We start from the raw sequence: 113,295 nt of genomic DNA, 5'->3' as shown, positions 1-113,295 counted from the left end.
GCTGTGGTGGGCGAAGATGCCCCGCCAGCGTCCGACCCGGGCGGCGTAGACACGCACCATCGCCCCCGGCACGGTGGCGGCCGGCGGGAGCAGCCCGGCGCTCGACCAATCCGCCGTCGACCAGTTCTCCGCGCGTCCGCCCTTCGCGGTCCACCACAGGGCGTGGGTCGCGAGCGGAACGAGGAAGAGAAGGATGAGGAGGCCGAGGCCGAGAAGGAGGAAGCGGAGGGCGGGCAGAAGCACGTCGGCGGGCATCGAATTCCGGAAAAGATCAATCCGGACAGGCGGCACCATCTCCGGGGTCCCCAATGTCACGTCCGGCTCCGCGCGGCACAAGCACCTGCGACGCCGCGGCCGGGTGACAGTGCGCGCACCGTGCGGCCGCGCACCGGAAAGCCGCCTGATGCAGACCGGCCACACACGCCCTCCCCCGACCGGATACGCGGCAGATAAGCCTTGCAACATTGTAACATCCTCGCGATGAAACATTGTAACGTGACAAGGTTGGATCGACGGGAATGCGGGGCGGACGGTCGGGACGGATGCTGCTGGCGGCGGGGGCGGTGCTGACGGGCCTGCCCGGAACCGTGCTGTCGGCGCAGGCGCAGGAGGCGGCCACGCTGGAGGAGATCAGCGTGACTTCGGTGAGCCCGATCCAGGGCCGGCCCGCCGCCCCGGCGGCGCCCTCCCCCGCCGCGCCGTTCGCGCGGGCGGCCGAGGTGCTGCCGGTGGTGACGAACACCTTCTCGCCGGTCACGGTGGTGCCGCAGGAGCGGATCGCCCGCGACCAGCCGCGCACGCTCGGCGACGCGCTGTTCGACCGGCCCGGCATCTCGTCCTCGACCTACGCGCCGGGGGCGGCCTCGCGGCCGATCATCCGCGGCCTCGACAACGCCCGGGTGCGCATCCAGGAGAACGGCATCGTCAACGGCGGCGTGTCGGATCTCGGCGAGGACCACGCGGTCCCGATCAACCCGCTCAACGCCAGCCGGATCGAGGTGATCCGCGGCCCCGCGACCCTGCGCTACGGCTCGGGCGCCATCGGCGGCGTAGTCTCCGCCGAGAACAACCAAGTGCCGACCTTCATTCCCGCCCGCGGCGTCACGGGGCAGGTCACGACCGGATACACCACCGTCGACAACGGCCGGACCGGGGCGGCCAGCGTCGATGCCGGCGCCGACGGCATCGCGGTCCATGCCGACGGGTTCAAGACCGCCACCGATTCCTACGCGATCCCCGGCGGCATCCAGCGCAACTCGGCCACCGAATCGCAGGGCGGCTCGGTCGGCATCTCGGCGATCGGCGACCGCGGCTTCGTCGGCGTCGCGTTCAGCCACTACGACGCGCTCTACCAGATCCCCGGCGGCGAGGCCGAGGAGGCGCGCACCCGCCTGACCCCGAACCAGGACCGCCTGCTCGCCCGCGGCGAGTACCGGCCGCTGAACGGGCCGTTCGAGGTGCTGCGCTTCTGGGCCGGCGGATCGGTCTACCGGCACGAGGAGATCGGCCTCGGCGAGGACGGGGCCGACGGGGTCCAGGCGATCTTCAAGAACCGCGAGGTCGAGGCCCGCTTCGAGGCGCAGCACGTCCCGATCATCACCCCGTTCGGCACGCTGACCGGCGCGGTCGGCGTGCAGGCAGGCCGGCGCGTGCTGAACTCGCAGCTCGAGAGCTTCCTGCCGCCGACCGAGTCGCGGATGCTGGCCGGCTACCTGTTCGAGGAACTGGCGGTGGGCGGCGGGCTGCGCTTCCAGGCGGCGGGCCGGATCGAGGGCGACCGGCTCAACAGCATCGCCACGCGGTTTCCCGGCGATTACCTGCCCGACGGCACCGACCCGGCGAGCTTTGCCCTGACCCGCCGCTTCGCCCCGAAGAGCGCCAGCATCGGCGCCCTGCAGGACCTGCCCTACGGCTTCGTGGCGAGCCTCAACGGCTCCTATGTCGAGCGTGCGCCGACGGGCTACGAGCTGTTCTCGCAGGGGCCGCACGACGCCACCGCGACCTTCGAGATCGGCGACCCGACCCTGCGGCTGGAACGCGCCCGCACAGTCGAGATCTCGCTGCGCCGGGCAGAGGGGCCGTTGCGCCTCGACGCCACCGGCTACGTCACCCGCTATACCGGCTTCATCTTCAAGCGCGACACCGGCAACCGCTGCGACGACGATTTCGGCTCCTGCGGCTCCGGCGACGAGTTGCGCCAGGTCGTCTACTCGCAGGCCAATGCCAGCTTCTACGGCGCCGAGATCGGCGCGCAGCTCGATCTCTTCCCCGTCGGCGACGGCTGGGCCGGAATCGAGGCGCAGTACGACTTCGTCCGGGCCCAGTTCGACGACGGCAGCTTCGTGCCGCGCATCCCGCCGCACCGGCTCGGCGGCGGCGCCTTCGTGCGGGCCAACGGCTGGTTCGCGCGGATCAACCTGCTCCACGCCTTCGACCACACCGAGATCGCCCCGTTCGAGACGACGACCCCGGGCTGGAACGACCTGCGCGCCGAACTCGCCTACACCCAGGCGCTCGACCCCGCGGTCTACGGCGCCACGGAGGTGACGCTCGGCCTCCAGGGCCGCAACCTGCTCGACGACGACATCCGCAACTCGGCCTCGTTCAAGAAGGACGAGATCCTGCTGCCGGGCCGCAACCTCCGTCTGTTCCTGACGGCACGGTTCTGAAGGCAGCGCCTCGCTCCCACCCCTACTTGCCGCGGGCCGGCTTTGCCGCCGGCCGCTCGGGCGGCGTGACGGCGCCCGCCACCGTCCAGTGGCACACCGCCGTGCCCTTGAGGGTGAGGCAGTCGTAGGCGCGGCCGTTCAGGGCGACGTGATCGGCGAGCCCCGTGACCGTGGCGCGGTCCACCGGGCTGCAGCCGAGATCGGATTTCGGATCGGTCGCAACCGCGAGCGCGGCGGCGCGGTCCTCGCCCGTGCTGCGCAGGAGGCCGCGCAGGTTGGCCAGGGAGGTGCAGCCGACCACGGAAGTGGGCCGGGCCGGTGCCTTCTGATCGCCGGCCCGGCCGCCCGTTCCCTGCCCTGTCCCTTGCCCTGTCCCTTGCGCGGCAGCGCCCGGCGCGGACGGCGCGAGGGTGACGGCGGCCAGGACAAGGACAGCCGAGGCGGCGAGGGCGCGGTGAGCGACGTGCGGCAGGCGGGACATGGATCGGTCTCGGACGGTGGAGCCTGATCCCGAACGGCGGTTGCCGTTTTTCGGGACGAGACGCCGAGGCCCGGCATACCATGCCCGACGCCCCGGACCGAGCCTGGCGCGTCCGGGCTGATGCCTCACGATCCCGCGCGCGCCTGCTGCGCCCGCAGCTTGGCGTAGCGCTTGAGAACCCGCTCGCGGCGCAGCCGGGTCAGCCGGTCGATCCAGAAGATGCCTGCGAGCTGATCGATCTCGTGCTGCAGGCAAGCGGCACGCAGTCCCTCGGCTTCCTCCTCGTGCTCGGCGCCGTCGAGGTCGCGGTAGCGCACCCGGACCCGGGCCGGCCGCTCCACCGGCTCGACCACGCCCGGCATCGAGACGCTTCCCTCCGGATGCGCGGCCCGCTCGGGCGAGGCCCAGGCGACGACGGGATCGATGTAGACCGCATGCGGCTCGTCCGGCTGAAGCCGGATCACCACCACCCGCTCCGGACGCCCGATATGGATCGCGGTCAGCCCCATCGCCGAGACGGCGCCGAGGGTGTCGAGCACGTCCTCGGCGAGCGCATGCAAGGATTCATCGGTCAAGGCCTCGCCGGTCGCGGAGACGGGTTCGGCCGCCCGGTGCAGACGCGCATCGGGATAGAGGATCAGCGGGCGGACGGGCATGCAAGCAGGTTCCGGGGGCTGGCAACAGGGCAGCGGGCCCGATGCGCGCGCCGTCTTGAGATGCAGCCTTGAGATCGAGTCAAGCGGCGACCCTCCGGCTCGGCGTGCCGTCGAGGATCTGCACGCCGCGGCGTATGGGGGGAGCGGGCGGCCAGCCCCGCCAAAGACGGATCATCGACAGGACGGGCCCGCTCGCAGGAATGTATTGGGAGGAACAGGACCCGGATTTCGCTCCAGGGATTCCGCCCACATCCCAATCCGCGACGCTGCCCATCGAAGGACGACAACGGCCTCCGGAGGCGTCCGGACGTGAAGATTGATGTTCGGCGAATTGCGTCTCCTCCTCATCCGGAAAGTCCAGATGCGATGGACCCGCCGATGGCAAGATACCGGAACCGCTCCGGGGACGATGCATTGTCGTCTCAACCAACAAAGGAGTTCTTCCTCATGAAGACCATGACGACCCTGCTCGCCGGCACAATCGTCGCGGCGACCATGATCGCCGCGGTGCCGGCCTCCGCACAGTCGATCACCATTGGTCCGGACGGACGGCCGGGGCTCGATCTCCGGTCCCGGGCGCAACGCGATCGCGACGACGGCCGCGAGATGCGCAGGCGCGACCGGGACGAGTATTACCGCGAGCAGCGCTTCCGGGATCGCGACCGGTACGAGCGCCGCGGTTACGACCGGCGCGGCTACGATTACTGATCGGGCGCGAGCCCCTCAGCTTCAGGCGTTTTGCCTCGATCAATCGCGGTCGGGATGCGGTCGCCATGACGAGACGACGGAATGGGGCCGGGCGACCGGCCCTTTTTCGTGCCCGGAGCACAACGCCCATCGTCTCCCGAGCCCCCGACATCACGTCATGCCGGCTGCGCGTCTTCGGGATAGGCCAGCAATGGCCGTGCGGTTCGACGGTTCGAATCAGCAGCGGCGACGGCATTCGGCAATCTCCCAACAAATGTTGTCGTCACAACAATGTTACGCGGCGCCAAATCGGTCACACGCGACGTGAGACCAGCGCACTTGCTCCGAATGGCCAAGTTTCTTCCTCGAATTTCCGCTTTGCGCGAAGAGCAGTGCTTGGCGGAAACCTTTGCGCCGCTTGCACGGTTAGCGCATCGAATTTAACCATGCACCGTCGATCGGTGGCCGCCTTTGGCAAGGCCTTCGATGCCCCCCGGAAGGGACGCGGCGCCGGCTTGTTTGCTCGCTCGCTTCGACGAACGGGACGGCCTTTTCGGCCGAGGGCGGGACGCATTTCATACGGGGTGCCGCGGCGAGCGGAGGAGGAACCCGGATGCAGACTGGTACCGTGAAATGGTTCGATGAGATCAAGGGCTACGGGTTCATCCAGCCCGATACCGGTGGCAAGGACGTGTTCGTGCATATCTCCGCCGTCCAGCAGGCAGGCCTGCGCGGCCTCGTCGAGGGGCAGAAGGTCAGCTTCGACGTCGAGAACGACCGCCGCAGCGGCAAACCGGCCGCGGTCAACCTGCAGGCCGGCTGAGGCCGGATACGCTGGACGCTTGAGGGCCCTGCCCTAAAACCTGATTCCATCCCGCAACAGGTCCGAAAATGTTACCGGAGCCGCCCCGAACCGGGGCGACATCTGTTGCGTGTTGCGGCGCACTCGTGCATCGACTGCGCCGGTTCTATAAATGGCCCGATCCGAGTCCAGGCTGCCCGGACTGTGACTGATCCGGCATCCGGCCGTGTCAATGCATGAGAAAGGTCATATGAGCGCATTCGACTTCAGGAATTTCGAAGACCGCCGTCAGAACTCCCAGGCCGCCAAGGCGGCATTGCTCGAGAAGTTCAAGGCCCGGACACCGCTTGACGATCCGGAGATGCGTGCGAAGGCCCAGGCGCGTGCCGAGGTTGCCCGCGCCCGCGACGCGCGCGCCCGCGAGCGCGAGCGCATCCGCATCGAAACCGAGCGGAAGGCTGCGGAGGAGAAGCGCCTGCGTGAGGAAGCCGAGCTCGCCGCTCAGCTCGCCCGCGAGGCTGCCGAGGCCGCCGCTTTGGCCGAACGCAAGGCTGCCGAGGCCGCGGAGAAGAAGGCGGCCCGCGACGCGCGCTATGCCGCCCGCAAGGCCAACGTCAAGATTCGTCGCTGAGCCTCCCGCGGATGCTCCCGGTCCTCCGGGAGCGCCGCAAAGCCGGTCCGCCAAACCGATCGGCTGTTTTCGACACGACCCTGCGCGCCGGACGCTTCGAGCCCGGCGCGTTTTCTTTTGCCTCTCAGCCTCGTCATGACGCAATGCGAGACCGCTCGACGGCACCCGGCCGGACGACCGGCGGCATTCTCTGTGGGCAGATTACGCAGTTCGTGGCCGCGATTGACCAGCAACGCTTGGCAAGCCCGTCTCCGACGACGTTAGAGTGCTTCACACAACGCCCGGTCACGGACCGTTCTCGCCCCGGTGACGAGCGAGCGGCGGGCGTTTTGTGAGAGATGCCTCGATCACCGCGGATGCACGCCGCACCGGCGGCGAGCGCCGGGGCCGAACAGGGAGGGCCGAGCATTGCGTGTCCTGGGCAATCACTTCGGTCCGCCGGCCCGGCGCGGTCTGACCGCGGCCGGCTTGCTTCTCGCCACGCTTCTCGGAACCGGCCTCGGGCCGTCTCCCGCCGCGGCGCAGAGCGAGCCGCCGATCCGCAGCGCGGAGGACGCGTTCTGCCGCAGCGAGGCGCGGGCGCAGGTCTTCTCCGCCCCGGACCCGCTCAATCTCGGCCTGCGCGAGATCGGCCGCCGCATCTGGGCGAGCTGCATGGACCGGACCCAGCGCAAGGCCCATCCGCGCAAGGGACAGAAGCCGCGCAAGCGCCGCCACCGCTGAGCGCAGAACCTCCCTCGCGTGCGAGCGGGGCCGTCCCCACATCCTGCCGGAGACGAAGCAGGAGACGCGTGATGGGCTTACTCGACGGGCTGCTCGGGCATGGCAGCGACCTCTCCGCGGACGAGGTGGACCGGCAGCTCGCCGGGGTGCTGGCGCCGGGCGAGAGCGTGCGCGTCGCCTTCAAGGTGATCCGCGACCTGATGGTCTTCACCGACCGCCGCCTGATCCTGGTCGATCGCCAGGGCATGACCGGCCGCAAGGTCGAGTATCTGACCGTGCCCTACCGCGCGATCACCTCGTTCTCGGTGGAGACCGCGGGCAGCTTCGACATGGATTCGGAGCTGAAGATCTGGGTTTCGGGGCGGCCCGACCCGATCCAGCGCACGCTCAAGCGCGGCGCCGACATCCTGGGGATTCAGCAGGCTATCGCCGGCTCCTTGAAATAGAGCATCATTCCGAAAGGTGATTGCCGGCTTTCGGAGAAAAGATGATGCGAAAACAAGAGCCTCAAGCATCGTCCTGGATCTGGGATCCAGGACGATGCTTTGGACCTCCGCCATGACGTCGAAGGTCGAGTCTTCGAAGGATGGGTCCGAGCCGGGCTTCACGGTCCGGCGCCTCGGCCCCGGCGACATCCCGTCGATGCGCGCCTCAACGTCGTGTTCGGACGCGCCTTCGCCGAGCCCGAGACCCGCGGCGCTGATCGGCAGCTTCAGGCCCATGCCGGGGCGCCGGGGTCATCGTCGTTCAGGGCGATCCCGGCGACGGCCCGGCGCGCGCTCTTCGACCGGCTCGGCACCCGCGAGGAAGTCCTGCATTTCGACCTGCCCGTCGGCGCCCTGCCCTTGCCATAAGGAGCGAATCCCTCTAAAGGCCCGGCCTTCGCGTTCGCTCCGGCCGGGGGCTGAACGGACGGTGCCGCAAGAGACGACCTCTCTCGGCACAGGGTTTTTCCAAAGAACCCGTCGTCCGGTGTCTCCGCCTTCGATCAACCGCTCGGGCCATCATCACGGCTCGAAGGGCTTGGCGCCGAGAGAATGCGAGACGAACCGGCCCGACTAACCCGCGACGCGCGGGCGGGCTTCCTTATGGCAAGGAAAGGCCCAAGAATGCCTCTCTACGAGCACGTCTTCCTGGCGCGCCAGGACGTGACGGCCCAGCAGGTCGAGACCATGGTCGAGACCTACAAGGGCGTCATCGAGACGGGCGGCGGCACGATCGAGAAGATCGAGTCCTGGGGCGTCAAGTCCCTCGCTTACCGTATCAAGAAGAACCGCAAGGCGCATTTCACGCTCCTCAACATCTCCGCCCCCCCGGCCGCCCTGGCCGAGATGGAGCGCCAGATGCAGATCTCCGAGGATGTGCTGCGCTTCATGACCGTTCGCGTCGAGCAGCTGGAGGCCGAGCCTTCCGCGATGATGCAGAAGCGCGACCGCGACGACCGGAAGGACCGCGACCGCGGTGACCGTCCGCGCCGCCGCGACGACGACTTCGGTGGCGGCGACCGTGGTGATCGCGGCGACCGCGGCGATCGTCCCGAGCGCAACTTCGGCGGGGAGAACTGATCATGGCATTCGGTGCTGGTGGTGGCGGCGGTGGCCGTCGTCCGTTCTTCCGTCGTCGCAAGAGCTGCCCGTTCTCGGGCGAGAACGCTCCCAAGATCGACTACAAGGACGTGAAGCTGCTCTCCCGCTACGTCTCGGAGCGCGGCAAGATCGTTCCCTCGCGCATCACGGCGGTCTCGGCCAAGAAGCAGCGCGAACTCGCTCAGGCGATCAAGCGCTCGCGCTTCCTCGGCCTGCTGCCCTACGTCATCAAGTAGAGCGTCTTCCGGCCCGCTTGCCGCGGGCCGATCGACACCGTGAGGGCGGCCCTCCGCAAAGGGGCCGTCCGATCGTTGGGGCAATCGTTTCCCGCCCCTAACCCTGCCCATCACGGGACAGCGGGACAGCGGACTTCATGACCAAGGACATTCCTGTCGGCGCCGGTGCCGGCCTCGTGGCGGCTTTGCTGTTCGGCGTGCTGCTCAAGGGCAGCGTTGTCGCTTTTTTTCTTTCCCTGCTCGTTCCGCTCCCGATCCTGATCGTCGGGCTGGGCTGGAGCTACCGCGCGGCCATTGCCGCCGTCGTTACGGGCGCGCTTGTACTCGCGCTCCTTCTCTCTCCCTATTTCGGATTGGTCTTCACCGGCTTTCTGGCTCTGCCGGCCGGATGGCTCGCCTATCTCGCCCTGCTTGGCCGAACGGACGCGAACGGCACTCAGGAATGGTACCCCACCGGCCGTCTGCTCGCCTGGGTAGCGGGCACGGCCGCACTTGCCTTCGTGGGCCCTGCCGCCGTCACATCGCCGAGCTACGACGCGTTCAACAGCCACGTGTCGTCGACATTCAGCCGCGCCGTCGTACAGTTTCAAGTCCAGCGCGGTCGGCTTCCGCCGCTCGCGGCGTCCCCGGAGCAGACCGAACCGAAGGATGGCCCGTCCCAGCCTTCTCCCGACGGGGCGTCTGGATCAAGGGCACCGGGCGAGGTGAAGCTCGATGGTCGGGCGGAGCAGCTCGTGGAAGCTCTGACCCTCGTCTTCCCGGCGTTCGTCGCCCAGGGTCTCACGATCCTGTTCACCTTCTACCTCTGGGCCGCCGCCCGCATCGTGCAGATCTCGGGGCGCCTGCTCCGGCCCTGGCCCGACCTGCCCTCCACGATGATGCCGCGCTCCACGCTGCTGGTCTTCGCCGCCGCCCTGACGCTGGCGATGGTGCCCGGCTATCCCGGCGCGCTCGGCATCGCCCTGATCGGCGCCTTCAGCGCGGCCTTCGCCCTCCAGGGGCTCGCCGCCTTCCACGACCGCAGCCGTGGCCGGCCGGGGCGCTTCGCCCTGCTCGCCGGCCTCTACGTGCTGCTGTTCCTCACCCAGGGCGTGGCCATGCTCGCCCTGATCCTGTTCGGCATTGCCGATACCGCCCTCGACCGGCGCCGCCCGCAACCCCGCGGCGACGCCTGATCGCACCCGCTTCCAAGCAACCTCAAGGAGAAGCCCCATGGAAGTCATCCTGCTCGAACGCGTCGCCAAGCTCGGCCAGATGGGCGAGACCGTGAACGTACGTCCCGGCTACGCCCGCAACTTCCTGCTCGCCCGCGGCAAGGCCCTGCGCGCCACCGAGAACAACAAGAAGCATTTCGAGGCCCAGCGCGCCCAGCTCGAGGCCCGCAACCTCGAGCGCCGCAACGAGGCCCAGGCGGTGGCCGAGAAGCTCGACGGCCAGAGCTTCGTGCTGATCCGCCAGTCCGGCGAGACCGGCGTGCTCTACGGCTCGGTCTCGACCCGCGACCTCGCCGAGGTCGTCACCAAGGAGGGCTTCAGCGTCGAGCGCGGCCAGTTCGTGCTCAACCAGCCGATCAAGACGCTCGGCCTGCACACCGTGCCGGTGACCCTGCACCCCGAGGTCGAGGTCAAGGTGACCGTCAACATCGCCCGTTCGCCGGAAGAGGCCGAGCGTCAGGCCCGCGGCGAGTCGGTGACCGAGCGCGAGCAGTTCAACCTCGACGACCTCGGCCTCGAAGTCGGCCAGGCCCTGGCCGATGCCGGCGAGGGCGCCGACGACCGCGGCTAAGTCCGGGTTTTCTCCAGGGCTCCGCCCTGGACCCGCGAAAGGACCCGTCCTTTCGAAACCTCTGACTCGAGCCGCATAAGCGGTGGAGAACGGGGATGCGCCGGCCTCCGGCGTTGACTTGTTCCCAATTCGTTCCAGCATGACGCCCGCGATTCCCGTGACCCGGGAGCCGCGGGCGTCTCGCGTTTCGGGGCCCGTGGCGTGCGTGTTGCAGCCGTTCCGAGCCGGGTCGGCTAAGGAAGGCTTCACCATCCCGAGGCAAGGTCCGGCGGGCATGAAACGGGGCGGCCGAGCCGCCCGACATCGGAGCGACGGACAAGCGCCATGGCCCTGCCCAACGCCCTCACGGCCAATCTCGAGACGGTGCAGCCCGAATACCGGGTGCCGCCGCACAACATCGACGCGGAGCAGGCCCTGCTCGGCGCGATCATGGTCAACAACGACGCCTATTACCGCGTCTCGGACTTCCTTCTGCCCGAGCACTTCATGGAGGCGGTCCACCGCCAGATCTTCGAGGTGTCGGTCTCGCTGATCAAGGCGGGCAAGCTCGCCACGCCGATCACGCTCAAGACCTATCTCGGCGACATCGATCTCGGCGGCGTCACGCCGATGCAGTACCTCGCCCGCCTCGCGGCGGAGGCGACCACCGTCATCAACGCGGGCGAGTACGGCCGCACCATCTACGATCTGGCGATCCGCCGCCGCCTCATCACCATCGGCGAAGATCTGGTCAACGGCGCCTACGAGGCGCCCGTCGAGTCGAGGCCGCGCGACCAGATCGAGGCAACCGAGCGCCGGCTCTACGAACTGGCCGAATCCGGCAAGTACGACGGCGGCTTCCAGAAATTCTCCGACGCGCTGACCGCGGCCATCGACATGGCGGCCAAAGCCTACCAGCGCGACGGCAAGCTCTCGGGCATCTCCACGGGGCTCACCGACCTCGACGCCAAGATGGGCGGCCTGCAGCCCTCCGACCTCATCATCCTCGCGGGGCGCCCGGCCATGGGCAAGACCTCGCTCGTGACCAACATCGCCTTCAACATCGCCAAGGCCTATCGCGGCGAAAAGCAGCCCGACGGCACCATGCAGACCGTTAACGGCGGCATCGTCGGCTTCTTCTCCCTCGAAATGTCGGCCGAGCAATTGGCGACCCGTATCATCGCCGAGCAGTCCGGCGTGCCCTCCTACAAGATCCGCCGCGGCGACATCCGCCCGGAGGACTTCTACAAGATCACAGACGCCGCCCGGGACATGCAGACGATCCCGTTCTACATCGACCAGACCGGCGGCATCTCGATCGCCCAGCTCGCCGCGCGCGCCCGCCGCCTCAAGCGCCAGAAGGGCCTCGATCTGCTCATCATCGACTATCTCCAGCTCCTCTCGGGCTCCGGCAAGAAGAGCGACAACCGCGTGCAGGAGATGACCGAGATCACCACCGGCATGAAGGCTTTGGCCAAGGAGCTGGCGGTGCCGATCATCGGCCTGTCGCAGCTCTCGCGTCAGGTCGAGAACCGCGACGACAAGCGGCCCCAGCTCTCGGACCTGCGCGAATCCGGCTCGATCGAGCAGGACGCCGACGTGGTGATGTTCGTGTTCCGCGAGGAGTACTACGTCGGCAACAAGAAGCCGCGCGAGGGCACGGAGGAGTTCTTCGCCTGGGAGGCGGAGATGCAGCGCGTCCACGGCAAGGCCGAGGTCATCCTGGGCAAGCAGCGCCACGGCCCGACCGGCACGGTGGAGCTGCAGTTCGACGCCAACATCACCCGGTTCTCGAACCTGGCGCAGAGCGACCGGATGCCCGAGCAGATGTAGCGGCAAAGTCGTCTCCACCGGGGAGGACTTTCGCCGATGCGCCTTTGGGTTCTCTCGGACCTGCATGTCGAGTTCGGAGCCTGGATACAGCCCTCGCCGCCTCCGGACCACGATGTGGTTGTCGTTGCGGGCGATGTCGGCGAGCGACTCGCCGCGCGGGTGCTACCCTGGCTGCGGGCGACCTTTCCGGGGCCGCAACCCGTGCTCTATGTGCCAGGCAACCACGACTTCTACCGGACGACGCTCCAGCGCGAGATCGTCGCGGCACGGGCGGTGGCGGCGGATCTCGGGCTGCATCTCCTCGCCGAGGGCGAGAGTGTCGTGTTCGGCGACACTCGCTTCATCGGCGCAACGCTCTGGACCGACTATGCGCTGAAGCCCGAGGCGCGGGCGCATGCGATGAACGCGGCCCAAGACCGCACGACCGGCATGAACGATCATCGCCGGATCAAGGCGGTGGTCGCGGGCGGCATCAACGCCTTCCGCCCAGGCTTGGCGGCGCGCATCCATGCCGCGCAGCGGGCGGTGATCGAGGCGGCGCTCGCCGCATTCTTTTCGGGATCGACCGTCGTGATCACCCACCACGCACCGCACCCACGATCGCTCGCGGCGGGTGCCTGGACAGCCGTCCTTGATGCCGCCGACACCTCCGATCTGTCATCGATCCTGCAAGGCCCCCATGCCCCGGCCCTCTGGATTCACGGCCACGTGCATGCAAGTTGCGACTATCGTGTCGGCAACACGCGGGTGTTGGCCAACCCGCGCGGCTACGTCGAGGCGGGACGGCCCGGCAACGCCGCTTTCGACCCCTCGCTCATCGTCCCGGTCGGGGACGCGCCCCGCAGGAGTTCGTCATAGCGCCCCAGGACCCCGCCCCCCCGAGCGGCCACGGCGCCCGCCTGACGGTCGATCTCTCCGCCGTGGTGGCGAACTGGCGGGCGCTCGGCGCGTGCGCGCCGCGGGCCGAGTGCGGCGCCGTGGTGAAGGCGGACGCCTATGGCTGCGGCCTCTCGGCGGTGGCGCCGGCCCTGTGGCGGGCGGGCTGCCGGACGTTCTTCGTGGCGCACCTCTCCGAGGGCATCGCCGCGCGGAAAATCCTGCCGGAGGCCGCGCTCTACGTGCTCAACGGTCTGCCGCCGGGCCGCGCGGAGGCGTTTCGCGCCCACCGCCTGCGCCCGGTCCTGGGGGACGCGCAGGAACTCGCCGAGTGGGCCGAGGCCATGCAGGGCGCGGGGCCGGCCGCGCTCCACGTCGATACCGGCATGAACCGGCTCGGCCTTTCCGTCGCGGAGGCTCTGGCGCTGGCCGGTGATCCGCGGATCGCGCGCGCCGGCATCGACCTCGTGATGAGCCATCTCGTCAGCGCGGAATTGCCCGGCGATCCGCTCAACGCGCGCCAAGCCGCCGATTTCGCCCGTGTGCGGGCGGCCTTTCCGCAGATGCGCGCTTCGCTCGCCAATTCCTCGGGCACCTGCCTCGCGCACGACGCCCGCCACGACCTGCTGCGGCCGGGCTATGCGCTCTTCGGCGGCAACCCGGAGCCCGGACAGCCGAACTCGATGCGGCCGGTGGTGCGGCTGGAGGCGACGATCCTGCAGGTCCGCGACGTCGAGGCCGGCGCGACCTGCGGCTACAACGGCCGCTGGCAGGCCCCTGCCCCGCGCCGGCTGGCCACGCTCTCGCTCGGCTACGCCGACGGTTATCCCCGCTCGGCCAGCAATCACGGTTACGCGCTGGTTGGCGGCGTGCCCTGCCCGATCGTCGGCCTGATCTCGATGGATCTCATCATCCTCGACGTCACCGGTGCTCCCGAGGCGCGGCGCGGCGGCAAAGCCACGCTGATCGGCGATAGGCTCGACATCGACACGGTGGGGCAAGCCGCCGGCACCATCGGCTACGAGATCCTGACGAGCCTGGGTTCCCGTTATGTTCGCAACTATGTAGAGTGACCGATCTTTCCCACCCATTCCCCTCATCCTGAGGCGGTGGCGCGAGGCGGCGCCCTCGAAGGAGGGCTCCAGGGATCGCGTGGCCGGCGGGAGCCCTCCTTCGAGGCTGCTTTGCAGCATCTCAGGATGAGGGGGCTGGGTGGGAGGTTCGACAGATCCCTGCCCTGAGCCGTCTCCCCATGGCCAAGATCCAACAGACCTTCGTCTGCCAGTCCTGCGGGGCGGTCTACAACCGCTGGCGCGGGCGCTGCGAGGCCTGCAACGGCTGGAACACGATCCAGGAGGAGGTCGCCTCGGCCGGCCCGCAATCGGGCCCGGCCGCGACCCGGCCCTCGCGGGCACGGGGCCGCATCTTCCCCCTCGAAGGCCTGACCGGCGAGGCCAAGGAGGCGCCGCGCACGCCGTCGGGCATCAACGAGCTCGACCGCGTCACCGGCGGCGGCTTCGTGCGCGGCTCGGTGATCCTGCTCGGAGGCGACCCCGGCATCGGCAAGTCGACCCTGCTGATGCAGGCCTCCGCCGCCATGGCCAGGAGCGGGGAGCGCGTCGCCTACATCTCCGGCGAGGAGGCGGTGGGGCAGGTGCGCCTGCGCGCCGAACGCCTCGGGCTGACCAAGTATCCGGTGGAGCTGGCGGCGCAGACCAATGTCGAGGACATCGTCGAGACGCTGTCGCAGGGCCACCCGCCCGCGCTCGTCATCATCGACTCGATCCAGACCATGTGGACCGAGACCGTGGAATCGGCGCCCGGCACCGTGACGCAGGTGCGCAGCTCCGCCCAGGCCCTGATCCGCTTCGCCAAGACCACGGGCACGGCCGTCATCCTCGTCGGCCACGTCACCAAGGACGGGCAGATCGCGGGCCCCCGCGTGGTCGAGCACATGGTCGATGCCGTCGCCTCGTTCGAGGGCGACCAGGGCCACCATTTCCGCATCCTGCGGGCGGTCAAAAACCGCTTCGGACCGACCGACGAGATCGGCGTGTTCGAGATGACCGATGCCGGGCTCGCCGAGGTGCCCAATCCCTCCGCCCTGTTCCTGGCGGGCCGCGACCACGCCGCGCCGGGCACCGCCGTCTTTGCCGGGATGGAGGGCACGCGCCCGCTGCTGGTCGAGATCCAGGCGCTCGTCGCCCCCTCCTCGCTCGGCATGCCGCGCCGGGCCGTGGTCGGCTGGGACCCCAACCGCCTGTCGATGGTGCTGGCCGTGCTGGAGGCCCATGGCGGCATCCGGCTCGGCGGCCACGACGTCTACCTCAACGTCGCCGGCGGCCTGCGCATCACCGAGCCCGCCGCGGATCTCGCGGTCGCCGCCGCGCTCGTCTCGTCGCTCTCGGGCGCGGCTCTGCCCTCCGACTCGGTCTATTTCGGCGAACTCGGCCTGTCGGGGGCGGTGCGGCCGGTCTCGCAGGCGCCGGCCCGGCTGAAGGAGGCGTTGAAGCTCGGCTTTGGCAAAGCGATCACCCCGCAAGGGCGCGGCGAGGCCGGGGACCGGGCGCTGCCGACGGATGCGCTGCGCCACATCGCCGACCTCGTCGCCGGCATCGCCTCGGGCGCGCCGCGGAAGGGCGGGGGCCGCCCGCGGGCCGTGCGCTTCGAGGAGGAGATGTAGCGCGGCCTATTCCGGCGCGAGATGCGGCCGCAGGATCGTCAGCATCCGCTCGGCCGAGGTGCCGGGCGGAAAGAAGCCGAGATAGGCGCCCGAGCGATCCATCAGGTAGACGAAGGCGGAATGCTCGACGGCGCGGCCGCCCCCGGGGCGCAGGCTCGTCTCGTAATAGACCTTGTAGGCGTCGGCGGCGCGGCGGACCGCCGCCTCGCTGCCCGTCAAGCCGACCAGACGCGGATGGAAGTTCGGCAGGTACTCCGCCAGAAGCGCGGCCGTGTCGTGCTCGGGGTCGAGCGTGATGAAGACCGGCTGGACGGCGTCGCCGGCCTCGCCCAGCAGCGTGAGGGCCCGCCCGATCTCCATGAGGTCCGTGGGGCAGACATCCGGGCAGGCGGTGTAGCCGAAATAGACCAGAAGGAGACGGCCGCGAAAATCGGCCTCCGTCCGGGGCCGCCCCTCCTGATCGATCAGCGCGAAAGGGCCGCCGACCGGCTCGCGGTTCCACATCAGCACGTCCATCAGCTCGGCGGCCGAGCGGCGGGGCGGGGTCTCGCCGCAGGCGGGGACGACGGCGGCGAGCGCGCAGAGCAGAGCGGCCGCGAATGTCCGGCTACGCACTGAAGACGAGCCGGCTGCCGGTGGTCGGAACGATCACGTTCTCCGGCATCTGCGCCTGCGCCTCGAGGGCGAAGTTCAGGCCGCTGCAATGCATCGGCACGACGACATCGGGCTGGAGCTTTTTGATCTCGGCCACGACCTGGGTCAGGTAGTCCTTCGGCGCGGGTCCGAGATGGAACCCGCCGACGATGGCGTGGACGCGTTCGATGCCGGAGACCTCCTGCGCCTGGCGCACGGAGTTGACGATGCCGACATGGCCGCAGGACGAGATCACCACGAGGCCCTTGCCCTTCACGTTGAAGCAGGTGGCGTGCTCGTGGACGTGCTCGTCGGGGATGATCTTTCCCTGGAGTTCGGCGGGCGAATAGTGGCTGGCATCGCAGCCCAGCCCGTCGGTGATGCCGCGCTCGACGAAGGTGTTGGGCAGGATGCGCTCGATGGAGGAGCGCTTGATCTGCCCCGTGGTGAAGGCGTGGCCGGCGACCACGGTGGGCGTCTCGCAGAGCACGGTCGAGATCTTCTGCGCCGTCAGTTCGCGCCGGTCGAGCTGGCCGAAATCGGTGAACTGGCCGGGGACGCCGCTCGGGCTGTGGCGGTGGCAGAAATTGTCCTCGCCGCCGGCATAGAGCTTCAGGTCGGGCGCGAGCGCGCTCCTGTACGTGTCGAGGAACCCGGTCAGGCCGCCGTAATGGTCGTGGTGGCCGTGGCTGACGATCAGAGCATCGATCTTGGTGGGATCGACCTTGAGGATCTCGATATTGTTGAGCAGGGCCTCGGGGCTGTAGCCGAAATCGAGCAGGATCGTACGGGCCTCCTCCGCCCGCCAGGATTCGGCGAAGAGCGACAGGCCCCACTGATTGTGCAGCACCTTGCGGTAATCGCTGCCGCGCCCGTTGCCCGGCGGCTGATGCAGCACGCCCTGCACGGTCGCGGGCTTCAGGAACTGGTCGTGGGCCGAATCGATCAGGACGCGCAGGGACAGCTTATCGACCGTCGGCACCGTGATCGGGGCGGCATTCGCGATCTCGATACAGGAGAACCCGGCGGCGGCACCGGCCGCGAAGAGTGCGGAGCCCCGCAGGAAGCCACGCCTGTCGATCGTACCGGCCATAACCCTCACCCCGTCCGGATATTGAATACTTCGGTTATAGCCGAGGTTGCTTGGAAGATGATTTCCTCTTTCGAAGCGATCAGAGAATATTATGCGCACGCCATCGTGACGACGAGGGATTTCGCTCTCACCGGCCGATTTTCTTTGATGAATCGGATCTGCGGCCGGGACGGCCGATCCCGGGAGGAAGCCCGGCACCCCTGCCGATGCGGGAATGGGGAAGGCGGCGCGGGCGGCTCGGCGGCGCCCGCACGGAGCGCCGGCCCGAAGGTGACGGCCGAGGTTCGCCGGGGTATATGGTTAAGGACCACAGCGGATGCGCGGCCCGGGGGAGCCGTCGTCGTCCGGGCAAGGCTGCCTCGTTCCGCCCCAGCGAACCATATCCTGCGATGCCGTTTTCCGTCCTCGACCTCGTGGTGCTCGGCATCGTGCTCGTCTCGGCGCTGCTCGCCGCCGTGCGCGGCGTGACCCGCGAGGTGCTCGCGATCATTGCCTGGGTGGCCGCCGCCGCGGTGGCGTGGTCGCTTCACCCGCTGCTCCTGCCCACCGTCAAGCAGCACATCTCCAGCGATACGGTGGCGCTCGTCGCCTCCATCGCCGCGATCTTCCTCGCCACCCTGATCGTGGTCTCGCTGGTGACGGTGAAGATCTCCGACCTCGTGCTCGATTCGCGCATCGGCGCCGTCGACCGCTCGCTCGGCTTCCTGTTCGGGGCGGGCCGCGGCTTCCTGATCTGCGTGATCGGCTGGGTGTTCCTGGCTTGGCTCGTCCAGGGCAAGGTTCCGGACTGGGCGGCGCAGGCCAAGAGCCGGTCGCTGCTCGAAAGCTCGGGCGAGGCGCTGGTGGCGCAGTTGCCCGACAATCCGGAGGGCTTCCTCAAGCAGTTCCGCAAGCCGAAGGGCGACGGGCCGGAGGAGCCGCCGCCGGAGACCGATCTCCCGGCCCAGCGCCGCAGCGAGGCCGGACCCGAGCCGAAGCGCTGAGGCCGGCCCAACGGCCAGCCTCGACGATCTCCCAAGACGCCGCGGTGCGGAGCAATGCAGCCGCATTGCGCGCGATATGCTGGAATCGGTCTTGGTTGCGACGCGATCCGCGCCTAGGTAACGGTTTCACGACGGTCCTGGCGTAACCCCTCGCGGCCGAGGTCGCGGGCGGCACGCGTCTCCGGCCGTTTCCCGCCGTGCCGGATGCGAGGCCCGCGCGACCCGCGCGCCTCCAGGATTCGAGATCGACATGTCTGTTGTCAGCGCGAGCGCCGATGTCCGTAACCTGGACATCGACGGGGATACGCTTCGCGAGGAATGCGGCGTCTTCGGCATCTACGGGCACGATGACGCCTCGGCCATCACGGCGCTCGGCCTGCACGCCTTGCAGCATCGCGGCCAGGAGGCGGCCGGCATCGTCTCCTACGACGACGGCGTGTTCCACTCCGAGCGCCGCCAGGGCCTCGTCGGGGATTCCTTCTCCGACCGCGCCACGATCGAGCGGCTGGCCGGCCGCTCGGCCATCGGCCACGTGCGCTACTCGACCACCGGCGGCACGATCTTGCGCAACGTCCAACCGCTCTTCGCCGAACTCGCCGGCGGCGGGCTGGCCGTGGCGCATAACGGCAACCTCACCAACGCGCTGTCGATCCGCCGCGACCTCGTGCGCGACGGCGCCATCACGCAATCGACCTCGGACACCGAGGTGATTCTCCATCTGGCCGCCCGCTCGCGCAAACCGCGCATCGTCGAGCGCTTCATCGACGCGCTGCAGCAGATCCAGGGCGCCTACGCCATCGTCGCGCTCACCAACAAGAAACTCATCGGCGCCCGCGACCCGCTCGGCATCCGCCCGCTGGTGCTCGGCGAACTCGACGGCCGCTACATCCTCGCCTCCGAATCCTGCGCGCTCGACATCATCGGCGCCCGCTTCATCCGCGATGTCGAGAACGGCGAGGTGGTGGTGATCTCGGAAGACGGCGTCGAGTCGATCCGCTTTGCCGAGAAGCAGCCGATGCGCCCCTGCATCTTCGAGTACATCTACTTCGCCCGTCCGGACTCGGTGGTGAACGGCAAGAGCGTCTACGGCGTGCGCAAGGCCATCGGCCAGGAACTCGCCCGCGAGGCAGCCCCCGAGGCCGACGTGGTGATCCCGGTGCCGGATTCCGGCGTGCCGGCGGCTCTGGGCTTCGCGCAGGAGGCCGGCCTGCCCTTCGAGATGGGCATCATCCGCAACCACTATGTCGGGCGTACCTTCATCCAGCCGACCCAGACCGTGCGCGAACTCGGGGTGCGGATGAAGCACTCGGCCAACCGCGCCGCGGTCGAGGGCAAGCGCATCGTGCTCGTCGACGACAGCCTCGTGCGCGGCACCACCTCGGTGAAGATCGTGCGGATGATGCGCGAGGCCGGCGCCCGCGAGGTGCATTTCCGCATCGCCTCGCCGCCGATCACCTATCCGGACTTCTACGGGATCGACACGCCCGAGCGCGAGAAGCTCTTGGCCGCGACCCACGATCTCGAGGGGATGCGAAAGTATATCGGCGCCGATTCGCTCGCCTTCCTGTCGATCCCCGGCCTCTACCGGGCGATGGGCGAGGAGGCGCGCAATGCCGACTGCCCGCAATACACCGACCATTGCTTCACCGGCGACTACCCGACCGGCCTGACCGACTTGGCGATCGCCGGGCCCAAGCGCTTCGCCATGCTGGCCGAGGCGGATTGAGCGAGATGGCCGACCCGATCCTCGACGGCCGCGTCGCCGTCGTCACCGGCGCCTCGCGCGGCATCGGCCGCGCCGCCGCCCTGGCTCTGGCGGGCGCCGGCGCCCACGTCGTCGCCGTCGCCCGCACGCAGGGCGGCCTGGAGGAACTCGACGACGCGATCCGCTCCGCCGGCGGCCACGCGACGCTCGTGCCGCTCGACCTCACCGATTACGACGCCATCGACCGCCTGGGTGCTGCGCTCAACGAGCGCTGGGGCCGGCTCGACATCGTAGTCGGCAATGCCGGCATCCTCGGCAACCTGATGCCGGTGAGCCACGTCACGCCCAAGGTGTGGGATGGGGTGATGGCGATCAACGTCACCGCCAACTGGCGCCTGATCCGCTCGTTCGACCCGCTGCTCCAGCGCTCGGACGCGGGGAGGGCGGTCTTCGTCTCCTCGGGCGCGGCCGCGAAATGCCGGGCCTATTGGGGGCCCTACTCCGTCTCGAAGGCGGCGCTGGAGGCGATGGTGCGCACCTATGCCGCCGAGAACGAGCGCACGCGGGTGCGCGCCATGCTGCTCAATCCGGGCCCGCTGCGCACGAGCATGCGCGCCGCGGCGATGCCGGGCGAGGATCCGGCGACGCTCAAGACCCCGGAGGAATTGGCCCCGCATTTCGTGCGCCTCGCCTCCCCCGATTGGAACGAGACGGGCAAACTCTACGATTTCCCCAGCGACCGGGTTCTCGCCTTCTCCGCACCCCAGTAACGGGGTCCGGGGCCAAGGCCCCGGCGGGCTTGCGGGCAGAGCCCGCTTTCTTTGTTTTTCAGGTTTCAGCCATGATCGACGTCCGCTGCATCTGCGCCATCGGCCAGCGGGGCCAGCTCGGCCTCGACGGGCAGCTCCCCTGGGAGGGCAACACCGATCCGCTCTTCGTCGAGGACGTGACGCGCTTCTTCGCGCTCACCATGGGCCATGTGCTGATCGCCGGCCCCAAAACCGTGGCCTCCGTGCCCGAGTTCGCGTTCAAGGACCGCACCATCGACGTGATCCGCTCGCACGAGGATCCGGAACAGGTGCTGGCCCGCTATCCCGGCCGGCGCATCTTCGTCGGCGGCGGCATCGCGGTCTGGAACGTCTATGCGCAATACATCCAGCACTGGGACGTCACCCGCCTCCCCTACGACGGCGAGGCCGACCGCTGGTTCGATCCGGCCTGGCTCGTCGGCGGGCCGCTGCGGAGCTGATTTTTATCGGCACGCGACGCGCACCTCCCTCCTGACACCCCGTCCCCGCTGCCGCATGGCGGTTCAAGCCGGCATTCGCTAAGGAGGCTCGGCCGAGGCCGTGAGCGGCGACGGGCGAGCGCAAGGTAGGATCGGATGAGCGGAACGGACCCGAGAGCCGGCGACAGCGAAGCCACCGCCGATTTCGGCTACGAGCGCGTGCGGCTTTCCGAGAAGCAGGCCAAGGTGGACGACGTGTTCCGCTCCGTCGCGCGCCGCTACGACCTGATGAACGACCTGATGTCGGGCGGGCTGCACCGGGTCTGGAAGTCGCACCTGATCTCGATGCTGCGCCCGTCGCGCACCCGGCCCTACCACCATCTCGATGTCGCCGGCGGCACCGGCGACATCGCCTTCCGCACCCTCGAAGCGGGCGGCCCCGAGACCCGCGTCACCGTGCTCGACATCAACGAGGCGATGCTGCGGGTCGGCGCCGAGCGCGCCGGCCACAAGTACGACGGCCGCATCGATTTCGTCACCGGCAACGCCGAGACGCTGCCCCTGCCGTCGAACCATTTCGACAGCTACACCATCGCCTTCGGCATCAGGAACGTGCCGCGCATCGACGTGGCCCTGCGCGAGGCGCACCGGGTGCTCAAGCCCGGCGGACGCTTCCTGTGCCTGGAATTCTCGCGGGTCGACCTGCCGGTGCTGGAGAAGATCTACGACGCCTACTCCTTCCACGTGATCCCGCGCATCGGCGAGCGGGTGGCGGGCGACCGCGAATCCTACCAGTACCTCGTCGAGTCGATCCGCAAGTTCCCCTCCCCCGACAGCTTCGCCCGGATGATCGAGACGGCGGGATTCAGCCATGTCAGCCATCGCCGGCTCTCGGGCGGCATCGTCGCGATCCATTCCGGCTGGAAGATTTCTTGATTTCTTTCCGATCTCGAGCGCTGACGGGCGCCTCGGCAGGGCCGGGCTCCGCGGCGCAGGGGACGCCTTGCGTCGGTGATCCGGGGCGATCCCTCTTCGAGCAAATGCCTTTCAGGGTTCGATGATGCTCGGCGCCGTCTTCCACCTTGCCCGCGGCGCCCGTGTCGGCTTCGTGCTCGCCCGTGAGGGCGGTCTGGCGCTGATCGACGCGGCGCAATTGCCGCCGCATCTGCGGCTCGCGCTGAAGCTCGGCCGGTCGCTGGAGCGGCGCGGCATCGCGGAGGCCCCCGGCGCGAGCCCGCTGGAGCGGGCGCTGACCCGGCTCGGCCCCTCCTACGTCAAGTTCGGCCAGTTCCTGGCGACCCGCCCCGACATCGTCGGCATGGCCGCCGCGCGCGATCTGGAGCGGCTTCAGGACCGGGTTCCGCCCTTCCGGCAGGGGGTGGCGCTGCGCGTGGTCGAGGGGGAGCTCGGCAAGCCGGTCCCGGTGCTGTTCACCGCCTTCAGCGAGCCGGTGGCCGCGGCGTCCATCGCCCAGGTCCACAAGGCGACGGTGCTCGACGCCGACGGCACGCAGCGTAACCTCGCGGTCAAGGTGATGCGGCCCGGCGTGCGCGAGCGGTTCGCGCGCGACATCCAGGCGATGCGGTTCATGGCCCGCATCGTCAACGCGCTCCTGCCCGATGCCGAGCGCCTGCGTCCGCGGGAGGTGGTCGAGATCCTGGCCCGCTCCGTCACCATGGAGATGGACCTTCGCCTCGAAGCGGCGGCGATGTCGGAACTCGCGCAGAACACCGCGGGCGACGCGGATTTCCGCACGCCGCGCCCCGAATGGGCCCTGACCTCGCGGGACGTGCTGACGAGCGAGTGGATCGACGGCGTGCGCCTCAACGACCGGCCCGGCATCGTCGCGGCGGGCCACGACCCGAAGGCGCTCGGCCGCACGGTGATCCAGTCCTTCCTGCGCCAAGCGATCCGCGACGGCTTCTTCCACGCGGACATGCATCCGGGGAACCTGTTCGTCGATCCGCAGGGGCGGCTCGTCGCGGTGGATTTCGGCATCATGGGCCGGCTCGGCCACGCCGAGCGGCGCTTCCTCGCCGAGATCCTGCTCGGCTTCATCACCCGCGACTATCGCCGCGTCGCCCAGGTGCATTTCGAGGCGGGCTACGTGCCGCGCCACCATTCGGTGGACGATTTCGCGCAGGCCATCCGGGCGATCGGCGAGCCGATCCACCAGCGCCGGGCCGACGAGATCTCGATGGCCAAGGTGCTCACGCTCCTGTTCGACGTGACCGCCCTGTTCGACATGAGCACCCGCACCGAGCTGGTGATGCTGCAGAAGACCATGGTGGTGGTGGAGGGCGTCGCCCGCTCGCTCGATCCGCAGCTCGACATGTGGACCGGCGCCGAACCGGTCGTGCGCTCATGGATCACCCGCCATCTCGGCCCCGTCGGCCGGATCGAGGGCGGCGCCCGCGCGGCGCTGACGCTCGCCGAGGTCGTCTCCGACATCCCCGACATCGCCCAGCGCATCCGCCGCATCATGATCCGCCTCGACGAGGAGGGCTCGCGCGACATCCAGGCGATGGAGCGGATCGCCCGTCTGGAACGGCGGCGGGCGATCTGGTCGACCCTGGCCCTGTGGGGGATCGCGGTGGGGGCGCTGGTGCTGGCGTTCCGGTGAGCGATCCTCTCACCGGCCGAATTTCTCCTACACTCCCCTTCCATGACCGATCTGCTCGACAAGGCGATCACCGCTGCCCGGAACCTCCCGCCCGAGGTGCAGGACGCGATCGCGCGCATGGTGCTGAGCTATGCGGGCGAGGAACAAGCCGTTGACCGCTTCACCTCTGAGGAAGAGGCGGAGCAGGATGAGGCTGATGCCGCCGAAGCGCGTGGCGATTTCGCGACCGACGAGGAGGTGCGCGCTATCTGGGCCAAGTACGGCTTGTAATGCCAGCGCATCAAGCAGCAGACACTGCTTCGGAACTGACTGCCTCAGCCTTACGTGCCCCGCCCTCGGCGTAGAACCGCGCCGTTGCACGAAGTCGATCTGTCATTTCATAGATGTTATCCAGACTGTCGATGCGTACCCGCTCTTCCTTATCGCCATCGAAAAGGCCGATATATTTGATCGAACGATTGAAATGAAGCCGAGCGAGTGGCTTTCGATTGTTATTATCGATCAGAATGCCGCAATAGCTTCTTTGATCTCGCATAATCACACGATCGGCTTTGATGACCTCCCGCACGATGGCGCGAACGATCATGAAGCCTTCGCGCTCTTCATCGGTGGTGACGATTTCGGCATCTTCTACAACAGGCTGTGCTTCGGCAATATCGAGGGCAGCCGTATCGGCAAGCGCATTCGAAAGGCGGGATTGAACAGAGTCCCGGATGATTTCGCGAAAGGCGGCCTTTACCAGCGGCGTGAGTTGCTCTCTGACCTGCGCTGTAAAGCGGCCGGCCTGGACAGGTGCAACGACCATTCGAACGAATTCTTCGGAGGGCGAATCCAACAAGGCCATAATCTCTTTTTTTATTAAAGACGTGTACTTGAGTCTATGGGCAGATTGAAGAATAGCGTCTTCGTTGAAACTACTTCTGGCAAATTTTGTCAGCTCGGCAACGGTCTGGGCGTGAATGTCCGACATTTCGAATGTGAGAAAAGGGCGATCATCAAGCTTATTGGGCGCCTCTAAATCCGTATGAAAATGAAACGTCCGGCCGTTCGTTAGAATCGCAAATTTAGCTGACGTCACTGAAAAATATCGGTAAAGTTGCGCGAGGTGGATTTTATCTAATTTAGTCGTAATAGGCTTGCATTCTACCAATATGCGAATGTCGCCATCGAACTTGATCGCGTAATCGACCTTCTCGCCCTTCTTACCAACAGCGTCGGCCGTGAACTCAGGGACAACTTCATTTGGGTTGAAAACATCGTAGTCGAGGGCGGCTAGAAACGGCAATACGATTGATGTCTTCACTGCTTCTTCAGTCGCCATGGCGCTGGAGTGTGACTTGATACGTTCAGCCAGCGTACGCAGCTTTTCCTCAACGCTCACACCACCCTCCCGGACTGATTCGCCCTAGGATAGTGGCATCATAACAACCTCAAGTCGATCTCTCTGTTCTCCTACTTGCCTCATGTTGAGAGATAAAACCCGATGACGATTTTGCAGGCAGCGAGTGCGGCAACCTCCGTTGCGGTTTGACGTGCAAGGCTCCATCGGATCTCGGTCGCTCGTCGGAGACGCCCCCTCCCCGCTCTTGACGCCGGCCTTACGAATCTTCGTTCTGCGCTCATGTCGCAATCTTCTCCGGGCGCCCTCGCCGGCCGCCGCATCCTCCTGATCGTCGGCGGCGGCATCGCCGCCTACAAGGCGCTCGACCTGATCCGGCGCCTGCGCGAGCGCGGGGCGCAGGTGCGTCCGCTGCTGACCGACGCGGCCCAAGAGTTCGTCACGCCGCTGGCCGCCGCCGCGCTGGCCGGGGAACGGACCCATACCGACCTGTTCGACCGGGAGAGCGAGGCCGATATCGGCCATATCAAGCTCGCCCGGGATGCCGACGCCATCGTGGTGGCGCCGGCTACCGCCAACCTGATGGCGCGGATGGCGACCGGCCACGCGCCGGACCTCGCCTCGACGGTGCTGCTCGCCACCACCCTGCCGATCCTGATCGCCCCGGCCATGAACGTGCGGATGTGGCAGCATCCGGCGACACAGCGGAACCTCGCGACCTTGAAGGCCGACGGCGTCGCGGTGATCGGCCCCAACGAGGGCGCCATGGCCGAGGCCGAGTTCGGCCCCGGGCGGCTGGCCGAGCCGCACGAGATCGCCGACGCGCTCGAAGCCCTGCTGGCACAACGGTCGGGGGGCCAAGGCCTGGGCTTCCTGGCGGGCCGCGAAACCCCGAAAAAACCGCTGGCGGGGCGGCACGTGCTCGTCACCTCGGGGCCGACCCACGAGCCGATCGATCCGGTGCGCTACCTCGCCAACCGCTCCTCGGGGCGGCAGGGCCACGCGGTCGCCGCCGCCGCGGCCGAGGCCGGCGCCCGCGTCACCCTGGTCTCGGGGCCGGTGGCGATCCCCGATCCGGCGGGCGTCGCCGTGGTGCGGGTCGAGAGCGCCCGCGAGATGCTCGCCGCGGTCGAGGCCGCCCTGCCCGCCGATCTCGCGATCTTCGCCGCCGCGGTCGGCGACTGGCGGCCCGCCGAGATGCGGGCGGGCAAGATCAAGAAGGACGGCCACCTGCCACCACCGCTGCAGCTCGTCGAGAATCCGGACATTCTCGCCACCATCGCCGGCCGCGCCGAGGGGCGCCCGCCCCTCGTCGTGGGCTTCGCCGCCGAGACCGACGACGTGATCGTGAACGCGCAGAAGAAGATCGCGCGGAAGGGCTGCGACTGGATCGTGGCCAACGACGTCTCGGCGGAGGGCGGGGTCATGGGCGGCACCGAGAACACCGTCCACCTCGTCGCCCGCACCGGCGGCGTCGAGAGCCATGTCGAGAGCCGTGTCGAGACTTGGCCGAAGCTCAGCAAGGAGGAGGTCGGGCGGCGGCTGGTGGCGCGGTTTTCGGCGTTGCTCGCAGCAAAGCCGTGAGAGCACCGCCCACTTCGTTGGCGGAGGCGCCGCCCCGTGACGGCCCCGCCGGGCTGAGCCTCTGCGTCGAGGGGAAGGGCGGGGCAGCGCGCGCCCGGCCCCGGCCAGCGGCCTAGATCTAGCGCAGGAACAGGGCGGTCGCGGCAGCGCGACGGATGAAGGCGTTGCGTGCGTAGATCCAGGTCGGACCGCCCTGGATCACGTTACGGCTCAAGGCGCGCTTGAAATCGAAGACGCCGCGGTTCCCGGACGGATCGACGCCGCCGAAATCGAAGCGGCTGGCGCCCTCCTGCCGGGCGCGCTCGATGATCCGCCAGACGGCGAGGGTGGCCGCACCGGTCGATCGTGCCCGCTCGTCCGAAGCCGTGAAGAAGTCGGTCCACACCGCGCGCGCGGTGTGGACGATGCGCACCAGGATCGGTTCTCCGCCCTGGCGGATTTCGAGGAAGAGCAGGTGCGGATCGGACGCCGCGAGGTCGCGATAGGCGGCCGTGTCGAGGCCGCTCGAGAAACCCTTGCGCTGCTGGAGGGCGGCATACATCCGCACGAAGGTGTCGAAGGCCCGCAACCGCTCGTCCGGGTCCGTCAGGAAGACGGCGGTGAGATCGGGCTGTCCCGTCGCCTTGTTGACCTCGCGCCGCCAGCGCCGGTCGGCCGCGGCCAGGATCGCGTCCGTTTCCGGTGTCAGGTCGAGTTCGATCGTGTGATCCTTGGCCGTCACGACGGGCACGAAGCCGTGCGACAGCAGGGCGGTGATCCCCTCCGGATCCTGAGGCCGGTAGCTCTTCACCGCGAGCAGATCCGCCGGGCGCAGGGCGAGATGGTCGATGAAGGCGGCGAGCACCGCTTCCGCCCGGAACTGCCCGCGGGCGGTGAGGACCGCTCCTCCCTGCACGAGGATCCGGCGCACGGGGCCGGTGCGGCGCTCCTGGTACTGGATGTAGGCGAGATCCGCGCCGTTGTCGTTCAGGGCGACCTGCCGGACGGTCCAGCCGAGCCGGCTCTTGTAGCGGCCCCAACTGCGGGACGCGTAGAGGTTGGCGGCCGGCTGCTGCCAGAGGATCTCATCCCAATCCTCGGCCCCCGAACGGTCGATGACCGCGACCTGAGCTGTCATGAACCGCCCTTTTCTGTCCGCTCTCTCCGCCAGCCGGACGACGTCTCTCGAGCGGCTGCCCGGCGCCTCGATCAGGCTTGCTCGATCAGGCTTGGCGGTATCGTGCTCCGATGCGCAACACCATCGCAAGCGAATGTATCCGCTCACCGAGGCCCCCTGCGTAGTTTGCGCCGGCCGCGACGGGCGCATGACATGGCGGGCAGGAAACGGGTTCATGAAACGGCTTGCGGCCGGAGGAGACGGGCGGCTTGATGCGGAGCGCGGGTGAGATCGCGCCATCGCTGCAAGTGGCTGTGAAGACACCGCGCCGGGGGGAGGATCGTCATGGCGGATGAGAGCGAACCGGCGGGCGCGCGGGCGGAACGGCTGGCGCGGTTCCAGCCGGCCTCGGGGATGGCGACACCACGCTTCTCCGGCCTTGCGAGCTTCATGCGGCTGCCGGTGCTCGATCCCGCCGAGGCGGTGGGCGAAGGGGCTGGCCAAGGGGCTAGCGAAGGGGCTGCGCTGGTCGAGATCGGCCTGATCGGCATCCCCTTCGACGGCACCACCACCAACCGGCCCGGTGCCCGGCTCGGACCGCGGGCCGTGCGCGAGGCCTCCACCGGCACGCGGGCGCTCAACCACGCCACGGGGGTGGCGCCCTACGCCCTGGCGGCCTGCGCCGATCTCGGCGACGTGCCGGTCAACCCGGTGGACGCCGCCGAGACCGCACGGCGGATCGAGGCGTTCTACCGGCCGCTCGCCGAGGCCGGGATCGTGCCGCTCACGGTGGGGGGCGACCATTTCATCACCTATCCGGTCCTGCGGGCGCTCGGGGCCGCCCGGCCGCTCGGCCTGATCCATATCGACGCCCACAGCGACACCGACGACGCGCAGTATGGCGACGCGCAGTCCGATGGGTCGCGGCTCACCCACGGCACGCCGTTCCGGCGCGCGGTCGAGGCCGGATTGCTCGACCCGCGGCGCTGCATCCAGATCGGCATCCGCGGCAGCATGGATGCGGCCGACGAGCGCGACTGGGCCCTGGCGCAGGGCATGCGCATCCTCACGATGGAGGAGGTCTGCGCCCGCGGCCTGCCGGAGGTGGCCGCGGAAGCCCGCGCCGTGACCGGCGACGGCCCGACCTATCTCAGCTTCGACATCGACGCCCTCGATCCCGCCTTCGCCCCCGGCACCGGCACGCCGGAGATCGGCGGCTTCACCACCCGCGAGGCGCTGCACCTGCTGCGGGCGCTGCGCGGCCTCGATCTCGTCGGGGCGGATGTGGTGGAGGTCGCGCCCCCGCTCGATTCCGCCGGCATCACGGCGCTGGCGGGCGCCGGCATCGCCTTCGAGATCCTGTGCCTGCTGGCCGAGCGGGTCGCCGCACGGCACTGACCGGCCCGAAAGACGGGAGATCAGCTCAGCACGGACGGTCCGCCCGCGGCCTCACCGGCGCGGAAGATGATCGGGCGGTAGACCCTGAGCAGGTCGGAATCGAGCTGGCCGGCCTGGGCCTGCATGATCGCGGCGGCCTCGGCGGCGGATAGCGGCGGCCGGTAGACCCGGCGCTCGGTCAGGGCCGAGTGGACGTCGCAGATCGCCACGAGCCGCACGAGATCGCCGATCCGCGCGCCCCTCAGGCCTTCGGGGTAGCCGGACCCGTCGAGGCGTTCGTGGTGGTAGCGCACCACATCGAGGATCTCGGACTCGAAGGCGCCCTCCTTCGCCAGCAGGTCGGCGCCGAGCGCGGCATGCGTGCGCATCACCCCCATCTCGTCGGGCGTGAGGGGTCCCGGCTTGTTGAGGATGGCATGGGGGATCAGCGCCTTGCCGACATCGTGCAGCAGCGCGGCCTTGGCGAGCCGCTGCCGGTCGCCCCGGGAGAAGCCGAGTTCGGCAGCGAAGGCGGCGGCGAAGCCCGCGACGCTCAAGGAGTGCTGGTAGACCTGGATGTCGTGGCGCCAGACGAGGTCGAGCCAGGCACGGATGCCGACCTCGGAGACCGTGTCGAGCACGATCCGCGTGCCCTCCTCGGCCTCCTCCGGGCTCGGGGGCCGGCCGGCGGCGGCCTTGTCGAACAGGCGGGTGACGAGGGTGGTGGCCCGCTCCACCCGCAATTCGGGGGTCACGCCGCCCGGTTTCCGCGCCTTGGCCGATGAGCCCCCCCTCGCCTTTCCGTCCGCGACGAGGCGCATGAGCGCCGGGACGATGCCGGCGGATTGGCGCGGATCGATCACGGTCGGCGTGCCGAGCAGACGCACGGCCGCCGTGTCTTGGACGGCATTGCCGCGGGCGAGATAAAGACAGGGCAGCCCGCTCTCGCGAATGCGCTCGGCGAGCCACATGATCCAGGCACTTCCCCGATCGGCCGCGAGATCGGTGGCGAGATCGACGACGAAGGCGATCGGCCGGTCGGCGGGCAGGGCCGCGCCGGGCTCGACGACTCGGCAGGGCAGAACCAGGGCGATGCCGCGGGCGAGGCGCTCCGCCCGCTCGCGGCGGTCCGAGACGAGGACGACGACGTCCTCGCGGTGCGCTCCCTGACGCTCGTGTCGGTTCCGAGGTTCCTGCATCGGTCATCCGTGGCCGCGAGGCCAGTGGCGGACTCGAAGCGTATCTTGGCCGCATAGATCAAAAGCGTTGAGAAATGCTTCGCAACATCTTGTGGTACAACCCTGACGTATTCGCACGGGGCCGTGCTTCGCCACCGGAGCGATGCCGCCGAGCCCCTGTCCACTCCACGACAGTTTCGGTGGCGGTTCAGGAAATCACGCTTGCGGGGCGAGCCCGAGCACAAGGGTCGCAAGGCCCGCGCTGCTTAAAGTGCCTCACAAAACTCCCGGTCTCTGACCGTTCTCGTTCTGGCGATGACAGCGCGGCGGGAGTTCTGTGAGAGACAGTTAAGGTTTCGCAGGTTCTCGGCGTGCTCCCCGGTCTCGGGCCCGCTGTCCTTCCGGAGGCGGCGGGTGGCGGAGGTTTCGTGAGAGACGCCTCGGCCGCGCGAATTCGGCATCCTCGATGATCACGTCCGTCGTGCGGATACCGGATCACTCGGCGGCCACCCCTCGGCGGCCGAGACCGGCGGCGTTGGCGGGCGGACCCGGACGATACGCATCGTCTTCTTCATCAGGCTCGTCCGCCCCGCCGACGAAGCGGCCGAACAGGCGCACGAACAACCGCGACAGGTCGTCGACGAGCAGGAAGATCGCCGGCACGAAGACGAGCGACAAGCCGGTCGAGACGATCAGCCCGCCGATCACCGCCACCGCCATCGGCGCGCGAAACTCGCCGCCGATCCCGAGCGCGAGTGCCGACGGCACCATGCCGGCGGCCATGGCGATGGTGGTCATCACGATGGGGCGCGCCCGCTTGCGGCCGGCATCGACGATGGCGGTGACGCGATCCACGCCGCGGGCCATCTCCTCGATGGCGAAATCGACCAGCATGATCGCGTTCTTCGTCACCACGCCCATCAGCATCAGGATGCCGATCACCACCGGCATCGAGATCGGCATGTGGAAGACGAGGAGGCCGAGGATCGCCCCGCCGATGGAGAGCGGCAGCGAGAACAGGATGGTGAGCGGCTGGAGGAAGTTGCCGAACAGCAGCACGAGGACGCCGAACACCATCATCAGCCCGGCGCCCATGGCCAGCGCGAAGCCCTCGAACACCTCGCCCATCACCTCGGCGTCGCCGGTCTGGCGGATGGTGACGCCCTCGGGGAGGTTCGTGGCGGCGGGCAGGGCCATCACCTGTTCGATGATCGAACCGAGCGCGTCCGAGCCCTGGAGATCGCCCTCGACGGCGACGCGCACGGTGCGGTCGTAGCGGTCGATGGCGGTCGGGCCGCGCCCCAGCGTCAGGTCGGCCACGGTGGCGAGCGGCACCGCCGCACCCGCCTTCACCGGCACCTTCAGGCTGGCGATCTCGGGCAATTGCCCGCGCAGGCGCTCGGGCAGCATCACCCGGATCGGGATCTGCCGGTCCCGGGCGTTGAACTTGGCGAGGTTGGCCGCGATGTCGCCGATGGTGCCCACCCGCACCGTCTCGGCGATGACGTCGGTCGAGACGCCGAGATCGGCGGCGACCCCCGCTTTCGGGGTGATGCGGATCTCGGTGCGGTCGAGAGGGGCGGTCGAGATCAGGTTGACGAGGTGGGGCACGCCCATGGCCTCGCGCTGGAGGCGGGCGGCGACATCCGCCACCACGGTCTTGTCGGGCCCCGAGACGATCAGCGCGAATTCCCGCTGGCCGCCCTCCTGCAGCGACCAGAAACGGATGTCGGGCACCTGCCGCAGGACGCTTGAGATCTTGAGATCGACCTGCTTCTGGGTCAGGGCGCGGTCGCTCTTCGGGGTGAGGTTCACGGTGAGGCTCGCCAGCCGCACCTCCTTCTTGCCCGGCAACTGGCGCCCGCCATCGACGAAGACGGAGCGGATTTCGGGCATCTGGCGGAGGGTCTCGACGAGGCCGTCGGAGAGGCGCTGCGTGTCGTCGAGCCGTGCCCCGGGGGGCAGTTCGACCACGAACATCGTGCGCGCCGCATCCTCCGCCGGGATGAAGCCCGCGGGCAGCAGCCGGGTCGAGGCGATCGAGCCGGCAAAGCAGGCGAGACCGAGCACCAGCGTCAGGTATTTGTGCCGCACCGACCACGCCACGAGGCGGGTATAGGCGCGCATCACCAAACCCTCGCGCTCGTGGTCCGGGCCGTGGTCGCGCAGGAAGTAGGCGGCGAGCAGCGGCGTGATCAGGCGGGCGACGAGCAGCGACACGAACACAGCCGCCGCGATGGTGAGCCCGAACTGCTTGAAGTACTGGCCGGCGATGCCGGGCATGAAGGAGACGGGGGCGAAGATCGCGATGATGGTCGCGGTGATCGCGATGACCGCGAGCCCGATCTCGTCGGCGGCCTCGAGCGCCGCGCGGTAGGCGGTTTTACCCATCCGCATGTGGCGGACGATGTTCTCGATCTCGACGATGGCGTCGTCGACGAGGATGCCGGTCACCAGGGTGATGGCGAGCAGGCTCACGGCATTCAGCGAGAAGCCGAGCGCGCTCATCACCCAGAAGGTGGGCAGCACCGAGAGCGGCAGCGCCACCGCCGCGATCAGGGTGGCGCGCCAATCCCTCAGGAACAGGAACACCACGATCACGGCGAGGGCGGCGCCTTCCAGCAGGCCCATCATCGCCGAGTGGTAGTTGCCGATGGTGTTGACGACGCTGGTGTCGATCAGGTCGAAGCGGACCCCCGGATTCTCGGCGTGCAGCGCCTCGATGCGGGCCGCCACGGCGACCGCGACCTCGGCGTCGCTCGCCCCCATCGCCCGGGAGATGGCAAAGCCCACCACCGGCTCGCCGTTGAACCGGGCGAAGGTGCGCGGCTCCTCGGCCGCGTCCATCAGGCTCGCCAGTTCGTCGAGGCGCACCTTGCGCCCGCCGGGCACGACGATGGAGGTCGCCCCCAGCGTCTCGAGGCTCGCCGAGGCGCCGAGCGTGCGGATCGACTGCTCGCCGCCCGCCAACTCCCCGCGCCCGCCCGCCATGTCGGCGGAGGTGAGGCGCAATTGCCGGTTGACGTCGGCCGCGGTGATGCCGAGCGCGAGCAGGCGGTCGGGCTTGAGGGTCACGCGGATCTCGCGGGCGACGCCGCCGAGGCGCTCGACGCCGCCCACCCCCTTCACCCCCTGGAGCTGGCGCGCCACCACGTCGTCGACGAACCACGACAGGTCTTCGGGCGTCATCGCCGGAGCGGACGCGCCGTAGATCATGATCGGCAGGCCGGCGATCTCGACGCGGCTGATGATCGGCTCGTCGATGGTGCGCGGCAGGTTGATGCGGATCTTCGAGATCGCGTCCTTCACGTCGTTGACGGCGCGGTCCTGGTTCACCTCCAGGCGGAACTCGATCGTGGTGATCGAGGCGCCCTCCGAGATGGTCGAGAGGATGTGCTTGACCCCCTTCACCCCGGCCACCGAATCCTCGACCCACTTCGTGACCTGGGTCTGCAGCTCGGAGGGGGCGGCCCCGCTCTGCGTGACCGTCACCGAGACGATCGGGATGTCGATGTTGGGAAACCGGGTGATCGGCAGGGACCGGAAGCTGACGAGGCCGAGCACCATCAGCACGAGGAACAGGACGAGCGAGGGGATCGGCTTGCGGATCGCCCAGGCCGAGACGTTGAGGCGCATCGTATGATCCTCAGCGGGCCGCGGCCGCCCGGGCCGTCGGCGGGACGGGCCGGACCCGGTCGCCGTCGCGCAGGAACGAGCCGGCGCGGGCGACCACCGCCTCCCCGGCGGCGATGCCGGAGCGCAGTTCCGTGAAGCCTTCGGCCGAGAGGCCGGTCTCGACCCGGCGGGCGGAGACGCGGCCGTCCGCGACCGCGAGAACGCTCGCCGAGCCGTCGGCGGCGTAGAGCACGGCGGCGAGCGGCACCGCCACGCCCTCGCGCCGGGCGACCTCGACCCGGCCGCGGGCGAAGGCACCGATATGCAGCGCCGGGTCGGCGTCCAGGCGGATGCGGACCCGGCCGAGGCGCGTCGCCCGGTCGACCTCGGGATAGACCCGCCGCACGGCGCCGGGCGTCACGCGCCCGTCCTCCCATTCGAGCCGCGCCGGGGCGCCGGCCCGGAGCCGCGGCAGGGCGGATTCCGGCACCTCGCCCTCCAGCTCGATCTCGCCGCGGGCGATCAGGCGGAACAGCGGCTCGCCGGCCGCGCTCGCGGTGGCGCCGACCCGCGCGGTGCGGCGGCTGACGAGGCCCGCCTCCGGCGCGCGGATCTCGGTGCGGGCCCGGCGCAGGCCGATCTCGCGTCCCTGCGCCCGCGCCGCGGCCAGATCCGCCTCGGCGAGAGCCAGCCCGGCCCGCGCCGCCTCGAGTCGGCCGTCGGCGCCCTGCGCCGCCGAGACCCGCTGCTCCAGGGTGACGGCGGTGGCGTTGCCGGTCCGCACCAGCGCCTGCGCCCGTTCCAGGGCTTGGCGCGCCTCGGTCTGGGCGGCCTGCACCTGGACGATCTGGCTCTTCGCCTGGAGGATGGCGGCCTCCGCCTTCGCGGTGGCCGCGAGGTTGGCGGCCTCCTGCGTCTCGATCATCTCCAATGAGAGCCGTGCCAGCACCGCACCGCGCTCGACCCGGTCGCCCTCCTCCACGAGCAGCGCGACGATGCGCAGGCCCTCGACCTCGGGGGCGACGAGGATCTCGTCGCGGGGCACCAGCGTCCCGGTCACCACCGCCCGCTCGACGATCTCCCGGCGCTCGGCCGGGACCACGCTCACCGCAGGCAGGAGCGTGGCGGGATCGGGCACCCCGGCCGCGGGCGGCGCCTCGGCGGCGCGGGCCGGCGGGGCCGCGACGAGGAAGGCGGCGAGGCACGCCGCAGCGGGACGGAAGGGCAAAGGGGCCGGCATCGCGAATCGTCTCATGGGGCGCGCCGATGCGCCGCAGCCTGCTTGTCCGCCGCAACCGGCGATTTCGTGGCGGATGGGGTCGCAAACTCCTCCCCGGTCGAAGCCTGTGCGAGATGCCGCAGGCGGATGAGAGCGGCGGTCTGTCCCCGAGATCAGTCGTTCCCGAGACGCGGCGGACGCCTCCTCGCTTCGCTCAAGGTTTCGTCGGACCGTTCGTGTGCAACCAGGGTCGGCCGCGCCGGGTTATCCCGTCAAGAGATTCCTGACGACGGACGGTTTCACGATGAGCATCTTCCAGATCCGGCAGAAGACGAGCGGCGCGATTCTCTGGACCGGGAGTGCCGAGGACGAACGTACCGCCCTCGACGCCATGGCCCGCGAGGCCGGCTATTCCGATTCCTCCGCTCTCCCCGACAGCGTGCGGGCGGCGGGCTTCGAGACCGCCAGGCTCGACCTGATCTCCTGAGATCCGTCCGGCATCATCCTCCACCAGGGGCGTCCGCCATGCGGGCGCCCCTTTCGATTCGGACGTCACACCGCTCTCACGGGCTCCGGTTGATCGCTTCGGGCTGTGCGGACGTCGCACAGGTGGAACCCGTCTCAGGCGCAGCAGCCGCCTTGCGCGGACACCTGCGCCTTCGCCGCCCCCGGTCCGGATCGATCCGGGACCCGCTCCGCAGGCGGCTCCGCGCGTCGGGCCTGCAGCCGGTCGCGGCCATGGGCCTTGGCCTCGTAGAGCGCCGTGTCGGCGAGCGCCATCAGGGTATCGAGTCCGGCCGGGCCGCCGGTGAACAGGGCGGCGCCGAGGCTGACCGTGGCGCCGGTGGGCAGGCCCCGGCCGCTCTCGCGGGCCATGCGGGCACGGATCGCCGCGCCGAGAGTGGAAACCGCCGCCGCGTCGAGACCCGGCACCAGGATCACGAACTCGTCCCCGCCGAGCCGTGCCAGGATCGCGTGGCGCGGCAGGCAGGCCTCCAGCACGCCGGTGAGCGCCACGAGGATGCGGTCGCCGACGGCGTGGCCGAAGCTGTCGTTGACGGTCTTGAACCGGTCCACGTCGAGCAGCAGCAGGGCGCCGGATCGGCGCCCGGCGGCCATGCCCCGCAATGCTTCCGCGGCGCGGCTCTCGAAGGCGCGGCGGTTGAAAGCGCCCGTGAGGGGATCGCGCTCGGCGAGCGCCGTCATCGCCTCCTCCCGGCGGCGGCGCACCGCGGCGGCCATCAGCAGCGCGAGCAGCATCTCGACGAGAATGCCCTCGAACAGCGAGACTTGGATCAGCACGCCCTTGAAGCCGACGAGGCTGACGAAGGCGCCCGGCACGGGCACGAGCAGCGCCTTGGCGGCGTAGAAGGTGCCGTGGGCGAGGAAAACGGCGCCGAGCGCGTCGGAGGCGGCGGTGCGCTCCGGGAAGGGCGTGCCGGCCCGCGACAGCAGGAGATGGGCAGCCCGCAGGGCGGCGAGGGCGACGAGGCCGGAATTGGTCATCGCGAAGGCCGGCGTCGGGTCGATCCCCGCCGGCAGGAGCAGGAGCCCGGCCCAGGCCAGCAGCAGGCCCCACCAGAGCCGTGCGATCCGGCGCCCGGTGAAGCGGGCCGTGCCGAAGAGGAACAGGAGGTGGGCGACGACGAGCAAGCCGTTGGCGAACCAGACCCCGACGAGGAAGGAGGCGGCGCGGACGGGCGAGAGCGAGCAGCCGAGGACGATGGTGGCGAAGCCCGCACTCCACAGCAGCAGTGCGGGGTTGCGCAGGATCCGCCACTCGACGGCCAGGAAGCCCGCAGCGGCGGCCGCCGCGGCGAGGCTCATGACCAGCATGGTGACCACATCCATGGCTATTTCGAACCCGCGCAACGATTGACGTGACGCGCCTTGATAGCAGCAGCCGTTGAACAAAGCGTTCCGCGGCTTGCCGTTTCGGCCCGCCACACCGTTCCGGACGATGCTAGGCTGTTGTTTTTACGCCGTCTTTTGCCGAGAGCCGAATGTTACCTTTCGGGGCCGATCAGTTCGCCTGGCCGATCCGCATGCGGTAGACGCCGTCGGCGCTGCGCTCGAACACTTCACTGATGCCGGCATGGCGCAGGGCCTCGCCGGACGTGTCGGGCACGAGGTTCTGCTCCGAGACGTAGGCGACGTACTCGCTGTCCGCGTTCTCGGCGAGCAGATGGTAGAAGGGCTGGTCCTTGCGCGGCCGGACGTCCTCGGGAATGGCGAGCCACCATTCCTCGGTGTTGGCGAATTCCGGGTCCACGTCGAAGACCACGCCCCGGAACGGGTAGATCCGGTGCCGGACCACCGCCCCGAGGCCGAATTTGGCGGTTCTCATGCTGGTCTGGGTCATGACCGATAGATAGGCCTCGCGGCCCTTCCGTTCCAACGCAAGGCCACCATCCGCGACGATCAGGGCAGATTGTAGACCTTGGCGAGGTCCGGGTCCTTCTCGGCCACGAGCCGGGCGAGATCGACGATGACCTTGGCCTGCTTCCAGGTGGCGTCGTCCTGCATCTTGCCGTCGATCATCACCGCGCCGGTGCCGTCGGGCATCGCCGCGACGATACGGGAGGCGAAGTTCACCTCGGCCGGATCGGGGGCGAACACGGTCTTGGCCAGGGCCACCTGGCTCGGATGCAGGGTCCAGGCGCCGGCGCAGCCCATCAGGAAGGCGTTGCGGAACTGCACCTCGCAGGCGGCCGAATCGGAGAAGTCGCCGAACGGGCCGTAGAACGCCTTGATGCCGTTGGCCATGCAGGCATCGACCATCCGCGCGATGGTGTAGTGCCAGAGATCCTGCTGGGCCGAGGCGCGGACTTCTTCGCCCTTGGGATCGGACAGGACGCGGTAATCCGGGTGGCCGCCGCCGACGCGGGTGGTCTTCATGCCGCGGGACGCCGCGAGGTCGGCGGGCCCGAGGCTCATGCCGTGCATGCGCGGCGAGGCGCAGGCGATGGCGTCGACGTTGGCAACGCCCTCCGCCGTCTCGAGGATGGCGTGGACGAGGATCGGCTTCGTCACCCCGTGGCGCGCCTCGAGCTGGGCCAGCAGCTGGTCGATGTAGTGGATGTCCCAGGGACCCTCGACCTTGGGCACCATCACCACGTCGAGCTTCGCGCCGACCTCGGCGACGAGGGTGAACAGGTCGTCGAGGATCCAGGGGGAGTTCAGGGCATTGATGCGGGTCCACAGGCCGGTGCCGCTGGCGGCGAAGTCGGTGGCCTTGGCCATCTCGACGAAGCCCTTGCGCGCCGCCTCCTTCTGGTCGGCGGGGACCGCATCCTCCAGGTTGCCGAGCACCACGTCGACCGTCTTGGCGAGTTCGGGCACGCGGGCGCGGACCTTCTCGTTGTGCGGCGGCACGAAGTGGATCATCCGCTCGAGCTTGATCGGCAGTTCGCGGAACGGCTCGGGCGCACCCGCGGCGAGCGGCTGGAAGAAGCGGCGCGGCAGTTTCATCGGCTCTCGGTCTCCGGCTTCGTGAAGGGCCGTGGCGTCGGCCCTCCGCTTATGCCCTTGGCGTTAGAGCACGGCGCCCCCCGGCGTAAAGCCGACCGTGGTCCTCCCCTCGGCCCTGTGATCGTCCTTGGAGGACGCGCGATCCCCGATCCGGCGGATCGTGCGCCCGCGCACGGCACGGCCCCGCTCCCGCACCGGCCCATGGCCTATCCGTCAGTGGAGTATCCGAGAACGAAGATTGCGCGGCGAACCAAATCGTCCGACACTTCCCAGGATCTTATAAGTCTTCATCAAGGTCTTTCTCGCTTTCGCCTCTTGCGACCGGATGCCAGGACAGGCGGCAAGGGTGAGCGCGGGATAAGCGAAACGGCAAAGCTTGCCCGGCGAAGCATTCGGCGCCGCGCAGTCGGGACGGAACGGACCGCCGCGCCCCGTGTTTTCCGGCCGAGGCGGGCTGTCGAACATCGTCGGGAGACGTACGTCGATGCCAAAACTGTTCAACGAACCGATCATGCAGACTTTTCCGTCCGGCCCGCGCAGGGGCGGGGCCTTGGCCGGCGTGCTGCTCGCGCTCGCGCTGTCGCAGGGGGCAATGGCCGGGCCGGCGGCGAAGAAGTCCGCCGACGCGCGGCCGGACTACACCGCCGCCCAGGCCGCGACCGCGCAGCCCGAGGGCCTGCCGGCCTCGGTGCGGATCGCGGGCGACGACACGCGTGCGTTCCAGGCCCTGATCGACGGGGCGCCCCGCGCCTCCGATCCCTGGCTGGTGCTCTCCGGCGGCGGCGAGAACGGCGCCTTCGCCGCCGGCCTGCTGGCGGGCTGGTCGGAACGCGGCGACCGCCCCGATTTCGGCGTCGTCACCGGCGTCTCGACCGGCGCGCTGATCGCCCCCTTCGCCTTCGCGGCGCCGACGCTCGGCGACCGGGCCGATGCGGCCCTTCGCGAGAACTATACCGAGATCTCGGCCGCCGACGTGTTCGAGTTCGGCGGCACGCCGGATTCGCTGACCGACACCTGGCCGCTCAAGGAGCGGATCGGGCGCGCGGTGACGCCGGCCCTGCTCAAGGCGGTGGCGGCCGAGCACGCCAAGGGCCGCCGCCTGCTGATCGCCACGACGCAGGTGGACAGCGAGCGGCCGGTGCTGTGGGACATGGGCGCGATCGCCCAGCGCAACGCCGAGACCGGTGATCCGCGGGCGCTGGCCCTGTTCCGCTCGATCGTGCTCGCCTCGACGGCGGTGCCCGGCGTCTTCCCGCCGGTGGCGATCCCCGTCGAGGCCAAAGACGGAGCCAAAGCCAAGCCCTTCGCGGAGCTGCACGACGACGGCGGGGCGATGGCCCCGTTTTATCTCGCGCCGGCCGCCGCCCTGGAGGGGGAGGCGCGGCTGCGCCTGCCGACGAACCGGGTCTACCTCGTCGTCAACAACCGGCTCGAACCGGAATTCCAGATGGCCTCGCGCACCACGCTCTCGGTGCTCGGCCGCACCATGTCGGCGGCGATCAAGGCGCAGACCCGCGCGGCGCTCGCGCTCACCAAGGGCTATGCCGCGCGCACCGGCCTGGATCTCCGGATCGCTCTCATCGACGGGCGCTTCGCCAAGACCTCGGAGAAGCCGTTCGACCAGCCCTACATGAAGGCGCTGTTCGCCCATGGCGAGGCCCTGGCCCGCGATGGCAGCGCCTTCGCTCAGGCCCATCCGCCCGCCACGGCCAAGGGGCTGGATCTTCGGCCGGACCTTGGGCCGGATCTGGACCTGAACCAGCGCGCGGTGACGGAATCGACCGGCTCCGTCCTGGTCTCGCGCTGAGACGGCGCGGATCGGCGGCGCTCTCCGGATGGGGCGGTCGCTCCCGCAGACGACAATTGACACGGTTCAGAGGCGGCTTTCGCGCGGGGCCCCTCTTCGTGTTTCCAGGGCGTGCGGCTAGCGCATCGTCCTTTTCCGAAAGCCGGCAACCACCTTTCGGGATGATGCTCTATCCCTCTTCCGCATCGGCCGGGGCGTAGACGGCCTCGCCCAGGCGCTTCAGCGGACCGCCGGGGCCTGAACGCTTCCAGAGCCGGGTGTTGAGCGCCGCCACCGGGTCCTGACCCGGCAGGGAAAAACCCTGCTCGGTGATCCGCGCCAGAATCTCGCTCGCATGCATCGGGCGGCCCGCCTCCTCCAGGACGGCGAGCACCGCCTCGATCACCGCCCGGCCGTAGCGGCGGGCGAGCACCGTCTCCGACAGGCCGACCTCCCCCTCGACCGGCACGGCGAAGGCCGGCGCCGGAGGTCTGTCGGGCGCTGCGGAGGGCGGAGCCGGCGGGGCGGCGGCCGGCGCCCGAGCCGGTTGCGGCGTGGGTTCCGGAACGGGGATGGGGGCGTCCGCTCGTCCATCCGCGTCCGGCGAGGGCTGAGCGGGCGCAGCCGGGCCGCCGAGGCGTCGGCCGAGATCGAGGTAGAGGAGGAGATCGGCGATCTGGCGCTCGATCGCGTCGCGCTGCCGACGCAGCGCCTCCAGCCGCGCCAGAGCCTCGGCTTCCGACAGGACCATGCTGGCGTTCCTCACCGCTCATTCCCAATGGGGGAATTTTTCGGAATGGAAGATGTCATGGAATGGAAGGGAAGGCGAGTTCTTTTCCTTCCATCAAGCGTGTTCCCTGATCGGAAGATGGAATGAAAGGCGCGTGCCGAAGCGCCGAGCGAACGCGCGACCTCAAAGCCGGCCGGAACAGCCCTCTACGGAAAGACGCGTCGCGGCGTGCTTTCGAGGCGGCGATCGCAGCACCTCGGCCAGAGGGGCCTTCAGCGTGTCGGAACAGGCGGATCATACGGCCCCGAAGAGGGAATGAACCGTTCCCTCCGCTGGGGCCGAAGACTTCCTTTATTGGAAGAATGGAATATTCCTTACTAACCGAAACCACCAGGGCAGGCTCATGGAATATTCTGAAGGCCGAAACCCCGAAAAGATTTCCGTCAGGCGCGGGCCGCAGAGGCCGCCGCGCGCGCGGTGCGGGCGGCTTTGGGGGGCACCAGCAGGCTGCCGGGATCGGCCGGGTGGAGCAGCATGCCGCCCTCGTCGAGGTCGATCCGCAGCCGCGGAAACACCTCGAGCAGGCCGGCGAGATCCGCCTTGAAGGCTTGGCGGAAGCTGCGCAGGCTGGCGTTCTCGGCGCCGAACTGGCGGTGCAGGTTGTCCCAGGTCAGCCGCAGGGGGCGCTGCAGGGCGCGCAGGCGGTAGCCGGTCCAGAACAGCAGATCGAGCTTGCGCGCCGAGCCGGAGAAGGCCCGCGCCGCGCGGATATCGACCGGCAGGGCGTGCCGGATCAGGCTGTCGTAGAAATCCTGATGGAACGAGACGGTGCGCTGCCAGACGAGGCCGTCATCGCCGCGCCGCCATAGTTCGAGCTGGCGGAAGGGGGGTACGTTCAGGGTCGAGGCCTGCCCCTCCCCGTCCCACAGGCCGAGCTGCATCGAGCAGGCGGCGAGCCGGTTGAGCTGTTCCTTGAAGGCGCCGATGGTGCCGCGCTCGCCCCCGGTGACGGCGAACCCCATGGCCTTCATGAAGCCCGAGAGGCTGTCGGCGACCTCGATGGTCGGGCTCCTCTGGCGCACCGCCTCGGTGCAGAGGTGCAGCAGCACGAGGCGGGCCTTGGGGCCGTAGGGCAGGCCCTGCAGCTCCATCTCGCCGGTGATCGGGTTCTTGAGGCGCCCCGCCGAGAGGCTGAGCGAGTTGCGGCCGTATTCCCGCACGAAGTCGCGGGCGTCGCCGGGATCGCGGTAGGGCAGGCCGCAGAGCGCCAGCACCGAGTGGAGATGCTGGAGGTTTTCCGGGCCGGTGGGCTCGCTCTCGATCACCTCGCGCACGGCATCGCGGCGGCGGCGGTCGCGGCCCATGGCCTCGCGGGCCTCGGCCTGCGCCCCCTCCTGGGCCCGGGCAGCGTCGCGCTCGCGCTGGCGGAACAGCAGGTGCTCGACGATCGGCGCGAACAGGAACCCGCCCCGCGCCGCCTCCAGCTCCGCCTGCAGATCCGGGTCGCGGATCGCGGCGATCTTGGCCTCAAGCCCCGACATCGCCTGCCCTCAAGGCCTCCCGCTGCGTATCACGTCGTGTTCGCCTTCATCCGAGCCCCAGGCTCCGAACGGAATCGTCGGAAGCACCCTTAGGGCCGCAACCGATCTGTCACGATTCGGCTCCGCAGAGTCCCGTGGCCTTTCGGAGTTTTCCCGGGAATCCACGCTTGGACGGCCGAGTCCTGCACAGGTGCGTCGTCCGCGGTCGGGAGAGGGGCCGATTCCAGGCACGCAGAGTTCCATACGCCCGGCCGCCGGCCTGAATCCGCCTGCGCAGAGTTCAATACGCCCCCGCCTCCGGACTTGTCCCCGCTCTTCCCCGGCCAAACCGGTTTTGCACGCTGAATCCGGTACGGGCCCACGCAGAATCCGATGCGACAGGCCCCGTCCCTCGCGCAGAATCCGATGCGAGGGCGCGCAGAGTTCGATGCGGTCTTGCGCAGAGTTCCATGCGAGAAGGGGACTCAAACCACGGGAGGATCACGGCTTTTCCGCCTCCCCTATAACCTGCTGAACTGACTCCCTGAGAATCCTTAACAGATAGCTTTCCTAGGGAGGGTTGCGCTGCGTTCGCCAAACCGAACGAGGGCTTTTTCTCTTCTTTTCAAAAAGAATACACGGAATTTTGCACAGGCTTTGCCCCGTCTCTCTCCGATCGAAGGCGCGCGAAGCGGCGCTGCGCGGCAGCGGCGGACGGTCTATGAGCGGTGGCTTGGCCGAGGCCGGGCGACCACTGCGGGATGGGGCGGAAGAGCGATGGACGAGGCGCCGATCGACAGGCTGCTGGCGCTGATGGCGCGGTTGCGCGATCCGGAACGGGGCTGCGCCTGGGACGTGCAGCAGAGCTATGCCAGCATCGTCCCCTACACGATCGAGGAGGCCTACGAGGTCGCCGACGCGGTCGAGCGCGGCGACCGGGCCGACCTGCGCGACGAACTCGGCGACCTCCTGCTCCAGGTCGTGTTCCAGGCGCGGATCGCCGAGGAGGAGGGCGCCTTCCGCTTCGACGACGTCGCCGAGGCGATCTGCGCCAAGCTGATCCGGCGTCACCCGCACGTCTTCGATGCGTCCGGAGACTTCCTGCCGCCCGAGCGGCGCCCGACCGACCCGGCCGCGATCAAGGCGGCCTGGGAGACGATCAAGGCGCGGGAGCGCGCGCAGAAGGCGGCGGCGGGCAAAACAGAGGCGGCGGGACCGTTGGCCGGGGTCTCCCGCGCCCTCCCCGCCCTCGCCCGGGCCGACCGGATCTCGAAGCGCGCGGCCGGTGTCGGCTTCGACTGGCCGGACGCGGCCCAGGTGCTGGCCAAGGTGCGCGAGGAGACCGACGAGGTCGAGGAGAGCCTGGGGGCGGGCGATCCGGCGGCGGTGTTCGAGGAGATCGGCGACCTGTTGTTCTCGGTCGCCAATCTCGCCCGTCACGCGGGCGTCGATCCGGAGGAAGCGCTGCGGCGCGGCACGCTCAAGTTCGAGCGCCGCTTCACCGCCATGGCCGCGCGGCTCGCCGCCGAGGGCCAGGCCCTGGAGGGCACCGCCCTCCCCGCCATGGAAGCGGCCTGGCAAGCCGTGAAGCGCGACGAGAAGACATGAGGTTCGGGGATTCCAAAGGGCCTGAGGCCCTTTGGCGGGTTTTCAGGGCGGTGCCCTGAAGACGGCGAAGCCGTTTCGCAGGGCTCAGCCCTTCCTGCGCGGGCCGCCCTTCTTCGCGGGCTTCGGGTCCGGCGCCTTCGGCTTCAGGCGCTCCACGATCTGCTCCAGGGCGCGTTCGACCGCCGCCTGCTCCGGCGGTGCGGCGCCGTCTTGCGGGCGGTTCGTTCGGTTCGAATCGCGGCTCTTCGGCATGACAGCGAGCCTAGACAGGGTCACGAGCCGAAGACCACCGGTTGAGACCGCTCGGATACGCTTTCGGCGCCGTTTTCCTCAGCGAAAAGCCTTTTGCTCGCCCGAATTAATCTTAACGAGATACTCCGGTATCGCCCGTTCTTCGTGCCGCGAACGGCCAATCGACGGCGCGGACGGCGTAGAGGGCCCACCACACCATCACCGGCTGAAGCGCGAGGCGGGGGCCGTGATACCACCACGTGTCGGGGATCGGCGGCACGGCGATGCCCTCGACCGCCTGCTTGATGTTGGCCGGGAACACGCAGACCGCGTAGAGCGCCAGCATGATGCCGGCGATCCGCCGCAGCCCCGGCACGAACAGCGCCAGCGCACCCGCGATCTCGCACAGGCCGGTGCCGATCACCACGAGGCGGGGCGCGGGCACCCAGTCCGGCATGATCGGCAGGAAGCGCTCGGTGGCGGTGAGGTGGACGACGCCGATGAAGCCGTAGAGGCCGCTCAGACTGAGGCGCAGCCAGCGGCGGTCGTCGCGCATCTCAGGTCTGTCAGGTGGACTTGGCGCCCTCGGAGTCCGGCTTGTCCGCCCCGGCGGAAGCGTTGCCGCGCGCGGCCTCCTCGGCCTCGGTGCCGGCCCGCTCCATCGGGCCGGCCTGCGACTTCAGCTTGCCCGTCGCCGGGTCCTTGGGCGAGACCGCGGCCTCGTTGCTCTGGTCGCGCTGTTCGTCCGCCATGCTGAGCCTCGTTATCCCCGTGGAATCGTGACGGGGCAACGTGCGGCGCGCGGGGCGGTTCGCGTCTCGACCTCGCCGATCCTCCGCTGCCCGGCCCTACACCGCGATGCCGTGCAGATCGTAGGCGTCGGCCCGCTCGATCTTCACGGTGACGATGTCGCCGGGCCGCACCGGACGGCGCGAGCTGACGTGGACGCTGCCGTCGATCTCCGGCGCGTCGGCCTTGGAGCGGCCTCGCGCGCCGGTCGGGCCCGCCTCGTCGATGATGACCGACAGGCGCTTGCCCACCTTCGCCCGCTGCAAGCGCAGCGAGACGTGGCTCTGCGCCTCCATGAAGCGGCGCTTGCGCTCGGCCTTCACCTCCGGCGGCACCAGCAGGCCGAGATCGTTGGCGGTGGCGCCGCGGACCGGCTCGTACTCGAAGCAGCCGACGCGCTCGAGCCGCGCCTCGCGAATCCAGTCGAGCAATTCCTCGAACTCGGCATCGGTCTCGCCGGGGAAGCCGACGATGAAGGTCGAGCGGATGGCGAGATCCGGGCAGATCTCGCGCCAGCGCCGGATGCGCTCCAGCTGCTTCTCCTGGTTGCCCGGCCGGCGCATCCGCTTGAGCACCGAGGGGCTGGCGTGCTGGAGCGGCATGTCGAGATAGGGAAGGATCTTGCCCTCGGCCATCAGCGGGATGACCTCGTCGACATGCGGGTAGGGGTAGACGTAGTGCAGCCGCACCCAGGCCCCGAGCTCACCGAGTTCCTTGGCGAGATCGTAGAACCGGGCGCGTACCTCCCGGTCCCGCCACGGGCTCGACGCGTAGCGCGTGTCGATGCCGTAGGCGGAGGTGTCCTGTGAGACGACCAGCAGTTCCTTCACGCCGGCTTTGACGAGCTTTTCCGCCTCGCGCAGCACGTCGCCCGCCGGGCGGCTGACGAGGTCGCCGCGCAGGCTCGGGATGATGCAGAAGGTGCAGCGGTTGTTGCAGCCCTCGGAAATCTTCAGATAGGCGTAGTGGCGCGGGGTGAGCTTGACCCCCTGCGGCGGGATCAGGTCGAGGAACGGATCGTGGGCGGGCGGCACTGCCTCGTGCACCGCGGCGACGACCGACTCGTAGGCCTGGGGGCCGGTGACGGCGAGCAGGTTCGGGTACTTCTCGCGGATCTCCTCGGGCTGCGCGCCCATGCAGCCGGTCACGATCACCCGGCCGTTCTCGGCCATGGCCTCGCCGATCGCGGCGAGCGACTCGGCCTTGGCCGAATCGAGGAAGCCGCAGGTGTTGACGATGACGACATCCGCCCCGTCATGGCGGCGCGACAGCTCGTAGCCCTCGGCGCGCAGATGGGTGAGGATGCGCTCGGAATCGACGAGCGCCTTGGGGCAGCCCAGCGACACGAAGGAGATCCGCGGCGCGGCGGCGCCCTTGGTGTCCGAGGGAGAGGCGGTTGCGGTCATGACGGCCCGTTGGGGCGGCCCTCCGGAACGGAGGCCCGCGCGTCCTGCATCGAGAGCGGTGGATGCGCCGATATAACGGCATTGGGGCGCTGTTGCGAGCGTGGCCGGTCGCTTCCCGTTTTGCCGCACCGCGAGGCTGGCCATCGTCGCGGGGCCCGGATCGCTTCGCCGGCGCTCACGATCACGACGTTGGTGGCCCGAACCATCGTTGCGCCGCGTCAGCCGGAGCGATCCAGCGTCACGGCCTGCACGGGAATGGTCGCGGCGCTGTCATCTCGCCTTTTCAAGGATAATCATTTTGAAGCAGTGCCTTGGAATGTCCTGCTGAGAAACTGAATCAGCTCTGCGCGCGGCGCTAGCGCATACCCCGCCCGCGAGGCCGGAACGCGGGAGCGATTGACGGGAGGGCGCCGCGCGCCCTTGGGTAAATCCCAGTGAGCGCCGCACGAGGCATGACGGTCGAGCCCATGGTCTGGACCCGCGAGATTCCCTTCATCGACCCGGTCGCGGCCGCGGCGCGGCTCGCCCGGCTGCCCGGCCTCGCCTTCCTCGACAGCGCCATGCGGCACGATACGCTCGGCCGCGTCTCGGTGCTGGCCGCCGACCCGTTCGCGCGGTTCCGCTATCGCGACGGCCGTGCGACCCTGGACGGGCGCGCGGTGCCCGGCTCGCCCATCGCGGCCTTGCGCGCCTGCCTCGCGCCCTACCGCCTTGCGCCGCGCCCCGACCTGCCCGCCTTTCCCGGGGCGGCGATCGGCTACTTCGCCTACGATCTCGGCGCGAGCCTGGAGCGGGTCGCGGCCCCGGCCCGCCGGGCGGGGCTCACCGACGATAGTGCCTTCAACCTCTACGACACCCTGCTCGCGGTCGATCACGGCCGCGGCACCTGCCTGCTGATCGCCACCGGCTTTCCCGAGGCCGACGGACCGGCCCGCGAGGCCCGGGCCCAGGCGCGGCTCGACGCCTTCGCCGATTGGCTCGCCGCGCCGTCCGAGCCGCTGCCGGAATGGACCGGCGCCCGGCTCACATGGCGCTCGAATTTCTCACGGCAAAGCTATGAGCGTGCTGTCGAAAAGGTTCGCGACTACATCCGCGCCGGCGACATCTATCAGGCCAACATCGCCCAGCGTTTCGCCGCCGACCTGCCGCCCGGCTTCGACCCGTTCGCCTTCTACCGGCGGCTTCGCGAGACCAACCCGGCCACCTTCGGCGCCTATCTCGATTTCGACGGGCTCACCGTCGCCTCCTCTTCGCCCGAGCGCTTCCTCAAGTTGGAGGGGCGGGCGGTCGAGACACGGCCGATCAAGGGCACCGTGGCCCGTGATCCCGATCCCGCCCGCGATGCCGCGATCGCCGCCGCCCTCCAGGCCAATCCGAAGGAGCGGGCCGAGAACATCATGATCGTGGACCTGCTGCGCAACGACCTGTCGCGGGTGTGCGAGCCGGGCAGTGTGCGGGTGCCGACCCTGTGCGGGCTGGAATCCTATGCCGGCATCCACCATCTCGTCTCGGTGGTGACGGGCACGCTCCGCGAGGGTTCGGATGCCCTCGACCTCATCCAGAAAACCTTTCCCGGGGGCTCGATCACCGGCGCGCCGAAGCTCAGGGCCATGGACATCATCACCGAGATCGAGACGGACGCGCGCGAGCTCTATTGCGGGGCGATCGGCGCGCTCGGCTTCGACGGATCGCTCGATACCTCGATCGCGATCCGCACCGTGTTCATGGCGGAGGGACAGGCCGTGCTCCAGGCAGGCGGGGGCGTGACGCTGCTCTCCGAGCCCGGTCCCGAATACGAGGAGACGCTGACCAAGGCGGCCCGCGTCTTCGCGGCCTTCGAGGAGGAGGCGCCATGATCCTCGTCGTCGACAACTACGATTCCTTCGTCTTCAACGTGGTGCGCTACTTCGAGGAGTTGGGCGAGACCGTCGAGGTCGTGCGCAACGACGCGCTCGATGTCGCCGGCATCCGCGCGCGGAATCCGGAGGCGGTGGTAATCTCGCCCGGCCCCTGCACCCCGGCGGAGGCCGGCGTGAGCCTGCCGGCCATCCGCGAACTGTCCGGCGAGGTACCGATCCTCGGCGTCTGTCTCGGGCATCAGGCGATCGGCGCGGCCTTCGGCGGCCGGGTCGAGCGGGCAGGCTGCCCGCTCCACGGCCACGCCACGCCGATCCGGCACGGGGGCGAGCGGTTGTTCGAAGGGCTGCCGCAGCCGATGCAGGTCGGGCGTTACCACTCGCTGATCGTGGCGCCGACGCCGGAGATGCAGCGCCACCTCACGGTCGATGCCGCCTCCGAGGAGGGCGAGGTGATGGCGCTGTCGCACCGCAGCCACCCGACCTGGGGCATCCAGTTTCACCCGGAATCGGTGCTGACCGAGAACGGCCACGCGCTGTTTTCCAACTTCCTGAAGGGGGCCCGCGCGTGGCGGGAGGCGGACGCGTCGGAGCGGACGGACAGGCTCGCCGATGCTGTGGTCTAACGGGCGGCTGGTCGAGGGCGGCACCCTCCCCTTCGCCATGGGGGACCGTGGCCTGCTGCTCGGCGACGGCGTGTTCGACACCGCCCTCGCGATTCAGGGGCAGGTCGCCTTCGAGGCCGCCCATGTTGATCGCCTCGCCGCCGCCGCGGAGACGCTCGGCTTCGCGATCGCGCGGGCACAGATCGTCGAAGCGATGCGCGCGCTGGCCGGCACCGCGCCGCTCGCCGCGATCCGCACCACGTTGACCCGCGGCCCCGGTCCGCGCGGGCTGGCGCCCCCGCCCGAGCCGAACCCGTTCCTGTTCGGCAGCGCCGCCCCGGCCCGTGCCGCCCTGTTCTTCGCGCCCTTGCGGCTCGCGCTCACGGAGATCGCCCGCAACGAGACCTCGCCGGCCGCGCGCCTCAAGACCCTCGGCTATCTCGATGCGGTCCTCGCCGCCCGCGCGGCGCAGGCGCAAGGCTTCGACGAGGCTCTGTTCCTGAACACGCGGGGCCGCGTCGCCTGCGCCGGCACCGGCAATGTCTTTGCGGTTTTCGGAGGAACGCTCGTCACGCCGCCGCTGGAGGATGGCGTCCTGCCGGGCATCGTTCGGGCCGAGCTTCTTTCGAACCTCGCGCCGAGTGTCGGCATCACGGTCGAGGAGCGCCCGCTCCTGCCCTCCGAGCTGGCGGCGGCGGAGGCGCTGTTCATCACCAACTCGCTGCGCCTGCTCGCGCCCGTGACGGCCCTCGGCGCGCGGGCCTATGACAGCGCCGGGCACGGGACGGTTCGCAGACTCTGCGCGGCTTTGCGGGAAACCGTGGCGGCGGAGTGCGGCGTCGAGGCGGACGCGCTCGATCCGTGAGTCCTCGTCCCTGAAGCCACGGTCGTCCAGGCGCGCCCCTCATCCTTCGAGGCCCGCTGGCGCGGGCACCTCAGGATGAGGACGCGGGTGGAATAAAAGCTGTCAGCCGAGCGCCGTGCTCACGATGCGCCCGACTCCTGCCCCTTCCATCGCCGTCCAGGCGCGCGCCAGCGAGCCGTCGAGGTCGATGCCGCGCACGGCATCCTCGATCACGAAGGCCTCGAACCCGGCGGCGCGGGCATCCAGCGCGCTCCAGAGCACGCAGAAATCGGTGGCGAGGCCGGCGAGGAACAGGCGGGTCAGGCCGCGCTCGGCGAGGTAGCCGGCAAGCCCGGTGCGGGTCCGCCGGTCGGCTTCCATGAAGGCCGAGTAGCTGTCGATGCCGGGGTGAGTGCCCTTGCGGATCACCAGCTCGGCCCGCCCTGCCCTCAGGCCCGCGGCCAGCTCGGCGCCGTGCGTGCCCTGCACGCAGTGCTCGGGCCAGAGCACCTGTTCACCGTAGTGCAGGGCCGCGGTGTCGAAGGGGGCCTTGCCCGGATGGCTCCCGTGGAAGGAGGCGTGGGCGGGCGGGTGCCAATCCTGGGTGAGGATGACGTGGGGAATGCACGCGGCCAGCCGGTTGATCGGGGCGATGACGGCGTCGCCGTCGGGTACCGCGAGCGCCCCGCCGGGCAGAAAATCGTTCTGCACGTCGATGACGAGCAGAACGTCGGTGCTTGTGAGCATCATGGGGATAGTCCGGGGGTTCCGAGGGACGATCTTCGCCCGTGACCGGAGATCACGGGCGAAGATCGCCTTCTCCAGGTTGATCGCATTTTCTTCACGCGAACCGGCAACCACTTCGCTCGAAAATGCTCACGATCCCTCGGCGGGTCCGGGCAGAGCCCGGAATCCCTTCGTCTAGGATGATAGGATCACGGCGTCATCACCGTCGTCCCGGTCGTCTGCCGCCCGGCGAGGTCGCGGTGGACCTGCGCCGCGTCGGCGAGCTTGGCGCGGGCGTGGATCGGGATCTTCACCGCGCCGCTCGCGACCACCTCGAACAGCTCGGCCGCGTTGGCGTCGAGGCTTTCGCGGGTGGCGATGTGGGTGAAGAGCGTCGGGCGGGTGGCGTAGAGCGAGCCCTTGGCGGCGAGGATACCGATATCGAAGGCCTCGATCGCCCCCGAGGACGACCCGAAGCTCGCGAAGATGCCGAAGGGGGAGAGGCAGTCGAGCGAGGCGGGGAAGGTCGCCTTGCCGACGCCGTCATAGACCACCGGTACGCCCTTGCCCCCGGTGATCTCCTTTACCCGGGCCGCGAAATCCTCGTCGCGATAGAGGATGACGTGGTCGCAGCCGTGCGCACGCGCCAGTTCCGCCTTCTCGGTCGAGCCGACGGTGCCGATCACGGTGGCGCCGAGATGCTTGGCCCATTGCGTGGCGATGAGCCCGACGCCGCCGGCGGCGGCGTGGAACAGGATCGTGTCACCGGGCTGCACCCGGTAGGTCCGGCGCAGCAGGTATTGCGCGGTGAGGCCTTTGAGCATCATCGCCGCGGCGGTCTCGTCGGAAATCGAATCCGGCACGTGGACGACGCCCTTCGTGTCCACGGTCACTTCCTCGGCATAGGTGCCGGTGGCGCCGGCATAAGCGACGCGCTCGCCGACGCGGAAATCAGTGGCGCCCTCGCCGAGGGCATCGACCACGCCCGCCCCCTCCTTGCCGAGGGTGAAGGGGAGCGAGGGCGCCTTGTAGGCGCCGGAGCGGAAGTAGATGTCGATGAAGTTGACGCCGACGGCGGTCTGGCGGACGCGGATCTGGCCCGGCCCCGGTTCGGGCGAAGGCACGTCCTCGTAGACCATTGCCTCCGGCCCACCATAGGCGTGTACCCGGATCGCTTTCATCGCGTTCTCCCGCGTTCCCGTCTCGAACTACGGTCGAGATATCGGCCCGGTGGAGCCAGACAAGTGCTCCAAGGGGTTCCAGGCGGCTTATGCCCGAAGGACACCGGCCAATTGGGCACAGCCAAGCGGGCACCGGCCGAGCGGGCGGGTTCGCCCGTCACTCCTCCCGGACCGCGACCTGCATGCCCATGCCCGCGAGGCAGCGCTCGATGCGCTCCGTGAGGTCGGGGGTCAGTTCGCGCACATGGACGTGCAGGGTGGCGGTATCCTCCGGGCGCACGATGACCCGATAGCGCAGGCCCTCATCCTCCATCTGGCGCAGCAGATTGGTGCTCGCCGTGGTCATCGCCGCGATGTGCTGCACGACCAGGTCGGGCCTCATCATACGTGGCCGCGCCGCCCGCCGGCCGTGCCGTCTGTCCCGGAGGTGGAGGGGATGTTGCTCCCGCTGCGCGGCGGCCGGACATTCTCGATGGGCGGAAACAGCCGCGCGAGCCCGCGCGCAACGCCCGACAGCACGGGATCGAAGGACGAGTCGAGCCGTGTCCGCTCGGATTCCGGCTGCGAGGTGATGAATGGCTTCATGGTACGCCCCCCTCGGACGTCAATGATGGTTCGGTCTTGGAGAGCATGCGGCGAGAGCGCGCAGTTCTCTCAACATAAGTTGGCAATGCCGGGCGCAAGAATTGGTTTCATTTCAATTCGATCGAGCCACGCTTGAATGTCCGACCGCTCCCGGATCCCCAGGCCATCGCTTGAAGGCGATACCCCTGGTTTCCTGAGGGCCTCGTTCGCCGGCACCCGCCTCCGCGGGCCTATGCTTCCGCTCCGCTCGACGCTTGCCGGGGCTCACGCCCCGAAAAGCCCGCTCCGCGCGGCGCTCTTCGCGCCCCGACGCCGCTCCTACGGCTTCGGGCAAGGGGGCCGCTCGGACCCTCGGCCGCACTTGACCCCAGGCCGGCCGCGCCTCTGTAGGAAGCCGGCCTTCGATCCTCGTTGTGAGGGCCCTTCAAGGAGTCTCCCGTCGTGACGGTCCCGGTGCAGACGTCCCCCGCCCGCCCCTCCGCCGCGCCGCCGCGCTTCGCCGTGGCGGTCGTGGGCGCTGGGGCGGCAGGCCTTGCCGCCGCTCTGGCGCTCGCTCGCGACGGGGTGGAGACCGCGCTTGTCGGGCGTCACACGCCGGTGGCAGACGGGCGCACCGTGGCCTTGCTCGACGGCTCGGTGCGCTTCCTGACGGCGCTCGGCGCCTGGGCCGAGATCGCCCCGCATGCCAGCCCGCTTGCCGAACTTCAGATCATCGACGACACCGGCAGCCTGTTCCGGCCGCCGCCCGCCCGCTTCTCCGCCGCGGAGATCGGCCTCGACGCCTTCGGCTGGAACGTCGAGAGCGCCCGCCTCGTCGAGATCCTGCGGCGTCAGGCCCGCACCACGCCGGGCCTGACCCTGTTCGAGGCGGATTCGGCCGGCATGCGCCTCGAGCAAGGCGCCGCGGTGCTGGACTTGGAGGACGGGCGCAGCCTCGCGGTGCAACTCGTCGTCGGCGCCGACGGGGGCCGCTCGCCGCTGCGGGCGGCGTCTGCCTTGCGCAGCCGCGAATGGTCCTACCCGCAGGCGGCGCTCACCACCCTGCTCGCCCACGAGCGGCCCCACCGCGACATCTCCACCGAGTTCCACACCCGCAACGGACCCTTCACCCTGGTGCCGCTCCCCGGCGGCCACCGCTCCAGCCTCGTCTGGGTCACGGCGGAGCGGGCAGCCGAGCGGCTTTCAGGGCTCGACGACCGGGATCTCGCCGCGGCGGTGGAGCATCAGGCCCGCTCGATGCTCGGCGCCATGCGGATCGACGGCCCGCGCGGCCTCGTGCCGATGCGCGGCCTCTCGGTGGAGCGGCCGGTGGCCGATCGCCTTGCCCTGATCGGCGAGGCCGCCCACGTCTTCCCGCCGATCGGGGCGCAGGGGCTCAATCTCGGCCTGCGCGATGCGGCGGCGCTGCGGGATGCGGTGTTCTCCGCCCGCGAGGCGAACCGCGATCCGGGCGCGCCCGCTTCGCTTGCGGGGTTCGGACGCAACCGGGGCGTCGATGCGCGCCTGCGCGGGGCGGCGGTGGACATGCTCAACCGCTCGCTGCTGACCGATTTCCTGCCCGTCGATGCCCTGCGGGGCCTCGGCCTCGTGGTGCTCGGGGCGATCCCGCCCTTGCGGCGCATCGTCATGCGCGAGGGGGTGCAGCCGCGCCTCGGCGCGCCGAGCCTGATGCGCTGATTCTTCTTGGAGTTTCGGGGTGGGCGCGGGATGCGCGCCCAAGTCCCCAAAAAATCACAAGACATCGCCGTAGAGATCGACCGTCTCGAAGCCGCGCGGGGCCAGCCGTTCGGCGAGAACGCAGCGGTGGCAGCCGGCCGGATCGCGCTCGAAGCAGAGCAGGCAAATCGGTCGCTCCGCGGCGAGTTCGGCCAGGGTGTCGAGGGCAAGTCCGCCATCGGCGGTGTCGAGCACTTCCTCGCAATAGATCCGGCGCATCAGCCCGGCATCGTCGGCGCGGGCCGCCTCGCGGCCGGATTTCGGTGTGCCGAGGCTGCGGAAATGCGTGTAGCCGAGTCCGGCTTCCAGCAAACCCGCCTTCAGCGCGCCTTTCGAGAAACCGCGCTTGCGCGAGTTGGCCACCGCCCGCACGTCGGCGAGCAGGGACACGTCCGCCGCCTTCAGGGCCGCGTGCAGGCGCTCCGGCGTCAGCCCTTCGTATCCGATGGTGAACAGAGTCTTGCGCATCGCCGGCTCAGGGAAAATTCAGGATCGACAACGTTTTAGATGGAGGCCGCCCGCCCGCCGGACAGCGTCGGCGGCGCGTATGTGCCTGCGGCGCAACGCCTTCCGGAATTCCGCCGCAATGCCAGCAAAGTTCTGTTAACCGGATCAAGGGCATCGAATACCCATTGAAGTCGCACGCAAGAAGTGGCGGGCCGTCGATGTCGCTGGACACCGAAATTTCCTCGAGGCTCGCACCGGCTCCGCGCGGATGGCTCAAGCGCGGGCTCGCCGCGCTGCTGCTCTCCGGGCTCGCGGCCTGCGCCGCGCAGAACGACTTCTACCCCACCAAGGGCGATGCCAAGCCCCATCCCGGCGTCGCGCGGGCCAAGGGCCACCCGATTCAGGGCATCGACATCTCGAAATGGCAGGGGCCGATCAACTGGGCCTCGGTCAAGAGCGCGGGCACGCAGTTCGCCTACATCAAGGCGACGGAGGGCGGCGACCACGTCGACGAGCGCTTCCGCGAGAACTGGGACGGCGCGGGCCACGCCGGCGTGCCGCGGGGCGCCTACCACTTCGTGTTCTGGTGCCGCTCGGCCGAGGACCAGATGGCGTGGTTCAAGCGCAACGTGCCGAACGACCCGACCGCCCTGCCCCCGGTGCTCGACGTGGAGTGGAACGGCCACTCGGCCAAGTGCCCGAAGAAGCTGCCCAAGGCCCAGGCGCTGTCGATGATCCGCTACATGCTGGACGAGATGGAGGCCTATACCGGCAAGCGGCCGATCATCTACACGGACATCACCTTCCACAAGGACGTGCTGGAAGACGAACTGCCCGACTATCCCCACTGGGTCCGCTCCACGGCGGCCGAGCCCGAGCAGCGCTACGCCAACCGCAAGTGGATGCTCTGGCAGTTCACCTCGACCGGGCGCGTGCCCGGCGTGCGCGGCGACGTCGATCGCAACGCCTTCTACGGCAGCCCGACCGAGTGGGCCTCGTTCCTCGCCACCGATTGCGACCCGCGGGAGCATCGGCGCCTGTCGAGCCAGGGACTCTGCACCGGCAAGTAGGCGGGCAAGCCGGGTGAAACGGGTAGAGCTGCCGGTCGCCGCTCTCGCTCCCCGGTAACCACATTCTACGTAGTGTTGCCTTTATGCATGCTTTCGTACAGGCGAGCGATACAACTTGGCCTTGACCTTGCCCGGGGCCTGGATTTTTTTGTGTTAAACGCTCTATATGTATACTTGTAGACAGACTGCGCGGCAACCCTTGCGCTAGGAGCCGGCTCGGCGACCAGACGGACTTCGAGTTGTACATGCCTTCAGCCACAGAGCGCTGCTTTGAAGGCAACCTGCTCCTGAACTGTCTGAGCCCTGAGGATCGCGGCCAGCTTCTGCCCGATCTGGAGCGGCTGGAATACCAGCGCGGCGAGACGCTGTTCGCCGCCGGCCGGGAGGTGGATTTCATCACTTTCCCCCTCGAGCAGACCGTCGTCACTCTGCTGATCTCGATGATCGACGGGCGCAGCGCCGAGACCGCCACGATCGGCCGCGAGGGCGCGGTGGGCGGCGTGGTCAGCAATGGCGGCCTGCCGGCCTCGACCCATGCCCTGATCCAGATCGCCGGTCCGGTCCTGCGGATGGAGTCGGTGCGGCTGCAGGAGGCCAAGCGGCGCTCTGAATCCCTGCGCAACCTGTTCACCCGCTACTCCGACTGCCTGCTCGCGCAGGTGCTGCAATCGGTCGCCTGCAACGCCCTCCATCCGATCGAGGAGCGCTGCCTGCGCTGGCTCCTGACCCTTCAGGACCGCCTCGACAGCAACGTTCTGCCGATCACCCAGGAATCGCTCGCCGCGATGCTCGGCGTGCAGCGCACCTATCTCACCCGCATCCTGCGGATGCTGCAGCAGCAGGGACTGATCGAGGTCGGGCGCGGGCGCATCACCGTCGTCAACCGGGCGGCGATCGAGGAGGTCGCTTGCGAGTGCCATGCCTGCGTCAAGCGCCATTACGAGACCGTGCTCGGTGCGGTCTACAGCCCGAACGGTCGCCTCATCGCGATCAAGCCGCCCGAGTAGAGCATCGTCCCGCAAGGTGGATCCCGGCTTTCGGACAATGACGATGCTCTCGGTCGCCCCCGAGCCAGACGGACATCTCGGATTATCCATCTGGGAGCACGGCGATTTCGGCAGGCGTCTTGTGCCCGACACGTCACCGGGGCACCATCGCGCCTGTCCGGATGGCGGGCCGCTTCAGGTGGCTCCGGAAGAAGGGCGCCGTGATCATCCGGCTCGCCGGGTTCGTCCTTGCCGGGTCCGTCCATGAGCCGACCGCCCGACGATTTTCCAGCATCCGGTGAGGCCGACGGAGAGGCCGGGCGGCTGGCCGCGCTGGCCCGCTACGGCATCCTCGACACGCCCGCCGAGGCCGCCTTCGACGATGCCGCGGCTTTGGCCGCCCAGCTCTGCGCCACGCCGACCGCCCTCGTCAGCCTGGTGACCGGCGACCGGCAATGGTTCAAGGCGCGGCTCGGCTTCGCCCCCGGCGAGACCGGGCTCGACCGCTCGGTCTGCGTTCACGCCCTGGCCGGGCGTGGCCTGCTGGTCATTCCCGATCTCGCGGCCGACCCGCGCACCCGCACCAACCCGTTGGTCACGGGGGAGCCCGGCATACGCTTCTATGCCGGCGCGCCCCTGGTGACGTCGGAGGATATGGCGATCGGCACCCTGTGCGTGCTCGACACCGTGCCCCGGCCGGAGGGTCTGAGTGCTGCCCAGGGCGCAGGTCTCGAAGCGCTCGCCCGCACGGTGATGACGCAGCTCGAACTGCGCCGGGGCATCGCGGCCCGGAAGACCGAGGCCGCGGCCCTGGCCGACAGCGAGTTCCGTCTGCGGCTCGCAATCGAGGCGGCCGGTGCCGGCATTTTCGACCACGACCTCGTGGCGGGCACCCTCGCCTGGGACGGGCGGACCCGCGCCCTGTTCGGGGTCGGGCCGGACGAGGCTGTGAGCTATGCCGATACGTTCCTCGCCCGCCTCCACCCCGAGGACCGGGCGCGCACCGATGCCGCCGTGCAGGCGGCCCTCGACCCCGCCGGGCCCGGCCTGTTCGATGCCACCTACCGCACGGTGACGGATGACGGCACGGTGATCGCCTGGGTCGCGGCCCGCGGCACGCTCGTCGTCGAAAGGGATGAGGGGATCAGACGGGCGCGGCGCTTCGTCGGCACGGTGCGCGACGTCACCGCCGAGCAGATGGCCCAGGTCGCCGTCGCCGCCACCAAGGAGCGCTACCGCCTCGTCACCCGCGCCACCAACGACGCGATCTGGGATTGGGACCTCGTCGCCGACCACGTGCTGTGGAACGAGGCCCTTCAGGCCGCCTATGGCTGGGCGCCGGAGACGGTCGAGCCGACCGGCCGGTGGTGGCTCGACCACATCCACGCCGAGGATCGCCCCCGCGTCGAGGCGGGTATCCGCCGCGTCATCGGCGGCGACGGCCACGATTGGCACCACGAATACCGCTTCCGCCGCGCCGACGGCGCCTACGCCGACGTGCTCGACCGCGGTTCGATGGTGCGCGGAGCCGACGGCACGCCGCTGCGCATGATCGGCGCCATGCTGGATCTGACTGAGCGCAACCGCGTCGCCGCCCAGCTCCGGGCGGTGGTCGAGGGCGCGAATATCGGCATCGTGCAGATCGATCCGCGCACCATGGTCGCGCTGGAGGCCAACCCGAAGCTCTGCGCGATCTGGGGAGCGGACGAATCCGACATCGTCGGCCATTCCGTCGCCAAGTGGACGCCGGAGGCGGAGGCAGCGGCGCGCGACCAGCTCCACCGCCGGCTCGCCGCGGGCGAGATCGTGCGCGAGACCCTGGAGAAGCGCTACCGCCGCAAGGACGGGCGCCTGATCTGGGGCCGGGTCAACCTCGTCTCGCAGGTGCGCGGCGAGGCGATCCAGGCCACGGCGATGATCGAGGACATCACCGCGGAGAAGGCGATCGAGGTACGCCAGAAGGCGCTGATCGAACTCGGCGACACATTGCGCGACGCCGCCGGCCCCACCGAGATCCGTGGGATCGCGGCCCGGATCCTCAGGCGCACCCTCGACCTCTCGGATGCGGGCTACGCGGCCATCGATGCCGCCGTCGGCGGCTTCGCGATCGGGCACGAGAGACCGGACGGGACGATGAGCCCCGCGCCGTTTCCGGGCATGCTCGCGCGGCTGCGCCGCGGCGAGATCCTGGCCGTGCCCGATCTGACCGCCGAGGCGGACCTCGCGCCGGATGCGGGCGGCTACGCGGCGGCCGGCGCCCGTGCGCTGGTCGGCGTGCCCTTGACGCGGCGGGGCGACCTCGTCGGCCTCGTCTATGTCCACGCCGCCGAACCCCGGGCCTGGGACGCGGGCGAGGTCGATTTCGTCCGCGAGGTGGCCGGACGGATCTCCGTGGCGCTCGCCCGGATCCAGGCCGAGGAGCAGCAGCGCTTCCTCAACCGCGAACTGAGCCACCGGCTGAAGAACACCCTGACCATGGCCCAGGCCATCGCCTCGCAGACGCTGCGCAACGCGACCGACATCGCCTCGGTGAAGGAGGCGCTGGTGGCCCGGCTGGTCGCGCTCGGCAAGGCGCACGACATCCTGCTCTCGGGCGAGGGCGAGGGGGCGGCGCTGGAGGCGGTGATCGCCGGCGCGCTCACCATCCACGACGACGGCGAGCCCGGCCGCATCCACCTGTCCGGCCCGGCCCTGGAGGTCGGGCCGAAAGCCGCCCTGTCGCTGGCCCTGATGATCCACGAGCTCGCCACCAATGCCGCCAAGTACGGTGCCTTCTCGGTGCCGGGCGGGTGCGTCGGGGTGGACTGGACCGTCGCGCAGGCGCGTTGGCCGGAGGATGCGGGGGAGGCCGAGCCGGTCGTGACGATGACCTGGGCCGAGACCGGCGGGCCGCCCGTCGCCGCGCCCACCCGCAAGGGCTTCGGCTCGCGGCTGATCGAGCGCGGGTTCTCGGGGGCGGTCGGCGGCGAGACGCAGATGATCTACGCCCGAGAGGGGGTGACCTGCCGGATCAGGGCGCCCCTGAGGGGGCTTCTCGAAAAAGAATAGCAGCAAAAGCGACGCGGGGGGCAACGAACCCGCCCGCTCACCGCTTGTCGGCAGGACCGCCCAGGCATGCTCCCAGGCGCGCTCCAAGGACATGCGACGCTTCATGGATCTGCCCGTTCCACCTGCCCCGAACGGTGACGGGCGGCCACTGGCACTCGTCGTGGAAAGCGAAACCGCCGCGCGCATCGAAACGGCGGATCGTCTGGCGGAGGCGGGCTTCGAGGTGCTGGAGGCTTGGAGTGCACAGAGCGCGCTCCTCCAGATCGAGCGCCACGCGGGGCTGCGCCTCGTCGTTGTCGATGCCGACCTGCCCTTGATCTTGCCCGGGGCCCGGTTCGCCCTGACCTGCGAGATCGCCCGGCGCAGGCCGGATCTCGTCCTCATCGCTCTCTCGGCCGGTCTTTCCCCCGGCACGCTGCCCGCGGGCGTTCGCTTCGCCGCAAAGCCCCTCACGCCGGCCTTCGCCCGGGAGGCGTTGGCGCAGCTCTGCATGTGACCGTCGCCTTCGAATAGGCCGGCACCCCGCCAAAGGGATGATCTCTTTGGGATCCCCTGACTCAGGCCGCCCGCACCTGCGCCAGGAACCCGCCGACCTCCAGGCGCAGCGCCGCAGCCTGACGGGCGAGGTCGCTTGCCGCATCGAGGACTTGGCCCGAGCCGGTGCTGGCGTCGTTGGCCGTGTGGGCCACGCCGGCCACGTCCTCCGAGGCGCGGCGCGTGCCCTGCGAGGTCTCGACCGTGGTGCGGGCGATCTCGGCGGTGGCCGCGCCCTGCTCCTCGACCGCGGCGGCGATGTCGTTGGAGATCCGCGACAGGTCGCGGATGGTGCGGGCGATGCCGGTGATGCCTAAGACCGAGGCGCCGGTCGCGGCCTCGATCTCTGCCATCCGCCCGGCGATCTCGTCGGTGGCGCGGGCGGTCTGGGCGGCGAGGCCCTTCACCTCCGCCGCGACCACGGCAAAGCCCCGGCCCGCCTCGCCCGCGCGGGCCGCCTCGATGGTGGCGTTCAGCGCCAGCAGGTTGGTCTGCCCGGCGATCTCCGAGATCAGTCCGACGATCCGGCCGACATTGTTGGCGGCGGCGGCGAGGCGCTCGACCTCTCCGGCGGTGCGGGCCGCCTCCTCCTCGGCTGCGTTCGCCGCCAGCGCCGACGAGCCGACCTGGGCGGAGATCTCGCGGATCGAGGCCGAGAGTTCTTCCGTCGCCGCGGCAATGCCGTCGGAGGAGCGCGCCGCCTGGGCCGAGGCCTTCGCGGCCGACGCGCTCAGGGCGGAGGTTTGGCCCGCGGCCGTGCTCATCGCCCGGGCGGCGCCCTCCAGTTGATGGGCCGCCGCCGAGACCGCTTCGACGATGCCGCCGACCCGGGCCTCGAAGCCGTCGGCCACCGCCATCATGGCGGCGTGGCGGCGGGCGCTCTCCTCCTCGGCGCCGCGCTCCTGCGCCGCGCGGATGCGGGCGCGCTCGGCCACGCTGTCGCGGAAGGCCAAAGCCGCGGCCGCGATGGCGCGCAGCTCGCCCGGACCCTTGACCGGGATCTCGACCTCGGTCTCGCCGCGTCCGATCGCGGTCAGTGCCCGTGCCATCCGGCTCAACGGACCCGCGATCGCCGAGCCGAGGCCGAAGGCGAGCGCCACCGAGAGCAGCAGGGTCGCCAGTGCCGCCCCGGCCCAGAGCAGCACCGTGCGCTCGGCCTGCGACCGGGCCGCCCCGGCCGCCCGCGCCAGACCGGCCGTCAGCCGGTCCTCGATCCCCTTCAGCCCATCGATGCGCTGCGTCGCGAGCCCGAACCAGCCCTTGGCGTCGGTGAAGGCGAGCGTCTGGCCGGGGGCCGTGCCGAGGGCGAGGCCGCGGAGCCGGGCGACCTCGCGGGCGGCCTCCGAGGTATTCGCGGCATCGAGCGCGGCGATCTCCTCCGTGGGGCCCGCGGCGCGAAACTGCCCCTCGAAGGTCGCCTGATCCGAGGCCAGCCCCGCGAGCCGGCGCAGACCCGCGAGGTCGATCGCGCCCGCGGCGAACACGGCGGAGGCGGCCGCCCGCTCCTGGCCGGCGAATTCCTTGAGCGAGAGAAAGGCGGACAGGGCGGAAACGCGGGCGCCGATGGCCGGGTCCGCCGCAATCTGCGCCACCCCGCGCACGGCCCCGAGGGCCTCCGCGATGACGCCGCTGTAGAACGCGAGATTGGCCGGCACGCTGGCCTCCAGCCGGTCCACCGCGCCACGGTGGCGCTCGATCCCGCCGAGCTTCTCGCGCAGGGCCGCCGCCTTGCGTGCGAACGCCGCATCCGTGCCGCCGGCCTCGAGATCCGCGGTCAGGGCGGCGCGGGCCGCATCCGTCAGCTTGCGCTGTGCCGCGAGTTCCGGAGCGAACTGGGTGCCCTTCGAGGCGAGATAGAGGCTGGAGGCGCCCCGCTCCTTCTGCGCCTCGTGGACGAAGGCGCCGATCCGCACCGAGAGGCCGACCTGCTCCTCCATCCGCGCCATCGCCCGCCCCTGCCCCGCCCGCTCCGCGACCGCCACCCCCGCGACGGCGCCGAAGGCGAGGCAGGGAATCATGGCCACCGCGACGATGCGGGCCCGCAGGGACGAAGGCAGTACGGCGGAGAGGGAAGAGGGCGAAGAAACACGCGAACGCATGGCAGCAAGATCCGGAGAGAAGGTGCCCGGACCGTGCTCACGCTACGTAAAGTAAAGATTTCGCCGGGGCGTGATTGCTTAAAGTTTACGCAGGCCGGTGACCATTTCACCGCCCGAGACGATGGTGGAGGCGTCTCAGTTGGCTGCGAGGCCGGCGAGTTCTTCGATGCCTCCGCCGTCACGGTAGGCCGCGCGGAAAGCCGGGCGCTGCTTCCAGCGCTGCCAGAACCGGTCGAGGCTCTCGAAGCGCTCGTCCAGCGGCGTGGCCACGGGCCCGAACTTCGAGAAGGCGACGGCCGTGCACAGCGTGATATCGGCGAAGGTCGGCTCCGGCCCACCGAGCAGCCAGTCGCGCCCGTCGGCGAGATGGCGGTCGACGAGTCCGGCATGGGCGATCGCCTCCTTGCGGCAATGCTCGCCCCATTGCGGGTTGCGGGTCAGTTCGAGCTTGTGCCCCAACCCCTCGTGCAGCACGTGGAAGGCCGTGGTGAGCCGGTAGAGGATCTGCACCCAGATCCGGTCGTCCCACATCTGGTCCTGGCCCTGCTCCAGAGCGCTGTCGCCCATGATCCTGCGGCCGGGGAAGTGCCCGTCGAGGAAGCGGACGATGCCTGCGGTCTCCGCCAGATAGGTCCCGTCGGGCAGCTCCAGCGTCGGCGTCTCGCCCCACGGGTTCCTCTTGAGGTGGCGCCAGCCGCGCTGCTCGCCGCCCGGGGTCATGTCGTAGATCACCTCGTCGATGCGATCGGCGATCCCCTTCTCATGGCAGAAGAGCCGGAGCCTCTGCGGGTTCGGGAAGGCGGACGGCGAGGTGTAGACGCGGAATTCGGCCACGGGTCGGGCTCCTGACGAATGCTCGGGACAAGCCGGCCCCCGCAGGTAGGCGGACGGCGCGTCGCGTCGAGTCGGAACGGGGGCGGAACCGGTCCGGGTCCGCCGTCTTGAGCCGTTGAGTCGCACGGGGCCTGCAAAAGACCCGTCGGACATCCTGCAAGGAAGCCCGTCCGGAGACGCGCATGGCGAAGCCCGACACCCCCGCGCCCTCCCCCGTCCTGTCCGAGGGGGGCCGCTTCGACCTCCACGCCATCGCGCGGGAGCTGCCCGCCTCCGCATCGACCCTGCTCGTCGATACCTACCTGTCCGATCGGGAGACGGCGAGCGTGCGGGTGTTCCGGGTCTACCGCCCGACCCCGCCGCACTACCACGCGACCTGCGACGAGGTGCTCGTCTGCCTGTCGGGCCGCGGCACCTTCTGGATCGGTGAGGCGGGGACCGAGGCGGCGTTCGGCCCCGGCCAGCTCCTGCTGTTCGATCGGCGCACCGTCCACGCCCTGCCGCAGATCCTGGAGGAGCCCCTGGTGTTCCTCTCGGTCGACACGCCGCGGCGCGAACCCACCGACATCGTCTTCGTGAACCCGGAGGACGGGACGGCGGCGAGCTTCATGGCGCGGAACGCTGAGTGTTGCGGCTCATCGGAACGATCGACATGACGACAAGCATCCGATGGCGCGCGGGTTGGCCTCAAAGAGTGGCCTGGAACACAAATGCCTTGGACTGATTCGAAAATTCGCGCGATCTCAATTTCGTGATTGCGGGTTTGGGCGTTTACTGCATTAATTGCGCGGAAGCTTGAAAAAGTCCCATTTTATTGCATATTCGAAATATTGTTTATTGAATGGAGGGGGTGTCGATGCGTGTTTCCTGCCTCGTCACGATGCCGGCGCGTGAGACATTGCGGTCGTCGGCTGCGGCGGCCTTTGCCGCGGAACCATCGGGTCTCGCGATCGATGCGGTGACGGACAGGGCGGGCTTCGTCCTGGATCGAACGTTCCCTGCCCTGCCCATTGCCGGCACCCATGCCGGAGATGTTGCCTTCGAGGCCGCGGCGCCGGGACAGGCTCCGGTCTTCGTCGCCCGTGGCACCGTCGAGACCAATCGCTTGGACGAACTCGGCGACAGACAGTCCGACTTCGGTGTTTTCGCCGATCCCGAAATCGGAACCTTCATCGTCTGCCCGAACAATGCTCCAGTCGGCGGAACGGCCGATGTCGAACGGAAGCTCGACACGGCGGGGTTGCGGGCGAAGGGGCTCGATGGGAAGGGCGCCGCCCTGGCGATCATGGATACAGGGGTCAACCTCGCGCACCTGAAGAGCCGCGGGCTGAAGCATAAGCTGAGTCGCAGGTACGGATGGGCACCGCCGGGTCTGCCGTGGACGCCAGGGGCCTACGCCGTCGGCCATGGCACCATGTGCGCGTACGACGCCCTGATTGCCGCTCCGAGGGCCACCCTGCTCGACTTCCCGATTCTGCATTCGACGACGCCGGGAGGCAGCGTCATGTCGGGATTCCTCAGCGACGCCCTGCTCGCCTACTCCTATCTGCTGAGCCGGATTCGCACTGCCGCCTGGCGGTTCTCCAGCCTCGTCGTCAACAACAGTTGGGGCATGTACCACCCGAGTTGGGACTTTCCGGCCGGGCATCCGGGGCGCTACGCCGACAATCCCAATCATCCTTTCAACCTGATTGTCGGGACCCTGGCCCGCGCCGGGGTCGACATCCTCTTCGCCGCCGGAAATTGCGGCGCGAACTGTCCCGATGGCCGCTGCCAAGGCCTCGTCACGAACACGATCACGGGCGCGAACGCCCATCCCGATGTTCTGACGCTCGCTGGATGCGATACCAAGGACCGACGCGTCGGTTACTCGTCTCAGGGGCCGGGCATTGCCGGGATGAGTCCCGACAAGCCCGACGTGACGGCCTACACGCATTTCCTGGGCTCCGAAGCTTACGGGCCGGGCCGGGCCGACGGCGGAACCTCGACCGCCTGTCCCGTCGCTGCGGGGTGCGTGGCGGCGCTGCGCACCCGCCTCGCGGCTGCCCAGGTGCCGCCGGCTTCGCTCTTCGCCACCATTCGGGCGCAGGCACTGGGCAAGCCCGGACCGGGCTGGAACCCGGACTACGGTACGGGTATCATCCGGCCGCTACCGGTAGCGACCCATTATGGTTTGTAGGTTCTCGTCATGGCTGAGACCGATACGGTGCTCATGACCGTCGCGCTTCTCGGAGCAAGACCGGGAATCACGCAAGCCGCCAAGGCGATCGGCGTGCACAAGGATGCGCTCGATAGAGAATTCGGCGTTGTGCCGGTCGATCCTGGCCGGCACCTCTACGCCGTCCAAGTGCGTGCGTCCGAGATTCCGAAGACGTCGTCAGACGACGAAGATGTCCAGGGTCCCTTCTCGAATCCGAAGATCGCACCGTTTGGTCCTTGAGGCACGGCCCGCGGACGCCATGATCCCCGGTCTCCTCGCTCTCATCCTCGCCGCCCTGTTTACGGGCGCGGCCCTCTACATCCTCGTCGCCGAGCAGCCGGCGCGGCTGCTGATCCCGGAGCCCGCCCTTCTGGTGCAATGGCGCCGGGCCTATCGGGGCGGCACCGCCATGCAGGGGAGCCTGGCCGTCATCGGCTTCCTCTGCGCCGCGCCGGCATGGTGGCTCACCGGGCGGCTCGGCTTTCTCGCGGGCGGATTCGTGCTCGTGGCGAACTGGCCCTACACGCTCATCGTGATCATGCCGGTCAACCGGCGCCTCGAGGCCATCGCGCCGATGGCGGCGGGGCCGGAGGTCCGCATCCTCGTCGCGCGCTGGGGCCGCCTGCATGCGGGCCGCGTCGCGCTCGGTGGGATGGCGGTGCTGATCCTGTTCTGGACGCTCGTCAGCTTGACCGTTGCTTGAACGTTTCGGGCCGGCATTGCCGTCGTACCTGTTCCGTTCTAGTGGTTTCACGCCGCCCGGAACCCATCTTCCGTCCCCGGAACCTGTTTTGCGCGCGCGGCATGCCCGCTGCCTGTCCGAACAGATCGGGGGCCGTGCATCGGGTCGCCCGGATCGTCGCAGAGATTTTGTCGTCCATGGCCACAGCCAAAGCCCGCAAAGCCGAGACCGCGGCCAAAAACACGGCCAAAAACACGGCCAAGACGAAGGTCAAGTCCGAGGAACAGACCGACGCGCGCCTCTCCGCCCTGTTCGACGCGGCGGCCCCGGCCGCGCGCGACACCCGCGTCATCTCGGTGCGCGGCGCCCGCGAGCACAATCTCAAGAACGTCGATCTGACGATCCCCCGCGACCGGTTCGTGGTGTTCACCGGCCTGTCGGGTTCGGGCAAGTCGTCGCTGGCCTTCGACACGATCTACGCGGAGGGCCAGCGCCGCTACGTCGAATCGCTCTCGGCCTATGCCCGCCAGTTCCTGGAGATGATGAGCAAGCCCGACGTCGATCAGATCGACGGGCTCTCGCCGGCGATCTCCATCGAGCAGAAGACCACCTCGAAGAACCCGCGCTCCACCGTCGGCACGGTGACCGAGATCTACGATTACATGCGCCTGCTCTGGGCGCGGGTCGGCATCCCCTACTCGCCCGCCACCGGCGAGCCGATCGAGAGCCAGACCGTCAGCCAGATGGTCGACCGGGTGCTGGAACTGCCGGAGAAGACCCGGCTGTATCTCCTCGCCCCCGTGGTCCGGGGGCGGAAGGGCGAGTACCGCAAGGAGATCGCCGAGTTCCAGAAGAAGGGCTTTCAGCGCCTTCGCATCGACGGCGAGTACTATCCGATCGACGACGCGCCGAAGCTCGACAAGAAGCTCAAGCACGACATCGACGTGGTGGTGGACCGCATCGTCGTGCGCGCCGACATCGCCGCGCGGCTGGCCGATTCCTTCGAGACCGCGCTCGATCTGGCCGACGGCATCGCCGACATCGAGTTCGCCGACGCACCGGAGGGCGAGGCGCCAAAAAAAATCACGTTCTCGTCGCGCTTCGCCTGCCCGGTCTCCGGCTTCACCATCCCCGAGATCGAGCCGCGGCTGTTCTCGTTCAACAACCCGTTCGGCGCCTGCCCGACCTGCGGCGGCATCGGCCACGAGATGCGGATCGACCCCGAACTGGTGATCTCGGACGCGAGCCTGACGCTCAAGCGCGGGGCGGTGGGCCCCTGGGCGAAATCGACCTCACCCTATTACGACCAGACGCTCGACGCGCTGGCCAAGCATTTCGGCTTCAAGACGTCCGTGGCGTGGTCGGCGCTGCCCGCGCAGGCCCGCGAGGTGATCCTCTACGGGACGGCCAAGGAATCGGTGCGCTTCGACTACAACGACGGCCTGCGCTCCTACTCGGTCAACAAGCCGTTCGAGGGCGTGATCCCGAACCTGGAGCGGCGCTACAAGGAGACCGAGAGCGATGCCTCCCGCGAGGAGATCGGCCGCTTCATGAGCGCCACCCCTTGCGCCGCCTGCGACGGCAAGCGGCTCAAGCCCGAGGCGCTCGCGGTCAAGATCGACCGGCAGGATATCGGCCAAGTCACCGCCCTCTCGGTGCGCGAGGCGCATCGCTGGTTCTCGGAGATCTCGGGCAAGCTGACGGACAAGCAGAACGAGATCGCGGTCCGCATCCTCAAGGAGATCCGCGACCGGCTGACCTTCCTCGTCGATGTCGGCCTCGAATACCTGACGCTTGCCCGCGGCTCGGGCTCGCTGTCGGGCGGCGAGAGCCAGCGCATCCGGCTCGCCTCGCAGATCGGCTCGGGCCTCACCGGCGTGCTCTACGTGCTCGACGAGCCGTCGATCGGCCTGCACCAGCGAGACAACGAGCGCCTGCTCGGCACGCTCAAGCGCCTGCGGGATCTGGGCAACTCGGTCATCGTGGTCGAGCACGACGAGGACGCGATCCTCCAGGCCGACTACGTGGTCGATGTGGGTCCGGGCGCCGGCATCCATGGCGGCGAGATCGTCGCGCAGGGCACGCCCGAAGAGCTTCTCAAGGATCCAGCTTCGCTCACCGCGAAGTACCTCACCGGCGAACTCTCGGTGCGCACGCCCAAAGCCCGGCGCAAGCCCGGACGCGGGATGCTGCGGCTGGTCGGCGCGCGCGGCCACAACCTGAAGAACGTGACGGCGGAGATCCCGCTCGGCACCTTCACCTGCATCAGCGGCGTCTCCGGCGGCGGCAAGTCCACGCTGATCATCGACACGCTCTACAAGGCGGCGGCCAAGCGCCTCAACGGCGCCCTGGAGCACCCGGCCCCGTTCGAGCGGATCGAGGGATTGGAGCATCTCGACAAGGTCATCGACATCGACCAGTCGCCGATCGGCCGCACCCCGCGCTCGAACCCGGCGACCTATACCGGCGCCTTCACCCCGATCCGCGACTGGTTCGCCGGCCTGCCCGAGGCCAAGGCCCGCGGCTACCAGGCCGGGCGCTTCTCGTTCAACGTGAAGGGCGGGCGCTGCGAGGCCTGCTCGGGCGACGGCGTCATCAAGATCGAGATGCACTTCCTGCCCGACGTCTACGTCACCTGTGACGTGTGCAAGGGCAAGCGCTACGACCGCGAGACGCTGGAGGTGCGCTACCGCAACAGGTCCATCGCCGACGTCCTCGACATGACGGTGGAGGAGGCCGCCGACCTGTTCAAGGCCGTGCCGTCGATCCGCGAAAAGATGGAAACGCTGGCCCGCGTCGGCCTGCACTACGTCCGCGTCGGCCAGCAGGCGACCACGCTCTCGGGCGGCGAGGCGCAAAGGGTGAAGCTCTCCAAGGAGCTGTCGAAGCGCGCCACCGGCCGCACCCTCTATATCCTCGACGAGCCGACCACCGGGCTACATTTCCACGACGTCGCCAAGCTCATGGAGGTGCTCCACGAACTGGTCGATCAGGGCAACACCGTCGTGGTGATCGAGCACAATCTGGAGGTCATCAAGACCGCCGATTGGGTGATCGACATGGGCCCCGAGGGCGGCGACGGCGGCGGCCGCGTCGTGGCCCAGGGCACGCCCGAGGAGATCGCCGCGAGCACGGCGAGCCATACCGGGCGCTTCCTGCGCGAGGTGCTGGCGCGGCGCCCGGCCGGGAAGGCCGCCAAGGATGCGGCCAAGGGCGCAGCCAAGGACACCGGCAAGGAGAAGGCGGGCGCCGCATCGCGCCGCCGCACCAACGCCGCGGGCCGTCAGGCCGCCGAATAGGGAGCGCTGGCCGAAGCGGGCGGGCCGGCGCAACCTGATGGTGATGGGTTCCTGCGCGGCCGGGGGCCGGGCCGAGGGGCGATTCGGTCGGCTGGACCGGTCCGTCCGGCCCCTGGTGACGGCGCCGTCGGTGCCGGCCGAGCCCACAACCCGCGTTCGCATTTGCGCAACTGCCCGGCCCCTTCTGCCGAAGAATCCCGGTCGGATGCGGCGGCCAATGACTTGAGGACAATGTACTATTTCGCCTGAATCCCGCTCGCGGGAAGGCATTCGTCCAAGATGGATTGCGTTAAGAGGTCGTTAAGCCCTTGGTTGCTTCGCAGCAAAAATGCGGCTTTTGAGCAACGGTAGGGTTCGAACTGCCGAGATTGGAGGCAATCCCCTGTCTTTCGCGGGCGGTCTGTAGAATAGTTCCCGACGTCGAGACTTGAGGTGCGGCCGTAGGGGGCACCGGCATCACACCAGCCATCCACTCCGGGGAGAGAGGGAGGCGAGAGGCGATGCAGGCGCTACGGGGCGGACGCCTGAAATCCTTGGGAAGGAACGAGAAAAATGATGAAGAACTGGCTCGCCGCTGGCGCCATTGCGCTCACGGCCGGAATGACGACGACCGTTGCCCAGGCGCAGTCGACCACGGTTCCTGGTGAGCAGGTCGGTCTGGCCGTTGGCGCGCCGCTCCCCGAGGGCATCTACGCGATCAACACCTTCACCTACCGCAGCCCGGATGGCCCGAACGCGACCTCGGTCGACACCGCGGTCAACATCCCGATCCTCGTGTGGGCGACCCCCTACGTGCCGTTCGGCGGCCGGCTCGAGTTCGTCGTGGCCCCCCCGACCGTGTTCACCTTCAGCCGCGCGGCCGGCGGCCGTGACACCTCGATCAACGTCGGCACCTTCGTCGGCGCGATCTGGGCGTTCGACCTCGGCGGCAACATCGGCGTCAGCCTGCTCGGCGGTTCCTACCTCAACGAGCTGAACGCCGGTCGCGGCGGCGGCCTCAACATCCTGGCCTCCAACACCTACCGTGTCGGCGGTGCCGTCAGCTACACCGGCGACGGCTACAACCTGACCGCCAACCTGACCTACAACTTCTACGACTCGCCCAGCCGCTTCGACGGCCGCAACGGCATCCCCGGCTTCTTCGGCCCGGTGCAGATCTCGGACGCGTTCAACCTCGACCTGACCGCGACCAAGAAGTTCGGCAAGTTCGAGATCGGCGCCATCGGCTACGGCACGGTCAACCTCGACCCGAACCTGCTCGCCTTCGTGAACGACCCGACCAGCCGCATCGGTCGCGGTGGCCGGTTCGCTCTCGGCGGTCTCATCGGCTACGACTTCGGACCGTTCTCGGTTCAGGCCTACGTCGCCCGCGACGTCGTGACCACGGCCGGCCTGCGCGAGAGCACCGACGGCTGGTTCCGCATCGTGGCCCCGCTCTACACCCCGGCGGCCGCCCCGGCCCCGATGCCGGCCCCGCTCGTTCGCAAGTACTGAGCTGATCGATCCGATCGGGGGCGCCCATCGCGTCCCCGGTCTGTTCAAGGTCACGAAGCCGTCCCGCCGCAAGGCTGGGCGGCTTTGTCCGTTTCGGGACGGTGAGAGCATCGTCCCGAAAGGTGGTTGCCGGCTTTCGAAAAAAGACGATGCAAAGACAAGACGATGCTTGAGCGTGAGAATCGCTTCGATTCCGGAAGGGGCGGCCCCGGTGGGGCGCGTCCTATTCCCGGATCAGCTTGCCGGTGTAGATCACCTGCCCGGTGGGCTTGCCGGTGGGCGAGCCGCCCGGCGGCTCCACCGACACGGCGATGACGCCGTCCCCGCCGCGTCCGGCCTCCGGCGGCAGGCGGATGCGGGTGGCCTCGCCTTCGACGAGACCGATCGGCTTCGGGGCGGCGCCCGGCCCGACATACCAGAGTTCCAGACTGTGGCCGGCCGGCGCCTGCGCCGCCACCGGCCGCACCCGGGCGGTGCCGGCTTCGGTGTCGACGCTGACGATCAGGGCCGGCAGGTCGCCCGCGCTCGTGACCACGGCGACGTAGCGGCCCTCCCCCGCGCCGCCCGCCCGCTCCTCGCCGAGCCGCGGCGCACCGGTGAGCACCACCAGCGCGAGGCTGGCGGCGACCAGCCCCGCCCCCGCCGCGGTGAAGCGCCAGAGCCGGAGTTGCCGCCGCAGGTCGCGCAGGCGGTTGTCGTTGGCGGCGCCGGCTTGGTCCGGCCGGGGGGCGGGATCGTCCGCCGCGGTGCCGCGCGCGATCCCTTCGGCAATCTTTTGGGCGATCTCCGGCCAGATATGGGCTGGCGGCTCGACCGCGGGCACGGCGCGCGCGAGCGGGGCGAGACGCCGCTCCCAGGCGCGGACGGCGGCCTCGGTGGCCGGATCGACCGCCCGCTCCAATTCGAACGCGGCGCGCTCACCCGCATCGAGGGTGCCGAGCACGTACTCGGCCGCCCGCAGGTCGCGTTCCGCCGGTTCCGGTCTGCCGCTGCCGCCGCTCACGCGATACGCTCCAGGCAGGATTTCAGGGCGGCCAGCGTCCGGTGCAGCCAGGTCTTGACGGTGTTGACGGGCCGCTCGAAGCGTTCGGCGAGTTCCTCGCGCGACCAGCCCTCGCAATAGGCCAGCACGACGCAGTCGCGCTGCGTCGGATCGAGCCGGGACAGGCAGGCGACGAGCGCGTCGCGGTCGAGGAAGGCGCCTTCCTCGTCGGTCGGGGCGACGAGGCGCTCCATCCAGGCCTCCCCGCTTTCACCAGACGGCATCGGAACCTCGCTCCGGCGGCGCAGCCCGTCGATGGCCCGGTTGCGCGCGATCGTACACAGCCACGGAAGTGGGGCCCCGGCGGAGGGCGCGTAGGAGCCCGCCGACTGCCAGACCTTCAGGTAGACATCCTGAAGCACGTCCTCGGCGAGGCTCCGGTCTCGCTGGATACGCAGGATGATCCCGAAAAGTTTCGGCGCGGTCCGGTCGTAGAGCGCCCGCAGGGCCGCCACGTCCTGGCGGGCGACGCGGTCCAGCATCCCGGCCAGTTCTCCGTCGTGCGGCGTCACGGCCCGCTTCCGGCGGGCGCGGCGCGGAGGGAGGTCGTCGGAGGACGCGACATGGTTCCGGTGCGTCTGGATGAGAGGCGTCCGCCGGGCGCTCAGCGCGGCGGGACAGGGAGCGGCACCCTATCGGAGGCTTTGCCGACGCACCACAGGCCGTCGCGATGTCGACAGGGCAATCGCGAAGCCGTTTCGGCGGTTTCGCGGCGCGAAGAGCGCTCGTTCGGGGCGAAACGGCGGGCGTGGTGTCGGGGCGTGGCGCCGGTGCCTTTCGACGCGGCGGCGGGCGGGTGTCGGGGCGAGATGCGCCGCCTATCTGTGTCGGGAGCGCAGCCCGGCGAACCTCACGGACGGGAGACGGATGCGACCGCCCCGGCGGCCGCCGTTTCCGCGGAAGTCGGTCCACGGGCGGCGGCGGAGCGGGGCGCAGGGAAATTGCAGAACATGTCCGCGCACGGCGAATTCAGGATTCCGGCCGCCCTGCAGCCGAAGGCCGGCGACTACGCCTACGATCTGGAGCGGGCGCTGACCTCGGTCGTCTCCCTCTCCGCGCGGGTGCCGGCGGAGGCCTTCACGGCGGAGACGCTCGGCACCGAGCGGGCGGGCAACGGCGTGGTGATCCGCGAGGACGGGCTGGTGCTCACCATCGGCTACCTCGTGCTGGAGGCCGAGAGCGTCTGGCTCACCACCCATGACGGGCGCTCGGTGCCGGCCTACGTCGTCGGCTATGACGGGGAGACCGGCTTCGGCCTGGTCCAGGCCCTGGGTCGCCTCGGCCTACCCGCCCTGAGGCTCGGGCGTTCGGATACGCTGAAGGTCGGCGAGCGGGCCGTGGTCGCGGGGGCGGGCGGGCGCTCGCACAGCCTCGCGGTCGAACTCGTCGCCCGGCAGGAATTCGCCGGCTACTGGGAGTACGTCCTCGACGAGGCCCTGTTCACCACCCCCGCCCATCCGCACTGGGGCGGCACCGCCCTGATCGGGGCCGACGGCGCGCTGGTCGGCATCGGCTCGCTTCAACTCCAGCAGGGCGGCACAGGGGCGGGGCGGGCGATCAACATGGTCGTACCGATCGAACTCCTGCCGCCGATCCTGGCCGATCTCGAGAGCCGCGGCCGGGCCGACCGCCCGCCCCGCCCCTGGCTCGGCCTCTACGCCACCGAGACCGAGGACGGCGTCGTGGTGATGGGGACCGCCGACAGGGGCCCGGCGGAGGCCGCCGACCTGCGCGCGGGCGACGTGCTGACCGAGGTGGCGGGCGAGCCGGTCGCCGACCTCGCCGGCCTCTTCCGGCAGGTCTGGGCACTCGGCGAGGCGGGGGTGCGCGTCCCCCTCACGGTCAACCGGGACGGGCGCCTGACCCGGCTCGCGCTGACCTCGGTCGATCGCGACCGGTTCCTGATCGGACCGAAGCTGCACTGACAGTCGGCCTTGCGCCATACGGAAGGCGGGATCACACGATGAGGAAATCCGTGTGGTCGAGGGCGGCGTGGTTGTCCAGCACCGCGATCAGGACGGCCTCTTTCCGGCCGCTGCCGTCGGCATCGTAGAACAGCTCGCCCGTCTTCTGCTTGTAGAGGATGCGGTCGTCGGCATCCGCTTTGATCGCCTTGGCCGGACCCAGGTTCTTGAACTGCCCGGGCGTCAGCGCCCCGATGTCGAGGCTTGAGAAGACCGCGTGGTCGAGGTGGAACACGTCGTCCTGTGACGCGAAATCCCTGACGTGATCGATGTTGCCGCGACCGAGCCGGGTGTCGAACACGAAGGCATCGGCGCCCGCTCCGCCCGTGAGCCGGTCGGCGCCGAGGCCGCCCGCAAGGCTGTCGTCACCGCCGCCGCCAGCGAGCCTGTTGTCGCCGGCATTGCCGATCAGCCGCTGGCCGAAGGCGTTTCCGGTAAGGGACAGCGGCGCGCATCCGGTACTCTCGGCGAGTTGCAGGATCTCGATCTCCTGGCCGGCAGCCAGTGTGTACGCGCTCGTCGCCACGAGCCTGTCGGTGCCCTGCCCCCGACCCTCGAACACATGGTCGCCGGGCGTGTCGACGAAGTAGGTGTCGTCGCCAGCCCCGCCCACGAGCTGATCGCGGCCGCCTCCGCCGCGCAGGACGTCGTCGCCCGCGTCGCCGAACAGCCGGTCGGCGCCGGCCGTGCCGATGAGCGTGTCGTCGCCGGCAAAGCCCAGGACCGGGTTGCCGCTTCCGTCGGCCTCGAGCCGGTCGTCGCCCCGGCCGCCGACGACATAGGCGACGCCCTCGGCCTTGTTCAGGAAGCCGTAGTCGATCCCGGTGGCCTGACTCGCGGCGGCGACCAGATTGGCGAAGGCCTCTTCCGGCGTGCCCGCGGCGGGACGGCCGGCGAGTTCCTGATAGAAGCGCCCGTAGGCGTCGAGGCCGAGATCCTCGTAGACTTGGCTGAGCAGGGAGGCGGCGAGGTCCGCAGCACCCCAATTGTTGGCGTTCGGAACGCCGGTCGCCGCGCCGAGGGTGTTGGCGAGCGTGGTGCCCGCCTCCCCGAAGAAGGTCTGCGCAAGATCTTCGAGGATGGACTGCTTGAATTCGTCGAAGGGCAGGGCCCCGAACGCGCTGCCGGGGATGCCGGCCTCCTGCATCGACACGAACCGGTTGGCGATCGCGAACCCCGTGACGAAGGCATCCACGGTCCCGAGTTGCGGACCGTAGAACCAGAAGTTCCGCCCGAGTTCGTAGAAGACGGTCTGATCGAATGTGCCGTCTTCGGCCGCGCCGGCGTAGAGCTGATCGAACGCGCCGGTCGTGAGCTCGATGCCGGAGGCTCCCAGAAAGCCGATCGCGTTCGCCGCGCCTCCGAGCGCCGTGGGCACCTCGGCGATCGTGAGTAGGCCGTTATAGGCCCGGTACGGGGTCGGAGCCTGCCCGGTGATGGCGAGGTAGACCTCGTAGGCGGCGTCGATCCTGTTCAGGACGTCCTGCATGACATCGCCGTCGAGATCGTTGGCCGATGTCAGGAGCGCGACGTGCTGGCCCTGCCACGGATAGAGCGAGACGAGGTAGCCGTCGTACACGAAGTAGGGCAGCGCCCCGTCGGGAGAGATCGCCATTGCCGTCCGCTCCGCTTGACCGGCCCGGATATCGGGGACGAGGGCCCCACGGTAATGCCGGCGCGGTTTGCCTGTCTCGGCCGCGATGTGGCACCCGCGAGCAATTGCGGCTTAAGTCTTCCGGAGCGGTTGCGCCGGTTCGCGAGAGGGGCCTGCGGCATTGAGGGTGTCCGGTGCGCTTCGCCGACGCGGCGATGGAGCGGCATCCTGTCCGTCGCGCCGGCCGCACCCCGCTTCGCCTCCGGTTCGCGTGCCCGCCCGCATTGATCGCGCGGCCGCGTGGTTCTATTCCGTCGCGATGACGAACCCGATCCATATCGTCGGCGGTGGCCTCGCCGGTTCCGAAGCGGCCTGGCAGGTCGCGCAGGGCGGCCGCACGGTCGTGCTGCACGAGATGCGGCCCGTTCGCGCCACCGATGCCCACCACACCGACGGGCTGGCCGAACTGGTCTGCTCCAATTCCTTCCGCTCGGACGACGCCAACGGCAACGCCGTCGGCCTGCTGCATCAGGAGATGCGCAGCCTCGACTCGCTGATCATGCGCACGGCGGACGCCCACCAAGTGCCCGCGGGCGGGGCGCTCGCCGTCGATCGCGAGGGGTTTTCGCGGGCCGTCACCGCGGCGCTGGAGGAACACCCCAACATCACCATCGTCCGTGAGGAGGTCGCCGGCCTTCCCCCCGAGGACTGGGGTTCGACCATTCTCGCCACCGGCCCCCTCACCTCCCCGGCGCTGGCCGAGGCGGTCGGCACGCTGACGGGTCGGGAATCGCTTGCCTTCTTCGACGCCATCGCCCCGATCGTCCACCGCGACTCGATCGACATGGGCAAGGCGTGGTTCCAGTCCCGCTACGACAAGGCCGGTCCCGGCGGCACGGGGGCGGACTACCTCAACTGCCCGATGGACCGGGCGCAGTACGAGGCCTTCGTCGCCGCGCTGATCGCGGGCGAGAAGACGGCGTTCAAGGAATGGGAGGCCTCGACCCCCTATTTCGACGGCTGCCTGCCGATCGAGGTGATGGCCGAGCGCGGGCCCGAGACCCTGCGCCACGGGCCGATGAAGCCGGTCGGGCTCACCAACCCGCACAACCCGACCGTGAAGGCCTACGCCATCGTCCAATTGCGCCAGGACAATGCGCTCGGCACCCTGTTCAACATGGTGGGCTTCCAGACCAAGTTGCGCCACGCCGAGCAGGTCCGCGTCTTCCGCACGATTCCGGGGCTGGAAAATGCCGAGTTCGCCCGGCTCGGCGGCCTGCACCGCAACACCTATCTCGACAGCCCGCGCCTGCTCGACGCGACCCTGCGGCTGAAGGCACGGCCCCAGCTTCGCTTCGCCGGCCAGATCACCGGCTGCGAGGGTTATGTCGAGAGCGCCGCGGTCGGGCTGATGGCCGGCCGCTATGCGCTCGCCGAAACGGACGGGCAGACGCTCGCCCCTCTGCCCCCGACGACCGCGCTCGGGGCACTCATCGGCCACATCACCGGCGGACACGTCGAGGCGACCGAGGAAGCAGAGCGCAACGCACCGCGCTCGTTCCAGCCGATGAACGTGAATTTCGGGCTGTTCCCGCCGCTGGCGCAGATGCCGCGCAACGAGACCGGCAAGCGCCTGCGCGGACCCGAGAAGGCGGCGCTCAAGAAGCGCGCACTGACCGACCGGGCGCGGGAAGACCTCGCTGCCTGGATCGCGGGTGAGCGACTTCCGCACGCGGCGGAGTAGAGAGCGGCTTCGCCGGGTTCAGGGCGTGGCCCTGAAGATGCGCCAAAGGGCCGTGAGGCCCTTTGGAAACCCGGGACTTTCAGAAGGGGCCGGGCTTCGACCACACCGTGTGGTTGACCTGATCGATGGTGGACAGGACGATCCGCACGACCTTGGTCGAGACCGCGCCGCCCTGGTAATCCGGCACGGCCCCGGCGAAGCGGCGGCCCTCACCGTAGCCGTCGCGCACCGCACGCACCGCCTCGACCAGATCGACCTTGCCGAGCGGCGCCACGATCAGCGTGCCGGCATCCATGCCCTCGGGCCGCTCGTGCGCGTCGCGGAAGGTGACCGCCGGCAGGTCGAGCAGGGCCGCTTCCTCGGCGATGGTGCCGCTGTCGGACAGAACGCAATGGGCGCTCGTCTGAAGCTTCACGTAGTCGATGAAGCCGAAGGGCGGCAGGAAGCGGACGCTTTCGGGCAGCGACAGATCGCCGATCGCCTCGAGCCGGGCGCGGGTGCGCGGATGGGTCGAGACGACGATGGGCAGGCCGAAGGCCGCGTGCAGCCGGCCCAGCTCTTCCAGGAACACCCGCAGCCGGGCCGGTGAGTCGACGTTCTCCTCGCGGTGGGCCGAGACGATGAAGAACCGGTCCGGTTCGAGCCCGAGCCGGGCCAGTACGTCGGAGGCCTCGATCTTCGGGCGGAACTCGGCCAGCACCTCTTCCATGTGCGAGCCGACCTTGAAGATGCGCTGGGCCGGCAACCCCTCGGCCAGGAGGTAGCGGCGCGCATGCTCGGTCAGCACGAGGTTCACGTCGCTGAGGTGGTCGATCACCTTGCGGTTGATTTCCTCCGGCACCCGCGGGTCGAAGCAGCGGTTGCCCGCCTCCATGTGGAAGATCGGGATCTTGCGCCGCTTGGCCGGGATCACGGCGAGCCCGGAATTGGTGTCGCCGTAGATCAGCACCGCGTCGGGCTGTTCCTGTTCGAGCACGGCGTCGGCGCGCTCGATCACCCGGGCGATCGTCGCCGCCGCGTTCGGGCCGGCCGCTTCGAGGAAGTGATCGGGCTTGCGGATGCCGAGGTCGTCGAAGAAGACCTGATTCAGCTCGTAATCGTAGTTCTGGCCGGTATGGACGAGGATGTGATTCGTCAGCCGGTCCAGTGCCCGGATCACGAGCGACATCTTGACGAGTTCGGGCCGCGTTCCGACCAGGGTGAGGATCTTGCGCAAAGGTCTCGTCCCGGATCGGAAACTAGGAGGCGGCCCTGGCCGGCGAAGCGGGCTTCAGGGCTTGCTGGATGTAATCGAGCTTCAGCAACAGATCGATGACCTGCTGCTGGTTCATCCGCTGCGTGTTGTGTGAGGTATAGTCCTCGGCGGCCGAGATCGCCGTCTCGCCGGAGGTGAAGAACTTCGAGTAGTTCAGGTCACGGTCGTCGGCGGGGATGCGGTAGAACCCGTCCATGTCCTCGGCCCGCGCCATCTCCTCGCGCGAGACCAGGGACTCGTACAGCTTCTCGCCGTGGCGCGTGCCGATGATCTTGATCTCGTTCTTGGCTTCAAAAATCGTCCGCAGGGCTTCGGCCAGATCCTGAACCGTGCAGGCGGGCGCCTTCTGCACGAAGATGTCGCCCTGCTGGCCGCGCTGGTAGGCGAACAGCACCAGATCGACCGAATCCTCCAGCGACATCAGGAAGCGGGTCATCGTCGGATCGGTGATGGTGAGGTCGCGCCCCTCTTTGATCTGGTTCACGAAGAGCGGAATCACCGAGCCGCGCGAAGCCATGACGTTGCCGTAGCGCGTGGCGCACAGGATCGTGTCGTCCTTGGACAACATGCGAGACTTGGCGATCGTCAGCTTCTCCATCATCGCCTTGGACAGGCCCATGGCGTTGATCGGGTAGACCGCCTTGTCGGTCGAGAGCACGACCATCCGCTCGACGCCGGAGGCGACCGCGGCGTTCAGCACGTTCTCGGCCCCGAGAATGTTCGTGCGCACCGCCTCCATCGGATAGAACTCGCAGGACGGCACCTGCTTCAGCGCCGCCGCGTGGAAGATGTAGTCGACGCCCTTCACCGCCGGCGCGATCGAGTTGTACTCGCGCACGTCGCCGATGAAGAAACGGATCCGCGGATCGCGCAGCAGGAGGCGCATGTCCTCCTGCTTCTTCTCGTCGCGGCTGAAGACGCGGATCTGGCCGATATCGGTGGCGAGGAAGCGCTGGATCACCGCGTTGCCGAAGGAGCCGGTACCGCCGGTGATGAGGAGTGTCTTGCCGGAAAACATCAGCGGATCCGTGAGAAGGCTTCGTCGTCGAAGCGACGCATGTTGCGGATCAGATCCGGCCATGACGGGGGCGCGTAGCCGACCGCGGCCCGGAACCGGTCCGAGTTGAGGGAGCGGTCGATCGCCACCGCATCGTCGGGCTCGATCTCGGTCGCGACGCCGTAGACGTCCTTGACGATCCCGAGCAGGTCGAACTTGCTGATCGGGTCCACGCTCACATGGTAGACGCCGCGCAAGCCTGGGTTCGGCAGCACGTGGTCGGCGATCACCCGCACCAGTTCGTCGGTGGTGAGGCCGGAGAAGATCGCCCGCCGGTAGCCGCGCACCGACCCGCTCTGGGCCAGGAACCACTCGACGAGGCCGTTGCGGCTGCCGATCTCACGACCGATGATGGAGGTGCGCAGCGTCACCGCGTTCGGGTAATCGACCTCGCCAAGAAGTTTTGAGCGCCCGTACAGATCGGCCGCATCCGGCGCGTCACTTTCGCGGTAGTCGCCCTTGCGGCCGGTGAAGACACAATCGGTGCTCACATGGATGAGGCGGGCACCGACGAGGTCGGCCAGCCGGGCGAGCCGGTGTGGCAGGATGGCGTTGATCGGGATCGCGACCAGCGGATCCTCGGCGGAGGCGAGCTGCTTGACGACTCCCACGCAATTCAAGACCACGTCGGGCCGCACGTCACGCAGGAAGCCGGCCAGCGCGTCCGCATTCTCGACGTCGATCCCGGTTGAGATGTTGGCGGCATCTTCCGGAAAGATCTTTTTTACCGCCGAGGATCGCGCTGTCGCATAGGCCAACCCAGGAAAGCATTTTGACAAATATCGGAAGGCGGCGCTTCCAAGCATGCCGGATGAGCCTAAGACTGCAATCTTCAACTTCTCAGACCTCTGCCGGCGGATGCGGGATATTGATGGACCGAAAGGTGCCGATTATCGGATCCGCGGCGATTTTCATCGATGGCCTCGCACGGAAATCATGGAACCACGCTGCGAGCAAGGGGCTTCGTGTTTTCCAATTGAGTTCGGGTGAGCGTCCGTCGAGATAATCGAGGGCGCAGGCAATCGCGAGATGCCCCAGATCGGTAGGGGCTTGCATCCAATCCGGCGCTGTCTCCAACCGGTCCAGGATTGCGGTGATAGCGGCTTCCTGTCGCGTCACCACGCGGTCGAGGCGGTCATCGTGCGGGCCGAGCCGATCGACGAACCGGCGAATCACCGCCTCGGCCAAGCCGTCGCCCAGCGCCTCCCGCCGGAGTGCGTCCCAGGTTCGGGGTACGGGCGGGATCAGCATGTGTCCGGACAGCGTGTCGAGGTAGCGCGCGATGACGGGCGAGTCGAACAGGGCCGAGCCGTCGTCCAAGAGGAGTGTCGGAACCTTAGAGGCAGGGTTGTGCCGTCGAAGCGTCTCGTCGGTCCAGGGGTCGATCCGAACGAGGCTGACCCGCGTGGCGAGATCGAGCTCGACGATCGTCGCCAGGATCTTGCGCGAGAAAGGAGAGCGCGGCGCGTAGAACAACTGCATAAGCCCGCCCCGCCGGTCCTGGTTTTCTGTCCGGTTGTTTGCAATCGTTTCCGCAGCAGAGACATTCTCGGCGGCGTGCTCTGTTTTCATCCGGCACGGCCTACCGGACATAAGGTCATCAATTCGGCGCCCCACAGCGCGGATGCCGGGCATCACACTCGCAGGCGAAAGGCCTTTGACTTGTCTTTTATCGCCGCCAAACGCGAAAGCAATACGGGCACCGTCAATACGCGGCAACCGATCCAACTTTAGGTGCGTATTTGAACATAAATTTCCCTCAAGTTGTGATGGCGGAGCGTCGTCGTCATCGCAAGTTGGTAGGCTGGTAGCCCGATCGTGTCGCTTCCCAGCCGGTTCAATCCGATAAATCTGGAATCTGCCAAGTAGCACGGCGGATCAAAACTTGGCGCTCGCTTGTCCGGGCGTGGGAACTAGGCTAATGGCCCGGATCGGCTGGCCAGGCCTCCGGTTCCCAGCCTCGCGGTCAGAACCTCGCGCGAGCGGCCCGAGGCATGTCCGGGGCCGGAGATGGTCGGGCAGTTGGCGTCGAAGGACGAGCCGCCGCACCCGCGAACGAGGGGAATAATCGGTTGACCCTTTCCGGAAAACGCGTGCTCGTCACGGGCGCAGGTGGCTTCATCGGGAGCCATCTCACCGAGGAAGCCGTGCGGCAGGGTGCCAGGGTGACGGCGCTGCTGCACTACAACGCCATGCGGGACCGCGGAAATCTGTCCGGCGTCTCCCCTGAGATCGATCGCGAAATCGAGTATGTCTTTGGCGATATCATCGATCCGGAATACGTTCAGGCGATCACCAAGGACATCGATGTCGTCTTCCATCTCGCTGCGCTGATCGCGATTCCGTACTCGTATCTGGCGCCGCGCAACTACGTGAAGGTCAATGTCGAGGGTACGCTCAACGTGCTCGAAGCGGCGCGCCGGCACGGGGTGCAGCGCGTCGTCCATACCAGCACGTCAGAGGTGTACGGGTCGGCGCAATACGTCCCGATCGACGAGGCGCATCCCCTGCAGGGACAATCGCCCTACTCGGCCTCGAAAATCGGCGCCGACAAGATCGCCGAGTCCTACTACCGGTCCTTCGACGTTCCGGTGGTCACGGTGCGGCCGTTCAACACCTACGGTCCGCGCCAGTCGGCCCGCGCCTTCATTCCGACCGTCATCATGCAAGCGCTGGAGCCCGAGCGGACTGTAATCAAGCTCGGCTCGACCACGCCGGTGCGGGATCTGACCTTTGCCACCGACACCGCCAACGGGTTCCTGACCGCGGCGGTGACCCCAGGTCTTGAGGGCGGAACCTTCAATCTAGGCGTCGGTTCCGGCCAGACCGTTGGCGAGGTGGCGGCCATGATCCTCGAGATCGTCGGTTCGAAGGCCGTGATCGAGACGGACGAGCAGCGTATCCGCCCGAGCAAGAGCGAAGTGGAACGGTTGATCTCCGACAACCGCCTGTTCCAGGCGCAGTCGGGCTGGACGCCGAAGGTCGGCCTGCGTGAGGGGCTGGAGAGGACGATCGAGCACTTCCGGTCCCAGCACGATCGGCGGGACGTCGATCGCTACGTCGTCTGAGAGCCAAGCGATGAAGGCCATCATTCTCGCCGGCGGCAAGGGCACGCGCCTGATGCCCTACACGGCTGTCATGCCGAAACCACTGATGCCGATCGGCGAGATGCCGATCCTCGAACTGCTGCTGCGCCAACTGCGCCAGCACGGGGTGACAGACGTCATCCTGGCCGTGAACCATCTCCATCATCTCATCCGGAGCTTCTTCACGGACGGATCGAATCTCGGTCTCAACATCACCTACAGGGTCGAGGACAAGCCGCTGGGCACCAGCGGCCCTATCGCCGCCAACCTCGAACAGCTGCCCGACCACTTCATCGTCACGAACGGCGACCTTCTGACGACGTTGAACTTCTCGGCGATGGTGCGGGAGCACCTCGATCGTGGCGCCGCGGCCACGATCGCGACCCACCGCCGGACGCTGCAAGCCGATTTCGGGGCGCTGACGGTCGGACCTGACTTCACAGTATCTGAGTACCGTGAGAAGCCGGCGATGCATTTCGAGGCCTCGATGGGCCTCTATGTCCTCTCGAAGAAGGCCGTTGCGCCACTCATTCCGGCCGACACCTTCTTCGACATGCCCGACCTTGTGCGCGCGCTTCTCGCGTCGTCACAGAAAGTCGTGAGCTACGTCGAGGATTGCGAGTGGATCGATATCGGCCGTCCCGATGACTATGCCCGCGCCCAGGAGCAGTTCACCGCTCGGCCCGATCATTTCCTCCCGGCGGCTTGAGCCCGGCCGCTCCCAATCCTTGACCCAGTGCAGCTCTCATCCCGGAACGGGGTGGAGTTGCGCTGGGTCAGGCTCGCCCGAGCCGGGCGGCGTAGCTTGCCTGTAGGCCGTCGACGAGATCGACGCGCGGCATCCAGTCGAGCGCAGCGCGGGCTGCAGCGTTGTCGCAGACGAGGTAATCGGCCAGCGCGCCGGCTGGCCTGTCGATTGGCCGAACGCTGACGGAGCGGTTCGACTCGGTGCGACGCATGGCGATGATCGCCGCCTCCGCGAGCTGCCGGACAGACCATCCGGCGCCGGAGCTGACATTCAGCGTGCGGCCAGGCGGCAGGTCCTGGCGGAGAGCTGCGGCGAGCAGCGCATCGACGGCGTCCTGAACATAGATGTAGTCGCGGACCGGATGCAGGGCGCGAAGCACGATCTCGTCCGTCGTGCCCAGTTGGCTCAAGAGAGTGGTCACGACCGTTTCGGTCATCTGGTCGGGACCGTAAATGTTGGAGGGGCGCAGCGTCACGGCCCATCGCCCGGTCGCGACATAGGCGGCGACTAAGGCTTCCGCCGCGATCTTCGAGGCAGCGTAGATGCTGCGACCGCGCGTCGGCTGACTCTCGTCGAGCGCGATCGGTGATCCCGATCCGTAGACGGCAGCGGAACTGATGAAGACGAGGCGGCCGACCGTGTGCGCGGCACAGGCGGTCAGGACGTTGCATGTGCCGGTGACGTTGGCATCCGTGAAGTCTCGGAACGATCCGCCGCCGCCGCCGCGTCCGGCGAGATGGAAGACGATGTCCGCGCCTGCTGCTGCTCGGATAATGGCTGCTTCATCGAAGAGATCGCCGCGCAGCAATGCGACGCGACCGGCGCGCACCGCCTCGCCGCTCCGAAGATCGGAGAGGCTGCTCGCTTCCGGATCGCGCACGAGGACCGTGACCTCGGCTCCGAGCGGGATTAGCGCCCGGAGCAGATGCTGACCGAGGAAACCCGAGCCTCCGGTCACGAGAACCCGGATACCGTCGAACGAAAGTGGCGCGGTCATCCCAGTCCTCAAGCGGCGTCCCGCCCGTCGGCACGGGGGGGGGCGAGCAGCCATTTCAGGAGCAGCGGCGACAGGTCGGCTGGGCGGCGTGACGCCGCCGCGTCTTCGGCCGCCGGCCAGGACCAGCCGATCCGCTCGGCGCTGCGCACGACGGGAGCGGTCGAGAGCCGGCCATATAGGTCGAGTAGACCGCAATCCCCCATCGACTCGTCGATCAGGAGGTGGTCGCTTCGGCGCATCAGGATGCCGCCGGGGCGGCCTCCCGGACCGATCAGGGCGCGCATATCGAAAGCGTCGGCCTGGTGATCGCGCAGGACCGCCCCGAACGCATCGAGTTCCGACCACAGACCGATCGCGAGATCGGCCGCAGGTATCGCCTGTAGCGCCTGGAAGAGGCGGCGCAGGGCTCCACCCTCGACACTGTCGCCGGCGTTGAGCAGCATGAGCGCCGCTGCCCGCGACTTCTCCAGCGCCTCGTTGATTGCCGCGGCCGTGTCCGTGCTCCCCGTGCGGAGCAAAGATGCACCGGGATGGAAACTGCGCAGGAGCTGCGGCAGATCTTCCGGCTCCTGCCCCGCCTCGACCAGGATCGTCACGGCAAGCCCGCTTGCATCGGGTGTGCGCAGAGAGGTCAGGCTTCGTTCGAGTGCCCGCCGGTCCTGACCGGCCCGTAGGACGATCTCGATGTCGTTTTCCGCCGGCGGTGGCGCCACCGAACGCCAAATCCGAGCAGGAGCCAAGTTCAGCGGATCGGCCGAACGGGCGCGTTCGAGAAGACCGGCATCGGTCCGGCCCGAGCCCGCCGGCGCCGATCCGATGACGTCCGCAAAGAAGTCGTTGCGTGGGGCCGGCCAGCCACCCTCGAGGATGGTCTTGCGCAGGTGCGCGGTTCGGCCCTCGTAATCACCAAGCAGGCGTTCCAGCTTGGCCGCCGCATCGGTGAGATCGTCGGGATCAATGATTGGCGGAGCGATGTCAGTATGGCGCGCCTCGAGGAAGGCTGCGGCGCCAGCCTGCTTCGACAGGAGGATCGGCGCGCCCGACATGGTTGCTTCGACCGCCACGTAATTGAACGCGTCGGAGCGCGAGGGGATGACGATCACGGACCGGCCACGAAAAGCGCGCGACCACAGTTCGTCGTGACTGATCTCGCCGAGATACTCGGCGGGGACCTGCCGCTCGCGGGCGAGTTCAAGGACCGTCTCGGACCAGCGCGGTCCCGAGGACGCCCAGGGATTGTCGGGACCGCACAGGTAGCAGTTCCGGTAGAGTGAGCGGGGGATCTGCGACGCGATCTCGATGAAGAGGTCGGGTCCCTTGTTACGGTCGAGACGTCCGACAAACCAGAGATCGGGCGGTCCCTCGCCCGGCGGGTACGCGGTGGGGGCTGGCAGCGTGTCGAGGGCGTCGTGCATGTCGACGACCGCTGAGGGCTTCAGTTGGTCGTTCTCAGCGGCATGGAGATCTGAGATCGTGTAGCTGACATCGGCGCCCGCGATGCAGCGTCGTTCCATTTCCTCCAATCGCTCAATCACCACCTCTGGCACTTCCGACGCGTAGGCGTTGCGATTGCTGACGCTCAGCCAACCGAGCATGCCGAGCGAAATCGTTCTCACCCCGATGCCAAAGGCGGCGAAGATTGGACGGATGAGATGTGCTACAGGAAAGAACGAGGGCACCTCGACCACGTCGAAGAATTGCCCTTGGAGCGGCACAGCGATCTGGCAGATGATCAGAGCGTAGGAGCGCTCCTCTACGCCTTCGATCTTAAGTGCGGCGAGGAGATCCCAAGGATAGAGAAAGCGGTCGAAACCGTAGGGATGTGCATTGGTAGGAAGACGCGATCGTATTTCGCTCGTAAGATCACGGCCGCGTGAGGGATAAAGGATAGTCCAGTCCGGATGCCGCTCAACAACGCGGCGATAGAACGTCTGCCCGCCGCCGAGCGCCGAGTAGAAGTCGAAGTCGCAGATGAGGGTACGGATCGTCCGGCGCTCGGCCGCGTCCGGTATGATCATTTGAAAAGCCGCCATTTTTTCTTCGCGGGGATCGATGGGGCCGCCGGGGCAGAGAAAGGCACTGGTACCGAGGCAGCCGCATCGCTGAGCGCCGGCTCGGACTGGAACGACGCCTCTGGTTTGGCCCAAGCGAGATAGGCGCCCGGGTAGAAGCTTGTCGCGGCTTCGGTTCGGCGCAGGCTGCCGTACTCGGAAGCCCACCGCGACCGGATCGCTGCCAGTTCGTCCCGCACGGTGGCCGCGGTCGCGTCCGCGGGCAGGATCCAGGTAAACGGGCGGTCCGCCAAGCGCAGGCCGAGGCCACAGCTAGCGCTCGCTAGGATCGGCAGACCCTGCGCCAATGCGGCCGAGACCCGGAAATCGAAAGCTTGCGGCGCCGGACTTGAGAACCAGACGAGGTGCGGACGCAAGACACAGACGAGTTTATTGAGATCAAGGCGATCGGCCGGGCCGAGATTTCGCAGTCCGGCGGTCGATGCCCCCGGTATGCCGTCGAGGCCGAAGAAGCGGGCCGTAAGGGCCTCGACGCGAGCGGAGACGATTGTGTCCACCACGAGCCGGTCCGCGGGTTCCGCGGTGTCACCCCAGATCAGGACGCGCAGATCCTCGTCCGCGTCGAGCCGGGCCGGATGCACGCGGAATAGGCGAAGCTTGCGCGGCTCGGGGCTGAGACCGGTCGTGATCGGCAGCCCTGGCAGCCGCACGCGCAGAGCGGCCAGCATGTTGTCGCTGCAGGCAACAACGCGGGCAGCCTGCCGGGCGAGCGACCGCATCGTTTCGTTCGCCGCTTCGCCCGACTTCTCCAACTCCAAAGGAGCGATCATTGGAGTAAGATCGAAGGGACGATTGAGTGCTGCTAAGACTTTTTGCAGGGAATGCCTGAATCGGGTTGCAAGCACGTCGATCCGGCCGATCCGCAGAGTCCGCGCAATCGATGCCAGAGTCGAAGCCGCCGGCCGCACGGTCACGGCGTCCGGCGTATCGGGTAGTCCGGAGGATAGGACGAGCTGCCCGTCCTCAAGCCAGCCGAGCAGGACATGGACCTGGCGGCGAACGGTCTCATGGATTTGGGTGGCGAACTGCTTCGCGAATTCGTCCCGCTCTTCCAACAGTAGCAGCAGTGTCGGTCGGCGGTGATGAAGGCTCTCCACCAGCCTTTCCAGCTCCTCAAGCTCGGCTAAAGCCTTGGCGGCGGCGAGCGACCCGAGCGGGGGGCCGACCGGGATGCTTCGCAACGTCTCCGGGGGGACCTCGGCGACCTTCTCCGGATTGAAGCCGTAGCGCTCGAACTGCGCCTCATCGACGATACGATGCCGGGTCTCCTGTCCAAGCCCCGAGCTGACCACGAGGTGGACCGACGCGCTTCCCTGCCCCCGGACGAGACGGCTGCCCGGGCCGAGCACACTTCCCTCCGGCAAGTGCGCGCAGTCGGGGTCTGTTCGGACGGCATCATCGCGGAAGATCGCCCGCAAGACATCGAGATCGGTGATGTAGTGGCGCTGATCCCCGAAGACGAGCCAGATCTGGTGCTCGTCGGGAATCTGGACGCGCAGACCATCGAAATCGGGGATGTCGGCGAGCGACCCGAGCGGGGGACCGACCGGGATGCTTCGCAACGTCTCCGGGGGGATCTCGGCGACCTTCTCCGGATTGAAGCCGTAGCGCTCGAACTGCGCCTCATCGACGATGCGATGCCGGGTCTCCTGTCCAAGCCCCGAGCTGACCACGAGGTGGACCGATGCGCTTCCCTGCCCCCGGACGAGACGGCTGCCCGGGCCGAGCACACTTCCCTCCGGCAAGTGCGCGCAGTCGGGGTCTGTTCGGACGGCATCATCGCGGAAGATCGCCCGCAAGACATCGAGATCGGTGATGTAGTGGCGCTGATCCCCGAAGACGAGCCAGATCTGGTGCTCGTCGGGAACGCGGACCCGCAGGCCGTCGAAATCAGACAACGACGACATCGAGCCGGCTCGACATGCCGAGGGAAGAGATGAAGTCACTGCGGGTCTCGGCGGCTCGGGTCAGGGCGGTGGAGAGGGCTTCTCGACGTATGACGAGGCCGGACAGCGGTCCGAGCGGATCTGCACCGGGCTGGCCTCTCGTCTGCGGGATGGCGGCGCCGTCGAGTTCCGGATCGCACAGGAGGCGGCCGAGGGCCGTCCAGAAGGTAGCGACGGGCACGTCTTGCGGGAGGAACGCGACGATTGGGGCCTCAAGTTCGGCCAGAGTATGGGAGACCAAGTCCTTCGGGGCGATCGGGCTGGCGACAACGTCGTCGGATAATTCTTTTCCAAGCGAGCCGGCGAAGAGTGCAAAGTGCTGGTCGGGCGAGGCGTCCACAAGAAGGAAGGCGAGATCGAGACCGCTGCTGGCGAGTTCGGCTTTCGCGACCGCCGCCTCACGTGAACCGAGGCTGCTCAGAACGATGCCGACCCGGATCTTTTTTGCCCGTCGGTGGATCAGTGCATCGGCACCCTGCTGGGCGCCGTCATAGCCGGTCTTCTGGAGAAAATCGCGAGCGCGCAGGAGGAACGCCATCTCCGAGCCGGAATGCGCCCGCGCCTTTTCCTCCGGCACCCACTCCAGCATCTCCATCCAGAGAAGACTTGCCTCCTCGATATGGCGGCGCCCATGCGAGCCCTGCCCGGCATGGACCCGATGCCGAACGAGGGCGCCGGGCACGTAAACGAAGGGATAGTGCAGCGCGAGCCGCCACCACAGCTCGTAGTCCTGGGTCGTCGGCAGTCCGACATCGAGGCCACCGTGGCGTTCTAGGAGAGTGCGTTCGAGCAGGATGGTGCAGCCGTTGATGCGGCCTTCGAGGATCGCCCAGAGTGGCTGATCGCTACGATAGCCCGCGTTGGTCTCGATCTCGGCGAGAATGGTGCAATCCTCGTCCATCGTGGCGTAGCCGCCGAAAATCACGCAGGGCCCGGATTGTGCCGCCAGGGCCTTCATCTGCACTTCGACCTTGCGCGGATCGTAGAGGTCGTCGTGACTCAGCCAAGTCAGATATCGGCCGGTCATCGCGGCGATGCCCGTATTGAGGGCTGCAGCGACGCCACCGTTCTCTTGGCGCAAATAGCGGATGCGCGTGCCGAAGGATTGGCAGACCCGCTCTGTATGCCCGTCGTCATCTGAGCCGTCGTCAATCACGAGCACCTCGATCGCTGGCCAAGTCTGCGCGAGCGCGCTTTCGATGGCCTGGATCAGGAAGGGGCCGCCGTTGTAGACGGGGATGAGGATCGTCACGGTCTCTGTGGACATCGCTCAGGCGGCCGGATCGACGGTTCGGGGAGAATCATTAAGCATGTTGCGATAGATCAACTGTGCAGCCGCGCTGTTGCGATCGACATCCCATCGCTCTTCCACGCGGATCCGATTGCGGGTGGATGCTGCATCGACCAACGCGTCGTCAGACGCAGCCTGCACAAGAGCCTCGGCGAGCCCTTTCACGTCGTGCGGATCGACGATGATGCCGTCGCGGCCGTTCTGGATCCACTCGCAGGCGCAGGAGGTCGTCGCCTTGATCGGAAAGGCGCCGTAGCACATTGATTCGAGGAGGGTCGTACCGATTCCGTCCGAGATTCCAATGCCGACGACGATGCGTGCTTCGGCGATCCGACCAAGGGCTTCCTCGTGGGTGGGGGCATAGGGCACAGGCGCAATATCGAGGCCGTCCGCCTCCGCCATTGCCCGCATCATCTCCAGCATCGCCGCAGAGTAGAACTGTACGCGGATGCAGCGGCCGCGCAGGGCTGGTGCGGCCATGTGAAGGGCGGACAGGATGTGCATTCCCCGGCCTGACCAGCCGTGATAACCTTTGACAAGAATGGTATTGCGCTTCGACGGGGGAGCGAGCTGGCCGAGCGCCGGAACGGTGCTGAAGTCGATCCCACCAGAAGCCGGCATTGGGTCGAAAGCATGTCCTTTCAGACCCAGGCGGCGCGCCAGCGGGACGTCGCGTCGGCACTCTGCCAGATAACCGTCTATGGCACCCATCAACTCAAGCACGACCGGACGATGTGCGGGCAGCCGGTGGTAGAGATAGATGTCGCTTCCCCAATTGGAGAGAAGCCACGGTGGCATCGCGCTTCCCAAGTACCGCTTGGCGTCGAGGGCGAGATAGCCCGCGAGCTGAACCTCCATGGTGTGAACGAGATCCGGCTGCAGTATCCGGATCGCTGCGATCAACTCATCGGGTAGTGCCAACGCGGGATTCGTTTCGACCCCGAGCGAGGCAGGAAACAGGCGCCCCGCCGCTCGTTCCATGGCCCAGGTGGTGTAACGTTCACTGTCGGTTCTGGTGAGTTGGAAGACGCCCACGTCACCGGATCCCAAGGCCTCAACATCGCTCCGGCTACTGACGGGCAACCAAGGGTGAAGCTCGGCCACAGGCTCTAGGGCATGCACCGGAAACACAACAAAACGTGCAAATTCACCACGTAGCATGTTGATCCAGCGCGCTAGATGCACGCTGTTTTGCATCCCAACGATTAGGATGATTGGTAGATGCCCCGCTTTGCGATTAGTCATCGTATGCGCTCGATCAAATATTGAGCAAACAGAGCCGGGTCGTGCGCGGGCCGCAGGAGCGCCAAGTGCTCGCTCGTCGCCGATTCCGGCAGAAACTGAAGAGCGAGGAGGAGCGGAACCCTGAAGAAAGCGGCTTCTGCCGTGTGCAGTCCATCTATGCTGTTAAGGCGAATGGCAGCGTATAGGTTCGCGCCCTCGAAGATCGAGTTGCCGGTATTCTCGCCGACATCGGATGGGATGCTGACATCAAGACCTGTCTCCCAACGCAGAAGATCGATTGCCCCGCGGACAGAGGCATTATCCACGTCGACGAAGCGGATTTCGATGCCGGAAAATTCCGAGCGGCAATGGTAAAGGGCAGATATGGCAAGCAGGGATTTTCCCTGTTTGTCTTCTCGTCCATCAATAACGACCCGCCTTTTTGTTTTCATGTGGTAAGTCTATTTCTTGGCAGGCGAGAGTGCAATTGTTTGGGCTTGCGTCTAACAGGAAGATTATAGCTTGGCAAGCCGCATGGTCCCAGGCGGCCGGCCGATGTTTCGGTGGGTGGTGACTTGGGCGCATGGCTTTTGACAACCTCAAGGGTGATTTGTCGGCCTATATGCTACCTGAGATATCTGTTATGCTACCTGAGATATCTGTTATGCTACCTGAGATATCTGTGATATCGATGGTACAAGAACACAGTGGCGTTTTCCGCGCACGATAGCATCATAAGGACTGCACTATTCGGACAATCTCGACTCGACCGTCGACGGGATTGGGTCGTGTCCCAGGCGGTGGTGTAGCTGACGGGTGGTCATCGGCGATTGCCGGGTAGGGTCGGGTTGCGACAGCCAACCCGCACCCGAGAGATCCCCGATGACCGACGAGATGATGACGTTGCGCGGCCTCGGCGCCCATCGTGGCAGGCCACGATGGGGTGCCGCCGATGGAGAAGAGTGCCGACGCGGATTTGCTGCGCGAGATGATCGGCTTTGCGGCCGAGCACCTGATGGAACTGGAGGTGGGCGGCCTGACCGGGGCGGCCCACGGCGAGAAGAGCGCCGAGCGACGGGTCCAGCGCAACGGCGATCGCGACCGGGATTGGCAGACGCGGGCCGGCACGGTCGAACTGCGCATCCCCAAGCTGCGCAAGGGCTCGTACTTCCCCGGCTTCCTGGAGCCCAGGCGGATGGCCGAGAAGGCGCTGACGGCCGTGATCCAGGAGGCCTATATCCAGGGCATCTCGACTCGCTCGGTCGATGATCTCGTCCAGGCCATGGGTGGTCCCGGTGTCTCGAAGAGCCAGGTCTCGCGCCTGTGCCAGGAGATCGACGAGCGGGTCGGCGCGTTCCTCGCCCGCCCCAGCGAGGGCGAATAGCCCGATCTCTGGATCGACGCGACCGACGTGAAGGCGCGCGAGGCCGGCCGCATCATCTCGGTGGCGGTGATGGTGGCGGTCGGCGTGAGCACCGACGGTCGGCGCGAGGTGCTCGGCATGGACGTTGGCCCATCGGAAGCCGAGACGTTCTGGACGGACTTCCTGCGCAAGCTCGCCCGACGCGGCCTGCGCGGGGTCAAGCTCGTAATCTCGGATGCGCACGAGGGCATCAAGGCCTCGGTGGCCAAGGTCATGAACGCCACTTGGCAACGTTGCCGGGTTCACTTCATGTGCAACGTCCGCGCCCATGCCGGCCGCTCGGGCCGCCGCGTCGTCTCAGCCTTCATCGCCACCGCGTTCGCCCAGGACGACGCGGAGGCGGCCCGTCGGCAATGGCGCAAGGTCGCCGATCAACTCCGGCCCAAGGTGCCAAAGCTTGCCGCCCTGATGGACGCCGCCGAGCCCGACGTGCTGGCCTACATGGGCTTCCCGTCCGCCCACCGGGTCAAGCTCCACAGCACGAATTCCCTGGAGCGCCTGAACGGTGAGATCAAACGCCGGACCGAGGTCGTGGGTATCTTCCCCAACGAGGCAGCCATCACGCGCCTCGTCGGCGCGATCCGGCTCGAACAAAACGACGAGTGGGCCGTACAGCGCTCACGCTACATCACCCTGGAAAGCATCGCCCCAATCGGCGATGATCCCCTCGTCAGCCTGCCCACCCTGGCAGCCTGATCCGCCCGGCCCCGGCCGGTGATCGTGGTGGCCCTCAGCGAGCTACACAACGCACAGGGACACGACCGCACGACCTACTCCGCGCTCGTCTTCTGTCCTCGCCGCATGTCCGACTCCTTCGGTCCTGGCTGACCCTCTCAATCAGCCCAGTCCAAAGCCAGCCGGTCAGGTCAACCTCTCACTCGGCTCGGTCCAAAATACCGGTCAGGTCAGTCCTTCAGCCCATCACTTCGCACCGCTCGCCGCTACCCTGTCGTGTACTGTGACCTGATCCTGGGCGATGCTTGAGGCGCTTGTTTTCGCATCATCTTTTTCCGAAAGCCGGCAACCAGCTTTCGGGACGATGCTCAAATTGACGGATGGCCCGTTCAGAACACGGAGAAGCTCAGGCCGGCCAAGAACGAGGTGAACTGTGCGCCGGGCACGACGCGGGAATTGGCGCCGAGCAGGTTCTTCTGATGCAGCACGCCGATGAACGCCTTCATGCGGTTAGGCTTGTTGTAGAGCAGGTCTCCGACGTCGAGGACGAGGTTGCTGCGCACCAGAACCTCGGCCTTCAGCCGTCCGCCCTTCGGGTCGTCGCCGCGGGGCGGGTTGTAGGAGGCGAAGCCCGTCAGCGAAAGCGGCAAACCCGTGAACGTCAGTGGTACCAGATAGGTCGCTTCGACGCGGGGCACGATGTCCGTCCCGGTCTGGCGAAGGGGTGGCAGCAAGTCGGCAAAGCGGAACCAGTCCCTCTGGGCGAGCACCGCGAGGTTGAAGAAGCCGACCGGGACATCGAACGAGAAGCTGAGGCCGCCCATCGCCCGGGTCCGCAGCAGCGACAGCCGCGTGTTGTCGCTCTGGTGATCGACGCCGTAGGCCAGCGACACGTCCTTGATGATGCCGGGCAGGACGAAGAGCGGAGTTCCCGCCATGGCGTTGCCGCTCAAGGTGCCGCGATAGGTCAGGAACAGGGTGGTCTGGCCGTAATCGAAGGTCGTGGCCGGTCCGGGATAGGGCGGCGTGCCGGCCGGGATCTGCGAACCGTAGCGCCGCAGGTCGAGGTTGAGGAAATTGGTGCCGTACTCCCAGCCATGGACATGGGTGAGGCTCAGCATGTTGCCCGGCGCGCTACGCCCCTCGATGGAGCGTCCGGCCCGGCCGCCGGTGACGCCCGGCTGCCGGAGATCGTTCAGGTATGTGTAGCTCACCTGCGTATCGCTGAACCGGAAGAAGGGCGAGGACGGTTTCGGCGGTTCGGGCCCCAGGGGCGCGCCCGACGGCCCCTGGATCAGTTCTTCTGCCTGGACCCAACCCGGCGCAGCGCCGGCAAGTATCAAGGTGGTGGCCAGAAGGGCGGCGGCTCGTGCTGTTCTGCCGCGTGTGCTTCGCGCATTTTCCCGCCGGTAGTACGACAGGCATGCAATCGATATTTTGACTTTCATCCCTCTCCCCATTTGCTTGTGGTTGGCATCAACGGTCGTGGTCTGTTCTTGAGATTCGAGCGTGCCACGCTGTGCGGCTTGCGTGCTCTTGCGTCACGTAAACACGCTATAGTTGCATTTCCGCGCACGGAGCGGGTTGAAACGGTTGGAGAACCGGCTTCCCGACGGGTCCCGACAAGTGGCGCGATTTACGCTGACCGGATGCGGAGGCTCAGGATCGTGGCCGCGCCGCCCGAGATCATCAGGATCGGAATGAGCGCGACGAGCACCTCGACGTCGCTCCGGCCGGCGCCGACGAGCGTTCCGGCCAGCATCGGCCCGAGGACGGAGCCGAAACGTCCCATCGAGACGGCGGCCCCGACGCCCGTGCCGAGGACATCGGCCGGATAACAGCTCGGCGCCAAGGCGTAGAGCACGGCCTGCGTTCCGGCCAGCGCGACCCCGAGGAAGAAGCCCGCGAAGACCAGCGCCGACAGGTTAGAGGGGACGAAGGCGATCAGGATCAGGGCGGCGACGCTCGCGCTGAACACGAGGGCCGCGGTCGCCGCTTTTCCCCAGCGATCCATCAGGAGACCGGTCGCGGTGCTGCCCAGGGCGGAGCCGAGATTGAACACGAACTGCACCCAGGAGGCGTCGGCCCGGCTCATGCCACGGGCGATGACGAGCGATGGAAGCCAGTTGAGCAGGAGATAGAGGACCAGCAGTCCGAGCACGAAGGCAAGCCACAGGATCAGAGTCGTTGCCGCCCGTCCTTCGCCGAACAGGGCCGTCGGGACGCTCCTCACACGGCCCCCACCCTGCTTGGCGCTGGCCGTGCTGCTGTGCGGCAGCCAAGCCCAGATCAGCGGCACGACCAGGAGCGGCGCGACACCCCCGGTGATGAAGATCGTCGACCAGTGGTGGGATTCCGCTCCGACAAGCGTGAACAGACTTGCCAGGGCGCCCCCGGCCGGAAGGCCCGCATAGAGCAGGGCCACGGCGCTCGCGCGCCGCTCCGGCGCGGTGCTCTCGGCGACGAGGGCGATCAGGTTCGGCAGGGCGGCCCCGAGCCCGACACCCGTGAGAAGACGGGCGAGGAGCAGCACCTCGAAGCTGTTCGCCAGCCCCGTGAAGATCGACATGAGGCCGAACAGGGCGACCGAGACGATGAGGGACTTCTTCCGGCCGACCCGGTCGGAGAGGCGGCCACCGAAGGCGGCGCCGATCAGCAGCCCCATCGTGCTCGCCGAGAAGAACAGGCCGAGCTGGCCAGGGGTGAGGTTGAAGATGGAAACGAGCCGCGGGGCGACGACGCCGGCCGACTGGAGATCGAACCCTTCGATCAAGGTCACGAGGCAGCAGAGGCCGACCGTCAGCGCTCCTGCCCTCGGGGTGCTGCGCCCCAGTATCAATGCGTCAGCCATGCGTTCCTCTCCCTCTTCAAAGGTCTGATGAGCGGCCCTTGTTCGGGCTCTTCTCCGAGATTTGTCGTCCGGTCCGGTCCGGAACCGGCCCGCGGCTCACGGCCTCGCCTACAATCGGTCCCTGGCGTTCGGACCGGCGCTCGCGGCGAGGACGGGCGCCCTCAGGGCGGCGCGAAGATCATGAGCGCATCGAGGGCGACGGCGCCTTCGCCGACGGGCCTCAGCACGACGGGGTTGAGATCGATCTCCCGGATGCGCGTCTCGCTGAGGAGCGCTCGGCCCACGGCCGCGGCCACGCGGGCGACCGCTGCGACGTCGAGGGCCGGAGCGCCGCGGAACCCGTCGAGCAGGGCGGCGCTGCGCAGGGTGCGGATCCGGTCGGCGATGGCGGCCTCGTCCAGGTCCGGCGGCAACAGGCACACGTCCTTGAGCACCTCCGCCTGGACGCCGCCGAACCCGACCAGCACCACCGGCCCCCAATCCGGATCGCTGCGGCCGCCGACGATCAGTTCGACGCCGCGCGCGCCCATCCGTTCGACGAGAACGCCGTCGAGCACCAGGCCGGGCCGATGATGCGCGATGTTGGCGGCGAGCTGCGCCCATCCCCGGGCCAGGTCGCCCGGGTCGGCGAGGCCGACGATGACCCCGCCGGCATCGCTCTTGTGGGACAGCTCCGCCGACTGCGCCTTGAGGACGACCGGATAGCCGAGCTGTCCGGCCGCTTCGTGCGCCTCCGCCAGGGTCGTCGCCATGCGGCTCTCCGGGAACGGGATGCCCAGGGGCGCCAGCAGGGCCTTGGCCCGGTATTCCGGTACGACGCCCCGGACGTCGTCGGCGAAGCGCGGCGGCAGGGGCGGCACCGGCGCGGCCTCCGCGGGCGCCCCACCGCGCCGCGCCACCACGGCGAGCGCGCGGATCACCCGCTCGCAGGTGGCGAAATAGGGGACCCCGAGGGCGCGCAGGGCCGCGATATGCTCCCCCGCCACAGCCGCGCCCTCGTCGAGGCCGCCGAAGAGGACGGGCTTTCCCGGCTTCAGGGCGCGCAGAGCCTCGATGATCGGCGGGAATTTGAGGGCGCAGGTCGCTGCGTCGGTCTGGATGATGCCGAGCACCACGGCGGCGACGCGCGTGTCGTCCAAGAGCGCGGCGAGCGCACGCCGGTAGAGGTCGGGATCGACCAGGGCCTGAGCGGTGAGGTCGACCGGGTTGCTCACCGGCACGAAGTCCGGCAACGCCGCCCGCAGTGCCGGGCTGTCGGCGTCGCCGAGCGGCGGCAGGGCGAGGCCGACATCCTCCGCAAGGTCGAGGGTCAGCGCCTTGTAGGCGCCGGATTCGGTGAGCACCGCGGTGCCACCCGCGCTAAAGGGCGGGCAGCGCAGCAGCAGTTCGGCGACGTCGCCGAGTTCCTCCAGGGTGCCGACGACGCTGACGCCCGCCCGCTCGACCTTCAGGCGCATCACCGCGTAATCGCCCGCGAGCGCCCCCGTATGGGTCGCGGCCGAGCGGCGTGCCGCCTCGCCGCGCCCGGGATGGAGCAACACGACCGGCTTGCCGGCGGCGCGCGCCCGCTCGGCCGCGGCCAGGAAGCGGGCGGGTCGGCGGAACTGCTCGACGATCATCGCGATCACCCGGGTATCGGGGTCGTCGACGAGGTGGTCGACGTAGTCCTCGACGCCGCTCGCGGCCTCGTTGCCGGTCGAGACCGAGTAGGACAGGCCGAGATCCCGAGCCATCAGGGTGACGCCGAGTACCGCCGCCATCGCCCCGGACTGCGACACGATCCCGATGCCGGGCCGGCCGGCCAGGGGCGTCGCGGGCAGTTCCACGAAGGTGAGCGGCACGCCGTCCACGAAATTGATGAGGCCGAGGCAGTTCGGCCCCTCGACGACCATGTCGGCGTCCCGCGCGATCTGGGCGATCGCGCGCTGCTCGGCGAGCCCGGCCTCCCCGCCCTCGGCGAAGCCGGCCGAAAAGATGATCGCTGCCCCGACCCGGCGCTCCGCCAGGGCGCGCATGGTCTCCAGCACCGCCGCGCGGGGGATGGCCAGCACCGCGACGTCGATGCCCTCGGGCAGCGCCTCGACCGAGGGCAGGCAGGCGCGGCCGGCGATCTCGGCGCGCCGGGGATTGATCAGGTGGATCGGGCCGGCATATCCGGCCCGCGTCAGGTTCGCGAGGACCGAGGCGCCGAGCGCGCCCGGCTTGTCGGATGCGCCGACGATCGCGACCGATCGGGGCCGGAGCAGGCGGGCAAGGTTGGGCATGACTCGGCTCTCCCTCGCGGCGCAGGCGATGCGCGCGGGCTCATCGGGATGGGTCGGGGATTGCGGCAGCGGCCGCCGACGGGCCGGGCGGCCTCCGCCGCCCAGGTGTCCGCCGGGGCGCTCTCGTCAGGTCTTGTGCTTGGACAGGTCGTAGGCGCCGAGGCCCGGCTTGTAGCTCTTCTCGTCGATGAACTGCCGGATGCCCTCTTTCCGACCCTCGTTGTCGAAGCTGTTCGCCGCTTCCTGAGCCCGGATCAGATAATCCTCGGCGTCATCGTAGGTCATGTCGGCGACCCGCCGCACCGCGTCCTTCGTGGCCTTCAGGGCGACCGGGTTCTTCTTCAGGAGCACGGCTGCCACCGCCGCGACGCGCGCCCGGAGCTGATCAGCCGGCACCGCCTCGTTCACGAAGCCCCAGGCGGCGGCCGTGCGACCGTCGACGGTCTCGCCCATCATCGCGTGGTACATGGCGTTGCGGAACGAAGTCAGCGCCACCGCCACCTTCGTGGCGCCGCCGCCCGGCAGGATGCCCCAGTTGATCTCGCTGAGGCCGAACTGCGCCTCCTCGGCCGCAAAGGCGAGGTCGCAGGCGTAGAGCGGCCCGTAGCCGCCGCCGAAGCACCAGCCGTTGACCATCGCGATGGTGGGCTTTTGATACCAGCGCAGGCGCCGCCACCAGCCGTAGCTCTCGCGCTGCGCCTTGCGGGTGCCGGCCAGCCCCTGCGCCTCGGTTTCGCGGAAATACTCCTTCAGGTCCATGCCGGCCGACCAGGCCGTGCCCTCGCCGGTGAGCACCAGGACGCCGACGTCCTCGCGGAATTCCAGCGTATCCAGAACCTCCATCATACGCCGGTTGAGGGCGGGCGACATGCAGTTGCGCTTTTCGGGCCGGTTGAAGCGGACCCAGGCGACGCGGTCCTGGACCTCGTAGGCGACGGTGTCGTGATCGTTGGCCATGACTGCTGTTCCAGTGAAGTCCGCGAGTGGATCTGGGATGAAATCCGAAATGAGATGCGCGACGCGAGTTCGGAGAAGACTTGAGACGGGTGCCGCGGGCCGGGACCGGTCGTCACCGCGACGCAGAGGCATCAACCGCGACGTGGTCGGGCCTGCGGAGGCCGTGCGCGACGAACAGGGTCCGGCGTATCCCGTCGTGCGGCCCCGGCGCGGCGGCCGGCGCCGGCTTCCTGCGCCGCGGCGGCGCCAGCCGCGAGCGCGAGCCGTTCGGCCGCGCAGCGTCCGGTGAGACGGTTCATCGCGCGCCTCCGTCAGATCGGAAAATGGCCGGGCTGGGTCTCGACCGTGATCCAGCGCAGCTCCGTGAAGGCGTCGATACCGGCCCGACCGCCGAAACGGCCGTAGCCGGAGGCCTTGACGCCGCCGAACGGCATCTGGGCCTCGTCGTGCACGGTCGGCCCGTTGATGTGGCAGATGCCGGACTTGATCCGCCGCGCTACGCGCAGGCCCCGCGCAGCGTCGCGGGTGAAGATCGAGGCCGAGAGGCCGTATTCGGTGTCGTTGGCGAGCGCGATCGCCTCCGCCTCATCACGGGCCCGCACGAGCGCCACCACCGGGCCGAAGGTCTCCTCGCGGAACAGCCGCATGGTGGGCGTCACCCGGTCGACGACATGGGCGGGCATCAGCACGCCGTCGGCCGCCCCACCGGTCAGCAGCGTCGCGCCGTCCGCCACCGCATCCTCCACAAGGCCCCGCACGTGATCGACCGTCTTCAGGTCGACGACCGCGCCGAGGGGCGCCCTGCCCTCCCGGGGATCGCCGACGCTGAGCGCGGCGGCCTTGGCGCGGAAGCGCTCGGCGAATTCGTCGGCCACTGCGTCGAGCACGATGATGCGCTCGGTCGACATGCAGATCTGGCCCTGGTTCATGAAGGCGCCGAAGGCCGCGGCCTTCACGGCCTCATCGAGGTCGGCATCCTCCAAGACGAGGAGCGGGGCCTTGCCCCCGAGTTCCAGCAGCACCGGCTTCAGGTGCTCGGCCGCCCGCCGGGCGATGACCCGCCCGACCGACGTGGAGCCGGTGAAGTTGATGCGGCGCACGGCCGGGTGGTCGATCAGCGCGCCGACGGCGGCGCCGGCCGCCTCAGGCCGGTTCGCCACGAAACCGAGCGCGCCGTCCGGCAGACCGGCCTCCCGGAAGGCTTCGACGATCAGCGCGTGGGTGCGCGGGCACTGTTCGGAGGCCTTCAGGATTGCCGTGTTGCCGCAGGCGAGCGGCACCGCCACGGCGCGCACGCCCAGGATGATCGGGGCATTCCAGGGCGCGATGCCGAGGACGACGCCAGCGGGCTCCCGCACGCTCATGGCGAGGCAGCCCGGCTTGTCGGAGGGGATCACCTCGCCGCCGATCTGCGTGGTCAGCGCCGCCGCCTCCCGGGTCATGGCGGCGGCGAGCTGGAGGTTGAACCGGGCCCAGCCCTCGGTCGCCCCGATCTCCGCCGTCATCGCCGCCACGAAGGCGTCGGCTCGCGCCGTCAGGCACTCAGCCGCCCGCAGCAGCACGGTGCGCCGGGCCGTCGGCCCGAGTTCGGACCAGACCGGCAGGGCGGCCTCGGCCGCGTCGGCGACCGCACGGGCGGCGTCCACGTCGTGGGCGGGCATCCGGGTCGCGACCGCGCCGGTCAGCGGGTTGCGCCGCTCCAGGTACGACGTATCCGCGGGCGCGACGCCCGGCTCCGTGCTGGTGTCCAGCATGGCTTCCTCCCGGTGATTCTCAACTCTTGTTATGAGACATAACATAATGGCGACGGCGGACAAGAGCAAAGTCGTCCGTAGTCCATCCCGTCCCGATGTCTTCAATGCCTTTTTGCGACAGCGCTTCTAGATTGTAATTCCAGGTGCTCGGCGTGCCGGTTCGCAGTCGATCGGTACAGTCAGCTCCGGTCGGCGATATCGATACTGAGGTTGCCGCCCGCCACCCGCGAGACGCAGGTGCAGATCTGCGCGTTCGTGTCCTTCTGGGCGTCGCTGAGGAAGACGTCGCGGTGGTCGAGCCGGCCCGCGAGGTCGAGGACCTTCACGGCGCAGAGGCCGCACTCGCCGCGGCGGCAATCTGAGATCACCGCGATCCCGGCCGCCTCCAGGGCGTCCAGCAGGCTCTGGTTGTGCGGCACGAGAATCTCCCGGCTAAGGCGCGGGATGCGGACCCGGAACGGCTCCGCGGGATAGCGACCGCTGCTGCCGAAGGTCTCGAAGCGCAGGCCGTCGATGGGCCGGCCGCTCGCCGCCCAGGCGCGCTGGGCGGCCTCGCGCAGGCCGATCGGGCCGCAGATGTAGAGTTCGCCCCCTGAGGCGAGGCGGGCGATCTCGGCGGCGAGGTCGATCCGCTCGCCCCGCTCGCCGAGGACGATCTGGAGCCGCGCGCCGAGGTGTTCGCGCAGGCTGTCGGCGAAGGCGAGGTCCGCTGCGGCGCGCGCCGTGTAGAGAACGCGGACGGGCGCGCCCGCCTCGGCGAGCGCCACCGCCATGCCGTAGATCGGCGTGATGCCGATCCCGCCCGCGACCAGGAGGTAGTCCGGGCGTCCCCGGTTGAGCGGGAAGTGGTTTGCCGGCGCCGAGATCGTCAGCCGCGCGCCGGGCGCCAGGCCGTGAAGGTAGGCGGAGCCGCCGCGGCTGTCGGGCAGGCGTTTGACGGCGATCCGGTAGAGCCCGTCCGCCGCGAGTCCGACGAGAGAGTAGCGCCGCGTGTCGGGCCGTTCCCCGATCCGGACGCCGATCGCGATGTTGCTGCCCGGCGACGGGCGCTCGAAGCGCTCGGGTTCGATCGTGAATAGGCGGATGTCCGGCGTCAGATCGCGGATCTCCCTGAGCCGGGCGCCCTGCCATTCGGGTCTCGCGTGCATGTCCCACTCCCTCTCCTCCTCCGGCGGCGTCTGCGCGCCGCGGAAGGCCAGCCCTACTCGGCCGCGAGGCGCGGCGGGTCCCCGGCCGGGCCGCCCTGCTCGGCCGCCAGCATCGTGTCGATCAGGCGGCGGGCCCAGAGCGCGCCGGCATCGATGTTCAGGTTGTAGAAGGGCTGGCGCGGGTTGCGGTCGATCGCCCGCTGCTGCGCCTCCAGCACGGCGAAGTCCTGATCGTAGACGCCGTTGCCGTCGTTGACATGGGCGAGGTTGAGCGTCTTGGTGAGGGACTGGTCGTCGGTGCGGAAGTTGCGGACGAAGTTCCAGAAATAGTGGCAGCTCGTCTCGGTCTCGGGCGTGATCGCTGCCAGGAAGAAGCCGTTCACGCCTTGCGAGCGGTCGCCCGTCCGCGCGCCGGTCCCGGCCGGAGCCACGCCGACATCGCCCGCCACGATGCCGGGCGCCTCGAAATGGATGATCTGCCAGCGGTCCACGGGGCCGGGGCGGCCGAGCATCCGAGCCCAGAACGGCGGGGGCTCGATGCCTTCCATCCAGCGCTCCACCACGGCCTTGCGGCCGGCATGGGTGACGTCGAAGGGGTTGCGGGTGATGGCCTCGTCGCCGATCGAGCCGGCATGGACGTAGGTCTCGTGCGTGAGGTCCATAAGGTTGTCGACCACCAGCCGGTAATCGCATTTCAGGCCGTAATAGGTCCCGCCCTCGCCGACCCACGGCGCGTCGCTGTTCCAGTGGAAATCCGGCACCGTCGCGGGGTCGGCAAGCGCCGGGTCGCCCATCCAGACCCAGATCAGCCGGTACTTCTCGACGACAGGGAAGGCGCGGACGCAGGCCGAGGGATTGATGGTCTCCTGCGCCGGCATGAAGGTGCAGCGCCCGGCCGGGTTGAAGACCAGACCGTGATAGCCGCACACCACCTCGTCTCCCCGGAGATGGCCGAGCGACAGCGGCAGAAGGCGGTGCCAGCAGGCGTCCTCCAGCGCGGCGACGCCGCCGTCGCCGCGGCGGTAGAGCACCACCGGGGTGTCGCAGATCCGGCGCGGGGTCAGCGCGCGCTTGATCTCGTAATCCCAGGCCGCGGCGTACCATGCGTTCATCGGGAACGGCTTCGGCGCAGTCATCAGGCCCTCCTTGCTGCCATCGCGTCGCCGGGCGGAGGGGCCGCGCGGCAGACCGCGGCCGGGCGGGACGCGGGGTCCCGCGGCGGTCGCGCCCCTGCCGTCGCGGCACGGGCCGCCCCGGACGCGATCCGGCCGCTCGCGCGTGCCGGCCGGCGGGGCGATCTCCTCCCGAAGTGTATCCGGTTCGTGTTCTGTGTTCCGGCTCCCGGGGCGTAGATCCCGGCCGAGAACAAGTTCACTCTAGCAATGGAGCCTACAGATCCGGAATTCCGGATTCCTGCACGCCGCCAAGAAAGACTTGGACGAATTTGGGCGCCGCGACGCCCGCGCCATGGGGAGGCCAGGACCAGCGATGCAGCCGGACCACACGCGCGCGATTCCCGTCTTCCGCCTCTACGGCGAGGTGGCGGAGGCCGCCGCGCCGAATTTCGTGCACGCCGAGCGGATCGGGCCGAGCGCGCGCCTGCACGACTGGGAGATCGCCGCCCACCGCCACGACCACCTGACCCAGGCTCTCATGGTTACGGAGGGCGGCGGCCAGGTCCGAATCGACGCGGGCAACGACCGCTTCCGGGCGCCCTGGCTGCTCTGGATCCCCGCCGGCACGGTGCACGCCTTTTCGTTCCGGCCGGAGACAGAGGGGGTCGTCCTCTCCCTCTCCGACGACTTCCTGGGCTCCGTCATCACCCACGACCACGAGGCCGCGCGCCTCGACGCGACAGCCGCGGCGGTGTTCAGCGGCCCCCCAGGCGCGCCCGACGAGATCGACATGAACGTGGTCTCGCTGTTCGAGGGCCTGCGGCGCGAGGTCGGCGGCGCGCAGCCGGGCTCGTTCAGCGCCGTGGCGGCGCTGGTCAAGCTTCTGCTCGTCGGCGTCGTACGCACGCACGCCCTGCGTGCCTTCACCGAGCCCGCCGCGGCGGCGCGGGCCGGGCTCTACCGACGCTTCCGCCGGCTGCTCGAGGCCAATCTCCGGCAGAACTGGCCGGTCGCCCGCTTCGCGGCCGATCTCGGGGTCAGCCCCGACCGCCTTCACGCGGCCTGCACACAGGTCGTGGGTAAGCCGCCGCAGTCGGTGCTGCACGAGCGCCAGATGCTCGAGGCTCAGCGCGCCCTGATCTACACCGCGCTGCCGATCTCGAAGATCGCGTTCGATCTCGGCTTCAACGACCCGGCCTATTTCTCGCGCTTCTTCGCCCAGCGCGCGGGGATCAGTCCGGCTGCCTACCGCAAGCGGAATCGCCCGGCGGGCCCCTCTGCCTGAGGCGCCCCAGCCCCTGCGCGTGCGGTATCCGGCCCGGCGCGCGTCGGCGTCCGCTTGAACCCTGCTGCCCGTCTCGTTAAGCCACGCCGGTTCGGGAGGCTCCGCGTGGCGAAAGCGACAGAACTGGTTATTGCCCCGGCGGATCTCCAGCCGCGGCTCGGCGCGATCGAGGACCTTGTGGGCTACCATCTCCGGCGGGCCAGCACGGCCGTGCGGAACGACTTTGCCCGCGTCATCGAAGGCAGCGGCATGCGGCAGGTGCTGTTCGGCATCCTGTCGGTCGTCGAGGCCAATCCCGGCATCAACCAAGGGGCGATCGGCCGCGTGCTCGGCATCCACCGCGCCAACATGGTCGTGCTGGTGAACGAGCTGATCGAGAAGGGCTGGATCTCGCGCCGCGCCGACGAGGCCGATCGCCGCGCCTTCGTCCTCGACCTGACCCCCGAGGGACAGGCGGTCTTCGCGGAGGTGCGGCGGCAGCTGCACGCCCACGAGGCGACGCTGCTCGCCGAACTCGATGCGGCGGAGTGCGCCCAGCTGATCGCGCTCCTGCGCCGCATCGGTAGCAAGGATGCCTGAGCCCTGCACCCGCGCTCCCACGCGGCGCCGGACCGCGACCCGCCCGGCGGCGCGCATCTGCGCCGGGCGGCGCGGGTTCCTGCCCCGGCCTCAGGGGCCGGCATCGGCGGCCTCGCCCAGCGTGTCCCGCACCCAGCGGAAGGCACCGTTGGCGGCCGGGACTCCGGCATAGATCGCCGTCTGCAGGAGCAGGGCCTGCAACTCGTCGAGGTCGAGTCCGTTGGCGAGCGCCGGACGGATATGGAGCTTGAACTCCTCCTCCCGCCCCAGCGCCGCCATCAGGGCGAGGGTCACCAGGGAACGCGTCTTCCAGGGCAGGCGCGGATCGCCCCAGATCTCGCCCCAGGCCGTGCGGGTGATGAAGTCCTGCCAGGGTCCGGCAAAGCGCCCGGCCGCCGCCAGGGAGCGCTCGACATGGGCCGTGCCCAGCACGGCCTTGCGATTCTCCAGCCCCTCCGCGAAGGGCACGGCGCCGGTGGCGGCACGGTCGCCGCGCTGCCGGTCGAGGAAGGCGCCGAGATGGGCGGCCGTCGCCTCCGGGTGCTCGACGGCGAGGAGATGAGCGGCGCGCGGTAACAGGACCAGCTCCGCCTGCGGGATGCCCGCACAGATCGCCTCGGCCATCGCGGGCGGCGTCGCCGGGTCGTCGCGCCCGGCGATGACGAGGGTCGGCGCCCCGATGCGGCCGAGCACCGGCCGGAGGTCCATCCGGCCGATCGCCCCGCAGCACACGGCGTAGCCGACCGGATCGCAGGCCACGAAGGCCTCGCGGATCGCCGCGACGGCGGCTGGCGCCTGCGCCGAGAAGCCGGGGGTGAACCAGCGCCCGAGTGTCGCCTCGACGATCGCCGCAGTGCCCTGCGCCCGCACGGTGGCGGCCCGCTCGCCCCAGCTCTCGGGGCTCGGCAGGTGGGCCGAGGTCGCCATCAGGGTGAGGCTCAGGACCCGCTCGGGCGCGGCGGCCGCGGCGGCCTGGACGGTCATGCCACCGAGCGACAGGCCGGCGAGATGCGCCCGTGCGATGCCCAGGGCGTCGAGCAGACCGAGCAGGTCGGCGGCGAGATCTTCGATCCGGGTCTCGGCGTCGCGGGTCGCGGAGCCGCCGTGCCCGCGAGTGTCGTAGCGCAGGATCCGGTAGCGCCCGCGCAGCCGCTTGGCCACGCCGTCCCACATCGCCAGCGTCGTGCCAAGCGAGTTCGAAAGGACGAGGACCGGCGCGCCGCTCGGGCCAGAGAACTCGTAGGTCAGGTCGATATCGTTGATGCGGATCAGGGGCATGCGGGGTCGAGGCTCCGTCTCGGCAGGATCATTGCGATGCCGTCGAATTCGCGCGCGCCGCGATCTGTGCGAGCGCACGGTCGGTGGCCGCCGCTGCGGCGGCGACGGGGTGCGTGAGGTCGAAGGCGGCGCCGAGATCGATGCCCTGCGCCTCCGGCATCGCCGCGAGCACGGTCTGCAGGTCGCGGCCGGAAGCGTGCACCTCGGCGCAGGCGCGCTCCACCAGGGCGTGCGCCGCCGCGCCGCCGCAGCGGCGCGCGCAGGCCGCAGCCGCGGCATCGGCGAAGAGCAGGCCCCGCGTGAGATCGAGGTTGCGGCGCATCCGCCCGGGATCGACGACGAGCCCCTCTGCCACCGCCCGCGCCTCGCGCAACGCCCCGGAGGCGAGACCGAAGAGCTGGGGCAGGGCATGCCACTCGGCATGCCAAGCGCCGGCCGGCCGCTCGTGAGCGGCGGCCATCGTGTCGAGGAGCGTACCCGCATGGCCCTTGGCGGCCCCGAAGGCGGCCAGGATGACGGTGGCGGAGACGGGGTTGCGCTTGTGCGGCATCGCCGAGGAGCCGCCCCGGCCGGGCACGAAGGGCTCGGACACCTCCGCCACCTCCGTCGAGGCGAGATGGGCGATGTCGCCCGCGCATTTCGCCAGCGCCCCGAGAAGGCGGGCGAGCCAGCCTCCGGCCTCGGCGATGCGGGCGCGGCGGGTGTGCCAGGCGACCGTCTCGGGGCCGAGGCCGAGATGCCGGGCATAGGCGGTGGCCACGGCCTCGGCCTGCCCGCCGAGAGCGCCGAGCGTGCCAACGGGACCGCCGAGCGAGGCGGTGAGCACGCGCGCCCGGAGGCCCGGCAGTTGGTCGGTGACCTCCGCAAGGCCGAGCGCCCAGGTCGCCGCCTTGTAGCCGAAGCAGATCGGCGCGGCGTGCTGGCCGTAGGTGCGGCCGACGCAGGGGGTGGCGCGGTGCTCCGTGGCGAGGCACACGAGCCCGGCGACAACGGCCTCGCTCTCGGCCGCGATCAGGTCGAACCCCGACCGCATCTGCAGGACGAGGGCGGTGTCGGCGATGTCCTGGGTGGTGGCGCCCTTGTGGAAGGCCGGCTCCAGCTCGGGCGGCAGGCGCTTGCGCACGGCCGCGACGAACGGGATCACCGGCACCCCCGCCAGCGCGGTGCCGGCCGCCAGCGCTTCGATATCGAGCGTCTCCGGCGCGATCGCCGCGATGGCGTCGGCGAGGGCCGCCGGCGCGAGGCCGACCTCTGCCTCGGCCCGGGCGAGCGCCGCCTCGGCCCGCAGCATTCCGGCGAGGCGCGCCGCGTCCGAGAAGGCCTCGCGCATCGCCGCGCTCGCGAAAAGTGGCCCAAGCAGGCCCGAATCGAGGGCAGAGAAGCTCATCCTCAGGCCGCGAGCCGGAGGGCGGCGCGGGCCTCGGCGGGCGTCGCCGGACGCCGGCCGTGCCGCTGCACGGCCTCGACCGCGAGCCCGACGAGCTCGGCGTTGCTCGCCGCCAGCCGGTCCTTCGTGACCCGGATGTTGTCCTCGAGTCCGGTGCGCACCGCGTCCGCCCCGCGCGCCAGCGCCCAGTCCATCACCACCGCTTGGCTGCGGCCGATCCCGGCCGCCGTCCAGGTCGCCCCGGGGATGACCCGGCGGGTCTCGCCGAGCAGCAGGTCGAGCAGGCGCTCCTCGGCCGGCATCGCGTTCTGCACACCCATCACGAACTGCACGTGGGGGTGCGGGTCCATCAGCCCGGCCGCGATCAGGCGCCCGGCCCCATGGATGTGCGAGAGATCGAAGATCTCGATCTCGGGCCGCACGCCGTAGCCCTTCATCTGCGTCGCCAGATCGGTCACCAGGGTGGTGTGGTTCTCGTAGACGATGCTCGGGAAGTTGACCGAACCGGTCGAGAGCGAGGCCATGTCGGGCCGGTGCCGGAGCGACAGCCCGCGGCTCGCCGGGTCGCGCCCGCGCCCGCCGGTGGAGAACTGCACGATCATCCCGGGGCAGTGGCGGCGCAGCCCCTCCTGCACGGCGGCGAACCGGTCCGGATCGGACGAGGGAGTCTCGTCGTCGTTGCGGACGTGGATATGGGCCAGCGTCGCGCCGGCCTCGAAGGCCTGATGGGTCGATTCGATCTGCTCGGCGACCGCAATCGGCACGGCCGGGTTGTCGGCCTTGCGCGGCACCGAGCCGGTGATCGCCACCGCGACGACGACGGAATTGCTGCTCATCTCTCTTGCCTCACGACCTTGCCTCACGACCTTGCCTCAGGCTCTCGCCTCACCACTCCCGCCCCATGACGCGTCTCCCGCCTCACAGCGCGAAGAACACGGTCTCGTCCGCCCCGGACAGCACGATGTCGAACCGATAGGTCGGCGGTGCCTCGGCGATGCGCGGGGCGATGAGCGTGCGGCGGCGCGCCTCCGGCACCAGGGCGAGGATCGGGTCCGCGTCGTTGTCGGTCCCGTCGGCGAAGTACATCCGTGTGGCGAGCCGCTTCAGCAGGCCGCGGCCGAAGACCCCGATGGCGAGATGGGGCGCCTGCCAGCGGTTGCTCTCGACCGCGACCGGCACACGGCCCGGCCGCAGGGTGAGGAAGCGGAAGCCGCCCGCGGCATCGACCGCCGCCCGCCCGAAGCCGATGAATCCCGGATCGAGGGGGATCTCCGCCCGGGTGTCGGCGGCGCCGTGGTAGCGGCCGGCAGCGTTGGCACCCCAGATCTCGATCATCGCGTCGGTGACCGGCTCGCCTGCCCCGTCCCGCACCGTACCGACGACGGAGACGATCTCGCCCGTCACCGGCCCGCGCGGGGGGGCGAGGTGGAGGACGTCGTGCTCCTCCGGAAACAGGTCGAGGCGCGCGCCGATGTCGGAAGCGCCGACGAGGTCGGCGCCCCCCTTCCAGGGCAGGCCGTAATGGAAGAACGGGCCAACCGTCTGCGAGGGCGTCTGGCCGAACAGGGCCGGATCCTGGTTGTCGGCGCGGGGAGCGGCGTTGCGGGGCAGGGCTTCGAGGGCGTCGGTCATCTCAATGCTCCCACGGCGTGGCGTCGCGCCCGCGCAGCACGATGTCGAAGATGTAGCCGAGGGCGTAATCCGGCTGCGTCGTGTCGATGTCGAAGCGCGCGACGAGGCGGTTGCGGTAGGGCATCGGCACGGCATTGGCGATCGGGTCGATCTCGATGAGCGGGTCGTCGGGGAAGTAGAGCTGCGTCACCAGCCGGGTGGCGAAGGCCGGCCCGAGCAGGGACAGGTGGATATGGGCCGGGCGCCAGGCGTTGCGGTGGTTGCCCCAGGGATAGGCTCCGGGCCGGATCGTGGTGAAGCGGTAGCGCCCCTGCGCATCGGTGACGACCCGGCCGGTACCGGTGAAGTTCGGATCGAGCGGCGCGTCCCACTGATCGCGTCGGTGGATGTAGCGGCCGGCGGCGTTGGCCTGCCAGACCTCGACCACCGTGTCGGGCACGGGCCGCGCCGCCTCGTCGAGAACGCGGCCGGTGACCACGATGCGCTGACCGATCGCCACGCCCGGCCCCCGGTCGTGGCGGGTCAGGTCGGCGATGGCCGGGCCCATCAGGGCCTCCCAGGTCCCGGCCGGCCCGGTGGTCTCGGTGAGCGTGTGGGGGATCCGCACCAGCGGCTCGCGCGGGCTGCGCAGCACGGTCGCGCGGTAGGCGGGGAACAGCGAGGGCGGCTGGCCCGCATCCTGCGGGTGGTCGAACGTGGCATCGGACATCGAAATCCTCCGGTCGCGTGAGGGCTGGGCGGCGCGGGCGGCCGGTGAGGCGACCCGCGCCGCCGGTCAGTGGCCGAGGGCGGCGGCGCCGCCGAGCAGGAGCACGCTGCGCCACCCCAGCGTCGGGATCATCCAGGCGGCGAGGAAGCCGCCGAGCGCCGCGCCGAGGGGGAAGCCCGAGAACATCATGTTGGTGAGCAGCGCCCGGCGCCGGACCGGGCCGTACTCGCTCGTCAACGTCACGGCGTTCGGCATCGCCGCCCCGAGGCCGAGCCCGGTGAGGAAGCGCAGGGCCGCGAGTTGCGGGAGATCGGCCGCGAAGGCGGAAGCAAGGCAGGCCACGCCGAGTTCGACCACCGCCGCGACCAGCACCGCCTTGCGCCCGTAGCGGTCAGCCAGCGGCCCCGCTGCCAGCGCACCCATCGCGAGGCCGATCAGGGCGGCGCTCAGCACCGGGGCGAGCGCGGCGCGGCCCACGCCCCACTCGGTCACCAGCGAGGGCGCGATGTAGCCGATGGCCGCGGTGTCGAACCCGTCGAGGAGCACCACGAGGAAGCAGAGGAGAAAGGTCAGGATCTGCGCCGCGCCGATCGGGCGGGCGTCGATCGGGGCGGGGACATCGAGGATCCCGGCGGCGCTCTCGTGGCTCATGGGCACATCCCGCGCAGGTTCGCGCTCGGGGCCGAGAGAGAGGCCGCAACAGAGGTCGAGACGGGGGGAGGATCGAGCGGCAGGCCGACATAGTTCTCGGCCAGCACCGTCTGGGCGGCGCGCGAGGTGCCGAGATAGGCGAGCTCCGCCAACTGCATACGCCGGTCGAAGCCGGTCTCCTCGGGGAAGCGGTGCATCAGGCGGGTGAACCACCACGAGAACCGCTCCGCCTTCCACACCCGCGCCAGCGCCCGCGCCGAGTAGCCGTCGAGACCCGAACTCGTGCCGTGGGCGTAGAAGGCCTCCAGCGCCTCGGCCAGCATCACCACGTCCGAGACGGCGAGGTTGAGGCCCTTGGCGCCGGTGGGCGGCACGATGTGGGCGGCATCCCCGGCCAGGAACAGCCGGCCCCAGCGCATCGGCTCGCCGACGAAACTGCGCAGGGGCGCAATGCTCTTCTCGAAGGCGGGGCCGCGCACGATCCCGCCCGCGGTGCCGGGGCCGAGGCGCAAGCAGAGTTCGTCCCAGAAACGTGTGTCCGGCCAGTCCTCCGGACGCTCGTCGATGCCGCACTGGATGTAGTAGCGGCTGCGTGTCGCCGAGCGCATGCTGGCGAGCGCAAAGCCGTTGGCGTGACTCGCGTAGACGAGTTCGTGCGCGGCGGGAGGCACGTCCGTGAGGATGCCGAGCCAGCCGAAGGGGTAGATCCGCTCGAAGGTTCTCAGCACGTCCGCCGGGATCGACCGGCGGGAGGTGCCGTGGAAGCCGTCGCAGCCCGCAACGTAGTCGCAGACGAGGTGCTGCGGGCCCTCGGGCGTGCGGTAGGTCAGGCTCGGGGCGGCGCCGTCGAGATCGTGCAGGCGCAGGTCCTGGGCCTCGTACACCACCGCGAGGCCCCGCGCCTCGCCCGCATCGAAGAGGTCGCGCATCACCTCCTGCTGGCCGTAGACCGTGACCGCGGCGCCGGTCAGCGCGGCCATGTCGATGCGGAAGCTCGCGCCGTCCACCGCGAGGTTGGCGCCCGTGTGGACGAGGCCCTCGCTGCGCAGGCGCCCGTCGAGGCCGAGCCGCGCGAGCACGTCCACGGTGCCCTGCTCCAGCACGCCGGCGCGCACGCGGCCCTCGACGTAGTCGCGCGTGCGGCGCTCCACCACGACGCTGGCGATGCCGGCCGCGTGCAGCAGATGCGCCAAGACCATCCCGGCCGGCCCGGCACCGACGATCGCGACCTGCGTGCGCATGGCCGGCCCTCCCTGATCCGTGACGGTCGATCCGCGCCGGCTTGTGCAGGATCTTGCCGATGCCGACGCCGCGCGGGTATGGAGGCGGCGGCGTTTCTCTTGTACTTTTGTAGCGTTTATCGAAAGGCCGCGTGCCCGATGCCGAAACCTGTCGTGCCCCGGTATTTCCTTTACGGCGAGCCACCGCAGACTGCGGATGACGGGTTTCTACACCTCGAAGACCTGGACGATCGCAGCCGCCCGGCGGCCTGGCGGATCCGGCCGCACGCCCATGCCGACCTGCACCAAGTGTTCTGCATCCGGTACGGCCGCGGCACCGTCACGGCCGAGGGCGAGGAGACCGCCTTCGCGGCACCCTGTGCGCTGGTCGTCCCGGCGGGCGTGGTGCACGGTTTCGTCTACGAGGCGGGCAGCACCGGCCGCGTCCTCACCGTCTCGGACGCGGTCCTGCGCGGGCTCGGGCGGGACGAGCGCGCCTTTGCGGCCCTGTTCGAGGGGGTGCGCTGCCTCGCTCTGGACGGAACCGCGCACCTCGATGCGGCGCTCGACGGGCTGGACCGCGAGCGGGCCAGCGCGGCCCCGGCCCGGCGGGCCGCCCTGAAAGCGCATCTCACCCTGCTCCTTGTCGAACTGGCGCGCCTTGCCGACGCGCGGGCGGCCGATGGTCCCACGCGCTTGGCCGCCCATGCAAGGATCGTCGCCCGCTTCCGCGCGGCGATCGAGGAGCATTACCGCGCCGGCCTCAGCCTGGAGCAGTACTGCAACCGGATCGGCACCACGGTCGGGCGTCTGCGCGTCGCCTGCCGGGCTGTGGCCGGCGCGACGCCGGGCCAGCTCATCGCCGACCGGGTCATCCTGGAGGCCAAGCGCTCCCTGCGCTACTCCGACCTGCCGGTGGCGGAGATCGCCTACGACCTCGGCTTCCACGACCCGGCGTATTTCTCGCGCTACTTCTCGCGCGTCACGGGATCGAGCCCCTCCGCATTCCGTCGTGCCGCCTGAGGCAGCGGCGGCTGGGTCAGGTGATTCTCCGCGCGTCCTGTACAGACCCAGTGAAGACGGATTCGATATGGCTGCCCGACCGACGTTCTCCTGACCCTGCCCCAGCCAACTGGTCCGCGTCGAGTGCAGGTTTTTCGGGCATCCTGAACCCTGAAGGAGTGGCCTGCTGCCGGTTTCACGGACACCCGGTTTAGGTGTGATGGTGAAGCCGGAGGTGCTCCATGCAGCGTCGCAAGTTCGGACGTGCGTTCAAGATCGAGGCGGTTCGACTGGTTCG

101 protein-coding genes and 2 pseudogenes (1 of these 103 only partly in view) are annotated in these 113,295 nt (G+C 69.1%); 49 read left to right on the top strand and 54 right to left on the bottom strand.

Going from position 1 to position 113,295, the window contains the following annotated elements:
• Positions 1–255, bottom strand: partial view of a DUF3750 domain-containing protein gene (locus E4V01_RS17585; protein ID WP_135299229.1) — the 5' portion only. It extends 591 nt beyond the left edge of the window; only the first 255 of its 846 coding nucleotides appear in the window; its start codon is at positions 253–255; the stop codon falls past the left edge of the window.
• Positions 256–542: 287 nt separating this feature from the next.
• Here E4V01_RS17585 and E4V01_RS17580 point away from each other — a divergent pair, with 287 nt between their 5' ends.
• Positions 543–2,669, top strand: a complete 2,127-nt coding sequence (locus tag E4V01_RS17580; RefSeq protein WP_135299237.1) for a TonB-dependent receptor — start codon at positions 543–545, stop codon at positions 2,667–2,669.
• A gap of 22 nt (positions 2,670–2,691) precedes the next feature.
• Here the strand turns inward: E4V01_RS17580 and E4V01_RS17575 are convergent, their stop codons facing one another.
• Together E4V01_RS17575 and E4V01_RS17570 are read right to left on the bottom strand one after the other, a co-directional pair.
• The gene (locus E4V01_RS17575; protein WP_135299228.1) at positions 2,692–3,150 is read right to left on the bottom strand and encodes a hypothetical protein; all 459 of its coding nucleotides are present in this window, start codon (positions 3,148–3,150) and stop codon (positions 2,692–2,694) included.
• A gap of 125 nt (positions 3,151–3,275) precedes the next feature.
• Entirely contained in the window at positions 3,276–3,806 is a 531-nt protein-coding gene (locus E4V01_RS17570) for a peptide deformylase (RefSeq protein WP_135299227.1), read from the bottom strand.
• A gap of 447 nt (positions 3,807–4,253) precedes the next feature.
• Between E4V01_RS17570 and E4V01_RS17565 the strand changes: the two genes are divergently transcribed.
• The 14 genes from E4V01_RS17565 to radA all read left to right on the top strand — a co-directional run bounded on the left by E4V01_RS17565 (position 4,254) and on the right by radA (position 15,627).
• Positions 4,254–4,514 carry a hypothetical protein gene (locus E4V01_RS17565; RefSeq protein WP_060771218.1) on the top strand — a complete coding sequence of 87 codons (261 nt, stop codon included), beginning with the start codon at positions 4,254–4,256 and terminating at the stop codon, positions 4,512–4,514.
• Positions 4,515–5,106: 592 nt separating this feature from the next.
• The gene (locus E4V01_RS17560) at positions 5,107–5,316 is read left to right on the top strand and encodes a cold-shock protein (protein WP_060771217.1); all 210 of its coding nucleotides are present in this window, start codon (positions 5,107–5,109) and stop codon (positions 5,314–5,316) included.
• A gap of 229 nt (positions 5,317–5,545) precedes the next feature.
• Positions 5,546–5,926, top strand: a complete 381-nt coding sequence (locus tag E4V01_RS17555) for a DUF6481 family protein (RefSeq protein ID WP_060771216.1) — start codon at positions 5,546–5,548, stop codon at positions 5,924–5,926.
• Positions 5,927–6,334: 408 nt separating this feature from the next.
• Complete coding sequence (locus E4V01_RS17550; RefSeq protein WP_060771215.1) at positions 6,335–6,649, top strand: hypothetical protein; 315 nt, start codon at positions 6,335–6,337, stop codon at positions 6,647–6,649.
• A 71-nt stretch (positions 6,650–6,720) separates the two neighbouring features.
• On the top strand, positions 6,721–7,095 hold the full coding sequence (locus E4V01_RS17545) for a PH domain-containing protein (RefSeq protein ID WP_135299226.1): 375 nt from the start codon (positions 6,721–6,723) through the stop codon (positions 7,093–7,095).
• Positions 7,096–7,308: 213 nt separating this feature from the next.
• Complete coding sequence (locus E4V01_RS17540) at positions 7,309–7,503, top strand: hypothetical protein (protein WP_245517595.1); 195 nt, start codon at positions 7,309–7,311, stop codon at positions 7,501–7,503.
• Between the two features lie 255 nt (positions 7,504–7,758).
• On the top strand, positions 7,759–8,214 hold the full coding sequence (gene rpsF, locus E4V01_RS17535) for a 30S ribosomal protein S6 (protein ID WP_012456123.1): 456 nt from the start codon (positions 7,759–7,761) through the stop codon (positions 8,212–8,214).
• Between the two features lie 2 nt (positions 8,215–8,216).
• Positions 8,217–8,471 (top strand): 30S ribosomal protein S18, encoded by a 255-nt coding sequence (rpsR, locus tag E4V01_RS17530; protein ID WP_004446294.1) that lies wholly within the window; start codon positions 8,217–8,219, stop codon positions 8,469–8,471.
• Between the two features lie 137 nt (positions 8,472–8,608).
• A complete protein-coding gene (locus tag E4V01_RS17525) occupies positions 8,609–9,646 on the top strand; it encodes a DUF2232 domain-containing protein (RefSeq protein ID WP_135299225.1) in 1,038 nt (345 codons plus the stop codon).
• Between the two features lie 37 nt (positions 9,647–9,683).
• On the top strand, positions 9,684–10,256 hold the full coding sequence (gene rplI, locus E4V01_RS17520) for a 50S ribosomal protein L9 (RefSeq protein WP_060771212.1): 573 nt from the start codon (positions 9,684–9,686) through the stop codon (positions 10,254–10,256).
• A gap of 324 nt (positions 10,257–10,580) precedes the next feature.
• Positions 10,581–12,068 (top strand): replicative DNA helicase, encoded by a 1,488-nt coding sequence (locus E4V01_RS17515; protein ID WP_056201164.1) that lies wholly within the window; start codon positions 10,581–10,583, stop codon positions 12,066–12,068.
• A gap of 36 nt (positions 12,069–12,104) precedes the next feature.
• Positions 12,105–12,926 (top strand): metallophosphoesterase, encoded by an 822-nt coding sequence (locus tag E4V01_RS17510; RefSeq protein WP_135299224.1) that lies wholly within the window; start codon positions 12,105–12,107, stop codon positions 12,924–12,926.
• Positions 12,923–14,017 (top strand): alanine racemase, encoded by a 1,095-nt coding sequence (alr, locus tag E4V01_RS17505; protein ID WP_153227051.1) that lies wholly within the window; start codon positions 12,923–12,925, stop codon positions 14,015–14,017. Before E4V01_RS17510 ends, alr begins: the two co-directional genes overlap by 4 nt.
• A 179-nt stretch (positions 14,018–14,196) precedes the next feature.
• Entirely contained in the window at positions 14,197–15,627 is a 1,431-nt protein-coding gene (gene radA, locus E4V01_RS17500; protein ID WP_135299223.1) for a DNA repair protein RadA, read from the top strand.
• 6 nt (positions 15,628–15,633) lie between these two features.
• Here the strand turns inward: radA and E4V01_RS17495 are convergent, their stop codons facing one another.
• On the bottom strand, positions 15,634–16,242 hold the full coding sequence (locus tag E4V01_RS17495) for an SCO family protein (RefSeq protein WP_135299222.1): 609 nt from the start codon (positions 16,240–16,242) through the stop codon (positions 15,634–15,636).
• The gene (locus E4V01_RS17490) at positions 16,235–17,353 is read right to left on the bottom strand and encodes an MBL fold metallo-hydrolase (RefSeq protein WP_135299221.1); all 1,119 of its coding nucleotides are present in this window, start codon (positions 17,351–17,353) and stop codon (positions 16,235–16,237) included. The genes E4V01_RS17495 and E4V01_RS17490 overlap by 8 nt, the downstream gene beginning before the upstream one ends.
• Before the next feature lie 389 nt (positions 17,354–17,742).
• Between E4V01_RS17490 and E4V01_RS17485 the strand changes: the two genes are divergently transcribed.
• From E4V01_RS17485 to E4V01_RS17455, 7 genes are all read left to right on the top strand, one after another.
• Positions 17,743–18,336, top strand: coding sequence for a CvpA family protein (locus E4V01_RS17485; RefSeq protein ID WP_056201185.1), 594 nt, complete (start codon positions 17,743–17,745; stop codon positions 18,334–18,336).
• Positions 18,337–18,586: 250 nt separating this feature from the next.
• Positions 18,587–20,062, top strand: coding sequence for an amidophosphoribosyltransferase (purF, locus tag E4V01_RS17480; RefSeq protein WP_060771206.1), 1,476 nt, complete (start codon positions 18,587–18,589; stop codon positions 20,060–20,062).
• Positions 20,063–20,067: 5 nt separating this feature from the next.
• Positions 20,068–20,811 carry an SDR family NAD(P)-dependent oxidoreductase gene (locus E4V01_RS17475; RefSeq protein WP_135299220.1) on the top strand — a complete coding sequence of 248 codons (744 nt, stop codon included), beginning with the start codon at positions 20,068–20,070 and terminating at the stop codon, positions 20,809–20,811.
• 71 nt (positions 20,812–20,882) lie between these two features.
• On the top strand, positions 20,883–21,290 hold the full coding sequence (locus E4V01_RS17470; protein ID WP_135299219.1) for a dihydrofolate reductase: 408 nt from the start codon (positions 20,883–20,885) through the stop codon (positions 21,288–21,290).
• 135 nt (positions 21,291–21,425) lie between these two features.
• On the top strand, positions 21,426–22,205 hold the full coding sequence (ubiE, locus tag E4V01_RS17465; RefSeq protein WP_060771202.1) for a bifunctional demethylmenaquinone methyltransferase/2-methoxy-6-polyprenyl-1,4-benzoquinol methylase UbiE: 780 nt from the start codon (positions 21,426–21,428) through the stop codon (positions 22,203–22,205).
• 124 nt (positions 22,206–22,329) lie between these two features.
• Positions 22,330–23,892: a 2-polyprenylphenol 6-hydroxylase gene (gene ubiB, locus E4V01_RS17460; RefSeq protein WP_135299218.1), complete on the top strand. Its 1,563-nt coding sequence runs from the start codon at positions 22,330–22,332 to the stop codon at positions 23,890–23,892.
• Positions 23,893–23,934: 42 nt separating this feature from the next.
• Entirely contained in the window at positions 23,935–24,162 is a 228-nt protein-coding gene (locus E4V01_RS17455) for a hypothetical protein (RefSeq protein WP_135299217.1), read from the top strand.
• Positions 24,163–24,172: 10 nt separating this feature from the next.
• On the opposite strand, the gene E4V01_RS17450 is transcribed toward E4V01_RS17455, so the two are convergent.
• Positions 24,173–25,213, bottom strand: a complete 1,041-nt coding sequence (locus E4V01_RS17450) for a type I restriction enzyme HsdR N-terminal domain-containing protein (protein ID WP_245517597.1) — start codon at positions 25,211–25,213, stop codon at positions 24,173–24,175.
• A 300-nt stretch (positions 25,214–25,513) separates the two neighbouring features.
• On the opposite strand from E4V01_RS17450, the gene coaBC reads away from it, so the two are divergent.
• Entirely contained in the window at positions 25,514–26,815 is a 1,302-nt protein-coding gene (gene coaBC / locus E4V01_RS17445; protein WP_135299215.1) for a bifunctional phosphopantothenoylcysteine decarboxylase/phosphopantothenate--cysteine ligase CoaBC, read from the top strand.
• Between the two features lie 118 nt (positions 26,816–26,933).
• Here the strand turns inward: coaBC and E4V01_RS17440 are convergent, their stop codons facing one another.
• Entirely contained in the window at positions 26,934–27,932 is a 999-nt protein-coding gene (locus tag E4V01_RS17440) for a lipid II:glycine glycyltransferase FemX (RefSeq protein ID WP_135299214.1), read from the bottom strand.
• A gap of 324 nt (positions 27,933–28,256) precedes the next feature.
• Between E4V01_RS17440 and speB the strand changes: the two genes are divergently transcribed.
• The gene (gene speB, locus E4V01_RS17435) at positions 28,257–29,309 is read left to right on the top strand and encodes an agmatinase (protein WP_135299213.1); all 1,053 of its coding nucleotides are present in this window, start codon (positions 28,257–28,259) and stop codon (positions 29,307–29,309) included.
• Between the two features lie 20 nt (positions 29,310–29,329).
• Here the strand turns inward: speB and E4V01_RS17430 are convergent, their stop codons facing one another.
• From E4V01_RS17430 to E4V01_RS17420, 3 genes are all read right to left on the bottom strand, one after another.
• Positions 29,330–30,487, bottom strand: coding sequence for an HD-GYP domain-containing protein (locus E4V01_RS17430; protein WP_135299212.1), 1,158 nt, complete (start codon positions 30,485–30,487; stop codon positions 29,330–29,332).
• Between the two features lie 474 nt (positions 30,488–30,961).
• Positions 30,962–34,102 (bottom strand): efflux RND transporter permease subunit, encoded by a 3,141-nt coding sequence (locus E4V01_RS17425; protein ID WP_135299211.1) that lies wholly within the window; start codon positions 34,100–34,102, stop codon positions 30,962–30,964.
• 10 nt (positions 34,103–34,112) lie between these two features.
• Positions 34,113–35,321 carry an efflux RND transporter periplasmic adaptor subunit gene (locus E4V01_RS17420; protein WP_060771196.1) on the bottom strand — a complete coding sequence of 403 codons (1,209 nt, stop codon included), beginning with the start codon at positions 35,319–35,321 and terminating at the stop codon, positions 34,113–34,115.
• 283 nt (positions 35,322–35,604) lie between these two features.
• Between E4V01_RS17420 and E4V01_RS17415 the strand changes: the two genes are divergently transcribed.
• Entirely contained in the window at positions 35,605–35,787 is a 183-nt protein-coding gene (locus E4V01_RS17415; protein WP_060771195.1) for a hypothetical protein, read from the top strand.
• Positions 35,788–35,921: 134 nt separating this feature from the next.
• Here the strand turns inward: E4V01_RS17415 and E4V01_RS17410 are convergent, their stop codons facing one another.
• From E4V01_RS17410 to E4V01_RS25750, 4 genes are all read right to left on the bottom strand, one after another.
• Positions 35,922–37,151 carry a diguanylate cyclase gene (locus E4V01_RS17410; protein ID WP_135299210.1) on the bottom strand — a complete coding sequence of 410 codons (1,230 nt, stop codon included), beginning with the start codon at positions 37,149–37,151 and terminating at the stop codon, positions 35,922–35,924.
• Between the two features lie 172 nt (positions 37,152–37,323).
• Complete coding sequence (gene hspQ, locus E4V01_RS17405) at positions 37,324–37,662, bottom strand: heat shock protein HspQ (RefSeq protein WP_060772364.1); 339 nt, start codon at positions 37,660–37,662, stop codon at positions 37,324–37,326.
• Between the two features lie 59 nt (positions 37,663–37,721).
• Positions 37,722–38,771, bottom strand: coding sequence for a CoA ester lyase (locus E4V01_RS17400; RefSeq protein ID WP_060771193.1), 1,050 nt, complete (start codon positions 38,769–38,771; stop codon positions 37,722–37,724).
• Positions 38,772–38,984: 213 nt separating this feature from the next.
• Positions 38,985–39,284, bottom strand: coding sequence for a hypothetical protein (locus E4V01_RS25750; protein WP_193763221.1), 300 nt, complete (start codon positions 39,282–39,284; stop codon positions 38,985–38,987).
• Here E4V01_RS25750 and E4V01_RS17395 point away from each other — a divergent pair.
• Positions 39,256–40,578: a patatin-like phospholipase family protein gene (locus tag E4V01_RS17395; protein ID WP_135299209.1), complete on the top strand. Its 1,323-nt coding sequence runs from the start codon at positions 39,256–39,258 to the stop codon at positions 40,576–40,578. The genes E4V01_RS25750 and E4V01_RS17395 overlap by 29 nt on opposite strands.
• A gap of 169 nt (positions 40,579–40,747) precedes the next feature.
• Here the strand turns inward: E4V01_RS17395 and E4V01_RS17390 are convergent, their stop codons facing one another.
• Together E4V01_RS17390 and E4V01_RS17385 are read right to left on the bottom strand one after the other, a co-directional pair.
• A complete protein-coding gene (locus E4V01_RS17390) occupies positions 40,748–41,308 on the bottom strand; it encodes a winged helix-turn-helix domain-containing protein (protein WP_135299208.1) in 561 nt (186 codons plus the stop codon).
• Between the two features lie 422 nt (positions 41,309–41,730).
• Positions 41,731–42,828: a replication protein RepA gene (locus E4V01_RS17385; protein WP_012255098.1), complete on the bottom strand. Its 1,098-nt coding sequence runs from the start codon at positions 42,826–42,828 to the stop codon at positions 41,731–41,733.
• Positions 42,829–43,584: 756 nt separating this feature from the next.
• On the opposite strand from E4V01_RS17385, the gene mazG reads away from it, so the two are divergent.
• Complete coding sequence (gene mazG, locus E4V01_RS17380; RefSeq protein ID WP_060771190.1) at positions 43,585–44,415, top strand: nucleoside triphosphate pyrophosphohydrolase; 831 nt, start codon at positions 43,585–43,587, stop codon at positions 44,413–44,415.
• An 84-nt stretch (positions 44,416–44,499) separates the two neighbouring features.
• Here mazG and E4V01_RS25745 read toward each other — a convergent pair whose 3' ends face one another.
• The 4 genes from E4V01_RS25745 to rimO form a co-directional block, all read right to left on the bottom strand.
• Positions 44,500–44,667, bottom strand: coding sequence for a hypothetical protein (locus E4V01_RS25745; RefSeq protein ID WP_245517594.1), 168 nt, complete (start codon positions 44,665–44,667; stop codon positions 44,500–44,502).
• 112 nt (positions 44,668–44,779) lie between these two features.
• Positions 44,780–45,202, bottom strand: coding sequence for a DoxX family protein (locus E4V01_RS17375; protein ID WP_135299207.1), 423 nt, complete (start codon positions 45,200–45,202; stop codon positions 44,780–44,782).
• A 10-nt stretch (positions 45,203–45,212) separates the two neighbouring features.
• Positions 45,213–45,398: a hypothetical protein gene (locus E4V01_RS17370; RefSeq protein WP_135299206.1), complete on the bottom strand. Its 186-nt coding sequence runs from the start codon at positions 45,396–45,398 to the stop codon at positions 45,213–45,215.
• Positions 45,399–45,494: 96 nt separating this feature from the next.
• Positions 45,495–46,841, bottom strand: coding sequence for a 30S ribosomal protein S12 methylthiotransferase RimO (rimO, locus tag E4V01_RS17365; protein ID WP_135299205.1), 1,347 nt, complete (start codon positions 46,839–46,841; stop codon positions 45,495–45,497).
• A gap of 452 nt (positions 46,842–47,293) precedes the next feature.
• Between rimO and pabB the strand changes: the two genes are divergently transcribed.
• The 3 genes from pabB to E4V01_RS17350 are packed head-to-tail and all read left to right on the top strand — an operon-like array spanning position 47,294 to position 50,167.
• On the top strand, positions 47,294–48,697 hold the full coding sequence (pabB, locus tag E4V01_RS17360; protein ID WP_135299204.1) for an aminodeoxychorismate synthase component I: 1,404 nt from the start codon (positions 47,294–47,296) through the stop codon (positions 48,695–48,697).
• The gene (locus tag E4V01_RS17355) at positions 48,694–49,323 is read left to right on the top strand and encodes an aminodeoxychorismate/anthranilate synthase component II (RefSeq protein WP_135299203.1); all 630 of its coding nucleotides are present in this window, start codon (positions 48,694–48,696) and stop codon (positions 49,321–49,323) included. Before pabB ends, E4V01_RS17355 begins: the two co-directional genes overlap by 4 nt.
• Positions 49,310–50,167, top strand: coding sequence for an aminotransferase class IV (locus E4V01_RS17350; RefSeq protein WP_135299202.1), 858 nt, complete (start codon positions 49,310–49,312; stop codon positions 50,165–50,167). Before E4V01_RS17355 ends, E4V01_RS17350 begins: the two co-directional genes overlap by 14 nt.
• Before the next feature lie 102 nt (positions 50,168–50,269).
• Here E4V01_RS17350 and pncA read toward each other — a convergent pair whose 3' ends face one another.
• From pncA to E4V01_RS17330, 4 genes are all read right to left on the bottom strand, one after another.
• A complete protein-coding gene (gene pncA / locus E4V01_RS17345) occupies positions 50,270–50,896 on the bottom strand; it encodes a bifunctional nicotinamidase/pyrazinamidase (RefSeq protein WP_060771183.1) in 627 nt (208 codons plus the stop codon).
• 185 nt (positions 50,897–51,081) lie between these two features.
• Complete coding sequence (locus E4V01_RS17340; protein WP_135299201.1) at positions 51,082–52,053, bottom strand: quinone oxidoreductase; 972 nt, start codon at positions 52,051–52,053, stop codon at positions 51,082–51,084.
• A 157-nt stretch (positions 52,054–52,210) separates the two neighbouring features.
• The gene (locus tag E4V01_RS17335) at positions 52,211–52,438 is read right to left on the bottom strand and encodes a hypothetical protein (RefSeq protein ID WP_060771181.1); all 228 of its coding nucleotides are present in this window, start codon (positions 52,436–52,438) and stop codon (positions 52,211–52,213) included.
• Positions 52,435–52,638, bottom strand: coding sequence for a hypothetical protein (locus E4V01_RS17330; protein ID WP_060771180.1), 204 nt, complete (start codon positions 52,636–52,638; stop codon positions 52,435–52,437). Before E4V01_RS17330 ends, E4V01_RS17335 begins: the two co-directional genes overlap by 4 nt.
• Positions 52,639–53,079: 441 nt before the next feature.
• Between E4V01_RS17330 and E4V01_RS17325 the strand changes: the two genes are divergently transcribed.
• Positions 53,080–54,315, top strand: a complete 1,236-nt coding sequence (locus tag E4V01_RS17325) for an FAD-dependent monooxygenase (RefSeq protein WP_135299200.1) — start codon at positions 53,080–53,082, stop codon at positions 54,313–54,315.
• Positions 54,316–54,369: 54 nt separating this feature from the next.
• On the opposite strand, the gene E4V01_RS17320 is transcribed toward E4V01_RS17325, so the two are convergent.
• A complete protein-coding gene (locus E4V01_RS17320; protein ID WP_135299199.1) occupies positions 54,370–54,822 on the bottom strand; it encodes a DUF488 family protein in 453 nt (150 codons plus the stop codon).
• Between the two features lie 197 nt (positions 54,823–55,019).
• Here E4V01_RS17320 and E4V01_RS17315 point away from each other — a divergent pair, with 197 nt between their 5' ends.
• The 4 genes from E4V01_RS17315 to E4V01_RS17300 all read left to right on the top strand — a co-directional run bounded on the left by E4V01_RS17315 (position 55,020) and on the right by E4V01_RS17300 (position 60,401).
• On the top strand, positions 55,020–55,871 hold the full coding sequence (locus tag E4V01_RS17315; protein ID WP_060771177.1) for a GH25 family lysozyme: 852 nt from the start codon (positions 55,020–55,022) through the stop codon (positions 55,869–55,871).
• A gap of 245 nt (positions 55,872–56,116) precedes the next feature.
• On the top strand, positions 56,117–56,878 hold the full coding sequence (locus E4V01_RS17310; protein WP_060771176.1) for a Crp/Fnr family transcriptional regulator: 762 nt from the start codon (positions 56,117–56,119) through the stop codon (positions 56,876–56,878).
• A 243-nt stretch (positions 56,879–57,121) separates the two neighbouring features.
• Positions 57,122–59,905: a PAS domain S-box protein gene (locus tag E4V01_RS17305; RefSeq protein ID WP_135299198.1), complete on the top strand. Its 2,784-nt coding sequence runs from the start codon at positions 57,122–57,124 to the stop codon at positions 59,903–59,905.
• Between the two features lie 103 nt (positions 59,906–60,008).
• Positions 60,009–60,401 carry a response regulator gene (locus tag E4V01_RS17300; RefSeq protein ID WP_135299197.1) on the top strand — a complete coding sequence of 131 codons (393 nt, stop codon included), beginning with the start codon at positions 60,009–60,011 and terminating at the stop codon, positions 60,399–60,401.
• 61 nt (positions 60,402–60,462) lie between these two features.
• On the opposite strand, the gene E4V01_RS17295 is transcribed toward E4V01_RS17300, so the two are convergent.
• Entirely contained in the window at positions 60,463–62,538 is a 2,076-nt protein-coding gene (locus E4V01_RS17295) for a methyl-accepting chemotaxis protein (RefSeq protein ID WP_135299196.1), read from the bottom strand.
• A 135-nt stretch (positions 62,539–62,673) separates the two neighbouring features.
• The gene (locus E4V01_RS17290) at positions 62,674–63,372 is read right to left on the bottom strand and encodes a glutathione S-transferase family protein (RefSeq protein ID WP_210234755.1); all 699 of its coding nucleotides are present in this window, start codon (positions 63,370–63,372) and stop codon (positions 62,674–62,676) included.
• A gap of 182 nt (positions 63,373–63,554) precedes the next feature.
• Here E4V01_RS17290 and E4V01_RS17285 point away from each other — a divergent pair, with 182 nt between their 5' ends.
• The 6 genes from E4V01_RS17285 (at position 63,555) to E4V01_RS17260 (ending at position 71,047) form a co-directional block, all read left to right on the top strand.
• Entirely contained in the window at positions 63,555–64,028 is a 474-nt protein-coding gene (locus E4V01_RS17285) for a cupin domain-containing protein (protein ID WP_135299194.1), read from the top strand.
• A 200-nt stretch (positions 64,029–64,228) separates the two neighbouring features.
• Positions 64,229–65,551 carry a S8/S53 family peptidase gene (locus E4V01_RS17280; protein WP_210234754.1) on the top strand — a complete coding sequence of 441 codons (1,323 nt, stop codon included), beginning with the start codon at positions 64,229–64,231 and terminating at the stop codon, positions 65,549–65,551.
• Positions 65,552–65,560: 9 nt separating this feature from the next.
• Positions 65,561–65,812 (top strand): hypothetical protein, encoded by a 252-nt coding sequence (locus E4V01_RS17275; RefSeq protein WP_135299192.1) that lies wholly within the window; start codon positions 65,561–65,563, stop codon positions 65,810–65,812.
• A 19-nt stretch (positions 65,813–65,831) separates the two neighbouring features.
• The gene (locus E4V01_RS17270; protein WP_135299191.1) at positions 65,832–66,275 is read left to right on the top strand and encodes a DUF1772 domain-containing protein; all 444 of its coding nucleotides are present in this window, start codon (positions 65,832–65,834) and stop codon (positions 66,273–66,275) included.
• 176 nt (positions 66,276–66,451) lie between these two features.
• Entirely contained in the window at positions 66,452–69,553 is a 3,102-nt protein-coding gene (gene uvrA / locus E4V01_RS17265) for an excinuclease ABC subunit UvrA (protein ID WP_135299190.1), read from the top strand.
• A gap of 552 nt (positions 69,554–70,105) precedes the next feature.
• Positions 70,106–71,047, top strand: a complete 942-nt coding sequence (locus E4V01_RS17260; protein WP_060771167.1) for a transporter — start codon at positions 70,106–70,108, stop codon at positions 71,045–71,047.
• Positions 71,048–71,270: 223 nt separating this feature from the next.
• Here E4V01_RS17260 and E4V01_RS17255 read toward each other — a convergent pair whose 3' ends face one another.
• Both E4V01_RS17255 and E4V01_RS17250 read right to left on the bottom strand, forming a co-directional pair.
• The gene (locus E4V01_RS17255; protein ID WP_135299189.1) at positions 71,271–72,050 is read right to left on the bottom strand and encodes an anti-sigma factor domain-containing protein; all 780 of its coding nucleotides are present in this window, start codon (positions 72,048–72,050) and stop codon (positions 71,271–71,273) included.
• Positions 72,047–72,601, bottom strand: a complete 555-nt coding sequence (locus E4V01_RS17250; RefSeq protein WP_135299188.1) for a sigma-70 family RNA polymerase sigma factor — start codon at positions 72,599–72,601, stop codon at positions 72,047–72,049. The genes E4V01_RS17255 and E4V01_RS17250 overlap by 4 nt, the downstream gene beginning before the upstream one ends.
• A 438-nt stretch (positions 72,602–73,039) precedes the next feature.
• Here E4V01_RS17250 and E4V01_RS17245 point away from each other — a divergent pair, with 438 nt between their 5' ends.
• Positions 73,040–74,014: a S1C family serine protease gene (locus E4V01_RS17245; protein ID WP_135299187.1), complete on the top strand. Its 975-nt coding sequence runs from the start codon at positions 73,040–73,042 to the stop codon at positions 74,012–74,014.
• A gap of 31 nt (positions 74,015–74,045) precedes the next feature.
• Here the strand turns inward: E4V01_RS17245 and E4V01_RS17240 are convergent, their stop codons facing one another.
• A complete protein-coding gene (locus tag E4V01_RS17240) occupies positions 74,046–75,668 on the bottom strand; it encodes a calcium-binding protein (protein WP_135299186.1) in 1,623 nt (540 codons plus the stop codon).
• Between the two features lie 298 nt (positions 75,669–75,966).
• On the opposite strand from E4V01_RS17240, the gene trmFO reads away from it, so the two are divergent.
• The gene (gene trmFO, locus E4V01_RS17235; protein WP_135299235.1) at positions 75,967–77,391 is read left to right on the top strand and encodes a methylenetetrahydrofolate--tRNA-(uracil(54)-C(5))-methyltransferase (FADH(2)-oxidizing) TrmFO; all 1,425 of its coding nucleotides are present in this window, start codon (positions 75,967–75,969) and stop codon (positions 77,389–77,391) included.
• Between the two features lie 79 nt (positions 77,392–77,470).
• On the opposite strand, the gene wecB is transcribed toward trmFO, so the two are convergent.
• Genes wecB through E4V01_RS17215 form a run of 4 tightly spaced genes read right to left on the bottom strand, consistent with a single transcriptional unit; the run spans position 77,471 to position 81,275 of the window.
• Positions 77,471–78,607 carry a non-hydrolyzing UDP-N-acetylglucosamine 2-epimerase gene (wecB, locus tag E4V01_RS17230; protein WP_060771162.1) on the bottom strand — a complete coding sequence of 379 codons (1,137 nt, stop codon included), beginning with the start codon at positions 78,605–78,607 and terminating at the stop codon, positions 77,471–77,473.
• A 22-nt stretch (positions 78,608–78,629) separates the two neighbouring features.
• Positions 78,630–79,664 carry a polysaccharide biosynthesis protein gene (locus tag E4V01_RS17225; protein WP_060771161.1) on the bottom strand — a complete coding sequence of 345 codons (1,035 nt, stop codon included), beginning with the start codon at positions 79,662–79,664 and terminating at the stop codon, positions 78,630–78,632.
• Positions 79,664–80,539: an SDR family oxidoreductase gene (locus E4V01_RS17220; protein ID WP_135299185.1), complete on the bottom strand. Its 876-nt coding sequence runs from the start codon at positions 80,537–80,539 to the stop codon at positions 79,664–79,666. Before E4V01_RS17220 ends, E4V01_RS17225 begins: the two co-directional genes overlap by 1 nt.
• Positions 80,540–80,543: 4 nt before the next feature.
• Positions 80,544–81,275, bottom strand: coding sequence for a glutathione S-transferase family protein (locus E4V01_RS17215; RefSeq protein WP_193763219.1), 732 nt, complete (start codon positions 81,273–81,275; stop codon positions 80,544–80,546).
• A 500-nt stretch (positions 81,276–81,775) separates the two neighbouring features.
• Between E4V01_RS17215 and E4V01_RS17210 the strand changes: the two genes are divergently transcribed.
• Together E4V01_RS17210 and E4V01_RS17205 are read left to right on the top strand one after the other, a co-directional pair.
• Entirely contained in the window at positions 81,776–82,771 is a 996-nt protein-coding gene (locus tag E4V01_RS17210) for an SDR family NAD(P)-dependent oxidoreductase (protein WP_060771158.1), read from the top strand.
• A gap of 10 nt (positions 82,772–82,781) precedes the next feature.
• Positions 82,782–83,498 carry a sugar phosphate nucleotidyltransferase gene (locus E4V01_RS17205; RefSeq protein WP_060771157.1) on the top strand — a complete coding sequence of 239 codons (717 nt, stop codon included), beginning with the start codon at positions 82,782–82,784 and terminating at the stop codon, positions 83,496–83,498.
• Between the two features lie 67 nt (positions 83,499–83,565).
• On the opposite strand, the gene E4V01_RS17200 is transcribed toward E4V01_RS17205, so the two are convergent.
• The 6 genes from E4V01_RS17200 to E4V01_RS17175 are packed head-to-tail and all read right to left on the bottom strand — an operon-like array spanning position 83,566 to position 91,519.
• Complete coding sequence (locus E4V01_RS17200) at positions 83,566–84,534, bottom strand: NAD(P)-dependent oxidoreductase (protein ID WP_193763218.1); 969 nt, start codon at positions 84,532–84,534, stop codon at positions 83,566–83,568.
• An 8-nt stretch (positions 84,535–84,542) separates the two neighbouring features.
• A complete protein-coding gene (locus E4V01_RS17195) occupies positions 84,543–86,567 on the bottom strand; it encodes a glycosyltransferase family 4 protein (protein WP_135299182.1) in 2,025 nt (674 codons plus the stop codon).
• Entirely contained in the window at positions 86,549–88,513 is a 1,965-nt protein-coding gene (locus E4V01_RS17190) for a hypothetical protein (protein WP_135299181.1), read from the bottom strand. The genes E4V01_RS17195 and E4V01_RS17190 overlap by 19 nt, the downstream gene beginning before the upstream one ends.
• On the bottom strand, positions 88,497–89,819 hold the full coding sequence (locus tag E4V01_RS17185; RefSeq protein ID WP_060771153.1) for a glycosyltransferase: 1,323 nt from the start codon (positions 89,817–89,819) through the stop codon (positions 88,497–88,499). Before E4V01_RS17185 ends, E4V01_RS17190 begins: the two co-directional genes overlap by 17 nt.
• A gap of 3 nt (positions 89,820–89,822) precedes the next feature.
• The gene (locus E4V01_RS17180; RefSeq protein WP_158509756.1) at positions 89,823–91,040 is read right to left on the bottom strand and encodes a glycosyltransferase; all 1,218 of its coding nucleotides are present in this window, start codon (positions 91,038–91,040) and stop codon (positions 89,823–89,825) included.
• Between the two features lie 44 nt (positions 91,041–91,084).
• A complete protein-coding gene (locus E4V01_RS17175; protein ID WP_135299179.1) occupies positions 91,085–91,519 on the bottom strand; it encodes a hypothetical protein in 435 nt (144 codons plus the stop codon).
• Between the two features lie 445 nt (positions 91,520–91,964).
• Here E4V01_RS17175 and E4V01_RS17170 point away from each other — a divergent pair.
• Positions 91,965–93,186, top strand: a pseudogene (locus E4V01_RS17170) (IS256 family transposase).
• A gap of 368 nt (positions 93,187–93,554) precedes the next feature.
• Here E4V01_RS17170 and E4V01_RS17165 read toward each other — a convergent pair.
• From E4V01_RS17165 to E4V01_RS17135, 7 genes are all read right to left on the bottom strand, one after another.
• On the bottom strand, positions 93,555–94,379 hold the full coding sequence (locus tag E4V01_RS17165) for a hypothetical protein (RefSeq protein WP_135299178.1): 825 nt from the start codon (positions 94,377–94,379) through the stop codon (positions 93,555–93,557).
• Between the two features lie 422 nt (positions 94,380–94,801).
• Positions 94,802–96,016 (bottom strand): 3-(3-hydroxy-phenyl)propionate transporter MhpT, encoded by a 1,215-nt coding sequence (gene mhpT, locus E4V01_RS17160; protein ID WP_135299177.1) that lies wholly within the window; start codon positions 96,014–96,016, stop codon positions 94,802–94,804.
• Between the two features lie 161 nt (positions 96,017–96,177).
• Positions 96,178–98,280 (bottom strand): acetate--CoA ligase family protein, encoded by a 2,103-nt coding sequence (locus E4V01_RS17155; RefSeq protein ID WP_135299176.1) that lies wholly within the window; start codon positions 98,278–98,280, stop codon positions 96,178–96,180.
• A gap of 126 nt (positions 98,281–98,406) precedes the next feature.
• Entirely contained in the window at positions 98,407–99,237 is an 831-nt protein-coding gene (locus tag E4V01_RS17150; RefSeq protein WP_060771147.1) for a p-hydroxycinnamoyl CoA hydratase/lyase, read from the bottom strand.
• A 311-nt stretch (positions 99,238–99,548) separates the two neighbouring features.
• Entirely contained in the window at positions 99,549–100,991 is a 1,443-nt protein-coding gene (locus E4V01_RS17145) for an aldehyde dehydrogenase (protein ID WP_135299175.1), read from the bottom strand.
• 179 nt (positions 100,992–101,170) lie between these two features.
• A complete protein-coding gene (locus E4V01_RS17140) occupies positions 101,171–102,139 on the bottom strand; it encodes a PDR/VanB family oxidoreductase (protein WP_135299174.1) in 969 nt (322 codons plus the stop codon).
• Between the two features lie 53 nt (positions 102,140–102,192).
• Positions 102,193–103,275, bottom strand: a complete 1,083-nt coding sequence (locus E4V01_RS17135; protein ID WP_060771144.1) for an aromatic ring-hydroxylating dioxygenase subunit alpha — start codon at positions 103,273–103,275, stop codon at positions 102,193–102,195.
• A 352-nt stretch (positions 103,276–103,627) separates the two neighbouring features.
• On the opposite strand from E4V01_RS17135, the gene E4V01_RS17130 reads away from it, so the two are divergent.
• Positions 103,628–104,539, top strand: coding sequence for a helix-turn-helix domain-containing protein (locus E4V01_RS17130; RefSeq protein WP_135299173.1), 912 nt, complete (start codon positions 103,628–103,630; stop codon positions 104,537–104,539).
• Positions 104,540–104,644: 105 nt separating this feature from the next.
• Entirely contained in the window at positions 104,645–105,118 is a 474-nt protein-coding gene (locus E4V01_RS17125) for a MarR family winged helix-turn-helix transcriptional regulator (RefSeq protein WP_201026749.1), read from the top strand.
• Positions 105,119–105,208: 90 nt separating this feature from the next.
• Here E4V01_RS17125 and pcaD read toward each other — a convergent pair whose 3' ends face one another.
• The 7 genes and pseudogenes from pcaD to pobA all read right to left on the bottom strand — a co-directional run bounded on the left by pcaD (position 105,209) and on the right by pobA (position 112,016).
• Positions 105,209–106,396 (bottom strand): 3-oxoadipate enol-lactonase, encoded by a 1,188-nt coding sequence (gene pcaD / locus E4V01_RS17120; RefSeq protein ID WP_060771142.1) that lies wholly within the window; start codon positions 106,394–106,396, stop codon positions 105,209–105,211.
• Positions 106,397–106,424: 28 nt separating this feature from the next.
• Complete coding sequence (locus E4V01_RS17115; protein ID WP_135299172.1) at positions 106,425–107,783, bottom strand: lyase family protein; 1,359 nt, start codon at positions 107,781–107,783, stop codon at positions 106,425–106,427.
• 2 nt (positions 107,784–107,785) lie between these two features.
• Positions 107,786–108,619, bottom strand: coding sequence for a 3-keto-5-aminohexanoate cleavage protein (locus tag E4V01_RS17110; RefSeq protein WP_135299171.1), 834 nt, complete (start codon positions 108,617–108,619; stop codon positions 107,786–107,788).
• An 82-nt stretch (positions 108,620–108,701) separates the two neighbouring features.
• A complete protein-coding gene (pcaG, locus tag E4V01_RS17105; protein ID WP_135299170.1) occupies positions 108,702–109,415 on the bottom strand; it encodes a protocatechuate 3,4-dioxygenase subunit alpha in 714 nt (237 codons plus the stop codon).
• 1 nt (position 109,416) lies between these two features.
• The gene (gene pcaH / locus E4V01_RS17100; protein WP_135299169.1) at positions 109,417–110,124 is read right to left on the bottom strand and encodes a protocatechuate 3,4-dioxygenase subunit beta; all 708 of its coding nucleotides are present in this window, start codon (positions 110,122–110,124) and stop codon (positions 109,417–109,419) included.
• A gap of 75 nt (positions 110,125–110,199) precedes the next feature.
• Positions 110,200–110,775, bottom strand: a pseudogene (locus E4V01_RS17095) (MFS transporter); the annotation flags it as partial.
• Positions 110,772–112,016, bottom strand: a complete 1,245-nt coding sequence (gene pobA / locus E4V01_RS17090) for a 4-hydroxybenzoate 3-monooxygenase (RefSeq protein WP_135299167.1) — start codon at positions 112,014–112,016, stop codon at positions 110,772–110,774. The pseudogene E4V01_RS17095 and the gene pobA, both read right to left, overlap by 4 nt.
• Before the next feature lie 153 nt (positions 112,017–112,169).
• Between pobA and E4V01_RS17085 the strand changes: the two genes are divergently transcribed.
• A complete protein-coding gene (locus tag E4V01_RS17085) occupies positions 112,170–113,018 on the top strand; it encodes a helix-turn-helix domain-containing protein (RefSeq protein WP_245517592.1) in 849 nt (282 codons plus the stop codon).
• Positions 113,019–113,295 lie beyond the last annotated feature (277 nt).

Origin of the sequence: Methylorubrum sp. Q1, from assembly GCF_004683995.1 — a bacterium.
Taxonomy (GTDB): Bacteria; Pseudomonadota; Alphaproteobacteria; order Rhizobiales; family Beijerinckiaceae; genus Methylobacterium.
Note: the sequence above shows the minus strand (reverse complement) of the source record. Positions and strands in the feature narration are given on the sequence as shown.

Coding starts and splice junctions, on each gene's coding strand:
- E4V01_RS17580 (WP_135299237.1), top strand. CDS start 543: ATGCTGCTGGCGGCGGGGGCGGTGCTGACGGGCCTGCCCGGAACCGTG.
- E4V01_RS17410 (WP_135299210.1), bottom strand. CDS start 37,151: ATGGATGTGGTCACCATGCTGGTCATGAGCCTCGCCGCGGCGGCCGCC.
- E4V01_RS17570 (WP_135299227.1), bottom strand. CDS start 3,806: ATGCCCGTCCGCCCGCTGATCCTCTATCCCGATGCGCGTCTGCACCGG.
- E4V01_RS17340 (WP_135299201.1), bottom strand. CDS start 52,053: ATGAAAGCGATCCGGGTACACGCCTATGGTGGGCCGGAGGCAATGGTC.
- E4V01_RS17455 (WP_135299217.1), top strand. CDS start 23,935: ATGACCGATCTGCTCGACAAGGCGATCACCGCTGCCCGGAACCTCCCG.
- coaBC (WP_135299215.1), top strand. CDS start 25,514: ATGTCGCAATCTTCTCCGGGCGCCCTCGCCGGCCGCCGCATCCTCCTG.
- rpsR (WP_004446294.1), top strand. CDS start 8,217: ATGGCATTCGGTGCTGGTGGTGGCGGCGGTGGCCGTCGTCCGTTCTTC.
- E4V01_RS17415 (WP_060771195.1), top strand. CDS start 35,605: ATGAGCATCTTCCAGATCCGGCAGAAGACGAGCGGCGCGATTCTCTGG.
- pcaG (WP_135299170.1), bottom strand. CDS start 109,415: ATGACCGACGCCCTCGAAGCCCTGCCCCGCAACGCCGCTCCCCGCGCC.
- E4V01_RS17490 (WP_135299221.1), bottom strand. CDS start 17,353: ATGGCCGGTACGATCGACAGGCGTGGCTTCCTGCGGGGCTCCGCACTC.
- E4V01_RS17145 (WP_135299175.1), bottom strand. CDS start 100,991: ATGCTGGACACCAGCACGGAGCCGGGCGTCGCGCCCGCGGATACGTCG.
- E4V01_RS17420 (WP_060771196.1), bottom strand. CDS start 35,321: ATGCCGGCCCCTTTGCCCTTCCGTCCCGCTGCGGCGTGCCTCGCCGCC.
- E4V01_RS17355 (WP_135299203.1), top strand. CDS start 48,694: ATGATCCTCGTCGTCGACAACTACGATTCCTTCGTCTTCAACGTGGTG.
- E4V01_RS17385 (WP_012255098.1), bottom strand. CDS start 42,828: ATGTCGGGGCTTGAGGCCAAGATCGCCGCGATCCGCGACCCGGATCTG.
- E4V01_RS17155 (WP_135299176.1), bottom strand. CDS start 98,280: ATGCCCAACCTTGCCCGCCTGCTCCGGCCCCGATCGGTCGCGATCGTC.
- E4V01_RS17260 (WP_060771167.1), top strand. CDS start 70,106: ATGATGAAGAACTGGCTCGCCGCTGGCGCCATTGCGCTCACGGCCGGA.
- E4V01_RS17545 (WP_135299226.1), top strand. CDS start 6,721: ATGGGCTTACTCGACGGGCTGCTCGGGCATGGCAGCGACCTCTCCGCG.
- rplI (WP_060771212.1), top strand. CDS start 9,684: ATGGAAGTCATCCTGCTCGAACGCGTCGCCAAGCTCGGCCAGATGGGC.
- E4V01_RS17565 (WP_060771218.1), top strand. CDS start 4,254: ATGAAGACCATGACGACCCTGCTCGCCGGCACAATCGTCGCGGCGACC.
- E4V01_RS17430 (WP_135299212.1), bottom strand. CDS start 30,487: ATGCAGGAACCTCGGAACCGACACGAGCGTCAGGGAGCGCACCGCGAG.
- E4V01_RS17200 (WP_193763218.1), bottom strand. CDS start 84,534: ATGACCGCGCCACTTTCGTTCGACGGTATCCGGGTTCTCGTGACCGGA.
- pcaD (WP_060771142.1), bottom strand. CDS start 106,396: ATGCCCCTGATCCGCATCAACGATATCGACCTGACCTACGAGTTCTCT.
- E4V01_RS17390 (WP_135299208.1), bottom strand. CDS start 41,308: ATGGTCCTGTCGGAAGCCGAGGCTCTGGCGCGGCTGGAGGCGCTGCGT.
- E4V01_RS17320 (WP_135299199.1), bottom strand. CDS start 54,822: ATGCGCAAGACTCTGTTCACCATCGGATACGAAGGGCTGACGCCGGAG.
- pncA (WP_060771183.1), bottom strand. CDS start 50,896: ATGATGCTCACAAGCACCGACGTTCTGCTCGTCATCGACGTGCAGAAC.
- E4V01_RS17335 (WP_060771181.1), bottom strand. CDS start 52,438: ATGATGAGGCCCGACCTGGTCGTGCAGCACATCGCGGCGATGACCACG.
- pobA (WP_135299167.1), bottom strand. CDS start 112,016: ATGCGCACGCAGGTCGCGATCGTCGGTGCCGGGCCGGCCGGGATGGTC.
- E4V01_RS17475 (WP_135299220.1), top strand. CDS start 20,068: ATGGCCGACCCGATCCTCGACGGCCGCGTCGCCGTCGTCACCGGCGCC.
- E4V01_RS17370 (WP_135299206.1), bottom strand. CDS start 45,398: ATGGCGGACGAACAGCGCGACCAGAGCAACGAGGCCGCGGTCTCGCCC.
- mhpT (WP_135299177.1), bottom strand. CDS start 96,016: ATGGCTGACGCATTGATACTGGGGCGCAGCACCCCGAGGGCAGGAGCG.
- E4V01_RS17525 (WP_135299225.1), top strand. CDS start 8,609: ATGACCAAGGACATTCCTGTCGGCGCCGGTGCCGGCCTCGTGGCGGCT.
- E4V01_RS17515 (WP_056201164.1), top strand. CDS start 10,581: ATGGCCCTGCCCAACGCCCTCACGGCCAATCTCGAGACGGTGCAGCCC.
- E4V01_RS17190 (WP_135299181.1), bottom strand. CDS start 88,513: ATGTCGTCGTTGTCTGATTTCGACGGCCTGCGGGTCCGCGTTCCCGAC.
- E4V01_RS17110 (WP_135299171.1), bottom strand. CDS start 108,619: ATGAGCAGCAATTCCGTCGTCGTCGCGGTGGCGATCACCGGCTCGGTG.
- E4V01_RS17485 (WP_056201185.1), top strand. CDS start 17,743: ATGCCGTTTTCCGTCCTCGACCTCGTGGTGCTCGGCATCGTGCTCGTC.
- radA (WP_135299223.1), top strand. CDS start 14,197: ATGGCCAAGATCCAACAGACCTTCGTCTGCCAGTCCTGCGGGGCGGTC.
- E4V01_RS17150 (WP_060771147.1), bottom strand. CDS start 99,237: ATGGCCAACGATCACGACACCGTCGCCTACGAGGTCCAGGACCGCGTC.
- E4V01_RS17310 (WP_060771176.1), top strand. CDS start 56,117: ATGCCTTCAGCCACAGAGCGCTGCTTTGAAGGCAACCTGCTCCTGAAC.
- E4V01_RS17195 (WP_135299182.1), bottom strand. CDS start 86,567: ATGGCGGCTTTTCAAATGATCATACCGGACGCGGCCGAGCGCCGGACG.
- E4V01_RS17450 (WP_245517597.1), bottom strand. CDS start 25,213: ATGGCGACTGAAGAAGCAGTGAAGACATCAATCGTATTGCCGTTTCTA.
- E4V01_RS17350 (WP_135299202.1), top strand. CDS start 49,310: ATGCTGTGGTCTAACGGGCGGCTGGTCGAGGGCGGCACCCTCCCCTTC.
- E4V01_RS17205 (WP_060771157.1), top strand. CDS start 82,782: ATGAAGGCCATCATTCTCGCCGGCGGCAAGGGCACGCGCCTGATGCCC.
- E4V01_RS17140 (WP_135299174.1), bottom strand. CDS start 102,139: ATGCACGCGAGACCCGAATGGCAGGGCGCCCGGCTCAGGGAGATCCGC.
- E4V01_RS17240 (WP_135299186.1), bottom strand. CDS start 75,668: ATGGCGATCTCTCCCGACGGGGCGCTGCCCTACTTCGTGTACGACGGC.
- purF (WP_060771206.1), top strand. CDS start 18,587: ATGTCTGTTGTCAGCGCGAGCGCCGATGTCCGTAACCTGGACATCGAC.
- trmFO (WP_135299235.1), top strand. CDS start 75,967: ATGACGAACCCGATCCATATCGTCGGCGGTGGCCTCGCCGGTTCCGAA.
- E4V01_RS17395 (WP_135299209.1), top strand. CDS start 39,256: ATGCCAAAACTGTTCAACGAACCGATCATGCAGACTTTTCCGTCCGGC.
- E4V01_RS25745 (WP_245517594.1), bottom strand. CDS start 44,667: ATGCCGAAGAGCCGCGATTCGAACCGAACGAACCGCCCGCAAGACGGC.
- E4V01_RS17215 (WP_193763219.1), bottom strand. CDS start 81,275: ATGAAAACAGAGCACGCCGCCGAGAATGTCTCTGCTGCGGAAACGATT.
- E4V01_RS17185 (WP_060771153.1), bottom strand. CDS start 89,819: ATGTCCACAGAGACCGTGACGATCCTCATCCCCGTCTACAACGGCGGC.
- E4V01_RS17575 (WP_135299228.1), bottom strand. CDS start 3,150: ATGTCCCGCCTGCCGCACGTCGCTCACCGCGCCCTCGCCGCCTCGGCT.
- E4V01_RS17510 (WP_135299224.1), top strand. CDS start 12,105: ATGCGCCTTTGGGTTCTCTCGGACCTGCATGTCGAGTTCGGAGCCTGG.
- E4V01_RS17315 (WP_060771177.1), top strand. CDS start 55,020: ATGTCGCTGGACACCGAAATTTCCTCGAGGCTCGCACCGGCTCCGCGC.
- E4V01_RS17115 (WP_135299172.1), bottom strand. CDS start 107,783: ATGAGCTTCTCTGCCCTCGATTCGGGCCTGCTTGGGCCACTTTTCGCG.
- pcaH (WP_135299169.1), bottom strand. CDS start 110,124: ATGTCCGATGCCACGTTCGACCACCCGCAGGATGCGGGCCAGCCGCCC.
- mazG (WP_060771190.1), top strand. CDS start 43,585: ATGGACGAGGCGCCGATCGACAGGCTGCTGGCGCTGATGGCGCGGTTG.
- E4V01_RS17305 (WP_135299198.1), top strand. CDS start 57,122: ATGAGCCGACCGCCCGACGATTTTCCAGCATCCGGTGAGGCCGACGGA.
- E4V01_RS17135 (WP_060771144.1), bottom strand. CDS start 103,275: ATGACTGCGCCGAAGCCGTTCCCGATGAACGCATGGTACGCCGCGGCC.
- E4V01_RS17375 (WP_135299207.1), bottom strand. CDS start 45,202: ATGCGCGACGACCGCCGCTGGCTGCGCCTCAGTCTGAGCGGCCTCTAC.
- E4V01_RS17440 (WP_135299214.1), bottom strand. CDS start 27,932: ATGACAGCTCAGGTCGCGGTCATCGACCGTTCGGGGGCCGAGGATTGG.
- ubiB (WP_135299218.1), top strand. CDS start 22,330: ATGCTCGGCGCCGTCTTCCACCTTGCCCGCGGCGCCCGTGTCGGCTTC.
- ubiE (WP_060771202.1), top strand. CDS start 21,426: ATGAGCGGAACGGACCCGAGAGCCGGCGACAGCGAAGCCACCGCCGAT.
- E4V01_RS17225 (WP_060771161.1), bottom strand. CDS start 79,664: ATGTTTTCCGGCAAGACACTCCTCATCACCGGCGGTACCGGCTCCTTC.
- E4V01_RS17555 (WP_060771216.1), top strand. CDS start 5,546: ATGAGCGCATTCGACTTCAGGAATTTCGAAGACCGCCGTCAGAACTCC.
- E4V01_RS17470 (WP_135299219.1), top strand. CDS start 20,883: ATGATCGACGTCCGCTGCATCTGCGCCATCGGCCAGCGGGGCCAGCTC.
- E4V01_RS17180 (WP_158509756.1), bottom strand. CDS start 91,040: ATGCAAAACAGCGTGCATCTAGCGCGCTGGATCAACATGCTACGTGGT.
- E4V01_RS17425 (WP_135299211.1), bottom strand. CDS start 34,102: ATGCGCCTCAACGTCTCGGCCTGGGCGATCCGCAAGCCGATCCCCTCG.
- E4V01_RS17270 (WP_135299191.1), top strand. CDS start 65,832: ATGATCCCCGGTCTCCTCGCTCTCATCCTCGCCGCCCTGTTTACGGGC.
- rpsF (WP_012456123.1), top strand. CDS start 7,759: ATGCCTCTCTACGAGCACGTCTTCCTGGCGCGCCAGGACGTGACGGCC.
- E4V01_RS17295 (WP_135299196.1), bottom strand. CDS start 62,538: ATGCGTTCGCGTGTTTCTTCGCCCTCTTCCCTCTCCGCCGTACTGCCT.
- pabB (WP_135299204.1), top strand. CDS start 47,294: ATGACGGTCGAGCCCATGGTCTGGACCCGCGAGATTCCCTTCATCGAC.
- E4V01_RS17175 (WP_135299179.1), bottom strand. CDS start 91,519: ATGAAAACAAAAAGGCGGGTCGTTATTGATGGACGAGAAGACAAACAG.
- speB (WP_135299213.1), top strand. CDS start 28,257: ATGGCGGATGAGAGCGAACCGGCGGGCGCGCGGGCGGAACGGCTGGCG.
- uvrA (WP_135299190.1), top strand. CDS start 66,452: ATGGCCACAGCCAAAGCCCGCAAAGCCGAGACCGCGGCCAAAAACACG.
- E4V01_RS17280 (WP_210234754.1), top strand. CDS start 64,229: ATGCGTGTTTCCTGCCTCGTCACGATGCCGGCGCGTGAGACATTGCGG.
- E4V01_RS25750 (WP_193763221.1), bottom strand. CDS start 39,284: ATGATCGGTTCGTTGAACAGTTTTGGCATCGACGTACGTCTCCCGACG.
- E4V01_RS17285 (WP_135299194.1), top strand. CDS start 63,555: ATGGCGAAGCCCGACACCCCCGCGCCCTCCCCCGTCCTGTCCGAGGGG.
- E4V01_RS17130 (WP_135299173.1), top strand. CDS start 103,628: ATGCAGCCGGACCACACGCGCGCGATTCCCGTCTTCCGCCTCTACGGC.
- E4V01_RS17275 (WP_135299192.1), top strand. CDS start 65,561: ATGGCTGAGACCGATACGGTGCTCATGACCGTCGCGCTTCTCGGAGCA.
- E4V01_RS17330 (WP_060771180.1), bottom strand. CDS start 52,638: ATGAAGCCATTCATCACCTCGCAGCCGGAATCCGAGCGGACACGGCTC.
- E4V01_RS17400 (WP_060771193.1), bottom strand. CDS start 38,771: ATGAAACTGCCGCGCCGCTTCTTCCAGCCGCTCGCCGCGGGTGCGCCC.
- hspQ (WP_060772364.1), bottom strand. CDS start 37,662: ATGACCCAGACCAGCATGAGAACCGCCAAATTCGGCCTCGGGGCGGTG.
- E4V01_RS17560 (WP_060771217.1), top strand. CDS start 5,107: ATGCAGACTGGTACCGTGAAATGGTTCGATGAGATCAAGGGCTACGGG.
- rimO (WP_135299205.1), bottom strand. CDS start 46,841: ATGACCGCAACCGCCTCTCCCTCGGACACCAAGGGCGCCGCCGCGCCG.
- E4V01_RS17245 (WP_135299187.1), top strand. CDS start 73,040: ATGTCCGCGCACGGCGAATTCAGGATTCCGGCCGCCCTGCAGCCGAAG.
- E4V01_RS17300 (WP_135299197.1), top strand. CDS start 60,009: ATGGATCTGCCCGTTCCACCTGCCCCGAACGGTGACGGGCGGCCACTG.